103 protein-coding genes and 1 tRNA gene (2 of these 104 running past the window's edge) are annotated in these 112761 nt (G+C 65.9%); 49 read left to right on the top strand and 55 right to left on the bottom strand.

The window, feature by feature from the left end:
• From treF to AC1ME3_RS12770, 3 genes are all read left to right on the top strand, one after another.
• Positions 1 to 230: the 3' end of an alpha,alpha-trehalase TreF gene (treF, locus tag AC1ME3_RS12780; protein WP_480955826.1), read on the top strand. The gene continues 1297 nt to the left of window position 1, outside the view; only the last 230 of its 1527 coding nucleotides appear in the window; the start codon falls outside the window, past its left edge; the stop codon is at positions 228 to 230.
• Between the two features lie 69 nt (positions 231 to 299).
• Entirely contained in the window at positions 300 to 1184 is an 885-nt protein-coding gene (locus AC1ME3_RS12775) for an exonuclease domain-containing protein (protein WP_480953448.1), read from the top strand.
• Between the two features lie 102 nt (positions 1185 to 1286).
• On the top strand, positions 1287 to 2858 hold the full coding sequence (locus AC1ME3_RS12770) for a carboxylesterase/lipase family protein (RefSeq protein WP_480953447.1): 1572 nt from the start codon (positions 1287 to 1289) through the stop codon (positions 2856 to 2858).
• Between the two features lie 15 nt (positions 2859 to 2873).
• Here AC1ME3_RS12770 and AC1ME3_RS12765 read toward each other — a convergent pair whose 3' ends face one another.
• Both AC1ME3_RS12765 and AC1ME3_RS12760 read right to left on the bottom strand, forming a co-directional pair.
• Positions 2874 to 3986 carry a lactonase family protein gene (locus tag AC1ME3_RS12765; RefSeq protein WP_480953446.1) on the bottom strand — a complete coding sequence of 371 codons (1113 nt, stop codon included), beginning with the start codon at positions 3984 to 3986 and terminating at the stop codon, positions 2874 to 2876.
• Between the two features lie 67 nt (positions 3987 to 4053).
• The gene (locus AC1ME3_RS12760) at positions 4054 to 7089 is read right to left on the bottom strand and encodes a glycosyl hydrolase family 28-related protein (protein WP_480953445.1); all 3036 of its coding nucleotides are present in this window, start codon (positions 7087 to 7089) and stop codon (positions 4054 to 4056) included.
• A gap of 170 nt (positions 7090 to 7259) precedes the next feature.
• On the opposite strand from AC1ME3_RS12760, the gene AC1ME3_RS12755 reads away from it, so the two are divergent.
• From AC1ME3_RS12755 to AC1ME3_RS12740, 4 genes are all read left to right on the top strand, one after another.
• A complete protein-coding gene (locus AC1ME3_RS12755; RefSeq protein WP_480953444.1) occupies positions 7260 to 7856 on the top strand; it encodes a gluconokinase in 597 nt (198 codons plus the stop codon).
• Positions 7857 to 7953: 97 nt separating this feature from the next.
• Entirely contained in the window at positions 7954 to 8811 is an 858-nt protein-coding gene (locus AC1ME3_RS12750; RefSeq protein ID WP_480953443.1) for an alpha/beta hydrolase, read from the top strand.
• The gene (locus tag AC1ME3_RS12745) at positions 8811 to 9908 is read left to right on the top strand and encodes a Gfo/Idh/MocA family protein (protein ID WP_480953442.1); all 1098 of its coding nucleotides are present in this window, start codon (positions 8811 to 8813) and stop codon (positions 9906 to 9908) included. Before AC1ME3_RS12750 ends, AC1ME3_RS12745 begins: the two co-directional genes overlap by 1 nt.
• Positions 9908 to 10399, top strand: coding sequence for a cupin domain-containing protein (locus AC1ME3_RS12740; RefSeq protein ID WP_480953441.1), 492 nt, complete (start codon positions 9908 to 9910; stop codon positions 10397 to 10399). Before AC1ME3_RS12745 ends, AC1ME3_RS12740 begins: the two co-directional genes overlap by 1 nt.
• Here AC1ME3_RS12740 and AC1ME3_RS12735 read toward each other — a convergent pair.
• The 9 genes from AC1ME3_RS12735 to AC1ME3_RS12695 form a co-directional block, all read right to left on the bottom strand.
• Positions 10378 to 11319 carry a DUF979 domain-containing protein gene (locus tag AC1ME3_RS12735; protein ID WP_480953440.1) on the bottom strand — a complete coding sequence of 314 codons (942 nt, stop codon included), beginning with the start codon at positions 11317 to 11319 and terminating at the stop codon, positions 10378 to 10380. The genes AC1ME3_RS12740 and AC1ME3_RS12735 overlap by 22 nt on opposite strands.
• Positions 11316 to 11969, bottom strand: coding sequence for a DUF969 domain-containing protein (locus tag AC1ME3_RS12730; protein ID WP_480953439.1), 654 nt, complete (start codon positions 11967 to 11969; stop codon positions 11316 to 11318). The genes AC1ME3_RS12735 and AC1ME3_RS12730 overlap by 4 nt, the downstream gene beginning before the upstream one ends.
• Before the next feature lie 6 nt (positions 11970 to 11975).
• Complete coding sequence (gene bla / locus AC1ME3_RS12725; protein ID WP_480953438.1) at positions 11976 to 12887, bottom strand: subclass B3 metallo-beta-lactamase; 912 nt, start codon at positions 12885 to 12887, stop codon at positions 11976 to 11978.
• Between the two features lie 82 nt (positions 12888 to 12969).
• Positions 12970 to 14526, bottom strand: a complete 1557-nt coding sequence (gene guaA / locus AC1ME3_RS12720) for a glutamine-hydrolyzing GMP synthase (protein ID WP_333928274.1) — start codon at positions 14524 to 14526, stop codon at positions 12970 to 12972.
• 94 nt (positions 14527 to 14620) lie between these two features.
• Entirely contained in the window at positions 14621 to 15043 is a 423-nt protein-coding gene (gene rplQ / locus AC1ME3_RS12715) for a 50S ribosomal protein L17 (RefSeq protein WP_056047937.1), read from the bottom strand.
• A gap of 252 nt (positions 15044 to 15295) precedes the next feature.
• A complete protein-coding gene (locus AC1ME3_RS12710; protein WP_031395236.1) occupies positions 15296 to 16366 on the bottom strand; it encodes a DNA-directed RNA polymerase subunit alpha in 1071 nt (356 codons plus the stop codon).
• A 97-nt stretch (positions 16367 to 16463) separates the two neighbouring features.
• Entirely contained in the window at positions 16464 to 16853 is a 390-nt protein-coding gene (gene rpsK, locus AC1ME3_RS12705; RefSeq protein WP_031395237.1) for a 30S ribosomal protein S11, read from the bottom strand.
• An 84-nt stretch (positions 16854 to 16937) separates the two neighbouring features.
• Positions 16938 to 17306: a 30S ribosomal protein S13 gene (gene rpsM, locus AC1ME3_RS12700; RefSeq protein WP_056015521.1), complete on the bottom strand. Its 369-nt coding sequence runs from the start codon at positions 17304 to 17306 to the stop codon at positions 16938 to 16940.
• Between the two features lie 154 nt (positions 17307 to 17460).
• Positions 17461 to 17706, bottom strand: a complete 246-nt coding sequence (locus tag AC1ME3_RS12695) for a hypothetical protein (protein WP_480953437.1) — start codon at positions 17704 to 17706, stop codon at positions 17461 to 17463.
• Positions 17707 to 17892: 186 nt separating this feature from the next.
• On the opposite strand from AC1ME3_RS12695, the gene AC1ME3_RS12690 reads away from it, so the two are divergent.
• Both AC1ME3_RS12690 and AC1ME3_RS12685 read left to right on the top strand, forming a co-directional pair.
• Positions 17893 to 18099 (top strand): DUF4160 domain-containing protein, encoded by a 207-nt coding sequence (locus tag AC1ME3_RS12690; protein ID WP_480953436.1) that lies wholly within the window; start codon positions 17893 to 17895, stop codon positions 18097 to 18099.
• Complete coding sequence (locus AC1ME3_RS12685; RefSeq protein ID WP_480953435.1) at positions 18083 to 18508, top strand: DUF2442 domain-containing protein; 426 nt, start codon at positions 18083 to 18085, stop codon at positions 18506 to 18508. Before AC1ME3_RS12690 ends, AC1ME3_RS12685 begins: the two co-directional genes overlap by 17 nt.
• Positions 18509 to 18515: 7 nt before the next feature.
• Here AC1ME3_RS12685 and mutL read toward each other — a convergent pair whose 3' ends face one another.
• Complete coding sequence (gene mutL / locus AC1ME3_RS12680; protein WP_480953434.1) at positions 18516 to 20318, bottom strand: DNA mismatch repair endonuclease MutL; 1803 nt, start codon at positions 20316 to 20318, stop codon at positions 18516 to 18518.
• A gap of 151 nt (positions 20319 to 20469) precedes the next feature.
• Here mutL and AC1ME3_RS12675 point away from each other — a divergent pair, with 151 nt between their 5' ends.
• The 7 genes from AC1ME3_RS12675 to AC1ME3_RS12645 all read left to right on the top strand — a co-directional run bounded on the left by AC1ME3_RS12675 (position 20470) and on the right by AC1ME3_RS12645 (position 27167).
• Positions 20470 to 21513: a rod shape-determining protein gene (locus AC1ME3_RS12675; protein ID WP_055878614.1), complete on the top strand. Its 1044-nt coding sequence runs from the start codon at positions 20470 to 20472 to the stop codon at positions 21511 to 21513.
• A 106-nt stretch (positions 21514 to 21619) separates the two neighbouring features.
• Positions 21620 to 22492, top strand: coding sequence for a rod shape-determining protein MreC (locus AC1ME3_RS12670; protein ID WP_480953433.1), 873 nt, complete (start codon positions 21620 to 21622; stop codon positions 22490 to 22492).
• Positions 22489 to 23019, top strand: coding sequence for a rod shape-determining protein MreD (gene mreD / locus AC1ME3_RS12665; RefSeq protein ID WP_082440961.1), 531 nt, complete (start codon positions 22489 to 22491; stop codon positions 23017 to 23019). Before AC1ME3_RS12670 ends, mreD begins: the two co-directional genes overlap by 4 nt.
• A gap of 26 nt (positions 23020 to 23045) precedes the next feature.
• Positions 23046 to 25088 (top strand): penicillin-binding protein 2, encoded by a 2043-nt coding sequence (mrdA, locus tag AC1ME3_RS12660; protein ID WP_480955825.1) that lies wholly within the window; start codon positions 23046 to 23048, stop codon positions 25086 to 25088.
• Positions 25089 to 25107: 19 nt separating this feature from the next.
• Positions 25108 to 26214 carry a rod shape-determining protein RodA gene (gene rodA / locus AC1ME3_RS12655; protein ID WP_107953933.1) on the top strand — a complete coding sequence of 369 codons (1107 nt, stop codon included), beginning with the start codon at positions 25108 to 25110 and terminating at the stop codon, positions 26212 to 26214.
• A 156-nt stretch (positions 26215 to 26370) separates the two neighbouring features.
• Positions 26371 to 26446: transfer RNA gene (locus AC1ME3_RS12650), tRNA-Lys, on the top strand.
• A 460-nt stretch (positions 26447 to 26906) separates the two neighbouring features.
• Positions 26907 to 27167 (top strand): hypothetical protein, encoded by a 261-nt coding sequence (locus AC1ME3_RS12645; protein WP_480953432.1) that lies wholly within the window; start codon positions 26907 to 26909, stop codon positions 27165 to 27167.
• A gap of 188 nt (positions 27168 to 27355) precedes the next feature.
• On the opposite strand, the gene AC1ME3_RS12640 is transcribed toward AC1ME3_RS12645, so the two are convergent.
• From AC1ME3_RS12640 to AC1ME3_RS12610, 7 genes are all read right to left on the bottom strand, one after another.
• Positions 27356 to 29638 (bottom strand): TonB-dependent receptor, encoded by a 2283-nt coding sequence (locus tag AC1ME3_RS12640; protein WP_480953431.1) that lies wholly within the window; start codon positions 29636 to 29638, stop codon positions 27356 to 27358.
• 174 nt (positions 29639 to 29812) lie between these two features.
• Entirely contained in the window at positions 29813 to 30937 is a 1125-nt protein-coding gene (locus AC1ME3_RS12635) for a nucleoside hydrolase (protein WP_480953430.1), read from the bottom strand.
• A 77-nt stretch (positions 30938 to 31014) separates the two neighbouring features.
• Positions 31015 to 33351, bottom strand: a complete 2337-nt coding sequence (locus tag AC1ME3_RS12630) for a xanthine dehydrogenase family protein molybdopterin-binding subunit (protein ID WP_480953429.1) — start codon at positions 33349 to 33351, stop codon at positions 31015 to 31017.
• Entirely contained in the window at positions 33348 to 34334 is a 987-nt protein-coding gene (locus tag AC1ME3_RS12625; protein ID WP_480953428.1) for an FAD binding domain-containing protein, read from the bottom strand. Before AC1ME3_RS12625 ends, AC1ME3_RS12630 begins: the two co-directional genes overlap by 4 nt.
• Positions 34331 to 34837, bottom strand: a complete 507-nt coding sequence (locus tag AC1ME3_RS12620) for a 2Fe-2S iron-sulfur cluster-binding protein (protein WP_480953427.1) — start codon at positions 34835 to 34837, stop codon at positions 34331 to 34333. The genes AC1ME3_RS12625 and AC1ME3_RS12620 overlap by 4 nt, the downstream gene beginning before the upstream one ends.
• A 133-nt stretch (positions 34838 to 34970) precedes the next feature.
• The gene (locus AC1ME3_RS12615; RefSeq protein ID WP_480953426.1) at positions 34971 to 36224 is read right to left on the bottom strand and encodes an arsenic transporter; all 1254 of its coding nucleotides are present in this window, start codon (positions 36222 to 36224) and stop codon (positions 34971 to 34973) included.
• 52 nt (positions 36225 to 36276) lie between these two features.
• Positions 36277 to 37389 (bottom strand): metallophosphoesterase family protein, encoded by a 1113-nt coding sequence (locus AC1ME3_RS12610; protein WP_480953425.1) that lies wholly within the window; start codon positions 37387 to 37389, stop codon positions 36277 to 36279.
• A 275-nt stretch (positions 37390 to 37664) separates the two neighbouring features.
• Between AC1ME3_RS12610 and AC1ME3_RS12605 the strand changes: the two genes are divergently transcribed.
• Positions 37665 to 38939, top strand: a complete 1275-nt coding sequence (locus AC1ME3_RS12605; RefSeq protein WP_480953424.1) for an MFS transporter — start codon at positions 37665 to 37667, stop codon at positions 38937 to 38939.
• A gap of 11 nt (positions 38940 to 38950) precedes the next feature.
• On the opposite strand, the gene AC1ME3_RS12600 is transcribed toward AC1ME3_RS12605, so the two are convergent.
• Positions 38951 to 40507 (bottom strand): amidase, encoded by a 1557-nt coding sequence (locus AC1ME3_RS12600; RefSeq protein ID WP_480953423.1) that lies wholly within the window; start codon positions 40505 to 40507, stop codon positions 38951 to 38953.
• A 119-nt stretch (positions 40508 to 40626) separates the two neighbouring features.
• Complete coding sequence (locus AC1ME3_RS12595; protein ID WP_480953422.1) at positions 40627 to 41532, bottom strand: SDR family oxidoreductase; 906 nt, start codon at positions 41530 to 41532, stop codon at positions 40627 to 40629.
• A gap of 97 nt (positions 41533 to 41629) precedes the next feature.
• On the opposite strand from AC1ME3_RS12595, the gene AC1ME3_RS12590 reads away from it, so the two are divergent.
• A complete protein-coding gene (locus AC1ME3_RS12590; protein WP_480953421.1) occupies positions 41630 to 42457 on the top strand; it encodes a helix-turn-helix transcriptional regulator in 828 nt (275 codons plus the stop codon).
• A 31-nt stretch (positions 42458 to 42488) separates the two neighbouring features.
• On the opposite strand, the gene AC1ME3_RS12585 is transcribed toward AC1ME3_RS12590, so the two are convergent.
• From AC1ME3_RS12585 to AC1ME3_RS12575, 3 genes are all read right to left on the bottom strand, one after another.
• Positions 42489 to 45116 (bottom strand): PAS domain-containing protein, encoded by a 2628-nt coding sequence (locus tag AC1ME3_RS12585; protein WP_480953420.1) that lies wholly within the window; start codon positions 45114 to 45116, stop codon positions 42489 to 42491.
• A gap of 244 nt (positions 45117 to 45360) precedes the next feature.
• The gene (locus tag AC1ME3_RS12580; protein ID WP_480953419.1) at positions 45361 to 45633 is read right to left on the bottom strand and encodes a hypothetical protein; all 273 of its coding nucleotides are present in this window, start codon (positions 45631 to 45633) and stop codon (positions 45361 to 45363) included.
• 64 nt (positions 45634 to 45697) lie between these two features.
• Positions 45698 to 45982: a CsbD family protein gene (locus AC1ME3_RS12575; RefSeq protein WP_480953418.1), complete on the bottom strand. Its 285-nt coding sequence runs from the start codon at positions 45980 to 45982 to the stop codon at positions 45698 to 45700.
• A 225-nt stretch (positions 45983 to 46207) separates the two neighbouring features.
• Between AC1ME3_RS12575 and cysD the strand changes: the two genes are divergently transcribed.
• From cysD to AC1ME3_RS12560, 3 genes are read left to right on the top strand one after another with little or no spacing between them, the layout of a single operon-like run.
• Positions 46208 to 47113 carry a sulfate adenylyltransferase subunit CysD gene (gene cysD, locus AC1ME3_RS12570; protein WP_107953903.1) on the top strand — a complete coding sequence of 302 codons (906 nt, stop codon included), beginning with the start codon at positions 46208 to 46210 and terminating at the stop codon, positions 47111 to 47113.
• Positions 47113 to 49050 (top strand): sulfate adenylyltransferase subunit CysN, encoded by a 1938-nt coding sequence (cysN, locus tag AC1ME3_RS12565; protein WP_480953417.1) that lies wholly within the window; start codon positions 47113 to 47115, stop codon positions 49048 to 49050. The genes cysD and cysN overlap by 1 nt, the downstream gene beginning before the upstream one ends.
• Complete coding sequence (locus AC1ME3_RS12560; RefSeq protein WP_480953416.1) at positions 49047 to 49796, top strand: 3'(2'),5'-bisphosphate nucleotidase CysQ; 750 nt, start codon at positions 49047 to 49049, stop codon at positions 49794 to 49796. Before cysN ends, AC1ME3_RS12560 begins: the two co-directional genes overlap by 4 nt.
• A gap of 13 nt (positions 49797 to 49809) precedes the next feature.
• Here the strand turns inward: AC1ME3_RS12560 and AC1ME3_RS12555 are convergent, their stop codons facing one another.
• Positions 49810 to 50067: a hypothetical protein gene (locus AC1ME3_RS12555; RefSeq protein ID WP_480953415.1), complete on the bottom strand. Its 258-nt coding sequence runs from the start codon at positions 50065 to 50067 to the stop codon at positions 49810 to 49812.
• Between the two features lie 39 nt (positions 50068 to 50106).
• Positions 50107 to 50988 carry an aldo/keto reductase family oxidoreductase gene (locus AC1ME3_RS12550; RefSeq protein WP_480953414.1) on the bottom strand — a complete coding sequence of 294 codons (882 nt, stop codon included), beginning with the start codon at positions 50986 to 50988 and terminating at the stop codon, positions 50107 to 50109.
• Between the two features lie 95 nt (positions 50989 to 51083).
• Here AC1ME3_RS12550 and AC1ME3_RS12545 point away from each other — a divergent pair, with 95 nt between their 5' ends.
• The 4 genes from AC1ME3_RS12545 to AC1ME3_RS12530 all read left to right on the top strand — a co-directional run bounded on the left by AC1ME3_RS12545 (position 51084) and on the right by AC1ME3_RS12530 (position 54951).
• A complete protein-coding gene (locus tag AC1ME3_RS12545; protein ID WP_480953413.1) occupies positions 51084 to 51992 on the top strand; it encodes a LysR family transcriptional regulator in 909 nt (302 codons plus the stop codon).
• A 58-nt stretch (positions 51993 to 52050) separates the two neighbouring features.
• Positions 52051 to 52773 (top strand): response regulator, encoded by a 723-nt coding sequence (locus tag AC1ME3_RS12540; protein ID WP_480953412.1) that lies wholly within the window; start codon positions 52051 to 52053, stop codon positions 52771 to 52773.
• Complete coding sequence (locus tag AC1ME3_RS12535; protein ID WP_480953411.1) at positions 52773 to 54152, top strand: sensor histidine kinase; 1380 nt, start codon at positions 52773 to 52775, stop codon at positions 54150 to 54152. The genes AC1ME3_RS12540 and AC1ME3_RS12535 overlap by 1 nt, the downstream gene beginning before the upstream one ends.
• A 79-nt stretch (positions 54153 to 54231) precedes the next feature.
• Complete coding sequence (locus AC1ME3_RS12530; RefSeq protein ID WP_480953410.1) at positions 54232 to 54951, top strand: EF-hand domain-containing protein; 720 nt, start codon at positions 54232 to 54234, stop codon at positions 54949 to 54951.
• A gap of 20 nt (positions 54952 to 54971) precedes the next feature.
• On the opposite strand, the gene AC1ME3_RS12525 is transcribed toward AC1ME3_RS12530, so the two are convergent.
• Positions 54972 to 55148: a hypothetical protein gene (locus tag AC1ME3_RS12525; protein ID WP_480953409.1), complete on the bottom strand. Its 177-nt coding sequence runs from the start codon at positions 55146 to 55148 to the stop codon at positions 54972 to 54974.
• Positions 55149 to 55348: 200 nt separating this feature from the next.
• Between AC1ME3_RS12525 and AC1ME3_RS12520 the strand changes: the two genes are divergently transcribed.
• On the top strand, positions 55349 to 56644 hold the full coding sequence (locus tag AC1ME3_RS12520) for a glycoside hydrolase family 130 protein (RefSeq protein WP_480953408.1): 1296 nt from the start codon (positions 55349 to 55351) through the stop codon (positions 56642 to 56644).
• Positions 56645 to 56732: 88 nt separating this feature from the next.
• Here the strand turns inward: AC1ME3_RS12520 and AC1ME3_RS12515 are convergent, their stop codons facing one another.
• The gene (locus tag AC1ME3_RS12515) at positions 56733 to 57347 is read right to left on the bottom strand and encodes an isochorismatase family protein (protein WP_480953407.1); all 615 of its coding nucleotides are present in this window, start codon (positions 57345 to 57347) and stop codon (positions 56733 to 56735) included.
• Between the two features lie 82 nt (positions 57348 to 57429).
• Between AC1ME3_RS12515 and pncB the strand changes: the two genes are divergently transcribed.
• Together pncB and AC1ME3_RS12505 are read left to right on the top strand one after the other, a co-directional pair.
• The gene (pncB, locus tag AC1ME3_RS12510; RefSeq protein ID WP_480953406.1) at positions 57430 to 58734 is read left to right on the top strand and encodes a nicotinate phosphoribosyltransferase; all 1305 of its coding nucleotides are present in this window, start codon (positions 57430 to 57432) and stop codon (positions 58732 to 58734) included.
• A 155-nt stretch (positions 58735 to 58889) separates the two neighbouring features.
• On the top strand, positions 58890 to 61817 hold the full coding sequence (locus AC1ME3_RS12505; protein WP_480953405.1) for a TonB-dependent receptor plug domain-containing protein: 2928 nt from the start codon (positions 58890 to 58892) through the stop codon (positions 61815 to 61817).
• A gap of 166 nt (positions 61818 to 61983) precedes the next feature.
• Here the strand turns inward: AC1ME3_RS12505 and AC1ME3_RS12500 are convergent, their stop codons facing one another.
• On the bottom strand, positions 61984 to 62322 hold the full coding sequence (locus tag AC1ME3_RS12500) for a DUF2794 domain-containing protein (RefSeq protein WP_056057761.1): 339 nt from the start codon (positions 62320 to 62322) through the stop codon (positions 61984 to 61986).
• Positions 62323 to 62335: 13 nt separating this feature from the next.
• Positions 62336 to 63028 (bottom strand): serine O-acetyltransferase EpsC, encoded by a 693-nt coding sequence (gene epsC, locus AC1ME3_RS12495; protein WP_480953404.1) that lies wholly within the window; start codon positions 63026 to 63028, stop codon positions 62336 to 62338.
• 162 nt (positions 63029 to 63190) lie between these two features.
• On the opposite strand from epsC, the gene AC1ME3_RS12490 reads away from it, so the two are divergent.
• Complete coding sequence (locus AC1ME3_RS12490) at positions 63191 to 63958, top strand: sulfite exporter TauE/SafE family protein (protein ID WP_056052944.1); 768 nt, start codon at positions 63191 to 63193, stop codon at positions 63956 to 63958.
• Between the two features lie 115 nt (positions 63959 to 64073).
• Here the strand turns inward: AC1ME3_RS12490 and ahpD are convergent, their stop codons facing one another.
• Complete coding sequence (gene ahpD, locus AC1ME3_RS12485; protein ID WP_056051403.1) at positions 64074 to 64592, bottom strand: alkylhydroperoxidase, AhpD family; 519 nt, start codon at positions 64590 to 64592, stop codon at positions 64074 to 64076.
• A 136-nt stretch (positions 64593 to 64728) separates the two neighbouring features.
• Complete coding sequence (locus AC1ME3_RS12480; protein WP_055879693.1) at positions 64729 to 65274, bottom strand: peroxiredoxin; 546 nt, start codon at positions 65272 to 65274, stop codon at positions 64729 to 64731.
• 146 nt (positions 65275 to 65420) lie between these two features.
• Between AC1ME3_RS12480 and AC1ME3_RS12475 the strand changes: the two genes are divergently transcribed.
• The 3 genes from AC1ME3_RS12475 to AC1ME3_RS12465 all read left to right on the top strand — a co-directional run bounded on the left by AC1ME3_RS12475 (position 65421) and on the right by AC1ME3_RS12465 (position 67997).
• Entirely contained in the window at positions 65421 to 66323 is a 903-nt protein-coding gene (locus AC1ME3_RS12475) for a hydrogen peroxide-inducible genes activator (RefSeq protein WP_056057748.1), read from the top strand.
• A 235-nt stretch (positions 66324 to 66558) separates the two neighbouring features.
• On the top strand, positions 66559 to 67191 hold the full coding sequence (locus AC1ME3_RS12470; protein ID WP_167397686.1) for a fasciclin domain-containing protein: 633 nt from the start codon (positions 66559 to 66561) through the stop codon (positions 67189 to 67191).
• A gap of 134 nt (positions 67192 to 67325) precedes the next feature.
• On the top strand, positions 67326 to 67997 hold the full coding sequence (locus AC1ME3_RS12465; protein WP_480953403.1) for a fasciclin domain-containing protein: 672 nt from the start codon (positions 67326 to 67328) through the stop codon (positions 67995 to 67997).
• A gap of 109 nt (positions 67998 to 68106) precedes the next feature.
• Here AC1ME3_RS12465 and AC1ME3_RS12460 read toward each other — a convergent pair whose 3' ends face one another.
• From AC1ME3_RS12460 to pgsA, 3 genes are read right to left on the bottom strand one after another with little or no spacing between them, the layout of a single operon-like run.
• On the bottom strand, positions 68107 to 68556 hold the full coding sequence (locus AC1ME3_RS12460; protein WP_480953402.1) for a molybdenum cofactor biosynthesis protein MoaE: 450 nt from the start codon (positions 68554 to 68556) through the stop codon (positions 68107 to 68109).
• Positions 68553 to 68810 carry a molybdopterin converting factor subunit 1 gene (moaD, locus tag AC1ME3_RS12455; protein WP_480953401.1) on the bottom strand — a complete coding sequence of 86 codons (258 nt, stop codon included), beginning with the start codon at positions 68808 to 68810 and terminating at the stop codon, positions 68553 to 68555. The genes AC1ME3_RS12460 and moaD overlap by 4 nt, the downstream gene beginning before the upstream one ends.
• Positions 68811 to 68812: 2 nt before the next feature.
• The gene (pgsA, locus tag AC1ME3_RS12450) at positions 68813 to 69364 is read right to left on the bottom strand and encodes a CDP-diacylglycerol--glycerol-3-phosphate 3-phosphatidyltransferase (RefSeq protein WP_056489286.1); all 552 of its coding nucleotides are present in this window, start codon (positions 69362 to 69364) and stop codon (positions 68813 to 68815) included.
• Between the two features lie 114 nt (positions 69365 to 69478).
• Here pgsA and AC1ME3_RS12445 point away from each other — a divergent pair, with 114 nt between their 5' ends.
• Entirely contained in the window at positions 69479 to 70804 is a 1326-nt protein-coding gene (locus tag AC1ME3_RS12445) for an MFS transporter (RefSeq protein WP_133019367.1), read from the top strand.
• 40 nt (positions 70805 to 70844) lie between these two features.
• Here the strand turns inward: AC1ME3_RS12445 and AC1ME3_RS12440 are convergent, their stop codons facing one another.
• Positions 70845 to 71009: a hypothetical protein gene (locus AC1ME3_RS12440; protein ID WP_165895438.1), complete on the bottom strand. Its 165-nt coding sequence runs from the start codon at positions 71007 to 71009 to the stop codon at positions 70845 to 70847.
• Between the two features lie 195 nt (positions 71010 to 71204).
• On the opposite strand from AC1ME3_RS12440, the gene AC1ME3_RS12435 reads away from it, so the two are divergent.
• Both AC1ME3_RS12435 and AC1ME3_RS12430 read left to right on the top strand, forming a co-directional pair.
• Positions 71205 to 72323, top strand: coding sequence for a DUF47 family protein (locus AC1ME3_RS12435; protein WP_056057730.1), 1119 nt, complete (start codon positions 71205 to 71207; stop codon positions 72321 to 72323).
• A gap of 168 nt (positions 72324 to 72491) precedes the next feature.
• Complete coding sequence (locus AC1ME3_RS12430; protein ID WP_480953400.1) at positions 72492 to 73490, top strand: inorganic phosphate transporter; 999 nt, start codon at positions 72492 to 72494, stop codon at positions 73488 to 73490.
• A 118-nt stretch (positions 73491 to 73608) separates the two neighbouring features.
• On the opposite strand, the gene AC1ME3_RS12425 is transcribed toward AC1ME3_RS12430, so the two are convergent.
• On the bottom strand, positions 73609 to 74058 hold the full coding sequence (locus AC1ME3_RS12425; RefSeq protein ID WP_480953399.1) for a phasin family protein: 450 nt from the start codon (positions 74056 to 74058) through the stop codon (positions 73609 to 73611).
• Between the two features lie 70 nt (positions 74059 to 74128).
• Positions 74129 to 74653 carry a hypothetical protein gene (locus tag AC1ME3_RS12420; RefSeq protein ID WP_480953398.1) on the bottom strand — a complete coding sequence of 175 codons (525 nt, stop codon included), beginning with the start codon at positions 74651 to 74653 and terminating at the stop codon, positions 74129 to 74131.
• Between the two features lie 136 nt (positions 74654 to 74789).
• Here AC1ME3_RS12420 and AC1ME3_RS12415 point away from each other — a divergent pair, with 136 nt between their 5' ends.
• From AC1ME3_RS12415 to AC1ME3_RS12385, 7 genes are all read left to right on the top strand, one after another.
• Positions 74790 to 76091, top strand: coding sequence for a UDP-glucose dehydrogenase family protein (locus AC1ME3_RS12415; protein WP_480953397.1), 1302 nt, complete (start codon positions 74790 to 74792; stop codon positions 76089 to 76091).
• A 64-nt stretch (positions 76092 to 76155) separates the two neighbouring features.
• A complete protein-coding gene (locus tag AC1ME3_RS12410) occupies positions 76156 to 76770 on the top strand; it encodes a TetR/AcrR family transcriptional regulator (protein ID WP_056057716.1) in 615 nt (204 codons plus the stop codon).
• Between the two features lie 314 nt (positions 76771 to 77084).
• Positions 77085 to 77483, top strand: coding sequence for a hypothetical protein (locus tag AC1ME3_RS12405; RefSeq protein ID WP_093400325.1), 399 nt, complete (start codon positions 77085 to 77087; stop codon positions 77481 to 77483).
• Positions 77480 to 78757 (top strand): efflux RND transporter periplasmic adaptor subunit, encoded by a 1278-nt coding sequence (locus AC1ME3_RS12400; protein WP_480953396.1) that lies wholly within the window; start codon positions 77480 to 77482, stop codon positions 78755 to 78757. The genes AC1ME3_RS12405 and AC1ME3_RS12400 overlap by 4 nt, the downstream gene beginning before the upstream one ends.
• Before the next feature lie 145 nt (positions 78758 to 78902).
• Complete coding sequence (locus AC1ME3_RS12395; RefSeq protein WP_480953395.1) at positions 78903 to 82094, top strand: efflux RND transporter permease subunit; 3192 nt, start codon at positions 78903 to 78905, stop codon at positions 82092 to 82094.
• A gap of 10 nt (positions 82095 to 82104) precedes the next feature.
• Positions 82105 to 83517 (top strand): efflux transporter outer membrane subunit, encoded by a 1413-nt coding sequence (locus AC1ME3_RS12390; RefSeq protein ID WP_480953394.1) that lies wholly within the window; start codon positions 82105 to 82107, stop codon positions 83515 to 83517.
• 93 nt (positions 83518 to 83610) lie between these two features.
• Positions 83611 to 83886, top strand: coding sequence for a hypothetical protein (locus AC1ME3_RS12385; protein ID WP_480953393.1), 276 nt, complete (start codon positions 83611 to 83613; stop codon positions 83884 to 83886).
• 22 nt (positions 83887 to 83908) lie between these two features.
• Here the strand turns inward: AC1ME3_RS12385 and AC1ME3_RS12380 are convergent, their stop codons facing one another.
• Complete coding sequence (locus tag AC1ME3_RS12380; RefSeq protein ID WP_480953392.1) at positions 83909 to 84226, bottom strand: hypothetical protein; 318 nt, start codon at positions 84224 to 84226, stop codon at positions 83909 to 83911.
• 77 nt (positions 84227 to 84303) lie between these two features.
• On the opposite strand from AC1ME3_RS12380, the gene AC1ME3_RS12375 reads away from it, so the two are divergent.
• Both AC1ME3_RS12375 and AC1ME3_RS12370 read left to right on the top strand, forming a co-directional pair.
• Positions 84304 to 84456 (top strand): hypothetical protein, encoded by a 153-nt coding sequence (locus AC1ME3_RS12375; RefSeq protein ID WP_480953391.1) that lies wholly within the window; start codon positions 84304 to 84306, stop codon positions 84454 to 84456.
• Positions 84457 to 84503: 47 nt separating this feature from the next.
• On the top strand, positions 84504 to 85556 hold the full coding sequence (locus tag AC1ME3_RS12370) for a lactonase family protein (protein ID WP_480953390.1): 1053 nt from the start codon (positions 84504 to 84506) through the stop codon (positions 85554 to 85556).
• Here AC1ME3_RS12370 and AC1ME3_RS12365 read toward each other — a convergent pair.
• From AC1ME3_RS12365 to AC1ME3_RS12335, 7 genes are all read right to left on the bottom strand, one after another.
• On the bottom strand, positions 85553 to 85828 hold the full coding sequence (locus AC1ME3_RS12365; RefSeq protein ID WP_107953852.1) for a hypothetical protein: 276 nt from the start codon (positions 85826 to 85828) through the stop codon (positions 85553 to 85555). The two genes, AC1ME3_RS12370 and AC1ME3_RS12365, sit on opposite strands and share 4 nt — an antisense overlap.
• 133 nt (positions 85829 to 85961) lie before the next feature.
• Positions 85962 to 87506 (bottom strand): DHA2 family efflux MFS transporter permease subunit, encoded by a 1545-nt coding sequence (locus AC1ME3_RS12360; RefSeq protein WP_107962793.1) that lies wholly within the window; start codon positions 87504 to 87506, stop codon positions 85962 to 85964.
• A 277-nt stretch (positions 87507 to 87783) separates the two neighbouring features.
• Positions 87784 to 88947: an EmrA/EmrK family multidrug efflux transporter periplasmic adaptor subunit gene (locus AC1ME3_RS12355; protein WP_480953389.1), complete on the bottom strand. Its 1164-nt coding sequence runs from the start codon at positions 88945 to 88947 to the stop codon at positions 87784 to 87786.
• Positions 88944 to 90353 carry an efflux transporter outer membrane subunit gene (locus tag AC1ME3_RS12350; protein WP_480953388.1) on the bottom strand — a complete coding sequence of 470 codons (1410 nt, stop codon included), beginning with the start codon at positions 90351 to 90353 and terminating at the stop codon, positions 88944 to 88946. The genes AC1ME3_RS12355 and AC1ME3_RS12350 overlap by 4 nt, the downstream gene beginning before the upstream one ends.
• Entirely contained in the window at positions 90350 to 90820 is a 471-nt protein-coding gene (locus tag AC1ME3_RS12345; protein ID WP_056489250.1) for a MarR family winged helix-turn-helix transcriptional regulator, read from the bottom strand. Before AC1ME3_RS12345 ends, AC1ME3_RS12350 begins: the two co-directional genes overlap by 4 nt.
• Before the next feature lie 317 nt (positions 90821 to 91137).
• The gene (locus tag AC1ME3_RS12340) at positions 91138 to 94728 is read right to left on the bottom strand and encodes an autotransporter domain-containing protein (protein WP_480953387.1); all 3591 of its coding nucleotides are present in this window, start codon (positions 94726 to 94728) and stop codon (positions 91138 to 91140) included.
• Between the two features lie 226 nt (positions 94729 to 94954).
• Positions 94955 to 95104 carry a hypothetical protein gene (locus AC1ME3_RS12335; RefSeq protein ID WP_480953386.1) on the bottom strand — a complete coding sequence of 50 codons (150 nt, stop codon included), beginning with the start codon at positions 95102 to 95104 and terminating at the stop codon, positions 94955 to 94957.
• Positions 95105 to 95235: 131 nt separating this feature from the next.
• On the opposite strand from AC1ME3_RS12335, the gene AC1ME3_RS12330 reads away from it, so the two are divergent.
• Positions 95236 to 95586 carry a hypothetical protein gene (locus AC1ME3_RS12330; protein WP_480953385.1) on the top strand — a complete coding sequence of 117 codons (351 nt, stop codon included), beginning with the start codon at positions 95236 to 95238 and terminating at the stop codon, positions 95584 to 95586.
• 204 nt (positions 95587 to 95790) lie between these two features.
• Positions 95791 to 98475: an aconitate hydratase AcnA gene (gene acnA / locus AC1ME3_RS12325; RefSeq protein ID WP_480953384.1), complete on the top strand. Its 2685-nt coding sequence runs from the start codon at positions 95791 to 95793 to the stop codon at positions 98473 to 98475.
• Positions 98476 to 99002: 527 nt separating this feature from the next.
• Here the strand turns inward: acnA and AC1ME3_RS12320 are convergent.
• From AC1ME3_RS12320 to AC1ME3_RS12280, 9 genes are all read right to left on the bottom strand, one after another.
• Positions 99003 to 99872 carry an S-methyl-5'-thioadenosine phosphorylase gene (locus tag AC1ME3_RS12320; protein ID WP_480953383.1) on the bottom strand — a complete coding sequence of 290 codons (870 nt, stop codon included), beginning with the start codon at positions 99870 to 99872 and terminating at the stop codon, positions 99003 to 99005.
• Positions 99869 to 101260, bottom strand: coding sequence for an amino acid permease (locus tag AC1ME3_RS12315; protein WP_480953382.1), 1392 nt, complete (start codon positions 101258 to 101260; stop codon positions 99869 to 99871). Before AC1ME3_RS12315 ends, AC1ME3_RS12320 begins: the two co-directional genes overlap by 4 nt.
• 306 nt (positions 101261 to 101566) lie before the next feature.
• Positions 101567 to 101920: a HesB/IscA family protein gene (locus AC1ME3_RS12310; protein WP_056057673.1), complete on the bottom strand. Its 354-nt coding sequence runs from the start codon at positions 101918 to 101920 to the stop codon at positions 101567 to 101569.
• 137 nt (positions 101921 to 102057) lie between these two features.
• Positions 102058 to 102519: an SUF system Fe-S cluster assembly protein gene (locus AC1ME3_RS12305; protein WP_056057670.1), complete on the bottom strand. Its 462-nt coding sequence runs from the start codon at positions 102517 to 102519 to the stop codon at positions 102058 to 102060.
• Positions 102516 to 103763 carry a cysteine desulfurase gene (locus AC1ME3_RS12300; RefSeq protein WP_480953381.1) on the bottom strand — a complete coding sequence of 416 codons (1248 nt, stop codon included), beginning with the start codon at positions 103761 to 103763 and terminating at the stop codon, positions 102516 to 102518. Before AC1ME3_RS12300 ends, AC1ME3_RS12305 begins: the two co-directional genes overlap by 4 nt.
• A complete protein-coding gene (locus AC1ME3_RS12295) occupies positions 103760 to 104881 on the bottom strand; it encodes a SufD family Fe-S cluster assembly protein (protein ID WP_480955824.1) in 1122 nt (373 codons plus the stop codon). The genes AC1ME3_RS12300 and AC1ME3_RS12295 overlap by 4 nt, the downstream gene beginning before the upstream one ends.
• A gap of 2 nt (positions 104882 to 104883) precedes the next feature.
• Positions 104884 to 105627, bottom strand: coding sequence for a Fe-S cluster assembly ATPase SufC (sufC, locus tag AC1ME3_RS12290; RefSeq protein ID WP_480953380.1), 744 nt, complete (start codon positions 105625 to 105627; stop codon positions 104884 to 104886).
• Between the two features lie 99 nt (positions 105628 to 105726).
• On the bottom strand, positions 105727 to 107217 hold the full coding sequence (gene sufB / locus AC1ME3_RS12285) for a Fe-S cluster assembly protein SufB (protein ID WP_480955823.1): 1491 nt from the start codon (positions 107215 to 107217) through the stop codon (positions 105727 to 105729).
• 124 nt (positions 107218 to 107341) lie between these two features.
• Complete coding sequence (locus AC1ME3_RS12280) at positions 107342 to 107785, bottom strand: SUF system Fe-S cluster assembly regulator (RefSeq protein WP_480953379.1); 444 nt, start codon at positions 107783 to 107785, stop codon at positions 107342 to 107344.
• 237 nt (positions 107786 to 108022) lie between these two features.
• Here AC1ME3_RS12280 and AC1ME3_RS12275 point away from each other — a divergent pair, with 237 nt between their 5' ends.
• From AC1ME3_RS12275 to AC1ME3_RS12265, 3 genes are all read left to right on the top strand, one after another.
• Positions 108023 to 109102, top strand: coding sequence for a quinone-dependent dihydroorotate dehydrogenase (locus AC1ME3_RS12275; RefSeq protein ID WP_480953378.1), 1080 nt, complete (start codon positions 108023 to 108025; stop codon positions 109100 to 109102).
• A 187-nt stretch (positions 109103 to 109289) separates the two neighbouring features.
• On the top strand, positions 109290 to 111026 hold the full coding sequence (ggt, locus tag AC1ME3_RS12270; protein ID WP_480953377.1) for a gamma-glutamyltransferase: 1737 nt from the start codon (positions 109290 to 109292) through the stop codon (positions 111024 to 111026).
• Positions 111027 to 111259: 233 nt separating this feature from the next.
• On the top strand, positions 111260 to 112761 hold the 5' portion of the coding sequence (locus tag AC1ME3_RS12265) for an AMP-dependent synthetase/ligase (protein WP_480953376.1). 283 nt of this gene lie beyond the right edge of the window; only the first 1502 of its 1785 coding nucleotides appear in the window; its start codon is at positions 111260 to 111262; its stop codon lies off the right edge, out of view.

The following is a 112761-nucleotide window of genomic DNA, read 5'->3' as shown; positions in this document are numbered from 1 at the left end:
TCGCGCGGAACGGTGAACCGACGCTTGCGAAGGACATCGCCAAGCGTTGGCTCGGGACGGTCGGCGCGGCCTATGCCGAAACGGGCAAGATGCTCGAGAAATACAATATCGAGCAGCGTACGCCGGGTGGTGGCGGCGAATATCCGGTGCAGGACGGCTTCGGCTGGACCAACGGCGTGACCAGCGCGATCCTGGATCGCTATCCCGACTTGGCGCAGAAGGCGAAGTAAGGCAGGCGCAAGCGAACGTTCCGGCGGCAATGGTTGCTTACGGCACCCGGCGCCACATATGGACGTGCAATGCTCGACCCAGCGCCCGCCAGCCAGACCGACGTCGCCGATATGCTCACACCGGATTTCGTCGTCATCGACGTCGAGACGGCATGCTCGCGCGTCAGCAGCATCTGCCAGGTCGGTATCGTCGGGTTTCGCGACGGCCGCGAGATTTTCGAATACGAGACGCTGGTCGATCCGCTCGACGAGTTCAACGTGTTCAATACCCGGATCCACGGGATCACCGAGGATCACGTCACGGGCAAGCCGTGCTTCGGGGACATCCACGGCATCGTCGACGGTCATTTGTCGGGCCGGACGACGGTGGCGCATTCCTATTTCGACAAGGGCGCGCTCGCCGCGGCGTGCCGCATCCATGACCGTCCCTCGATCGAGACGGTCTGGCTCGACAGCGTCCGCGTAGCGCAGCGGGCCTGGCCCGATCTGGCGAGCCACCGGCTGGGTGGCCTCGCGCAGTATCTCGGGATCGCGCACAAGCATCACGACGCGCTGAGCGACGCGCGGGCCGCCGGCTGGGTGATCGTCAAGGCGATAGACCATACCGGTATCGCGCTCGATGAATGGCTGAAACCGCCGCGCAAGCCGGGGCCCGCCCCGCGCCCTGCGCCCGCCGGCCCACTGAGCGGCGAACGTATCGCGATCCTTGGTGAGCCTCGCGATGGGAGGCTTGCGTGCGCGATTGCCGCGCTTGGCGGACGGATCGTGTCCGCGGTCGGCAACACGACGACGATGCTGGTCGTCACCGCGCGCGCGCCGTTCAGCTATTCGGTGCGCAACAGCGGCGCATATCGTCGTGCGGAGCAGTATCGGCGGCTCGGCGGAACGATCCGTGTGGTCTCCGAAGTCGAGCTCGATCTGCCGGCTATCGCGGCCAGCTTTATGGCAGCCTGAGCAGGCGCGTGCTGCCGGCAATGTGAAGGAATAGCGACCGGCCGCCTTGGCAAACGCCAGGTGGGGTGCAACCATTGTCCCAAAGCGATAGCGGAGGGCGATATGCGGTTGGCGACTTGGGGAATGGCGGTCGGCTTGCTGGCCGCACCGGCGACGGCGCAACGCGTGCAGGTCGCCAGTGGCCCGCTCGAAGGCACACACGTTTCGACCGCCGCGACGCCGGTCGATGCGTATCTCGGCATCCCCTATGCGGCGGCACCGATCGGCCCGTTGCGTTGGCAGCCGCCGCGACCGGCTGCGCAATGGACCGGAGTGCGCAAGGCAGACCGGTTCGGTTCGCGCTGCATGCAGCAACCGCTGTTCGCCGACATGAAGTTCCGCTCGCCGGGTATCAGCGAGGATTGCCTGATGCTCAACGTCTGGACGCCGGCGGGCACGAAACCGGGCGCGCGGCTGCCCGTGCTGTTCTACATCCACGGTGGCGGCGCGATCGCGGGTGACGGGTCGGAACTGCGCTATGACGGGGCGTCGATGGCGCAGAAGGGCATCGTCGTCGTCACGATCAACTATCGGCTGGGCGCGTTCGGGTTCCTCGCGACCAGCGCGCTGGCAGCGGAATCCCCGGCGCATTCCGCGGGTAATTACGGTTTGCTGGATCAAGCCGCGGCGCTGGCGTGGGTCCGTCGCAACGCCGCCGCGTTCGGGGGCGATCCCGCGCGGATCACGATCGGCGGGGAGAGCGCGGGATCGATGTCGGTCAGCGTGCTGATGACCTCGCCACTCACTCGCACGCAGTTCGCAGGAGCAATCGGCGAGAGCGGCGGCGTGCTGCCGCCGACCTTCCGCCCCAAGCCTCTCGCGGTGGCGACGAAGGATGGCGACGCGTTCGCGGTGGCGGCGGGGGCACCGTCGCTCGACGCACTTCGGGCGATGCCGGCCGAGGCTTTGCTTGCTGCACAGGGGACGCAGCGGTTCCGCGCGGACTTCATCGTCGACGGGCAGTTTCTGACCGAGCCGCCGATCGACACCTTTACGGCGGGGCGCGCGGCGCGCGTGCCGTTGCTGGTCGGTGCGAACTCGCAGGAGGGAAGCTGGACGAGCATTCTTGCCGGGCAACCGCCGACGGTGGCGAATTATCGCGCGGGCGTCGCGAAGCTCTTTACCGATCCGGATGCGCTGCTCGCCTTGTACCCGGCGAAGTCGGATGCCGACGTGCCAGTTGCGGCGACCGCGCTGGCAAGCGATGCGTTTCTCGGCGCGTCGACGTGGCAGTGGTTCGACCTGCACCGCCGTGCGCGCCAGCCAACCTATTATTATCATTTCGCGCATCCCCGCCCGGCTGCGCTGCCGCCGCTGACCAACCCCGACGTGCCGCCGATCGGAGCGGTGCACAGCGCGGAGATCGAATACGCGCTGGGCAACCTCGACACGAACCCGGCTTATGCGTGGACGGCGGACGATCGCCGGATTTCGCCGGTGTTCCAGGGGTATTTCGCCGCGTTCATCAAGACCGGTAACCCGAATGCTGCGGGGTTGCCGAACTGGTCCCCTGCACCGCCCGCGGGGGGCGTCATTCCGCGCCAGATCGTCGACGTACAGACGCGTTCGGAACCGTTCGTCGAGCAGGCACGCTATGTCGCGGCGACACCGTTGCTCGAACGGCGGGTGCCCTGAACTAGCGGACGCGTGCTAGATCTGGTCGACAAAGACCACGCCGGGCACAGGCAGCGTTTGTCCGGTTGCGGTCAGTCGGCCATCGGGTTCGATCCTGAAGATCGCCAGCGTGCCTGATCGCTCGTTGCCGACGAGGACACGGCGCTGCGCTTCGATAACCAGCAGGAAGCGCGGCCACTTGCCGCCGCTGGGGATATGCTGGAGCAGGCTCGGCACGCCTGACGCGTCGAGCGCGAAGACGGCGACGCTGTCATGGCCGCGGTTCGAGACGTAGAGCCGCCGCCCGGCCTGGTCGATCGAAATATGCGCGGCCTGCGAGGCGCCCTCATACCCGCTTGGCAGCGTCGAGACCGTATGCCGGGTCGCGAAACTGCCGTCTGCGCGGGCGGCGAGCATGATGACCGTGTTGGACAGTTCGCACACGACGTAGGCGAGCGGGCGGCGGGGATGGTGGACGAGATGGCGCGGCCCGGCGCCCGCCGGCGCACGCCATGCCGCGACCGACTCGGCCAGTGAGCGCGCATGCGGGTCGAAGCGATAGGCGAAGATCGTGTCCGTCCCCAGGTCGACCGAATGCAGCCAGCGGCGATCCGGGCTGAAGCCGACCCAATGCGCATGCGGCGCCTCCTGCCGGGCCTTGTTCGGGCCATGCCCCGTGTGGCGGAACACGACCGGTTCGCCTGGCACGCCGGTGCGCGCGTCGAGGCGGTGGAACGCGACGCTGCCGCTCGAATAATTGGCGACCGCGAGGCAGGCACTGGCACGGTCGATCGCGACGTAACACGGGTCGGCGCCTGCCGTGGTGGCCGTGCCGCGGTGCGACCAGTCCGGCGCGTAGGCAGCGATCTCGCCCGCGGCCTTCTCGCGGACGAAGTAATACGCGTCGCCCGGGCCGCCGCCGACGCCGAACGACGCGTCGTCGATCCCCGATACCGGGGTGCCGACCTGCCATGTGTCGCGATCCGGGTCGAACGAGATCGGATACACGCCCTTGCCGCCTTCGCGCGCGTAGGTGCCGGCGATCAACCGTACCCGCCGCTTGCCGCCGCCGGCCGCAACCGCAGGGAAGGCGAGCGTGGCCGCCATCGCGGTCAGGGCCGACCGTCGTGTCGTGGTCCAGTCGGTCATGCCCGTTCCTTTGCAGCTATCGGCGGGTGTCATGCGTCAGCGGTGCCACCGAGGCAACGAACGCCGCTCAGGTTTCGACCGCGTAGAGCGCGTGGTGCGTCAGGATGAACAGCGTCCGCCCGTTCGCGCCGCCGAAGATCAGTTGCAGAGGCCGCTCGGGCACGTCGATCCGTCCGGACTCGCGTCCATCCGCGTCGTGGACGAACACCTGGCCGTTGGCGAGATAGACTCGGCCGTCCGGTCCAGCCGCGACGCTCTCACCGCCGCGATTGGCGAACGGCTTCAGATCGGTGACACTGCCGCCGGCGCCGACCAGCCCGCTATAGGTCCTGGCTTCGGATCCGTTGCTGACGAACACGCGTTCGCCGAGCTTGGCCTTCACGAAGCCGTAGGTGTCGAGTGCGTCCGAGAAGCGCCAGCCGAGGTGGTTGGCTGGCCCCTGCTGGACGGTGCGATACGCGGGCAGGACCAGCGAGCCGTCCAGTGAGACATATTCGCGGGGCTTGGGCACGGCCATGTCGCGCGCGAACATCTTGCCGAGCGTCGTGAACTGGTAGGTCGTCGGATCGATCTGATCCTTGAACTCGCCATTGACCCAGAAATTACCGGGTAGCGCGACGCGCGCATCGCGGTGCGGAGCGACCGGCGTCGGCGGGATCACCGCGATGCTGTCAGGATCACCGGGTTTGATGCTGTAGACCGTCCCCGCCGCGCCATCGGACGACAGCACCATGAGGTTACCCGAACGATCGACAGCGAGATTGACCGGATCGACGGGTGCGTCGGCAGCGACCGACAGCCCCTCACTCGCCGTCCAGCCATAGATGCGGTGTGTATTATGCTCGACGAAGTAGAGCTTGCCCTTCGTATCCACCGCCGCGCCCGCGATCGAGTAGAACCCGTCTTCCAGCTTGCGAACGGCCGGGCCAGTGGTCGTCGCGACCGGCGTGGCGCCGCGCTTCACGTCCAGCACCGCGAACTCGCGTTCGCGCACCTCGGCCCCGGAAGTCATGTCCTGGATCGCGTTCTCATACGGGAACTTGCTCGCGCGCAGGTCGGTGCCGCAGCCCTCCGCATCGCAGAACGCCAGCCCGCTCTCGCCGTTCACATGCAGGTTGCGGAAGCGGATATCGTCGGAGTTGTAGATCCGCACCGCCGATGGCGCCGGCTGGAGCGACCGCGTCACGCGGTAGGCGTGATAGTTGGCGAACAGGATGTTGCTCGAATTGCGAACCTCGAGCGACAGCGCGTTGCGGCTCTCGCCCGCCTCTTCCTCGGTTTGCGGGGCGAGGAACTCCCAGTTCTTGACGCCGTCCAGAACGATCTCGGCGCGCGCGTGATGCTCGGCGGACATCTCGTACACATGGCCCGGCGTGCTCGTGTTCGAGACGTGGAGGCCGGCGGCGGCAAAGGTGTTGGGGGTCCACAAATTGTTGAACGTGCCGCCGCCGCCATCAGTGACCGACAGGCTCGCATATTGCCCGTCCCAGCGCTTGCGCGGATCGGCGTCGCCGGTGTGGTCGGCATTATACGGATCGATCCGGCTGCCGTCGGCGCGGCTGGTGCCATGACCGCCGTGGAAGCGGACGTCGTCGACCAGCGAGTCCGGGCCCGCCCTCCACAGCAACGCGGTCGCGCGCGGGTTGATGCCGCCGGTGGTCAGGCCGATGCCGGAGACGATCGCGGCGCCACCCTTGGCGCTTTCGATCAGCCCTTTGGCGGCACCGATGCCGCGGAACGCCAGCGTGTCGTCCGCCAGGACGATCTGCGTCATGTCGGGATGCAGGCCGATCAGCACCGTGTCGGGCCGCAGCTTCAGGGTATCGGAGACGCGGTAGAAGCCGGTCGGGAAATAGACCACGCGGTGCGTGTCGATCGCGCGCTGGATCGCGGCGGTATCGTCGATCGCGTCGTCGCCCTTTGCGCCCGCGCTCGCCACGTCGAACCACTGCGCGACGGGCGGCAGCGCGCGGATCGCGGGCGGTATCCGCTTGGGCATTGCCGGGATCGTCGCGGCGTCGACCCGCGTCTCGTACTTGCCGGTCGCGCCGAGCCCCGGCAGCGTCAGGCCGTAGGTGAACGCCTTGACCCGGTATTTTGCGCCCTGCCCGGCCACGGTCTTCCCGCTGTCACGGAACCGCGCGAAGATCGGCACGGCGCTGGCAGTGGCGTCCTGGAAGCCGATCTGCGTGTAGACATTGTCCTCGTTGCAGATGACGACGGCCGCGTCCGAGACGTTCTCGAACCGCACGTCGCGGCCCCATAGCCAGTCGCCATAGCCGCGGTCGATCTCGATCCCGACGGGGACGTTGCGGATGCTGGTGTTGACGAGTGTCAGCCCCGCCTCATGCTCGCGGATCGCGGCCTCGCGCTGGCCCTCGAACGACGAATCCAGCAGCGTGTACTGCCATGCGGGAGAGGTCTTCTCGCTGAGGATGCCGTAGCGCCCGCCGAAGAAGCGCAGGTCCTGCCCGACATTGCCGACCTGGTAGATACCGGCGAGCCCGGAGCCGATGTGGAAGTCGACATGGCTCAGATAGGCATGCTGCGCCAAGTGGAACCGCACCGCAGTCGCCGCGGGATTGCCGTCGCCGATCTCGAAATCGACGTTGCTGAGCGCGGAATAGAACGTCCCCGAATTGGCGTCGGCGATGGTGGCGTCGAACGGTACGCTGGTCGGCGGTGGCACCGGTACCTTTGGCGGTGCGGCGCGGCTGTCGGCACGCGAACCGGTGAAGAACAGCATGTTCGCCACGCCGGTCTGGAATCCGGGGGTCGCCGCGCTGAGCGTGATGACGGGGCGCGTCTTGCCCGTGCCGAACACGCGCACGCCGGGCCAAACGAAGATCGTTCGCGAGATACGATAGCGGCCGGCGGGCAGGAAGACGATGCCCTCGCCGCCTTTCGCGCTTGCCGCGCTGTCGATCGCGGCCTGGATCGCGGCGGTATCGTCGGTTCGGCCGTCACCGCGGCCGCGAACCGTCACCGCGCGTGGATCTGACGGTGCGGTGAGAAATACCGATCGAGAGGGAGAGGCCGAACGGGGTGCCGCAAACGCTGGAACGGTCGTCCCCAGAAGCGCGATCGCTAGTGTCAGTTTCACAGGCTCACCCGAGATTGTTGTGGGACGCGCCGGACGATGTCCGCCAGTCTGCTCCGCAGGTAGAGACGCCTGCGACCATAGGCGATCACGACCAAGGTCGTAGTAGCCGATCCCGCGCGCACGAACGATAGACGGTGACGAACCGACCGCGCGCAGCTTATGGAGAGCCAGTGCCTCCTTCCTCTGAAACGATCCCTAATCCGGCCGACGCGCTACCCTATGCCATCATCGTGATGGGCGTCAGCGGCAGCGGCAAGTCGACACTGGGTGCCGAACTCGCGCGACGTCTGCGCTGTGAATTCCTCGAAGGGGATGCCTTCCACAGTGCCGACAGCGTCGCGAAGATGCGGTCGGGGCAGCCGCTCGACGACCAGGATCGCTGGCCCTGGCTCGATAGGATTGCAGCCGGATTGCACGATGCGGCCCGGACGGATGGTACTGCGGTTGCAGCGTGTTCGGCGCTGAAACGGGCCTATCGCGATCGACTGGCGGACGCCGTCGCCATGCCGTTGCTGTTCGTGTTCCTCGATACGAAGGACAGCGGCGAGCTCGCCCGGCGGCTGGTCCACCGTGCGGACCATTACATGCCGGCCAGCCTGCTCGCGAGTCAGCTCGATACGTTGGAAGCACTCGGTCCCGACGAGCGCGCCGTCACGCTCGATGCGGAGGATGCGCCCGATCGGCTTTGCGCCGAAGCGCTCGCGTGGATCGGACGCGAGACGTCCGGCACGGCCGAAACCGCCGAAGACGCACGACGAAGGTCGTAATAGCCAAGCCGACCGACAAGGCCGACACTCGGCGGCAGTACTCGCGCAGGAGTGCGGTCGAGGGTCGTTGATGTCGCTACGCGTTGCTTTCGCCCTGATGCTGGTTGCAGCGCCCGCCGCCGCGCAACAGGCGCCCGTCGTGGCGCTCTGGCCGAACGGCGCGCCCGGATCGGAAGCGCGCCGGACCGAAGCCGAGACGGTGAAGGACAGCTATGTCAGCAACGTCCACAACCCGACACTGACGATCCACCGCCCCGCCCCGAGCCATGCCAACGGTGCCGCGGTAATCATCGCGCCCGGTGGCGGTCACCGCATGCTGGTGTGGATCAATGAGGGCGAAGTGCCCGCGAAGGCGCTCAACCGCTACGGCGTCACGACGTTCGTCCTGAAATACCGTCTCGCGCGTGATGTCGGCTCATCGTACGATATCGAGCGCGACGCGGCAGCCGATCTGCGGCGCGCGGTCCGGTGGGTCCGCGCGCATGCGAGCGACTACGCGATCGATCCTGCCCGGATCGGCGTGATGGGCTTTTCCGCGGGCGGCGAACTCGTGTCGCTCGTCGCCGACAACCCCGCGCCCGCACAGACGCCGACGGACGCGATCGACCGTGAGAGCGCCCGCCCTGATTTCCAGATCCTCGTCTATCCGGGGCCATTCGGCACCCCGGCCAAAGCGACCATCGGCGCACCGCCCGCGTTTCTCGTTGCAGGCTCGCTCGACCAGTGCTGCGCGACATCGGCGATGACGCTGTATTCGCAGCTCCGCGCGGCGGGCGTTTCGGCGGAGTTGCACCTTTACGCGGACACCGATCATGCGTTCAATCTCGGCACGCGTTCGGAGCGCATCTCGATCCAGCACTGGCCCGATCGGCTCGCAGACTGGCTTGCCGATGGCGGCTGGCTCATTCCGCGCGGATCGGCAAAGATGCTTCCAGTTTCTCGAAAGGAACCCTGATGGATTTCGGCAGGCGTGATCTCCTGGTCGCCGCGGCAACGCTGGCCGCCACATCGAGCGGCGTGGCGCGTGCGGCGCCCGATCGGAAGCTCGGCTATGCGATCGTCGGGCTCGGCTATTACGGCTTGCAGACGATCCTGCCGCAGTTCGTCAATTGCGAGCATTCGCGCGTGACGGCGCTGGTCAGCGGCGACCGGACCAAGGCGCTCGCGACCGCGACGAAGTACGGCGTGCCCGAGCGGTCGATCTATACCTACGCCGATTTCGACCGCATCCGCGACAATCCGGACGTCGACATCGTCTATGTCTGCCTGCCCAATTCGATGCATGCCGAATACACCATTCGCGCGGCGAAGGCGGGCAAGCACGTAATGTGCGAGAAGCCGATGGCGATCTCGGTCGCCGAATGCGAAGCGATGATCCGGGCGTGCAAGACCGCGGGCAAGAAGCTGATGATTGGCTATCGCTGTCATTTCGAGCCGTTCAACCTGGAGGCGATGCGGCTGGCCAAGTCCGGTGCGGCGGGCAAGATCCGCTACGTCCGTTCGGAGCATGGTTTCGTCCAGGGCGACCCGAGCAAGTGGCGCCTCAAGCGCGCATTGTCCGGTGGCGGGTCGCTGATGGACATGGGCATCTACAGCCTGCAGGCCGCGCGCTACATGACCGGCGAGGAGCCGATCGCTGTCACCGCGCGTGAGTCCACCGACCGTCGCGATCCGCGGTTTCGCGAGGTCGAGGACATGATCGAATGGACGCTCGAATTCCCGTCGGGCGCGATCGCCGGGTGCCAGTCGATGTACAGCGCCAACCAGAACCATATCCTGTTGATGGGCGACAAGGGCCGCATCGAGCTGGAGCCGGCGACGCGCTATGACGGTAATAAGATGTGGACTGGCCGTGATGGTCGCGAGACCGCGATCACCAGCCCCCCGCCCGGCCCCGGCAAGACGCAATTCGCGGGGCAGCTCGATCATCTGGCGGAATGCATCCTCGACGGGCGCGAGCCTATCGTCTCGGGCGAAGAGGGCCTGCGCGACATGCGGATCGTCGAGGCGATCTACCGGTCCGTGCGCGAAGGCCGGACGGTGAAGCTGTGATGCGACCGTTGCTTGCCGCTGCGGTGGCGCTCGCCGCAACCTCTGCGTTGCCCGCGCAGACTGCGAGCGATCCGACGAGCTTTGCCGGATCGGCCGATGTGCGCGCGCGGATCGTTGCGCTCGAGAAGACGATGAAGCCGGGCCAGGGGTTCGCCATGGCGCCGCTCGTGCAGGCGGACGGGACGAGCGCCTCGCTCGAATATTGGAAGGCGCCGGGCAAGCCTGCTGTGCACCCGGACGAGGCTGAATATGCGACCGTGATGGCGGGTTCGGGAACGCTCGTCTCGGGTGGGACGCTGGTCGCGCCGAAGCTGCGCTTTCCGGGACTGGTCGAAGGCGATCGGATCGAAGGTGGCACGACGCGGAAGCTTGCGGTCGGCGACGTTTTCCTGATCCCGGCAGGCACGCCGCATTGGTTCGGCATCGATGGCAAGCTGGTCATGCTCGGGACGAAGATCCGGACGTCAGGTCAGCGGAAACCCAGCCAGTAGAGCAAGCCGATATTGACCGCGAGCAACGGTAGCGCGGTCGGTATCTGCGCGCGGATGACCGCGTTCTTGTCCTTGAGGTCGAGCAACGCAGCGGGGACGAGATTGAAGTTCGCCGCCATCGGCGTCATCAGCGTGCCGCAGAACCCGCTGAGCATGCCGATCGCCGCGACCACCGCGGGATCGCCGCCGTAATGGCGCACGAGCAGCGGGATGCCGATCGCTGCGGCCATGACCGGGAACGCCGCGAACGCGTTGCCGATGATCATCGTGAACAGCGCCATGCCGAGCGTGTAGGCGAGCACTGCACCGATCAGGCTGCCTTCCGGGATCGCGTGACCGGCCAGACCGCCGACGACGTCGCCGACGCCGGCGAGCGCGAACACTGCGCCCAGGCTTGCCAGCATCTGCGGTAGGACGGCGGCCCAGCCGATCGCGTCCATCAGCCTGACGCCTTCCGCTAGCGGCGTGGCGATGCGGGGGCGGAACCAGAGTTGCATCGCGACCAGCGCGATCAGGACGCCGCAGGTTAGCGCGACGAGCGTTGCTTGCTTGGGGTCGACGAGGCTCGGGACTGTGCGGAACAGGACCGTGCCGCCGAGTGCTGCGGCCGGAATGATCAGGGCGGGGAGGAATATCCGGTTGCCGAGCCGGGTGGCTTCGGTGCGACGCTCGTCGAGCGTGGTAGTGGCACGCCCGCCGCGGCCCATCGCGCCAGATCCGGCGATTGCGACGAGCGCCAGGACGAGAACGCCGTTGCCGACGTCGCCGAGCTTTCCACCGAGCAGGAAGCTGATCGCCAGCACCGCGTAGAACGCAGCGTTGCCGAAGCGCTTCGGGTTGGTGCGGTCGGTGGCGCTCAGAACTGCGAACACCGCGAACATCAGGCCGGCTATGCCGTAGATGAAGCCGGTGCCGATCATCGCACGCGTGCCAATCGGCGGTCGAGCAGCCAGAGGCGGAAACCGTGGATCAGGAACGCGGCGATCGCGGTCGGGATCGCCCACATCGAGAGGGGGAGCGGCTGGATGACAATGCCGTAGCCTTCGAGCACACCCTTCATCAGCAGGATCGAACCGATCGCGATGAAGATGTCCTCGCCGAAGAAGAGCCCTATATTGTCGGTTGCGGCGGCCATCGCGGGGATGCGGTCGCCACCGGATGGCAAGCCTTGCGCCTCGGCGGCGGCTTCGGCCATCGGTGCAACCAGCGGTCGGACGCTTTGTGCCGGGCCGGCGATCGATGTCAGGCCGAGCGCTGCGGTGAGCTGGCGAAACAACAGGTAGCCGGTGAGCAAACGCCCCACGGTCGCGCCCTTGAGCTTGCCGATCGCGAGCCGGGCGCGTTCCTGGAGACCGTGGCGTTCGAGCATCCCGATCACCGGGAGGACGAGATAGATCACCGTGACGTAACGGTTCTCATTGAACGCCTTCCCGAACGCGGCGAGGATCGCGAGGGGTGCTATCCCGGCGGCGAGGCCGGTGACGAGCGCGGAGACGGCGACGACGAGCAGCGGGTTGAACCGGAGCAGGAAGCCCGCGACGATCACCGCGATTCCGCAAAGCACCAGCATCGTCGGTCAGCGCGCCTGCTTGGCGAGGTCGGCGGCGAGCGCGACCTTGGCCTTCGCGACGATCTTCGGGAGCAACGTCGGGTCGACGAATGCGGTCGTGTCCCCGGCTTGGCGACGCTTGCCACGGGCGATCACGTCGGCGAGTTCGGGGTGCGACGGGAGGACGATGTCGGCGTGCAACGTCCCGAGCATCGCGATACTGCGGCGATAATCGGCGACAATGCCGGGATAGGCGCGGTTGCCGATCAGGCGGTTGCCGGCGACGCTGACGCTGCACGGGAAGACGACGTCGAGCGGGCGCGGCTTGGCAGGGATTTGCATCGTCCAAGTCGTGCAACCGGGCGTGTGTCCCGGCGTGGCGCGTGCGGTGAGCGTGGTGGTGCCGAGCGTAACCTTGTCGCCGTCGCGGACGCCGCGATCGACATGGACGGGTGGGAATCGGATGACGCCGTAGCTCGTCTCGCCGGGTGGCGTGCCGGTTTCGAGCGCGGGGACGTCGCGGGCACCAGCTACCACGCGAGCGCCGGTCGCGCGCTTGAGCACGGCTACACCCGCGGCGTGATCGAAGTGGGCGTGCGTGACGAGGATCAGCTTTACGTCGCGCGCGCGGACTCCGGCGTTGGCGATGTTGCTTTCGATCATGCCGGCATTTTCGGCGAGCGTGCCGTCGATCAGGATCGCGCCTGCGCGGGTCTTGATAAGGTAGGCGGCGATGCCTTCGCTGCCGACATAGGTGATCGGGCCGGCGATCGGGAACGGGGCTTGGGCGCGCGTCCACGCGGGCGGGTCGGCCGCGCCGAGCAAGAGGGGTGCAGTAGCGGCGATCGCCAGCACACCGGTACGAAAGCCGAGCGATCCTCCCCCGCCAGGGGGAGGTGGCGGGCGTAGCCTGACGGAGGGGGCGGAATGCGATGCCATCTGTTTCGTGTCCTCCCCCTCCGTCTGGCAAGAGCCAGCCACCTCCCCCTTGCGGGGGAGGATCGCGTGGTGCGTGTCTAGTTTATTCCCACTCGATCGTGCCGGGGGGCTTCGAGGTGTAGTCGTAGGTCACCCGGTTGATACCCTTGACCTCGTTGATGATACGGGTCGCGACGCGCGGGAGGAAGTCACCGGGGAACTGGAACGCCTGCGCCGTCATGCCGTCGGTCGAGGTGACCGCACGCAACGCCAGCACGTTGTCGTAGGTGCGACCGTCGCCCATCACGCCGACGCTGCGGACCGGGAGCAGTACCGCGAACGCCTGCCAGATCGTGTCGTAAAGCCCCGCCGCGCGGATCTCCTCGAGATAGATCGCGTCAGCCTTGCGCAGGATGTCGCAGCGTTCCTTGGTGACTTCGCCGGGGATGCGGATCGCGAGGCCCGGTCCGGGGAACGGGTGGCGGCCGACGAAGATCTCGGGGAGCCCGAGTTCGCGCCCGAGCACGCGGACCTCGTCCTTGAACAGCTCGCGCAACGGCTCGACGAGCTTCATGTTCATGCGCTCGGGGAGACCGCCGACATTGTGGTGGCTCTTGATCGTCACCGACGGACCGCCGGTGAAGCTGACGCTCTCGATCACGTCCGGGTACAGCGTACCCTGCGCGAGGAACTCCGCGCCGCCGAGCTTCTTCGCCTCGGTGTCGAACACGTCGATGAAGGTCTTGCCGATGAACTTGCGCTTCAGCTCTGGGTCGGTGATCCCGGCGAGACCGCTGAGGAACAGCTCCTCGACGTTCACGTGGATCAGCGGGATGTTGTACGCGCCGCGGAACAGGCTGACGACCTGCTCGCTCTCGCCCGCGCGCATCAGGCCGTGATCGACGTATACGCAGGTGAGCTGCTCGCCGATCGCCTCGTGGATCAACACCGCGGCCACCGCCGAGTCGACGCCGCCGGACAGGCCGCAGATGACGCGGCCCTTGCCGACCTGCGCGCGGATCTCGGCGATCTTGGTTTCGCGGAACTCGGCCATCGTCCAGTCGCCGCTCAGGCCGCAGACATGGCGGGCGAAGTTGGCGATCAGCTTGCCGCCATCGGGGGTGTGGACGACCTCGGGGTGGAACTGCACGCCGTAGAAGCGCCGCGCCTCGTCGGCGACGATCGCATAGGGCGCGCCGGTCGAGGTGGCGACGGGGGTGAAGCCGGGCGGGATCGCGTCGACCTTGTCGCCGTGGCTCATCCAGACCTGATGGCGTTCGCCCTCCGCCCAGAGGCCGTCGAACAGCGCGCAGTTGGACTTGACCTCGATGAAGGCACTGCCGAACTCGCCGCCATCGCCCGAGACGATCACGTTTCCGCCGAGCTGTGCGGACATGACCTGCTGGCCGTAGCAGATGCCGAGGATCGGGATGCCCGCCTCGAAGAAGCGCTGCGGCACGCGCGGAGAGTTCTCGGCGGTGACCGAGGCAGGGCCGCCGGAGAGGATGATGCCCTTGGGCTGCATCCGGTCGAACGCGGCCTCGGCGGACTGGAAGGGGGCGATCTCGCTGTAGACGCCGGCCTCGCGCACGCGGCGGGCGATCAGCTGGGTTACCTGGCTGCCGAAATCGACGATGAGAATGCTGTCTGGGTGCTCCATGTCGGGCGCATAGCCGGATGGGACCCGTAACGAAAGAGGCCGCGCCTCCCGTATAGGAAACGCGGCCTGCAATTCGACTAGTACGAGGCGGGGATTATGCCGCTTCGTTGTAATCCTCGTCGGACATAACCGGACCCGAATCCTGGCCCTTTGCCGAGACGTCGCGGTCGACGAACTCGATGACGGCCATCGGCGAGGCGTCTGACATACGGATACCGGCCTTGATGACGCGGGTGTAGCCGCCGTTGCGATCCGCATAACGGGTCGCGAGCGTGTCGAACAGCTTGATCAGCTGCGCATCGTCGAGCAGCTTGCCGTGCGCGAGACGACGGTTGGACAGGCCACCCTTCTTCGCGAGCGTGATCAGCTTCTCGACGTAAGGACGCAGTTCCTTCGCCTTGGCGACGGTGGTGGTGATCTGCTCGTGCTTGATGAGCGCGGCGCTCATGTTGCGGAAGAGAGCAAGACGGTGGGCCGAGGTCCGCTGAAGCTTACGGCCGCCTACGCGATGGCGCATGTTTAATACCTTTTCGTTCGTTCAGGGGCCGTATGAGGTACCCGGGAGCTGGTCGCCGTTGAGGCCGCGACCGATCGCCTTTCGTTCAAAGGTTAGGATAAGGTTACGCCTGGGACGCTTCCTTTGCCCTTCCCCTCGTCTCCAGCCGGGTGGCGACTCGGCAAAGCCGTGTCGTCGAACGGGTCGGTTGAAACCGACCCGCCGGCCGGGCTGTTTCGTCTCCGAGGCAAGCTTGCTTGCCTCGGTGCGAAATCAGCCCATAATCTCCTGCTCGAGCTTCTTGGCCATCTCTTCGATGTTCTCAGGTGGCCAGCCGGGGATTTCCATGCCCAGGCGAAGACCCATCGACGACAGCACTTCCTTGATCTCGTTCAAGGACTTACGGCCGAAGTTAGGCGTACGCAGCATCTCGGCTTCGGTCTTGCCGACCAGATCGCCGATGTAGATGATGTTGTCGTTCTTGAGACAGTTCGCCGAGCGCACCGACAGTTCCAGCTCGTCGACCTTCTTGAGAAGGTAACGGTTGATCTGCTGGGTGTCGCCAGCCGGCTCCGCACCACCGGCAGCGGGGGCTGCCTGGCCGATCGGGGCCGACGAACGGGTCACCGACGAATCGTCGAAGTGGACGAACAGCGCGAGCTGGTCCTGGAGGATGCGACCGGCATAGCCGACTGCGTCTTCCGGGGTGATCGTGCCGTCGGTTTCGATCGTCAGCGTCAGCTTGTCGTAATCCAGGTCCTGACCGACGCGAGTCGGGTCGACCTTGTACGAAACCTGACGTACCGGCGAATACAGCGCATCGACCGGGATCAGACCGATCGGCGCATCAGCCGGGCGGTTTGCGGTCGCGGGCACGTAACCCTTACCGATGTCGGCGGTCAGCTCCATGTTGAGCGTCGCACCCTCATCGAGGTGGCAGATCACGAGATCCTTGTTCATGATCTCGATGTCGCCCGAGACGGCGATGTCGCCGGCCTTGACTTCACCCGGACCCGTTGCCGAAAGCTGGAGGCGCTTGGGCCCCTCGCCCTGCATGCGGATCGCGATCTGCTTCACGTTGAGGACGATGTCGGTCACGTCCTCGCGGACGCCGGCCAGAGACGAGAACTCATGCAGCACGTTCTCGATCTTGATCGAGGTGACGGCCGCGCCCTGCAGCGACGAGAGCAACACGCGACGCAGCGCGTTGCCGAGCGTCAGGCCGAAGCCACGCTCGAGCGGCTCGGCGATGAAGGTCGCCTTGCGCTTGGTGTCGCCACCGGCCTTTTTCTCCAGGCCGCTGGGCTTCTTGAGTTCCTGCCAGTTCTTTGCGTTGACAGACACATGCTTCCCCTAATTTGGGGGCCGGCGAACGGGTGTGTCCGCCGACCAATAAAGTACACCCGTGCGGCGCGATCAACCGCGCACGGGAGGCGGAGAATCAGACGCGACGACGCTTCGAAGGGCGCACGCCGTTGTGCGGGATCGAGGTCACGTCGCGGATCGACGTGATCTGGAAACCGACTGCCTGAAGCGCGCGCAGTGCCGATTCGCGACCCGAGCCGGGGCCCTTGACCTCGACTTCGATCGTGCGGACGCCGTGCTCGGCGGCCTTCTTGCCGGCGTCTTCCGCTGCGACCTGGGCCGCGTACGGAGTCGACTTACGCGAGCCCTTGAAGCCCATTGCGCCGGCCGACGACCACGAGATCGCGTTGCCCTGGGCATCGGTGATCGTGATCATGGTGTTGTTGAAGCTGGCATTCACGTGAGCGACGCCAGAGGTGATGTTCTTGCGCTCGCGCCGCTTAATGCGCTGAGGTTCGCGTGCCATGGTGTATTTCCTGACCTGTATCTGCGTGACGCCGGGCGGCCCGTTGGGACCAGCGCCGGCGGAGTAATCCATTGAAAAAGTGGATTACTTCTTCTTGCCGGCGATCGGCTTGGCCTTGCCCTTGCGGGTGCGCGCATTGGTATGCGTACGCTGGCCGCGGACTGGCAGGCCCTTGCGATGACGCAGGCCGCGATAGCAGGCGAGATCCATCAGGCGCTTGATGTTCATCGAGGTCTGGCGGCGCAGATCGCCCTCGACGGTGTGATCGGCGTCGATCGTCTCGCGGATGTGCAGGACTTCCTGGTCGGTCAGGTCCTGGACGCGGGCGGTGTCGGCGATGCCGAGCTTCGCGACGATTTCCTTGGCCTTGGTCGAACCGATGCCGTGAATATAGGTCAGCGCGATCACCACGCGCTTGTTGGTCGGGATATTAACACCCGCGATACGTGCCATGAACTTGGTTCTCCTGCTCCACGAGGTCCGGCATGGCTGCACAGACCCCATCTCTTAGCGATGAACCGAAACGCACGATAGCGACGAACGCAAACAAGCGCCGCCGGAACCGTCGTGTCGGGGAGAGTTCGAATAGGCGCGCGCTAACGCAGTGTCAAGCGAGCGGTTCCGCGGCGGGCGGTACGGGTTGGCGCAGCTTGAGCCAGCGACGGAACGAGACGACCGTCCAGATGAGCTCGACCACCCCGAACGGCCACGCGCCCTGAAGGAAGCCGTAGATCGAACCGAGCACGCAGCCGAATGCGAAACCGAGCGTCCACCAGTGCGAGCCGGCTTCCTTGGCGTAGCATAGCAGGGTGAAGGAGACCGCGGCTAGGCCGAATAGGGAGAGTGCGTCCATTTGCGACGTTGTGCCCGGAATGGCGCGATAATGCCAACGCTACGCCTGACCTTATAGCGACTGCTCACACACACTCTCTACGTACGACTGCCCGAGCACCTCTAGCCGCCGCCCCATTGTGCAAACCCATCAGATGGGTTATTTGAAGTGATGGTTGTAGTTCACCGTGCCCTTGGCTTTCGGTTCGTGATCTACACCCTGGATCACGAACCCGCGCATGTTCACATCACCGGCGCAGGGCAGGCGAAGATCAATCTGCTCCGCGCGGATGGCAGGCCGGAGATGATCCATAGCATCGGCATCCAGCGCGCCGACATCCGACGCCTGATGGCGACAGAGCATCAAGCGCACTTTCTCGCGGAATGGGAGAAGATACATGGCTCAAAAGACTGATCCCGAGCTCGAAGCCCAATTCGATGCGGCAGAAGCGCGCGGGCAGGACTTGATGACAACCGCGGTGCGTGCGGCAGAAGCCCGTTATGATCGGACGACCGGACGTGTGACGATCGATCTGATCAATGGTTGCGCCTATGCCTTTCCGGCTCGGCTCGTCCAGGATCTGAGCGGTGCGACCGACGATCAGCTTGCCCACGTCGAAGTCGATGGCCTCGGGTTCAATCTCCATTGGGCCGCGCTTGATGCCGACCTTTATGTCCCGGCGCTGGTGTCGGGCCTGTTCGGTACGCGGGAATGGATGACGCGCGAATTGGCGCGTCATGCGGGTCAGGCAACGTCGCCGGCCAAGGCAGCGGCGGCGCGGGCGAATGGCGCGAAGGGCGGACGCCCCCGCAAGACCGCATAGAGCCCGGTTACTTCCGCCCGAACAGCTTCTCAATATCGCCGTGCGCGAGCTTTACCCAGGTGGGGCGGCCGTGGTTGCATTGGCCTGAGTGCGGCGTGACTTCCATTTCGCGGAGCAGCGCGTTCATTTCGGTCACCGACAATATGCGGCCGGCGCGGACGGAGCCGTGGCAGGCCATCGTGCCGGCGACCGCGTCCAGGCGCTCCTTTAGAGAGAGAGCTTCGTCGAAGGCGGCGAGTTCGTCGGCCAGGTCGGTAACGAGGCCTTTGGGGTCGCTTTGGCCGAGGAGCGCGGGGGTGGCGCGGACCAGCATCGCGTGGGGGCCGAATCGTTCGAGGTCTAGGCCGAATTCGGAGAGTTCTTCGGCGCGGGATTCGAGGCGGTCGCAGGCGGATTCGTCGAGTTCGACGACTTCTGGGATCAGGAGGGCCTGGCTTGCGATGGTGCCGCCGATCAGGGCGGCGCGCATGCGTTCGAGGACAAGGCGTTCGTGGGCGGCGTGCTGGTCGACGAGAACGAGGCCGTCTTCGGCTTCGGCTACTATGTAGGTCTTGGCAACTTGGCCTCTTGCTACGCCCATCGGGAAGGCGGCGGTTTGGGGTGGGGGCGTCCAGGCGGGTTCGGCTCTTGCCTGGGGGGGTGACGCGAAGAAGGTTGGGCGGGAGTCGTTGACCGCGCCGTAGCTTCGGTTTTCCAGCGGGAGCCTTTGGGGTGTGCCCTCACCTTCCCATCCGCTTTGCGGACGGGCCCCTTCCTCTCCCCGGGAGGGAGAGGAGTTTTCGGGTTGCCACATGGCGAGCGCGGAGTCGCTGGCGCGTTGGCTTCTGTGGCCGGCGGCGTCGAGGGCGCGGCGCAAGCCCGAGACTATGAGCCCTCTTACCATTGCGGGGTCGCGGAAGCGGACTTCGGTCTTGGCGGGGTGGACGTTGACGTCGACCTGGTCGGTGGGGATGTCGAGGAACAGCGCGACGACGGCATGGCGGTCGCGCGGGAGCATCTCGGCATAGGCGCCGCGGATCGCGCCCATCAGCAGGCGATCCTTTACCGGTCGGCCGTTGACGAAGAGATACTGGTGGTCGGCGATTCCGCGATTGTAGGTCGGCAGGCTGGCGACGCCGCCGAGCACGAGCCCTTCGCGTTCGAGGTCGATCGCGACCGAATTGTCGGCGAGCGCGCGATCGGTGAGCGTCGCCACCCTGCCCGGCCGGTCCTCGACCTGCATCGCGGACAGCGCGCGGCGGCCGTCATGTTCCAGCGTGAAGCCGATGTCGGGGCGTGCCATCGCGAGCCGGCGAACGACGTCAAGGCAGGCGGCGTATTCGGCGCGGGGGGAGCGGAGGAACTTGCGGCGGGCGGGGACGCGCGCGAACAAGTCCTCGACGACGACGCGCGTGCCAGGCGGAAGCGCGGCGGGGCCTTCGCGCTCGACCTTGCCATTGTCGACGGTGCGCGCCCAGCCTTCGGCGCCGCGAATCCGGCTTTCGATCGTCAGCCGTGCGACGCTCGCGATCGAGGGCAACGCCTCGCCGCGAAAACCGAGCGTCACGACCGATTCGATGAACTCGTCGGGCAGCTTGGAGGTGGCGTGGCGTTCGAGTGCCAGGGCCATGTCGGCGGGCGTCATGCCGCAGCCGTCGTCGGCGACTTCGATCCGCGACGTGCCGCCTTCCACGAGGAGAATCGCGATGCGTCCTGCCCCTGCGTCGATGGCGTTTTCGACTAACTCCTTCAACGCGCTGGCGGGTCTTTCCACCACTTCACCGGCGGCGATGCGATTGACCAGATGCTCGGGGAGACGCCGTATTGACATGGGTTTGCGTCTAGACCAAGCGACGGCATCCCGCGACCCGCAAACGCCATTTAAACAGGCACCCGGTGCTCGACATCACCGGCGGGTCACGCGAGATGATGTGTGCGATGTGCCGCCCGTCCGGCGGCCAGGATTACGGGACCCTGATTGAATGGCCTTCTACTCGCGTTTCTTCAAGTTCATGTCGCACGACATGGCGATCGACCTCGGCACCGCGAACACCGTCGTCTACGTCCGTGGCCGCGGCATCGTCCTGAACGAGCCGTCGGTGGTCGCGGTCGAGACGATCAACGGCATCAAGCGCGTCAAGGCGGTCGGCGACGACGCCAAGATGATGATGGGCAAGACGCCGGGCAACATCGAGGCGATCCGGCCCTTACGCGACGGCGTGATCGCGGACATCGACGTCGCTGAGCAGATGATCAAGTATTTCATCCAGAAGGTACATGGGCCCCGCAAGTTCGCGCGCTGGCCCGAGATCGTGATCTGCGTGCCCAGCGGTTCTACGAAGGTCGAGCGCCGCGCGATCCGCGATGCCGCGTCGAACGCGGGCGCGTCGCAGGTCTGGCTGATCGAGGAGCCGATGGCGGCGGCGATCGGCGCGGACATGCCGGTCACCGAGCCGATCGGTTCGATGGTCGTCGACATCGGCGGTGGCACGACCGAAGTCGCGGTGCTGTCGCTGCGTGGCCTCGCCTACACCACCTCGGTGCGCGTCGGCGGCGACAAGATGGACGAGGCGATCGTCTCCTATGTCCGCCGCAACCATAACCTGCTGATCGGCGAAGCGACCGCGGAGCGGATCAAGAAGGAGGTCGGTATCGCCAAGCCGCCGGTCGACGGGATCGGCATGATCATCCAGATCAAGGGCCGCGATCTCGTCAACGGCGTGCCCAAGGAGATCCAGATCAACCAGGGTCAAATCGCCGAGGCGCTGAGCGAGCCGGTCGCGACGATCGTCGAGGGCGTCCGCGTCGCGCTGGAGAACACCGCGCCGGAACTGGCCGCGGATATCGTCGACCAGGGCATCGTGCTCACCGGCGGCGGCGCGCTGCTCCAGGGGCTGGACGAAGTGCTGCGCGACGAGACCGGGCTGCCGGTGACGGTCGCCGAGGACCCGCTGACCTGCGTTGCGCTCGGTACCGGTCGCGCGCTCGAGGATCCGCTGTTCCGCGGCGTGCTGATGAGCGGCTAAGAGTTTGTTTTTGCTTTAAGACACGCGGACACGAAATCGCGTCGTCCGAGTCGCGGGGGATCTGGCCCTTGCGGTTCGGCGGCGCCCGAGACAGGGGGACAGGCGCATGGCGCCAGCCCGCGACCGGCGCACGGGGTTTTCCCGGCGTCGGCAATATGGTGTGTTCATGGGCTATGTGCTCGCCGTCGCTGGTGCGGTGGTGGGCCTGGTGCTGCTCGTCGCGTCGACGTTCAATCCGCCCGCGTTTTCCGCACTGCGGATGGGCGTTGCGGGCGTGACGACGCCGGTGTCGACCGGACTTGCCACCGTCGGGGCTTCGATTTCAGGCATCCCTGATGCGATCGGCAACTACTTCTTCGTGAAGCAGGAGAACGTCGCGTTGCGCGCGGATCGCGAGCGGACGCGGGCGCTGCTGATGCGCGCGCGGACGATCGCGTATGACAATCGCCGGTTGCGCAGCCTGCTCGCGATCCGCGAACGCTCGACGGCGCCGGTCGTGACCGCACGGCTGGTGAGTTCGAGTGCGTCGAGCGGGCGGCGCTATGCGTTGCTCAATGCGGGCCGCTGGAACGGCGTGCTGCCCGGCATGCCGGTGCGCGGCCCCGATGGCCTGATCGGTCGCGTGGTCGAGACCGGCCCGAACGCGGCGCGCATCCTCTTGCTCAGCGACGGAGATAGCATCGTCCCCGTCCGCCGCACGCGCGACGGCATGCCCGCGATCGCGGCGGGGCGCGGCGACGGGATGATCGACATCCGCTCGGTCAACGCGACGAACGTCCGCTTCAACGCGGGCGACCTATTCGTGACGACCGGCACCGGCGGGATCTACGCGCCCGGCGTGCCCGTCGCACGCGTGACCAAGGCGGGCTCGGACTCGGTGATGGCGCGTGCGTTCGCCGATCCCGATACGCTCGACTTCGCGCTGGTCGAGCGGATGTTCATGCCCGTGCCCCCGCCTCGTCCGGTGGCGCAGCAATGAGTCGCGCTCGCGTCGTCGATAGCGTCGACTACAAGCCGTTCGAGACCAAGATCCCGGCGGGCCGGTCGCGTGCGATCCCTTGGGCGACGGTCATGGCCGGATCGCTGATCACGATCATCCCGGTGGTCGCGACGATCCCGCTGCTGCCCCCGTTCGGGTTCGTCATGCTGCTCGCGTGGCGGTTGCTCGCGCGGTTCGCGTTCAAGCCCTGGGCCGCCGCGCCGCTCGGTTTCTTCGACGACCTCGTCAGTGGCCAGCCGCTTGGCAGCGCGGTGCTGATGTGGTCGCTCGCGTTCGTCGCGATCGACATGATCGAACAGCGGTTAGCGTTTCGCGATTATTGGCAGGACTGGTTGATCGCCGGCGGGCTGATCGCCGCGTGCATTCTGGTCGGACGCTTCATCGCGGTGCCGGTCGGCGCGCATGTCGACACGATCCTGATCGCGCAGATCGCGGTGACGATCCTCATGTTCCCGCTGGCGGCCCGCATTGTCGCGGCGATCCAGAACAAGCGCGGTGCCGAGTGAGGAATACACCGCGGATCGTCACCGAGATGTCGCAGGCGTACAGCTTCTCGCGGCGCGCGTGGATGCTCGGCGCGGCGCAAGGCGGCGTGGGATTGCTGCTCGCCGGGCGGATGGCGTGGCTGTCGATCGCGCAGAACGAACGCTACACGCAAATGTCGGAGAGCAACCGCGTCAACATGACGCTGCTGCCGCCGCGCCGGGGCTGGATCGTCGATCGCCACGGCGTGCCGATCGCCAACAACCGCACCGATTTCCGCGTCGACATCATCCCCGACCGCCTCCGCGACAAGGAGCGCGTGCTGCCGCTGCTCGGCCGCATCCTCCAATTGCCGCCCGAGGAGGTCGAGCGGATCGCGATCGATCTCGAACACGCCGCCGGGTTCCAGCCCGTCCAGGTCGCGGAGAATCTCGACTGGGAGCGGTTCGCCGCGGTCAGCGTCCGACTGCCCGAACTGCCCGGCGTCGCGCCGACGCGGGGCTTTGCACGCAGCTATCCGGCAGGCGCGGCGGTCGCCCACCTGACCGGCTATGTCGGCGTGCCCAACGCCGAGCAGTACAAGAAGACGCACGATCCGCTGCTCGTCACGCCCGGGTTCAAGCTCGGCAAGGACGGGCTCGAGAAGATGCTCGAGACCGAGCTCCGCGGCGTCGCCGGTGCCAAGCGGGTCGAGGTCACCGCGCGCGGCAAGCTGGTCGCCGAACTCGCGACCAAGCCCGACGTCCCCGGCAAGACCGCACGGCTGACAATCGACGTCGGGCTTCAGGAATACGCGGCACGGCGGCTAGGCACGAACTCTGGATCGGTCGTCGTGCTCGACACCCGTACAGGCGAGATGCTCGCGATGGTGTCGATGCCCGCCTATGATCCAAACAGCTTTTCGGACGGGATCAGCCATCTCGAATGGCAGATGCTGAGCGACGACGATCACGTGCCGCTGATGAACAAGGTCACGCAGGGGCTGTATCCGCCGGGCTCGACCGTCAAGCCGATGAACGGCCTTGCGCTGATGAATGCGGGCGTCGATCCGTCGACGCGCGTCAATTGCTCGGGGGCGATGCGGCTCGGGACCAGCGTGTTCCATTGCCACAAGAAGAGCGGCCACGGTCCGCTCGATCTCAAGAACGCGATCATGCAGAGCTGCGACATCTATTTCTACGAGATGGCGCGGCGGGTCGGCTACAACGCGATCGCGCCGATCGCGCGCACGCTGGGGATGGGGCAGAAGTTCGACCTGCCCTTCTCGACGCAGCGCTACGGTACGGTCCCCGATCCGGCGTGGAAGCTGAAGAAGTACAAGCACGATTGGACGGTCGCGGATTCGCTGAATGCGTCGATCGGCCAGGGCTATGTGCTCGCCAATCCGTTGCAGCTCGCGGTGATGGCCGCGCGGCTCGCCTCGGGTCGTGCGTTGCAGCCGAGCATTCTGGCCAGCCACGTCCACCGCGACTCCCCTGCCCTCGCGATCGATTCCGAGCATCTCGCGCGCGTCCGCGATGCGATGTTCGGGGTGATCAACCAGGGCGGTACCGGCGGCGCGGCGAAACTGCTGATCCCCGGCGTCGCGATCGCGGGCAAGACCGGCACCGCGCAGGTCCGCCGCATCACGATGGCGGAGCGGCGCTCGGGCGTGCTCAAGAACGGGCAGCTGCCGTTCAAGATGCGCGACCACGCGCTGTTCATCGGCTTCGCACCCGCCGATAACCCGCGCTATGCGCTGGCGGTGGTGCTCGAGCATAACGGCCACACGGTGCGCAATCTCGACACGCCGATGATCGGCCGCGACATCATGACCTACATGCTCGACCGCGAGCGTGCGCTAAAGTCTCTGGCTGAGGTCGAACCGACTTGGGGTGGCGATATTCGGACGCGCATGGCGGCGACCGCGGAGACCTACCGCAAGGCGCAATCCGCGCCCCCGGCGGCTATCGCCACCAAGACCGACGCGATCGTCCCCAGCGACGCCCCCGCGGTCGAGAACGCCACCGACATGGCCAACGCCACGCAGGAAGCGCTCACCGCGCCGGGCGCTACGGTCGCCGAAGATGATTCAAGGGACCGCCAGCCGTGAACCGTACCGAGCGTCAGCGATGAACCGTATCGTCCCCGAACCGCTCGCCAAGCTGCCATGGCGCGTCCTCCTGCTGGTGGTCGCGATCGGCTGTTTCGGCCAGGTCGTGCTGTATTCTGCGGCCGGCGGCTCGCTCAAGCCCTGGGCGCTGTCGCAGGGCATCCGCTTCTTCGTCCTGCTCGCCGGTGCGATCGCCTTGTCCTACGTCCCCGAGCGGACGTGGAAGGCGGGGTCGCTGCCGGCCTATGCATTGATCGTCGTGTCGCTGGTCGCGGTCGAGATCCTCGGCAAGGTCTCGGGCGGATCGCAGCGCTGGCTCGACCTCGGCTTCATCCGCCTGCAACCGTCCGAATTCATGAAGCCTGCGATCGTGCTCGCCTGTGCCAAATTCTACGACATGCTTCCGCCCGGCGAGACGCGGCGGTTCAGCGCGGTCTGGCCCGCGGCGCTACTGATCGGCGTCCCCGCCGCGATCGTCATGAAGCAGCCCGATCTCGGCACCGCGCTGATGATCTGCGCGGGTGGCGCGACGGTGATGTTCCTCGCAGGCATACCGCTGCGCCTGTTCGTCGGCGGCGCGATCACCGCCGCGGTGGCGATCCCGCTCGCGATCAACTTCGCGCTGCACGATTACCAGCGCAACCGCATCCTGATCTTCCTCGACCCCGAGAGCGACCCGCTCGGCACCGGCTATCACATCAGCCAGTCGAAGATCGCGATCGGCTCGGGCGGGATCTGGGGCAAGGGCTTCCTGCAGGGCACGCAGAGCCACCTCGACTACCTCCCCGAGGGGCATACCGACTTCGTCTTCGCGACGATGGCGGAGGAATGGGGCCTGGTCGGCGGCTGCCTGCTGATCCTCGCCTTCCTGCTGGTGATCCGCTGGGGGATCGAGGTTGGCCAGCGCGCGCAGACGCGGTTCGGCCGGCTGACCGCCGCCGGGCTGTCGACGACGATCTTCTTCTACGTCGCGATCAACCTGATGATGGTGATGGGCCTGGCGCCCGTGGTCGGCATCCCGTTGCCGCTGGTGAGCTTCGGCAGCTCGGCGCAGATGACCGTGCTGCTGTGCTTGGGCATCCTGATGTCGATCGACCGCCAGAACCGCAAGACGGTCGGCTGGTGAGGCGAAAACCGGTTTAATTCGGAAAAAAACGGCCTGATCGCCCAAAACGGACTCGGATCGACGAAAAGGGGGTTGCGGCCCCCGATGAGTCTGCTAACAGCGCGCCTCCAGCAGCGGGGCGCCACACCAGGGCGCCACTCAAAACCGCCCCGGAATGGACGCATAGCTCAGTTGGTAGAGCAGCTGACTCTTAATCAGCGGGTCCTTGGTTCGAGCCCAAGTGCGTCCACCATTTTCCATGATCGGTTAGTATGCCCTGCCTCAGGCGCGGATCCGTCCGGTTTGGACTGATTCACGATACGCTGACACTCGGGCGGCTGCGGTGATTGCGACCGCCTCATGAACGCGTGAACCGGCGGCCCGACACATCGCGAACTGAACTGAACTGAACGACGCGATCCTGTCTACAGGCGTGACTACAGGCACGATTACAGGCGTATGGCAGAACTATCCGGCGGTGGCAGTATCGCGGGGTGACGGCATCGGTTGTGCCTACTCGGCAGGCCATCCTCGTGGCCATGCCCGCGACCCTGACATCGTGGTTGCTCTATAGGTATGCGATCACCTGGTCCGGATCACGAGGGCGAGCATTGCGCGCTACCGACACCTCGCAGCAGAGCATTTGGAACTAACTGATGTTAACGTCGTTGTGGCGGGGAGGCCGAACCGGCTTGTACATGAGAGAGTGACTTATGATGAAAACATGGATCCTTGGCGCATCGGCCATTGCAATGACCGCGATGCCGGTAGCCGCCAATGCCGCCCCCATGGGCGCAAATTCGGCAGCTACGCTGTCGGTTGCACCAGCCGTCCGTGCTGGTACCTCGACCCAGAAGTCGAGCAAGCTTGCCGGCCAGAGCATCGTCCCGATCATCATCGGCGCAGGCATCATCGCTGGTGTCGCGTATCTGATCATCGATCACGAAGATGACAACAATTCGGACAGCAACTGACTGTCTGGGCCGGTGCTCACGCACCGGCCCATCATCTTGTCTACCCGCGCGACAATCCCAGGGCCGACCCCGTAGAGCGGACCCGGCTCGTAGTTTCGTATAGATGCCCTGAGTTCAGGCCGCACCGAACCTGTCCAAAAGGAAACTCGCGCTCCAATATCGAGCGGCTCCCATGGACGTTCACATCATCAGAACGCGACCTTGAACTGACCGCCGATGATCCGCGGTTCGTTGATCATGCCCGTCAGGTTGTTGAAGTCGATCGCGCTGATGCTGCGATACTGGTTGGTGATGTTGCGGACGAACGCGCCGACCTCATACCCCTGCGGCGATTTATAGCCGATCTTAAGCCCCCCTTCGAGCGACGACTTGCCGGTGAACTCTACCGCTTCGTACAGGAAGAAGTTGATGCGGCTGCGATATACCCAGTCGGTGTACGCGTAGACCTCGCCGCCATCGGCGAGCGGGATGCCGTAGCGCGCGGTCCAGTTGGCGATCCAGCGCGGGGCCTGGGGAAGATCGTTACCGTCGATCACCGCGAACCCGTTGACGATCGGGTCGAGCACGGTGCAGGTCGCGCACACCCCGACACCAATGCCGCGATCGCGGATTTCGGTGAAGTTGTAGCTGCCGCTTGCGGTCAGCGTCAGTTCGGGCAATGGCCGCGCCTCGAATTCGCCCTCGACGCCGTAGCCGATCGCCTTGTTCGCGCTGATCAGCCGTGCCGAGTTGCTGCTGCCGCCGACCGCGGTGATCTGCAGGTCCTTGGTGCTGTACCAATAGGCGTCGAGCGAGAAGTTTACCTTCCGGTCGAGCAGCGTGCCCTTGAACCCGCTCTCGCCCGAGAAGGTGGTCTGCTTGGGCGCAGTGCTCTGGACGCTGCCGAAGGTCACGCGGTCCTGGATCGCGGGGCCCTGATAGCCGGTCGCGAGCCGCGTATAGACGTTGATCGCGGGCGTCAGTTCATAGGTCGCGCTCGCGTCCCATGTGACGTTCGAGCCGCGAACGATCGCGCGCGCCGGCAGCGTGTCGCTGATCCCGGTACCGGGAATCGGTGCGGTCACGAGGTCGTTGCGATAGTCGTGCGAATAGCGGACGCCCGCGCGCAACGTCAGCAGGTCGACGGGCTTGGCCTCGATCGAGGCGAAGGCGCCGTAATTCTCGTTGCGGTTGTCGTGGTAGATGTCCTGGTCGAGATCGGTCGCGCGCGAACCGGTGCCACCGAACGCATAGTCGTACTGGTGATAGCGCAACGTCTGGTGGAAATAATACAGACCGCCCTGGAGGCGGATGCCGTTCATGTCCTCGCTGGCGTATCGCAGTTCCTGGCTGAACTCCTTGGGCTTGGTCAGGCCACCGGTGTTCGACGGGAACAGTCCGACGCCGATCGCGCCGATCGTGCCGCCGAGGAACGTGTAGTTGTTGCCGCCGTCGACATCGCCGGTGCTCTCGACCTTGGCCTGCTCGTAGCCGGTGACCGAGTAGAAGGTGCCGATGCCGTCGAGGTGATAGTCGAGCCGGAGGTTGGTCCCCCACTGCGTCAGGCTCTGGCTGGTATAGCCGTCGAGCGTGACGTGCTTGGGGTCGAACCCGGCGTTGAAGTCGTTGGTGCCCGGCTTGAACAGCCCTGCGCGGAAGATGCGTGGCGAGCCTGTCAGGTCGCGGACGTGGACGTTCAGCAAGGCGTTGAAGTCGCTGCTGGTATAACCGAGCTGGAAGCGGCCGGCGACGTCGCGATAGCCTTCGAGCTTGCGATCCGCGTTGCCCGTCGTGGAATCGTTTTTCACCCAATCGTCGCGCGACTGAATGATGCCCGACGCGCGGAACGCGAAGCCGTTGCCGATCGGCAGGTTGAGTGCCGCCTCGCCGTTGATCGTGTTGTAGGTCGCCCAGGATCCGGTCGCATAGCCCGAGACCTTGTCCGGGTTCGGCTTGGCGGAATCGATCTTCACGACGCCGGCCGGCGTGTTGCGCCCGAACAACGTGCCCTGCGGACCACGCAGCACTTCGACGCTTTGCAGATCGAAGACCGGGAACGACTTCAACATCGGGTTCTCGAGCGCGACGTCGTCATACACCACCGACACCGGCTGCGCGGCATTGGGATCGAAATCGGTATTGCCGAGACCGCGGATGTAGAAACGCGGGAAGGTGCGACCGAACGAGGATTCGACCTGGAGGCTCGGCGTGCGCCCGGCGAGGAAGCGGATGTCGAGGCCGCTCGAATTGAGCACGTCGAGCTTCTCGCCGCTGATCGCGGTGACCGCGAGCGGTACGTCCTTCGACGATTCCCGGCGGCGGGTCGCGGTGACGACGATCTCACCGACGCCTTGGTCACTCGCCGGATCGCTCACGGCCTGTGCAGCCGGCACGTGTTCCTGTGCGATGGCGGGCACGGCGAAAACGAGCAGCGGCGCGCTGGCGGCGAGCAGGCGGGCGATGGCAGACGTACGAACGGGCAAGCGAATCATGGATGGTCCCCCCTTGGGTTTCGAACATCCTCCAGCGTCGATCCGTGTGACCCGGATTTGTCGCCAATCGGTAACACCGCTGTAAAGCGCGGCAATAGGGCGGATCAGGGCCAATGCGTTTTTGCCGGACACCGCGACATCTTTGCCCCAGTCGATGCGGCGCCGATATGATGGTCAGTGCTTCAGAGGTCTTGTGTAGAGCGCGCGCATTGCCGCCTCCATCTTATCGCGGTCGACGCGAAACACGATTGTCTGCGCGCGTTCGCCGAGATGCGGGCGGTATGCGTCATGCCACGACAGGGTATCGCCGTATCCCGCGGTCTGGCTCGTGTCGAAATCGATGTAGAGCGTCTCGGCGCGGGTGACGATGGCCGGCTCCAGCCAGACCATCGCCGCGATCTCGTCCCACATCGGAAACCCCGGTTCGAGCCCGGTCTGTAGTGCATCGGTGAGCGCCGTGTGGGCCGGCTTGAGGCTGTCGAGCAAGCCGCGCGTCCACTGCGTGCCCGTCGACGGGTCGATCGGGACCATCGTCACCTTCGGCCACGCGCCGTGCGCCATGATCCGCGCGGCTTCCGGATCCCAGCGGATGTTAAACTCGCGGCGGGGCGTATTGACGAACTCGCGCGCGAACTCTGCGGCGGCGGGCGTGTCGAGACTCTGCTGCGGGTTGAGGCTGCCGCCCATGTAGACGAGTTCCTTCACGTTCGCAGCGAAGCTCGGGTCGAGGCTTTGCGCGAGCGCGATGTTGGTCATCGGACCGGTGGCGAACAGCGTGATCTGGTGCGGATGCGCGCGGACCATCCGAACGAGGAACGCGGCGGCGATCTCGGTGGACGGTTTGGTGACGGGATCGCCGATCGGCAGGCTAGGCACGACCGAGGGCGACGGTGTCCCGGGGGTGGACTGGCCCGCGCCGGCGGACGCGGGCTCCGTCCACGGCCCCTTGAACTCGAGGCGACCGTACAGCCCTTCCCACCGCTTGGTCGCCGCCTCGTTGTTCACCAGCGGATAGGTCGCGCCAGGCACCACCGGCACGTCGGTGCGCCCGAGGATCTCGACGGTCCGCAGCGCATAGGCGGTGGCGGTATCGCGCCAGACCGAACCACTGGTCGTGGTGATCCCCAGTACCTCGACGCCCGGTGCCTGGAGCAGCAACGCGGGCGCGCCGTTCAGACCGACAACATCGTCATCGATCAGGACGAGCCGCTTGGCTGGCGCTCCCTTCGCCGCGATGGCGACGGGCATCGCGAAAGCCAGCAGACCGAGGCCGACCTTAGAGAAGAAACGAAAGGCCATCGCTCAATTCCCTGCCTGACCGGCTAGCCCGTCGCCTCATGTAAAGCCGCGCGGAACCGACCTGTCACGCTCTCCGATCAGATCAGCACCTTGTCCAGCGTGATCGGCAGGTCGCGCACGCGCGTTCCCGTGGCGTTGTAGATCGCGTTCGCTACCGCCGCGGCGACGCCGGTGATGCCGATTTCGCCCACGCCGTGCGCGCCCATCGGGGTGTGCGGGTCGGCGATGTCGGTCCAGATCACGTCGATCTCGGGCACGTCGAGGTGCACGGGCACGTGATATTCGGCGAGGCTCGGGTTCATGATGCGACCGTTGCGCTCGTCGAACTGCGTCTCCTCCATCAGCGCCATGCCGAGGCCCATGACGATCCCGCCGCGGAACTGGCTGCGCGCGGTCTTCGGGTTGAGGATACGACCGCAATCGAATGCGCCGAGGAAGCGGCTGACGCGAGTCTCGCCGGTGACCGCGTTGACACGGACTTCGCAGAACAGCGCGCTGTGCGAATGCATCGACCAGTGCATCAGTTCGAGCGGCTGCGAAGCCTCTTCGCTGACGACCACGCTCTCGCGCTGCGCCCGATCGAGGATCGAGACATAGCTTTCGCGTCGCGACGGATCGTCGAGCTTGGCGAGCCCCCCGTCCTCGCTGCCGACCTCGTCGGGCGACAGGCCCGCGAGCGGCGAGTCGTTGCCCGCGAGTTTCAGCAGTTCGGCGACCAGCGCGTGATGCGCGGCGATCACCGCAGCGCCGATCGCCGCGGTTTGCTGCGATCCACCCGCCAGGATCGCGCCGGGGATGATCGAATCGCCATAGCCGACCGAGACGCGGTCGAGGGGGAGCCCGAGTCGATCGGCGGCCACCATCGCGGTCGTCGTGGACGTCCCCATCCCCATCTCATGCGCGGCGATCTCGACGAGGGCGTGCCCGTCACGACGCAGCGTGATGCGTGCAGCGGCGCCCGGCATACGGTAATAGGGATAGGTCCCGGTCGCGCAGCCCATGCCGATCAGCCACTCGCCTTCGCGACGCGCTCCCGGCTCGGCGCTCCGCTTATCCCAGCCGAACTGCTCCGCCCCGCTATGCCACGCCTCGACGATATGCCGCGACGAGAACGGCAGGCCCGAGGTCGGATCCTTGTCCGGCTCGTTGCGCAGGCGCAGCGCGATCGGGTCCATGTCGAGCTCGACCGCCAGTTCGTCGATCGCCGACTCCAGCGCGAACGTGCCGACCGCCTCGCCCGGTGCGCGCATGAAGGTGTTGGCGAGCATGTTCATCGTGACCGTCTCGACCGACAGCTTGAAGCTGTCCGCCGCATAGCCGCCGCGCGTACCGAGGATGAAGGGCTCGGGCATGTTGTTGTGCGGCGTCATCGCGGCGATGCCGGTGTGGACCAGCGCCTTGAAGCGGCCGTCCGCGTCCGCGCCGATCGCGACCCGCTGTTCGGTCAGCGTCCGCCCGCCGACGACGCGGTACACGCCCTCGCGCGACAGCGTGATCCGGACCGGTCGCCCGGCAAGCTTGGCCGCGGCGGCACCGAGGATCTGGTGATCCCACAGGCACTTCCCCCCGAAGCCGCCGCCGACGAACGGCGATGTGACGCGCACCTGTGCCGCCTTCAGGTCGAACACATCGGCGATCGTCTGCGCCTCCGCAGTGACGAGCTGCGTCGCGTCGTGGATGATCAGTTCGTCGCCGACCCACGCGATCGTCGCGGCATGCGGCTCGATCGCGTTGTGATTATGGCGCGGCGTGCGATAGACGTGATCGACCTTGTGCGGCGCCGCTGCCAGCATCGCATCCGCATCGCCGATTTCGTTCAGCAACGGCTGGCCCATGAACAGGCCCTGCTTGGGTCCTTCAGCCTTGGCCGCGGCGAGCGACGTGGTCGAAGGCTCGGCGGCGTAGGTCGCGACGATCAGCGACTTGGCGTGATCGGCCTGTTCCTGCGTCCCGGCGAGCACGACCGCGATCGGCTGGCCGTTCCAGTGGACGCGGTCGTCCTGCATGATCGGCAGGTCGGCAGGCCCCGCCGCTGTGGGCGAAGAGCCGAACACCGCAGGCGGGTTCATCCGGGGCGCGTTCAGGTGCGTCATCACTACCACGACGCCCGGCGCAGCCTCAGCCGCTTCGGTATCGAGCGCCGCGATCCGCCCGCGCGGAATTGTCGCATAGGCGAGCGCGGCGTAGACCATGCCCTCCAGCGGGAACTCGGCCGCAAAGGTTGCCGCGCCGCGCACCTTGAGCGGGCCATCGAGCCGCGACACCGACGTACCGATCAGGCCATGTTGCTGGCGGATCAGCGGATCGGGCACGCCGCCCGGAACCCAGCTGTCGGGGGCGAGCGGCACCAGCTTGTTCATCGCGCCCTGGACCAGGCCTTGCGCGGTTTCCTTGACCGTGTCGACGATGCTCATGCTGATGCTCCGGCAAGGTCGCCAAGGACGGCGACGAGGGTGCGCTTGGTCAGTGCGATCTTGAAACCGTTGTCGCGCAGCGGCGCGGCGTCTGCCATCTCGGCAACGGCGGCGGCGAGGAACGCCTCCTCGGTCGCGGGGCCGCCCCGCAAGACCGCCTCCGCCTTCGACGCGCGCCACGGCCTGTGCGCGACCCCGCCGAGCGCGATCCGCACGTCCTTGATGACGCCGCCCTCGATCTCGAGCGCGGCTGCGATCGAGACCAGCGCGAACGCGTAACTCGCCCGATCGCGCACCTTGCGATAGGTCGAGTTGGCCGCGAAATTCAACGGCGGCAGTTCGATCGCGGTGATGAGTTCGCCGGGTTCCAGCACGGTATCGAACTCGGGATGATCGCCCGGCAGTCGGTGAAGCTCGATGAACGGCAGTGTCCTGGCCCCGCCCCGCCCGTCCAGATGCACGACCGCATCGAGCGCGGCGAGCGCCACGCACATGTCCGACGGGTGCGTCGCGACGCACGCCGACGACGCGCCGAGAATGGCGTGTCCCCGCGTGAAACCCTCGATCGCGTCGCAGCCCGACCCCGGCGCACGCTTGTTGCATCGCGATCCGTCGGTGTCGTAGAAATAGGTGCACCGGGTCCGCTGGAGCAGGTTGCCGCCGACCGTCGCCATGTTGCGGATCTGCGCCGACGCCCCCGCCAGGATCGCGCGCGACAAGACCGGATAGCGCGTCCGCACAGCCAGATGCTCGGCAAGCGCGGTGTTGCGCACCGCCGCGCCGATCATCAGCCCGCCGCCCGCGGTCTCCTCGATCTCGTTCGACAGTCCGGTCACGTCGACCAGCGCACTCGGTCGTGCGACCGTCTCGCGGATCAGGTCGACCAGGTTGGTGCCGCCGCCGAGATAGGCCGTCGCGTTCGCCTGCCCGAGCCGGAGCGCGTCGGCCGCGTCCTCGGCCCGCGCGTACGTGAAGGGGCTCATGCCGCCATCTCCGCTGCTACGGTTTCGCGGATCGCGTCGATGATCCCGTTATGCGCACCGCAGCGGCACAGATTGCCGCTCATCCGCTCCTGCAGTTCCTCGCGGGTCAGCGTCACGTCGGCGGTGAGATCGGCGCTGACATGGCTTGGCACGCCGCGCTTCGCCTCCGCCGCCATGCCGATCGCGGAACAGATCTGGCCCGGCGTGCAATAGCCGCACTGGAACCCATCGTGATCGATGAACGCCTGCTGCAACGGATGCAGCGTGTCGCCGTCGGCCAGCCCCTCGATCGTCGTGACCTGGCGCCTGTCATACTGCACCGCGAGCGCTAGGCAGGAGACGATTCGCTCGCCATCGACGAGCACCGTGCAGGCGCCGCACGCGCCCTGGTTGCACCCCTTCTTGGTGCCGGCCAGATGCAGGCCTTCCCTCAGCAGATCGAGCAGCGAGACACGGGGATCGTCGGGCAGGGCAACCGCGGACCCGTTGACAAGTATCGACATCGCTACTCTCCTGTTGAGCCGGCGGTGTCGTTGCCACCGCTGAGCCCCTATTTCAGTACCGAGCGGTTTAGTCGGTGGACACTGGGTCTGCCAAGCGTCTCGTGATGCGATTTCGCGTACTCGATCCGGCCGCTCAGCCGATCAGCATGCGCGCGCCGAGCGCGGCGAACAGCGCGGGCGGCATTACCACCGCGCCGACCTTCAGGAATCGCCAGAAGCCGACGTCCTCGCCCTCGCGGCGGATCGCGGTCAGCCACAATATGGTGGCGAGCGAGCCGGTGATCGACAGGTTCGGGCCGAGGTCGACGCCGATCAGCAATCCATCGGTAACGATCTGCGGGACATGGGCCTGTTGCAGCGTGGTGCTGGCGATCAATCCGGCCGGCAGGTTGTTCATCAGGTTCGAACCGAATGCCAGGATTGTCCCCGCAACGCCTGCGGTCGTCGATGGCGACTGCGCCGCCCCCGCCGCCAGCCACTGCGCCAGCATCGCGATCACACCGGTGCTCGCCAGTGCCTCGACCAGCACGAACAGGCCCGCGACCAGCGGCAACACCGCCCAGGATACCGAGGCGAGCGTCGTGAACGGCGACTTGCGCTCCCCGATACAGATCGCGGCCATCGTCGCGATACCGGCCAGGCAAGTCGGTAGTCCGAGATCGTGCCCCTGCGCCGACGCGGCGATCAGCAGAACTGCGGTCGCGACGATCCCGCCCAGCGCGATCTTGCCGCCACGCGGTAGCGTGCCGGTCTCGACGACGGTCTCGCACTGGCCGGTGAGCCGCTCGCGTTCAACCCAGCGTAAGACGAGGAACGTCACGCCGATCGACAGCAGCGATGGCAGCGCGAACGACGCCATCCACGCGCCGAGCGACGGCATCTCACCACCGTACAGCACGAGGTTCGCGGGGTTCGAGATCGGCAGCACGAAGCTCGCCGCGTTGGCGATCAGCGCGCAGGCGAACAGCATCGGCAGCGGATCCGCCTTCGCCTTCTTCGCGGCGGCGTAGACGGCGGGGGTCAGCACTACCGCGGTCGCGTCGTTCGAGAGGAAGGTCGTGACGACGATGCCGACGCCGAAGACGAGCGCGAACAGGCGACTGGTCGATCCTTTTGCGAGCCGCACCGCGTGCTCGGCGACCCAGTCGAACAGCCCCTGCTCGCGGGCGACTTCGGAGAGCAGCATCATGCCGATCAGGAACAGATAGACGTCGCCACCCTTGAGCACCGCGGCCCAAGCTGCACCGGGCGACATCAGCCCGAACACGAGCAACACCGCCGCGCCAGCGACCGCCCAGACCGCTTCGGGCAGCCTGAACGGACGCGTGATCACGCCAAAGGTCGCGACGAAGCAGATTGCCCAGATCGCGTAGGTGTGAGCCGTCATGCCGCGGGCATCCGCGAGCCGACACGCCGGACCATCGTCATTGTTGCGGTATTCACCAATCGAGTCCGTTCTTGTTGGGGCCGCGCTGCGCACCGTCGATACCACGCTCGGGCCAAGCACCGATCGCGTTCACGTCGCGGCCGAGCGCTACGGGAGGATTGCGCTTCGGTCGTGGCCCTGCGCCTCGGACAAGGATCTCGATCCGGTCCTCGCTCTTGTTACAGCGGACGGCGAGATGGTGGAGGCCATCCGCTACGCCATCGACCGAGGCGCTCCAGAGCGAGGGCACGCCGTCGACGCGTGTCATCGGGATTACGTGGCCGTCATCGACGTGCAGCGACACCGTATCTGCGCCGCCGAATACCTTCGCGCGGACCGTGAAGGCGCTGCCGGGCACGTTGTCGGCGCGCGCCGGGTCGGTGATCAGGCGGCGGTCGGCGGGGCTGGTGATCTGGACGAGCGGCCAGGGATCGTCGATCGCCTGGAACCGCCAGCTCGGCACGCCGTCGTCGAGCGTGACGATCGAGAAACCGGGTGCGCCCTCCTCGATCTGGCCGGTCGAGCGGGTCGCGCCGTAGATGACGCGGCCGTCGTTGAGCAGCTCGTTGTAATGCGTGTGGCCGGTGTCGACGAACGCGACGCGGTGCGCGGCGAACAGCCCAGCGATGCCGTCCGGATCGTCGCGCAGGTCGCCAGGATAGGCATGCATGAACACCGTGACCGGTTCGCCCGCGACCGCGGCGGCACTAAGTTCGCGTCCTATCCAGGCGCGCTGGTCGGGGTCGATACGAAAGTCGGGACCGCCCTTCCCCGCCGAGACGATATCGAGGAACAGGCACCGATAGCCGGCGATCGTCTCCGCATAGGGCGCCATCTTCGCGGTGATCGCGCGCATCGAGGTCAGGTCGCCCGGCTCGAAATCATGATCGCCCGCCAGAATGTGCCACGGCAGCGACAGCGCCGTCATCACGTCCGCGATCCGCGCATATTGGTCGTCGGTACCGTGATTGGCATTGTCGCCGGGCAACAACGCGAAGTCGACCGCGTCGCCCAGATGGGCCTCCGCGCTAGCGATCAGCGTGCGGAACCGAGACAGTCCTTCATACCCATCAGCCTCGTCGACATGCAGATCGCCAAAGTGAATCCAGGTCAGGCATCCTGTCATTAAAGCTCTTTCAAGTCGTGTGGCAGATGATCCGCCGATGCTGCCCATAGCGAGGCTGCGCGTTCATCGTTCCGTGACAATAACTTCATGATTTGAGACTTAACCGGCTTGTTCAGTTTCGGTTTAGCTTTTGACATCACTGGAGAATATCGGGCCGAACAATATTTCGGCGGCGTGGAAACTTTGCCCGTTGCCGCAGCTTTAGCGATCCGACGGCGCGCAGGGTTCGCCGTCCGGCACCGCGTTCGACGACACCGATATTTCAGGGAATTCTCATGGCCACGACGGACACGGCATCCGCCAACAACGGCAAGGCCAAGGGCGGGTCGGACGCGACGTCCGCGCCAAAGAAGACGCTCGACGCGCTGAACTTCTTCCTTGCCGACGTTCGCGACGGGCTCGGGCCATACCTCGCCATCTATCTCGTCGCGGTGCGTGGGCCTGCGCATGGCTGGAACGAGGCGACGGTGGGCATGATCCTGACGATCGCCGGGATCGTCGGCCTGATCTCGCAGACGCCCGCGGGCAGCCTGATCGATCGCAGCAGGAACAAGCCGCGGATCGTGATGATCGCCGCGTTGCTCGTGACGCTCAGCAGCGTATCGCTGCCAATCGTCAGTGGCTTTACCGCGGTTGCGGTCACCCAGTCTATCGCGGCAGTCGCGGGCGCGGTGTTCGCGCCGGCGATCTCCGCCATCACGCTTGGCTTGGTCGGTCCGAAACTGTTCGCCAAGCGCGTCGGTCGCAACGAGGCGTTCAACCACGCGGGCAACGCCGTGTCGGCGGCGCTTGCGGGCGTGCTCGCGTGGAAGTTCGGACCGGTCGTCGTCTTCTATCTGATGGGCGCGCTGACGGTTGCGAGCATCGTGACCGCGTCGCGGATCAAGAACGACGACATCGACAACGCGGTCGCCCGCGGTCTCGATTGCGAGCCGGAGGACGATTGCGAGGAGCCAAGCGGCTGGAAGGCGCTGGTCGAGAACAAGCCGCTGATGATCTTCGCGGGGACGGCGTTCCTGTTCCACCTCGCCAACGCGGCGATGCTGACATCGGTCAGCCAGCTGCTCGCGCGGACCGTCGGCAAAGACCAGGCGACGTCGCTGACCGCCGCGTGCATCGTCGCGGCGCAGCTGGTGATGGTACCGGTCGCGATCGTGGTCGGCCGCAACACGGAGAAATGGGGCACCAAGCCGCTGTTCCTCGTCGCGTTCGGGTTCCTCGCGGCGCGTGGCGCACTGTATACCGTGTCGGACAACCCGTGGTGGCTGGTCGGCGTACAGGCGCTCGACGGCATCGGCGCGGGTATCTTCGGGGCACTGTTCCCGGTCGTGATCGCCGACCTGACCAAGGGGACGGGGCGTTTCAACGTCAGCCAGGGCGCGGTGGCGAGCGCTCAGGGCTTGGGTGCGGCCTTGTCCGCGACACTGGCCGGTGCGATCATCGTCTGGGCGGGCTACAGCGTGAGCTTCCTGACCCTGGCCGTCGTCGCGGGCGCCGGTTTCATGCTGTATTTCTTCGCGATGCCGGAGACGAAGCAGAAGGCGGGGTAAGCCCCCCCGCCTCACCGGTCGACGGCGATGCTCGGTAGGTATCGCGGCGCCGACCGGGCCTTGGCGCGCTGTTCATAGGCATAACCAGCGCGCAGCACGGTCTGGTCGGCGTCCTTGGTGGCGATGAACGACAGGCCGACGGGCAACCCCCGTACGAGACCCATCGGTACGGTCAAATGCGGATAACCGGCGACCGCTGGCAACGTCGCGGCCAAGGGGCCGGTATAGGTGTCGCCGTAGACCGGGTCGCTCAGCCATGCTGCGTCATAGGTCGGCTCGACCAGGATCTGCGCACCCGCCGCGCGCAGCATCGCGTCGATCCCTTGCGCCCCCGCCAGCCGCAACGAGGTGGCGCGTGCGGCCTTGTACGCGGGATCGTCGAGCCCCTTGGTCTTGTCCGCATCCTCGAACAATTCCTGCGCGAAGAACGGCATCTCGGTCGCGGCGTTCGCGCGGTTGAAGGCGATCACCGCGCTTAGCGTCCTCGCCTGTACCGTCGATGGCGTGGTCGCGAGATAGGTGTTCAGATCGGCCTTAAGTTCGGTTTTCAGGACCATGAGTTCCGCTTCGCCCAGTCCGTCGAGCTTCGGCGTCTTGACCTCGACCAGCACGGCACCCGCTGCGCGCAGGACGTTCAGCGCTGCCGCGTAGCGACTGGTCAGATCCGCGGACATGCCGTCGGGCCGGACGACACCGACCCGCATGCCGGATAACGCGCTGGTCGAAAGCCCCGCGGCATAATCCCTGGTCACCACGGCCGCCGTCACGCGGTCCGCGGGATCCGCACCGACCATGCCCGACAACAGGATCGCGACGTCGGTGACGCTGCGCGCCATCGGCCCCGGCGTATCCTGGCTGTGGCTGATCGGCACGACGTGGGTACGACTGACCAACCCGATCGAAGGCTTGAAACCGACCAGACCGTTCAGCGACGACGGGCACACGACCGAACCGTCGGTCTCGGTTCCGACAGCCGCGGCGGCGAAACTCGCGGCGACCGCTGCGCCCGATCCCGACGAGGAGCCGCACGCGGTCCGGTCCAGCGCATAGGGGTTGCGCACCAGCCCGCCGACCGCGCTCCAACCGCTCATCGAATGGGTCGAGCGGATGTTCGCCCATTCCGACAAGTTGGTCTTGCCGAGGATCACCGCGCCCGCACGCCGCAGATAAGCGATCGTCGGCGCGTCCCGACCAGTCATGTTGTCGCGCAATGCTAGGCTGCCCGCGGTCGTCGGCAGCGGATCCGCGGTCTCGATATTGTCCTTTATCAGGATCGGAATGCCGTGCAGCGGACCGCGCACATGCCCCGCCTTGCGTTCGGCATCGAGCGCCCTCGCCTGCGCGATCGCATCGGGATTGACCGCGATCACGCTGTGCAGCGCCGGCCCCTTGCGATCCATCGCGGCGATCCGCGCGAGATAGGCCTGGGTGATGTCGACGCTGCTCGCGGCGCCGTCATTCATCAGCATCCTCAACCGATCGAGCGACACTTCTTCGACGACCACCGTCCTGGCGATAACAGGCGTGGAAACGCAGGCGAGCAGTACCGCAGTGATGAGACGACGCATGAGACCCCCGTAGACCATGTCGCAGGATGGTCCCGAGCCGCGCACCGATGCAAGCGGCATCTGCTCGACGCGTATCCCGCTGACGGCAAACTATAAATCGCCGCCAGCGGGATGCCCGGTCAGGCGGCGCCTAAGCCCGGCGCATAGTCCATCGCTTCCAGATCGGCGATCAATCCGGGACCGGTCGGGTTCCAGTTGAGTCGCGCGCGCGTCCAGTCGCTGGAAGCAAGCATGTCGAGCGAGGCGAACATCCCGAACCAACCGAAATGATCGTTCGCCTGCTCCTGAGTCAGCGATAGCGTCGGCAGGCCCAGCCCGGCCGCGACGACTTCGGCGATCGCCCGCGCGCTGACGCCTTCCTCCGCCACGGCATTGTACCGCGCGCCCTTCTCGCCCTTGTCGAGCACGATCGCGTAGAGTTTCGCTACGTCCAGCACGTGCGCCGCGGGCCAGCGATTGGCGCCGTCACCGACATAGGCGACCACGCCCTTCTCGCGCGCGATATCGACATAGGGCGTGATCAGTCCCTGCTTGACGGTATCGTGAACCTGCGGAAGGCGCATGACACGGACGTCGAGGCCCGCCTCAAGAAGCACCTGCCCCGCCTTTTCCGATGCAATCCGCGGATTGGGGTAGTCGGGGTTAAACGCGGACTCGAGCGCAGGCTTGCCCGGGCCGGTATCGCCGATCCCGGTACCCGACGTGATGATGAAGGGACGATCGCTCCCCTTGAACACCTCCCCCATCGCGCCGATCACGCGGCGGTCCTTCTCGCAGTTCGCGACGAAGTTGGTGAACTCGTGATCGAACGCCGTGTGGATCACTGCATCGGTCTGCTCCGCCCCGCTGCGCAGGCTGTCGAGATCGACGAGATCGCCGCGGTGCACCTCGGCACCGGCCTCCGCCAGCGACCGCGCACCGGCATCCGACCGGGTAAGACCCAAGACCTGATGACCCGCGCCGAGCAGTTCCGGCACGATACGCGACCCGATGAAGCCCGTAGCACCCGTCAAAAATACACGCATCCAAACTCTCCGATATTGTCCGGAGCAAGACTTGGGCGTACTTCAACACCTGTAAAAGTAGTGACCTTATCATGGTATAATCTTCAACAGGATGTCGATGTCTATCGAGACTGACAATGCGCTCGGCACGTTCCTGCGCGATCGCCGGGCACGTATGGACGCCGCGGCGTTCGGGTTCAGTGGCGGCCGGCGCCGGACGCCCGGCCTGCGCCGCGAGGAAGTCGCCCAGCGCGCGAACATCTCGGCGACCTGGTACACCTGGCTCGAACAGGGCCGTGGCGGCGCGCCGTCGGCCGACGTCCTCAACCGCATCGCCGGCGGCCTGATGCTGACCGAGCCGGAGCGCGAGCACCTGTTCGTGCTTGGTCTCGGCCATCCGCCCGAAGCGACCTATCGCGCCTCCGACGAAGTCACGCCGCGGCTGCAGCGGGTGCTGGATGCGCTCGAATTCAGCCCTGCAATCGTCAAGACGCCGACCTGGGACGTGGTCGCGTGGAACGCGGCGGCGGCGACCCTGCTGACCGACTATGCGACGCTTCCCCGCGAACAGCGCAACATCCTGCGCCTGATGTTCACCAATGCGAGCATCAAAGCGGCGCAGGAGGATTGGCTCAACGTTGCCCGTTACGTCGTCGGTACGTTTCGCGCGGATGCTGCGCGGGCCGGTGCGGGCGCGGAGATCGCGCAACTGGTCGAAGAACTGTCGCGGCTCAGTCCCGAGTTCGACGCATTGTGGCGCGACAACAACGTTGCCCGGCATGCTGACGGCCTGAAGCGGCTTCACCATCCGGTACACGGTTTGCTCGAACTCGAATTCTCGGCGTTTGCGGTCGACGGTCGGCCGGACCTCGGGATGATCGTCTACAATCCCGCCTCCCCGGAAACGGCCCAGCGTATCCGGGCGCTGATGGCGCCGACCGCCTGAGCCTTTCGCGCACGGATCGGCAGCCGCTCCTTTATTTCGCCGAGCCGTCCGAACCTCTGTCGGCGCTTCCCCAGCCCGCCGCCTTGCGCAGCACGCGCGACAATTGCTCGACCGAATACGGCTTGTGGAGCAGTTCGAACCCGTGCGTACCGTCCTGCGCGAGGATGTTGCTGTACCCCGACGTCAGCACGACCGGCAGACTGGGATGGTCGGCGCGGATCGCCTTGCCGAGTTCGATGCCGTTCATCCCCGGCATCACCACGTCCGAGAACACGATATCGAAGCGCGAGGCATCGTTGCCCAGCTCCGCCAGAGCCTCTTGCGCATTGGCCGCCCACACCGTCACATAGCCAAGCTCAGCCAGCGACTGCGTGGTGAACGTCCCGACTTCCCTGTTGTCCTCGACGACCAGCACGCAGGTTCCATGACCGTCGGCCAGCGTCTGGACGGTGTCGTCCTCGACCGGACGGTCGCTTTCGTCGACCTGCGGCAGGTACAAAGTAAAGGTCGCGCCCTCGCCCGGCGGGCTTTCGACGACGATGTCGCCCTCGGACTGTTTGGCGAATCCAAACACCTGGCTAAGCCCGAGGCCGGTGCCCTGCCCGACCCCCTTGGTCGTGAAGAACGGTTCGAAGATCCGCTCCAGCTTCTCGGGTTCGATGCCGGTGCCGCTGTCGGTCATCGAGATCGCGACATAGCGTCCCGGCACGGCCGGATGCGACCGGACGGCGGGGATAAACGATGCAGGCCGTACCGCGATCAGGATATGCCCCGCGCCGTCCATCGCGTCGCGCGCGTTGACCGCCATGTTCACGAGTGCGGTATCGAGCTGGCTCGGATCGACGTTGGTGAACAGCGGCGTCTCGGGCACGTCGATGTCGATGACGATCCGCGAGCCCGTCAGCGTGCCCAGCATATCGGCAATGACGCGCAGGCTATGCCCGACGTCGATCACCTCGGGCTGGAGCGCCTGTCGCCGCGCGAAGGCGAGCAACTGCCCCGTCAGTTTCGCGGCACGATCGGCGGTGTCGGAGATCGCGTCGATGTAGCGTTCGCGCCGTTCCGCGCTCAGGTCCGGACGCTTCAGCAGGTCGGTCGCCGAGCGAATGACGGTCAGCAAATTGTTGAAGTCGTGCGCGACACCGCCGGTAAGCTGGCCGACCGCTTCCATCTTCTGCGACTGGCGCAGCGCGTCTTCGGCATGCTGGAGCTCGCCGGTCCGCGCCGCGACCTGCTGTTCGAGCGACGCGGCCAGAGCTGCAAGCTCCTGCTCCGTGCGCCGACGTTCGGTCGCGATCCGGGTGCGCTCGGCCACTTCGCGAACGAACCCGACTTCGTCCGGTCGCCAGCGTCTTTCGCATGCGTTGCCCAGATACAGCATCGCCACCAACGCGCCGTTCTCCATGATCGGCATATTGATGAGCGCGCGCGCTCCAAGCGTCTCCAGCGCGGCGTACGAACTTCGCGTCCGCGGATCGGTCCGCGAGTCCTCGATACAGACTTCCTCGCCGCGTTTCAGATCGTCGACGTAAGAGCCATAATCGCGCAACGCGAACCTACCGATCAACGGCTCGACATTGGGCGCGCTCCAATCGCGGAGGATCGTCACGGTTTCCGCATCGAGGTCGATCTCTCCGTACCCGACGCGGCTGACATCGATGGTCCGACCGATGATCTTGGCAGCCGCGAAGGAGATATCATCCGGCTGTTCCGTATCGCGAAATACGTCGCCCAGTTCGACCAGCGCCGCCCGCATGATCTCGCCGCGGCGCTGATCGGTGATGTCGGTCGAGACGCCGGCGATCCGCAACGCCTCGCCCTCGGTGTTGAAGAAGGGCTGGCCGCGCGAGGCGATCCACCGCAGTTCTCCATCGCGGCGATAGATGCGGTAGACCACGTCATAGTCGGTGCCCTCTGCGACGCAGCGACGGACTTCGGCAACGCTTTTCGCTCTATCCTCAGGATGGATCGCCTCGAGCCGGTCCTCATAGGTAAAGGGCTCGTGGCTGGGGCGGCCGAATATTTCCTTGCACGTATCAGAGGCCGTCAGCTGCTTGCTGACAATTTCCAGGCTCCAGGTGCCGAAGCGTGCAGCCTTCAGCGTGAAGGCCAGCTCGCGCTCCTGCTCCTGCTGCATCCGCAATCGGTCGGTCAGCTCGGCCAGAAGCGCGGCATTGCTCGACTCCAGCCCTTGCAGCCGTTCGCGCTCGAGCGTCACGTCGACCTGGCTCGCGAAGAAATAGGCGAGCACGCCTTCGGTATCGTAGACGGGCGCCAGCAACAGGCGGTTCCAGAACAGCTCGCCGTCCTTGCGGTGGTTCTGAATGTCGATCTCGATCGGCCGGACCTGCCGCACCGCCTCGCGGATTTTGACGACCGTCGCGGGATCGGTCTCCGGCCCCTGCAGGAACCGACAATTGCGGCCGAGGATTTCCGCCCGACTATAGCCGCTCAACCGGCAGAACGCGTCGTTGGTGAAGACGACGGGATTGTCGGGCAGTCGGGGATTGGTGATGATCATCGGCATCCGCGTCGCCCGCACGGCCGCGACGAATGGATCGGTGCCGACGTCCTGCGCGATCAGTTCCGCTGCGATACGCTCGGCATCCGCGGTCATTTTGGGGGCGCTTTCGACGGCGCGGTCGGTGATATCAGTCAAGGCCGTCCATTCGTCGATGATCGCTGTGGGACATATTTAGGACCGGGCCCAAGTGCCCACAATGTTCTCGGGTACAACATAAGGCAAATCAATAAGGTAGACGACATTCGCAGATGCGCGCGTCATAGTTCGATAAATTGGGCTCGGCTCGACACCGTATTACAAAATCGGGATCATCGAATGGTAAAATGCCGGCCAGCCACACTTTGCGGTGCCAAGTATATCTGGACCGGACCGGATGCCGTCAGCGAGGCGGTGGCATGCGGACATGAATATCGACTGCGGAGGGTACGACGCGCATCGGCGTCGATTCCATCCGGCGCCATCCTGCGCGTACAAGTATAAGAGCGACACCGGCAGCGATCAGCGCAAGGGCTGGCTTCACCCCTCGGAGTGGATCGCGGTTGCGATCGGCGTTACTCCAGATAGCGTCCCAATCGTCTTCGGATCTGTGGCCGCGGTGTCGCGCTATCGGGTCGAGTGCGGCATCGATATCGTAATCGGTATAACTCGTCATGCCCGGCTCCGATGGCGTAGGGGTGGCGACGGGGTGGACTGCAAACCCGCCGCCACGCGCCTGCTTACTTGCCGCGCAGGGTGTTGATCAGCGCGATCCCGAGGACGCCTGCAACCGCTGCTGCGGTGAACGGACGCTCCTTGGAGAACTGGCGGACATAGTCGACCAGCGGACGGATGTTCTCTTCGACCGCATCCTTCGCCTGGCCGACCGTCTTCTGGACCGTCCCGGTCAGCTGATCCACGGCGCCTTCGCTCTGCAACGACTTGTCACCGATCGCGCCGCCAAGGGTTTCCTTGATCTTGCCGCTGGTGTCGGTTGCGGCGCCGCTGAGGGTATCGGTGTTCATGGCTGGTCTCTTTCGATTGGTGGAAGATGCGGCTTCAAACGACGAGAGGGGGAGAAGTATCCCGCCTGCTGGAAGGCGTATCGAAAACCTCGTGGTCACAGACGACATCGTCTGGACCCGGACCGCGGTCGCCGGGCATGAGATAGCGAAGCGTTCCCCGACCGAAGAATGCATTGATTGCCGACACCGCCCTGCGCCGGGCAAACGGCGCCGCGGAGACACATCATGGCGAAGACACTCACTCATCTGGAACGGCTCGAAGCCGAGGCGATCCACATCCTGCGCGAAGTCGTCGCCGAGGCCGACAAGCCGGTGATGCTGTATTCGGTCGGCAAGGATTCGGCCGTGATGCTGCACCTCGCGCGCAAAGCCTTCTATCCGTCGCCCCCGCCCTTCCCGCTGCTGCACGTCGATACGACCTGGAAATTCCAGGAGATGTACAAGTTGCGCGACCGGATGGCGGCGGAGAGCGGGATGGAGTTGCTGGTCTACCAGAACCCCGAAGCTGCCGAGCGCGGGATCAATCCGTTCGATCACGGCGCGCTCCACACCGACATGTGGAAGACCGAGGGCTTGAAACAGGCGCTCAATCTGCACGGGTTCGACGCGGCGTTCGGTGGCGCGCGGCGCGACGAGGAGAAGTCACGTGCGAAGGAACGCATCATCTCGTTCCGTACCGCGACGCATGGCTGGGATCCGAAGAACCAGCGCCCCGAATTGTGGAACCTCTACAATGCGCGGAAATCGAAGGGCGAGAGCATCCGGGTGTTCCCGATCTCGAACTGGACCGAGCTCGACGTCTGGCAATATATCCAGCTCAACGACGTCCCGATCGTGCCGCTCTACTACGCGGGCGTGCGCCCCACGGTCGAGCGCGACGGTATGTTGCTGATGGTCGACGACGATCGCTTCCGGCTTGAACCCGGCGAAGTGCCGATCGATCGCTCGATCCGTTTCCGTACGCTCGGTTGTTATCCGCTGACGGGGGCGGTCGAGAGCACGGCGTCGACGCTGTCCGAGATCATCCAGGAAACGCTGCTGACCACGACCAGCGAGCGCCAAGGCCGCGCGATCGACAAAGATGCCGGCGGCGCTGGCATGGAGAAGAAGAAGCAGGAGGGGTATTTCTGATGAGCGACATCGCAATCCAGGAATCGGCCTACCAGACCGACGCGTTGATCGCCGAGGATATCGACGCGTATCTCGACCAGCATCGCAACAAGACGATGCTGCGGTTCATCACCTGCGGATCGGTCGACGACGGCAAGTCGACGCTGATCGGCCGATTGCTTTATGATTCCAAGATGATCTTCGAGGACCAACTTGCGGCGCTCGAAGCAGACAGCAAGCGCGTGGGCACACAAGGTGGCGAGATCGACTTCGCGCTGCTGGTCGACGGGCTCGCGGCCGAGCGCGAACAGGGCATCACGATCGACGTCGCCTATCGCTTCTTCTCGACCGAAAAGCGCAAGTTCATCGTCGCGGATACGCCGGGTCATGAGCAATATACCCGCAACATGGTGACCGGCGCCTCGACCGCCGATCTCGCCGTGATCCTGGTCGATGCGCGCAAGGGCGTGCTCACACAGACCAAGCGCCACAGCTATCTCGCGCACCTGATCGGCATCCGGAACCTGGTGCTCGCCGTCAACAAGATGGACCTGATCGGCTACGACCAGGCGCGCTACGACGAGATCGTCGCGGAGTATGCGGCGTTCGCGAAGAGCATCGCCATTACCGCGTTCACGCCGATGCCCATCTCGGGGTTCAAGGGCGACAACATCTCCCTCAGGTCCGAAACCATGCCCTGGTATTCCGGCCCGACGCTGATGGAGCATCTCGAAGCCGTCGATGTCGATGTCGACGACGACCAGGCCAAGCCGTTCCGGATGAGCGTGCAGTGGGTCAACCGCCCCAACCTCGATTTCCGCGGTTTCTCCGGCCAGATCGCCGCCGGTACGGTCAAGCCGGGCGACGCGATCCGCGTCCTCCCCGGCGGCAAGACCTCGACGATCAGCCGGATCACGACGCTCGACGGCGACCTCGACGAAGCGGTTGCAGGCCAGTCGGTCACGCTGTCGTTCGCCGACGAGATCGACTGCTCGCGCGGCAACGTCATCGCGGCGTCGGATGCGCCGCCCGAGACTGCCGACCAGTTCGAGACGACGATCGTCTGGATGGACGACGAGCCGCTGATCGTCGGTCGCTCCTATTGGCTGAAGCTCGGTACGCAGATGGTATCCGCCACCGTTCGTGAGCCGAAATACCAGGTCAACGTCAACACGATGGAGCGGCTTGCGACCAAGACGCTCGAGCTGAACGCGATCGGCGTGGCGGAGATCACGACGGACCGCGCGATCGTGTTCGAGGCCTATGCGCAGGAAGGTGCCGCGCCGAACAAGGTGCTCGGCGGGTTCATCCTGATCGACAAGATCACCAACGCGACCGTCGCGGCGGGGATGGTCCATTTCAGCCTGCGCCGCTCGCAGAACGTCCACTGGCAGGCGACCGACATCGGCCGCGAGGCGCATGCCGGGCTGAAGAACCAGAAACAGGCGGTGCTGTGGTTCACCGGGCTGTCGGGCGCGGGCAAGTCGACGATCGCCAACGAGGTCGAGAAGCAGCTCAACCTGATGAACCGGCACACCTTTCTGCTGGACGGCGACAACATCCGCCACGGGCTGAACAAGGATCTGGGGTTCACCGAGGCCGATCGGATCGAGAATATCCGGCGCGTCGGCGAGGTGGCGAAACTGATGGCGGACGCCGGGCTGATCGTGCTCACCGCGTTCATCTCGCCGTTCCGTGCCGAGCGCGACATGGTGCGCGCAATGCTGCCGGCGGGCGAGTTCATCGAGATCTTCGTCGACACGCCGCTCGATGTGGCGGAAGGTCGCGACGTGAAGGGCCTCTACAAGAAAGCACGGGCGGGCGATTTGAAGAACTTTACCGGGATCGACAGCCCTTACGAGGCGCCGCTGAACGCGGAGATTCGCGTCAATACGGTCGAGATGACGCCGGTCGAGGCGGCCGCGTTCATCGTCCGCCAGATCATGCCGCTTAAATGACGGTCATGGAAAGCGACGTCCGTCTCGCCGAACGCCTCGCCACCGAGGCAGGCGAAATATTGCTCGCGTTGCAGAAAAGCAGCGGGCTGACCGGCAAGGATCTCGGCAAGGCGGGCGACGAGCAGGCCAATACCTTCCTCATGCGGATGTTGCGCACGGCGCGGCCCGACGACGCGATCCTGTCCGAGGAAGAGAAGGATACGGGCGATCGGTGTTCGGTGCGGCGCGCTTGGATCGTCGATCCGCTCGACGGCACGCGTGAATATGGCGAGGGACGGACCGACTGGGCGGTGCACGTCGCGCTCGCGATCGAGGGCGTCGCCGTCGTGGGCGCCGTGGCGTTGCCGGGACTCGGGATGACGCTGACATCGGGTTCGCCGAAGCCGCTGGAACCCGCGGGCGATCCGCTCCGCATGCTGGTCAGTCGCAGCCGGCCTGCACGCGAGGCGGTCGCGGTCGCCGAGACGTTGGGGGCGACGCTCGTGCCGATGGGCTCGGCGGGGGCGAAGGCGATGGCGGTGGTGCGCGGCCAGGCCGACATCTATCTCCACACCGGCGGTCAATATGAGTGGGACAATTGCGCACCCATCGCGGTCGCGCAGGCGGCCGGGCTCCACGTCAGTCGCGTCGATGGATCGCCGCTCGTCTATAACTGCGCGGATCCGTATCTGCCCGACCTGCTGATCTGCCGGATTGAACTGGCGGCGCGCGTGCTCGAGCTGGTGAAGGCGTTGCCGCCCGCCTGAACGGCGGACGGTATCAGCCGTCGGAGGCCACCAGCTCGACGAACTCGAAGTCGTAGCGCTGCCACCCGCGTTGCACCGCTGCCTCGGCCAGTGCGTTGCGCTTCTTCTTCGCCTCGCCGAGCGATTTGGTATGGCCCCAGAATATCTCGGTCTTGCCGTTGGCCAGCACCGCGACGATCCGCCAGTAATGCGTGAACGGTGTCGCGGTCGGGCCGATCGTCTTCACATAGCCGTCGGGCAGCGTCGCGGTGAGGTAGCGTTTCTTGGCCATGACGCTGCCGTTAGCCGCCCGCCGCCCGGACGGAAATGCTTAGTCGAGCGCAGCGTCCGTGCCGATCCGATCGAGTGTCGCGATCGCGTCGGCTGGCAGCACGATGTCACCTGCGGCAAGGTTCTCGCGCAGATGACCGATCGACGACGTGCCGGGGATCAGCAGGATATTGGGCGAACGCTGCAACAGCCACGCGAGTGCGATCTGCATCGGCGTCGCGTCCAGATCGCGTGCGACGTCCGACAATGCGGACGATTGCAACGGCGAGAACCCACCGAGCGGGAAGAATGGCACATACGCGATCCCCGCCTCGGCCAGCTCATCGATCAGCGCGTCGTCGTCGCGGTGCGCGAGATTATACTGGTTCTGCACGCAGGCGATCGTTGCCATCGCGCGCCCTTCCGCGATCTGCGTCGGCGTGACGTTGCTGAGCCCGATATGGCGGACCAGACCCTGTCGCTGGAGATCGACGAGCGTCGCGAGCGGCTCGGCGATCGAGCCCTCGGCGGGTCCATGCGCATCGAACATCGCGCGCAGATTGACGATGTCGAGCGTTTCCAGTCCCAGATTGCGTAGATTGTCGTGGACCGCGCTGGTCAGCTCCGCGGCCGAGAAAGCGGGATCCCATGAACCTTCAGGTCCCCGCCGCGCGCCGATCTTGGTGACGATCACGAGGTCGTCCGGATACGGGTGCAGCGCCTCGCGGATCAGGCGATTGGTAACGTGAGGGCCGTAGAAATCGCTCGTATCGATATGGTTCACCCCTGCCTCGATTGCCGCGCGCAGGACCGCAATCGCCGCGTCGTGATCCTTGGGCGGCCCGAACACGCCGGGGCCAGCGAGTTGCATGGCGCCGTAACCGAGACGGTTGACGGTGCGGCCTGCGATTGGGGCGGTGGTGGCGATGCCGTGCGTGGTCATGATCCGGTCCTTTCGAAGTGTGACTTTCATATGGACCGCGTTGGCTGTTACGATAACGCGGCAGTATCGGCACGGGCTGTACGGGAGCACGCACAATGGCAGTGGATGCAGGCGATCTCTCCGCGTTCGTGACGGTCGCGCGGGCGGGCGGATTTCGCGACGGCGCACGGATCAGCGGCGGCAGTGCGTCGGGGCTGAGCGAAGCGGTACGGCGGCTGGAGGCAAGGCTTGGCGTACGGTTGCTCAACCGGACGACACGGAGCGTGGCGCCGACCGAAGCCGGTGCGCGCCTGCTCGACCGGCTCGGCCCCGCGCTCGCCGAAGTCGAGGCGGCGCTGGACGTCGTCAACGGCTATCGCGACCTGCCCGCGGGACCGTTGCGGCTGAACGTACCGGTCAGCGCCGCGCGGCTGGTCCTGCCCGCGATCGTACCGGCGTTCCTTGCCGCCTATCCCGATATCCGGCTGGAGGTGATCGCGGAGGACAGCTTCGTCGACATGCTCGCCGCGGGGTGCGATGCCGGCATCCGCTACGACGAACGGCTCGAACTCGACATGATCGCGATACCGATCGGTCCGCGCGAGCAACGCTTTGCGACGGCGGCGTCCCCCGACTATCTCGCGCGCCGGGGCACGCCCGTGCATCCCCGCGACCTGCTCGACCACGCCTGTATCCGCGGTCAGTTCTCCAGCGGTTCGATGATGCCCTGGGAGTTCGAGCGCGACGGCGAGATCATCAAGGTCGAGCCCGGCGGACCGCTGATCGTCCGCGTCGGTGCCGCCACCGATCTCGCGGTCGAGGCGGCGCTGGCGGGGACCGGGATCATCCATTTGTTCGAGGATTGGCTGCGGCCGCATCTCGACAGCGGTGCGCTGGTGCCGGTGCTGGAACCGTGGTGGCAGCGCTTCTCCGGTCCATTCCTCTATTATTCGGGACGGCGGTATCTGCCGGCGCCACTGCGCGCGTTCATCGATTTCGTTGCAGCCAGGCGCTCCGAAAAATGACCCGTATCCGACCACACGCGGAAATATGTCGAACACACTCGTGCGGCAGGACCGGCGAATGATTTCACGCCCCGTCCCCGACCTTGCGAAACCCGTGCTGCTGGTGGTCGATGACGACAACATGATCCGGACGCTGCTGGCGGAGAGCCTCGGCATGCACGGCTATCAGGTCGAGACCGCGACCAACGCGCAGGAAATGGACGCCGTGCTCGCACGGTGTGCGGTGTCGCTGATCCTGCTCGACGTGATGATGCCCGGCGAGGACGGGCTGTCGGTATGCCGTCGGCTGGCGCGGACGGGAGCACCGCCGGTGGTGATGCTGAGTGCGCTCGGCGACGAGCCCGACCGGATCCTGGGGTTGGAGATCGGTGCGAGCCATTATCTGTCTAAGCCGTGCAGCCCGCGCGAGATCCTGGCGACCGTTCGTGCCGCGCTGCGTGCACGCGAGATGCAGGATGCGGGCGACAGCCGCGCGTTCGGGTTCCTCGGCTGGCGCGTCGATTTCGCGGCACACGAACTGTTCGATCCCGACGGCACACTGATCGACCTGACCGACGGCGAGTTCGCGGTACTGCGCGCGTTCGTCGAGCGACCACGGCGCGTGCTGGCGCGCGACGCGTTGCTGGAGGCGGCACGAGGGCCGGACACCGACGCGTTCGATCGCGCGATCGACGTGCAGGTCAGCCGCTTGCGCCGCAAGCTGCGCTCGCACGACGACGAGATCATCCGGACGATCCGCAACGAAGGCTATTTCTTCGTTCCCCGCGTGGTGCGCCTGTGATGTCCGACGAGATGACCGCAGTCGCCAGGATCAACCAGCCGATCCGGCGCAACCCGCAGCGATCCTGGCCGATGTTCCTGCGCATCTTCGTGCTGGGGCTGACCACCGTTCTGCTCGTCCAGATCCTGAACTTCGCGATCGTGTTGCTGATGCCGCCACCGCGCCCGCAGATCTTCACCGCCAACCGGGTCGCCGCGGTCGCGCGGACCGGACGCGATCCGACCGGGCAGTTGAAAGTCGAGATTGCTACCGGGTCGCCCCACCCGACCGACAATCCGCGCGACGCTCGGCTCGCCGAATCGATCGCCGCCGATCTCGGGCTGGCGCGGCCAATGGTGACCGTCGAGACCGAACGGTCGGCGATGCCGCTGTTCGCAGGCGCGCTAAGGCCGCCGCTGCCGATGGGCATGGGCCGTTCGGGGCATCTGCCGCAATCGTTCGATAATGCGCTGTTCGGCCCGTTCGTCGTGTCGATCGAAACGCCGAACGGCCGGTGGCACGTGATCCGGCCGACGCACACTACGATCGGGCCTTGGCGGATGCGGATCGTGCTGTGGTTTCTGGTCGCGATGATCGTCGCCGCGTCGGTGGCCTGGGTGATGGCGCGGCGCGTGGTGAAGCCGATCGCGCTGTTCGCCGCCGCCGCCGAGCGTCTCGGTCGCGACCCCCGCGCCGAACCGCTGCCGATCGTCGGTCCGCCCGAGATCGCCGAAGCGGCGACCGCGTTCAACCTGATGCAGGAGCGGCTGAACCGCTATGTCGAGGATCGGACGACGCTGATCGCGGCGGTCGCGCACGACCTGCGGACGCCGTTGATGCGGTTGTCGCTGCGGCTCGAAAAGGCGCCCGACGATATCCGGGCGGCGAGCGAAGGCGACATCCAGGAGATGAGCGAGCGGATCGGTTCGGCGATGGCGTTCGTCCGCGACATGACCCGACACGTCCGCCGCCAGCGGCTCGATCTCCGGTCGCTCGCTGAAAGCGTCGCGGATGATTTTGCCGATCGCGGCGATGCGGTGGCGTTGCATCCGGGCGACCCGCTCGCGCTCGAGGGCGATGCGCCGTCATTGAAGGCGCTGATCGCGAACCTGGTCGGCAACGCCGTCAAATATGCCGGCCATGCCGAAGTCGAGGTGCGCCGCGAGGGCGGGGTCGCGATCGTCGAGGTGTGCGATTCGGGGCCGGGCATGGCGCCAGCGGATCTCGCCCGCGCGTTCGAGCCGTTCTTTCGTGCCGAGCAATCGCGCAACCGCGATACCGGCGGCAGCGGGCTTGGCCTCGCCAGCGTCCGCGCGGTGGCACGCGCGCATGGTGGCGATGCGACGATCGAGAACCGACCGGGCGTCGGATTGCTCGCGCGCGTGACGTTGCCGATCTGAGCGGCTCCGGCGTCGGGGGCGAAACACGGCGACAACGACAGGCTCGTCAGACGAATATGACCGTATTTCGGGAGATTGCATGCGTATCCTTTATATCGGCATCGTCGCCGCACTGGCGGGATGTTCTGCACAGACCCCGCGTCCACATGGCGAACACGGTCCGGCGCGCGGCCGCGGCCAGTTGTTCATCAGTCCGATGGGCGAACCGTTCCGCGCGTCGCTGAAGCCGGGCGCGGCGCAAGACCTGTGGTTCGCGGGCGCAGATACCGATGGCGACGGGCGGATCACGCTGGCCGAATTCCAGCATGACGCCACGCGTTTCTTCGCCGTGCTCGATCGCGGCAAGGACGGCGAGATCGATCCCGATGACATCGCTTACTACGAAAACGTCCTGGTCCCCGAGATCCGCGTGGCGTCGGGCGGCCGCGGGCCGCGGTCCGAAGGGGGCGAGCGCGGCCGTGGCGGACGTGGACGAGGTGGCGGCGGGTCCGGCGGCCAAGGCATGCAGTTCGGCAACGGCGACAGCAAGAAGGGCGCCACCGTCGTCCACGAACGCATCGGCGCCGCGCGCTACGGCTTCTTCGACCTGCCGGAGCCGGTGATCGCAGCCGACGCGAACCTCAATCGCGGTATCGACGCGAGCGAGTTTGCCAAGGCTGCGGCAACGCGCTTCGCCGCGCTCGACCGTAACCATGACGGCGCGCTGACCCACGGCGAACTCCCACGCGCGGGCGGCGAGACGTGGCGGAACGGCTCGGACGAACCGACCGCCCTGCCCCCGGAACGTCGCGAACCCTGACGCTTAGGGCGGCGGTCGAATCAGCCGAGCATGCCCGACACGATCCAGCGACGACTGACCGCGGACTTGACGATCGCCGCGCCGCAGCACCGGCAGGCGGAACGCTGAATCGGTTCGCCCTTCACGTCGCGGTGCCGGGATCGTGGCGTGTGGCGGCCGATCGCACAATTGCCGGGTCGTGATGGTTGAGCCTGCATACCGCTTCCTTCGTGCACCGGTCGTCGAATGATCGAGCTGGCGGTGTGACAGGCGAAGTTTTCCGCGGTGTTTCGGCAGCCTCGCGTGACGGGGAATTCATGTAGCCATGGCGGTGGTTTCGGCGTTCAGTGCGAAGTACCCCCCGCGATGTCCTGGCGTCCGTTCCGACGCGACGGCGGCGCGTCACTTGGAGCCGACCATGGCCGATGCCGAACTCGTCGCCTTTTCCAATATCCAGTTGCGGCCAGACCCATCGCGGACCGTCATCCGGCCGTTCAACATCGAATATCCCGGCGCGTTCAAGGTCGATGGCCACCCCCGCGCAGCCCGCGTGATCGATCGCGTGCTGTCGCTGTCGCCCGACGAACTCCGCGCCGAGCGTCGTCGCGTGATGGAGTCGCTCGACGAGCGTCACCGCGATGTCGACGAGCTTCTCCTGCACCGCTTCGGCGAGATCATGGCGGTGCTGAAGGACCCGCGCGAGATCAACACCGACCAGAAACTGCTGATCGGCGCCTATCTCAGCGGTGAATATTCGTTCGAGGCGGCCGCGCTGTTCAACCCGAGCATGGTGCTCGACCCCGATCAAGCCAACGCCCCCGAAGGCGGCCTGCGCTTCATCCTGTCGCTACGCGGGATCGGCGAAGGTCATGTCTCGTCGGTCACGTTCCGCACCGGAAGCTGGTCGCCCGACGACGGTTTCTCGGTCGATCCCGCGAGCCAGACCGCGGTGCCGCCGCGGGTCACACCGACGGATCAGGGCGCGACCGATGGCGGTCCCACCCGACTGGAATGCGGTGGCAGTCGCGAATTGTCGGAGACGGTGATCTTTCCGATCCTGCCAAGCCAACATCAGGGGATCGAGGACCTGCGGCTCGTCCGTTTCGAGGACGCTGGCAAGGTGCAGTATCTCGGCACTTATACCGCGTTCAGCGGCTCGGAAGCGCGCTGCGAACTGCTCCGCGGCGAGGACTTCAAGACGTTCGAGATGCAACCGATGCGCGGCGCGGTCGCGGCGACCAAGGGCATGGCGCTGTTCCCGCGTAAGATCGACGGGCGCTATGCGATGCTCGGACGGCAGGACAACGAGAATATCTGGTACCTGACCTCGGACGACCTGCTGACCTGGGACGGCGGTACCAAGATCGTCGAGCCGAAATGGCCGTGGGAGTTCATCCAGATGGGCAATTGCGGATCGCCGATCGAAATCGAGGAGGGCTGGCTGGTACTGACCCACGGCGTCGGCAGCGTCCGTAATTACTGCATCGGCGCATGCCTGCTCGACAAGGCCGATCCGACCAAATTGCTCGCGCGGATGACCGATCCGCTGATCGTGCCGAGCCCGGCCGAACGCGACGGCTACGTCCCCAACGTCGTCTATAGCTGCGGTGGGATTGTCCATGATCGCACGCTGTTGCTGCCGTTCGGCGTGGCAGACAATTTCGCCTCGTTCGCGACGGTGGATGTCGGGCGGCTGCTCGCTGCGATGGCGTGAAGGCGAACCAACTGGCAGTCGGCACTAGCATGTTTCCCCGCGAAGGCGGGGACCCAGTCTGGGCTCCCGCCTTCGCGGGAGAACAATCTTACGCTGCGTTCGGCGTCATGGCGCGTTCGACGATCAGCCCGGCCCCCGCAAAATCTTCCGCGGCGACAGCGTCGATCTGTCGCTCAATACCGCGGGTGAGCCCGGCCGGTACGGTCACCGCGAAGCCGTGCGCGATGAGTCCATCGACGGCCCAGCGGACGCAGTAGTCTGCGGCGACGCCGATTACCGTGACCTCCGTAACGCCACTTGCCGCCAAGTCCGCGAAAAACGCCTCGCGCTCAATAGTCGACCGCTCGGCGTCCCGCGCGTCCTCGATCGCAAGCCCCGGTTCGGCCCACATATCGAACACCCCCTTCTCGATCCGCCACGCCCGGATAGCCGGGTCGACCCGCGTGACGTCGAGCATGTTGCCCCACCCTTTCGTGCCCCTCACGCAGTGAATCGGAAACATCTGCGCTTCGGGCGACGCGGCGTAGGTCTCGGCGAAATGCGTGTCGAACGTGAACAGGACGCCGGCAACCTCGTCAGGCGTGAGACCCGACAGCCACGCCTGCATCGGCGCGACCAACTCTTCCGCCCCCGCCACGCTCAGCGCGCCCTCGCCCGCCATGAAATCCCACTGCGTATCCACCACGACCACGAACCGCGCCATCGCCCGTCTCCTTTGCCCGCTGCTTGACACAAACGCGCCTTCTCGGACACCCGGCCCCTACGCAACGCAGGAGCCCATGCGCATGGCCGTGACCGATATCGCCACCCGGACGTACAATCACAATTTCCGGCTCGATCCGATCGTCCGCAGTCTGCTCGATACCGATTTCTACAAGCTGTTGATGCTGCAGATGATCCGGCAGGCCTATCCCGACGTCAACGCCACCTTCGCGCTCATAAACCGGACCAAGACGGTGCGGCTCGCGGAGATCGTCGACGAGGCCGAACTGCGCTCCCAGCTCGATCATGCGCGGACGCTGCGGTTCGCAAAGAAGGAGCTGATCTGGCTTGCAGGCAACAGCTTTTACGGCAAGCAGAAGATGTTCGGACCCGAGTTCCTCGCGTGGCTCGCAGAGTTCCAATTGCCTTCGTACGACCTACGCAAGGTCGACGGGCAGTATGAACTGCATTTCGAAGGGCCGTGGAGCCACACGACGATGTGGGAAATCCCTGCGCTGACCATCATCAATGAACTGAAATCCCGCGCGGCCCTGCGTGACCGCGGCCGGTTCGCGCTCGACATCGTCTATGCGCGCGCCAAGGCAAAACTGTGGGAGAAGGTCGAGCGGCTGCGCGAACTGCCCGACCTCGTGCTGTCGGACTTCGGCACGCGGCGCCGGCACGGGTTCCTGTGGCAGCGCTGGTGCGTCGAGGCGCTCAAGGAAGGGCTCGGCGACCGCTTTATCGGTACGTCGAACGTGTTGCTGGCTATGGACGCCGACCTGGAGGCGATCGGGACGAACGCGCACGAGCTGCCGATGGTGACCGCTGCGCTGGCAGAGAGCGACGCGGACCTCGCCGAAGCGCCGTACCGCGTGCTCGAGCATTGGCGGCAACATTATAACGGCAATCTGCTGATCGCCCTCCCCGACGCGTTCGGGACGACCGCGTTCCTGCGCAATGCACCGCACTGGCTGGCGGAATGGACCGGCTTCCGTCCCGACAGCGCGCCACCGATCGCGGGCGGCGAGCAGATCATTCGCTGGTGGGAGGAACAGGGTGTCGATCCGAAGACCAAGCTGCTGATCTTCTCCGACGGAATGGACATCGACACGATCGAGCAGACGTATCGCCATTTTCACGGCCGCGTGCGGATGAGCTTTGGCTGGGGCACCAACCTAACCAACGACTTCCGCGGCTGCGATCCCGACGGCGCGGCGGCGCTGGAGCCGATCTCGCTGGTCTGCAAGGTGATCGCCGCGAATGGCCGCCCGGCGGTGAAGCTTTCGGACAATCCGGCGAAGGCGACCGGCGAACCCTCGGAGATCGCACGGTATCTGCGCGTTTTTGGCGAGGCGGATCGCGCCGCGGCGCCCGTCCTGGTCTGATTACAGGCGTGTCCTGCGCGCAACACGCAGGACACATATCGCAACAAAATTGTCGCATCACGCAATCTTCCCTTGCTTCGTTACGCCCCTGAGCCATCATTCGCACACATAAGATAAGAGAGCGGATGTTTGCTGGGGCGCGGACAAGGGGAAAAATGTTGAAGCGTGGGTTCAAGACGTTCACGGGCGCGAGCAAATATGCCGGCGCCAGCGGGTTGGCATTGGTGGCGATGCTCGCAGCGATGCCGGCCTTCGCACAAGCGGTGACGACACCGGCCGCCGAGGGCGTGCAGGCCGCCGATCCATCCGTAGACCAGGCTAGCGGAGATGAGATCGTCGTGACCGGATCGCGCATCCGCCGCAGTCCACTCGACCAGCCCTCACCCGTCGTCACGGTCGATGCGCAGTCGATCCAGCGCACCGGGCTTTCGTCGGTCGCCGACGTCCTCCAGCGGCTGCCGAGCGCGGCCGGCGGGCTTAATTCGAAGGTCAACAATTCGGGTAACATCGGCAATCCGCCCGACGGTGGCGGCGTTGGCGCAGGGTCGGCCGAGATCGACCTGCGTTATCTGACGGCCAAGCGGACGCTGGTGCTGGTCGACGGGCTTCGCTTCGTCAACGGCGCATCGGCGAGCGGCATTCCCTCGACGGTCGATCTCAACACGATCCAGGTCGGCTCGATCGAGCGGATCGAAATCCTCCAGTCGGGCCAGTCGCCGCTCTACGGATCGGACGCGCTGGCCGGCGTCGTCAACGTCATCACCAAATTGAAGCAGAAGGGCCTCAAGGCCTCCGCGCAGTTCGGCACGTTCCGGCAGGGCGACGGCCATACGCAGGACTATAACGTCAGCTATGGCATCCAGGCGCCGCGCACGAGCGTGGTGTTCGGCGGCAGCTACGTAAAGCAGGAGTCGGTCAGCACGCGCGATCGCAGGATCTCGCAGTTTCCCAACCCCGGCCAGACAAGTTGCTCGGACGACATCGGTGGCTGTTCGGGCGCTACCCCCAACGGATTCTTCCAGGTCGGTGGCCGGAACCTGACGCTGAAGTCGGCGCCTATCCTCGGGCGGCCACGGTACGACGCCGCAAACCCGACCGGCCCGAACAGCGATTTCAAGGAGTTCACCTCCGCCGACCGCTTCAACTTCTCGCCGTTCAACTATTTCCTGACCCCGTCTGAGCGCTACGGCTTCTTCGTCAGCGCCAAGCAGGAACTCACCGACAACGTGAACCTGCGCGTGAAGATGAACTACACGCGGCGCAATTCGCAGAACCAGGCGGCGTTCCTGCCGCTGGTGATCGGGCCGGATGCGGGCAACGGCAACCTGCTCGACACGATCTCGGTCGATGCCACCAACCCGTATAACCCGTTCGGCTACACGCTGTCGGCGGGCGGCGCGGGCAATGGTCCGGCGAACTATTCGACGGTGCGTCGTCGCCTGGTCGAGGCTGGCCAGCGGACCTATTCGCAGACCGTCGACACGATGTCGGCGACCGCGACGCTGGACGGCTCGTTCAACGTCGGCGGCCACAAATTCTACTGGGACGTCAACGCGGTCCTCGGCTTCAACGATGCCAAGCAGTTGTTCACCGGCAACATCAACGCGGCCAATCTGGCTCAGGCACTGGGCCCGGTCGCCAACTGCACCGGGGCATGCGTACCGTTCAACATCTTTGGTGGCGCAGGATCGGTTACGCCGGCGATGCTCGGCTTCATCGCATTCGACGAGCGTGCGCGCAGTTCGCAGAGCCTGGAGGACTATACCGCCAATATCTCGGGCGACCTGTTCGACCTTCCCGCCGGCGCCGTGGGTCTCGCAGCGGGCTATGAGCACCGCGTCCAATATGGCAGCTTCACGCCCGATCCGCTGATCACCGCCGGGCTCGGCGCGGATATCCCGGCGCAACCGGCGCGTGGGCATTTCAACTCGGACGAAGTCTATGCCGAGCTGCGGGTACCGCTGATCCACAACACGCCGCTCATCCAGTCGCTCGAGATTGGCGGCGCGGTGCGGCATTCGAATTATTCGATCAGCGGCAGCAACACGACCTATACCGGGAGCGGCCTGTGGAAGCCGTTCAGCGACCTGCTGTTGCGCGCGTCCTATGCACAGGGCTTCCGCGCACCGAGCATTGGCGAATTGTTCGGCGCGGCATCGCGGTCCGACGCCGCGATCGACGATCCCTGCACCAACGTCGCCGGATCGCCGTTCCAGTCGTCCGCGACCGTCCGCGCCAACTGCATCGCCAACGGCGTGCCCGCGAACGGCAGCTACCAGGAACCAAATGGCGGACAGCTGAGCGTGCTGACCGGCGGTAATGAGGCGTTGAAGCCCGAGACGTCGCGCACTTGGTTGTTCGGGGCAGTGTATGCGCCGAGCTGGGCACGGACCAGCGGGATCGCCAGCCAGCTGAGCATCGAAGGCAATTATTACGACATCAAGGTCGACGACGCGATCGCGGCGACCGACGCGACGCTGACGCTCAGCCGCTGTTCGCAGGCGGCGGACGCCCTCAGTTGCGCGGCGATCTCCCGCACGCCCAATGGGATCATCTCGCGGATCAACGCGCAGTTGCAGAACATCGGCGGTATCCGCACCCGCGGCGTCGACGTGACCGCGGTCTATCGCTCGCCGCAGACCTCAGCGGGGACGTTCGGGCTTTCGCTCAACGGCAACATCCTGCTGAAATACGCGGAGAGCTTCCCCGCGACGGTCGGCTTCACCACCACCAACTACCAGGGCACGACGCGTGGGTCGCCCGAGCAGTCCTATCCGAAGTTCAAGGGCAATGCGGTCGTCGACTGGGACATCGGCATGGCGCGCGCCTCGTTCACCGGCCGATACATCAAGAGCGTGAAGGAAGCGGACGGGAAGACACTCGACAACACCTTCTACGGCGACGTGCAGGTTACGCTGTCGCCGGGCTGGCTGGAAAACCGGCTGGGGCTGACGATCGGCGTGAACAACGTGTTCAACCAAGACCCGCCGGCCTGCTACAGCTGCACCGGACCGAACTACGACCCGAGCACGTATGACGTCCCGGGGCAGTTCGGGTATATCCGACTGTCGTGGGGGCTTTGATCTGACGGTACGCTGACAGCGTGCCGAATAATCCTCCCCCGCAAGGGGGAGGTGTCGCCGAAGGTGACGGAGGGGGAGGACACGGAGCAGAGGTTATCGCGTCCTCCCCCTCCGTCTGGCAAGAGCCAGCCACCTCCCCCTGGCGGGGGAGGATCGTTGCGTTTGCTTAGTCTTCGACCAGTTTCATGAACCGCCGCTCGACTGGCGCCAGCACCGGCCCCAGCTCATGCCCGCGCTTCACCACCGCGCCGCCCTCGCCGATCAGCGCCCACATCCCCTGCTTGTTGCGCAGTGCCGGGCGCTTCTCGATCCGGAATTCAGGCCGTTCGGCAGCACGGCGGAAGGCGGCGAAGACCGCCGCGTCCTTGCCGAGGTCGATCGCGTAGTCGCGCCAGTGGCCCGCCGCGACCATCCGGCCGTAAAGATCCAGGATCCGGTTCAGTTCGAGGCGTTCGAAGCCGACCTGCGTCGCCTTGGACGGTGTGGGAAAAGGTACGACGCCCATCAGTTACTCACCATCATGCGCGGTCGCGGCGGTCCTCTGAATGCTCGTCGGCGAGCAGCGCGTCGAGCCGCTTGCGCATCGTCTCCAGCTCGCAGCGCATGATCTCCATCTTCTGCGTGGCGGGATCGAACATCTCGCTGCACGGCGTACCGTAGGGCACGAAGCGCGGCACCTCGGGTGCGTTGCCGCCCTCGATCGTCGTCGCGCGGGCCGGAATGCCGACCACCGTCGTGCCCGCCGGGACGTCGCGCGTGACGACTGCGTTGGCGCCGACCCGCGAGCGCTTGCCGAGCGTGATTGGACCCAGCACCTGCGCGCCCGAGCCGATGATCGCGCCGTCGGAGATGGTCGGGTGGCGCTTGCCCTGCACGCCGTTGTCGGGGCTGGTGCCGCCGAGCGTGACGCACTGGTAGATCGTGACGTCGTCGCCGATCTCCGCGGTCTCGCCGATCACGACGAAGCCGTGGTCGATAAAGAAATTACGACCGATCGTCGCGCCCGGGTGGATGTCTATCGCGGTCGTGAACCGAGACCAGTGATTTACGCAGCGCGCCAGGAAATAGAGCTTAGCCTTGTACAGGCGGTGCGCGATGCGGTGATAGCCGAGCGCCCAGACGCCGGGGTACAGCATGATTTCGGCGCGCGAATGCGGGGCGGGATCGCGGGCGCGGATCGAATCCAGATAGGCCAGTAATCCGCTCGACATCCGCAGTCCCCTTCGCGATTTCCGTATCTAGGGTATCGAACGACCGATTTCCAGAACCGCACGCAAGGGCTGCTTCAACGCATCGGGATCGGGGTAAAGCCTATCTTTGTTGTGGGATAAGCCCGCGCGTTGCACTCTGCGCGCGATATTGAGGGGATGCCGATGTTCGACCTGACGACCTTGAGCTTCGAGACGCTGTTGCCGTTCATCCTGGTCGGGTTCGCCGCGCAGATCGTCGATGGCGCGCTGGGGATGGCGTTCGGGGTGATTTCGAACACGTTGCTGCTGTGGGTCGGCGTGCCACCGGCCGCGGCGTCGGCGGGCGTGCATACCGTCGAGACCTTCACCACCGCGGTGTCGGGGATCAGCCATGTGCTGCACAAGAACGTCAACTGGACGCTGTTCCTGCGGCTGATGATCCCGGGCGTGATCGGCGGCGTGCTGGGCGCGTACGTGCTGTCGAACATCGATGCGAGCACGGCGAAACCGTTCATCCTCGCGTATCTGACGTCGATCGGCGTGTACCTGCTGTACCGCGGGCTTCGCTATCCGCCGAAGCAGAAGGAGCCGAAGATCGTCGAGCCGCTCGGGCTGGTCGGCGGGTTCCTCGACGCGGCGGGCGGTGGCGGCTGGGGGCCGGTGGTGACGTCGAACCTGCTGGTCCAGGGGGCATCGCCGCGCACCACGATCGGGACGGTGAATACCGCCGAGTTCTTCCTGACCGCGACGATCTCGGCGACGTTCATCACGCAGCTGGGCTGGGCGGCGTTCACGCAGGCGACAGTGGGGCTGTTGATCGGCGGGGTGCTGGCGGCACCGTTCGGCGCGATGCTGGCTAAGCGCGTGCCAGCGAAGACGCTGATGGTGCTGGTCGGCGTGATCCTGACGATCACGAGTTTGTTCGGACTCTACCGCGCGATCTGGCACTGACCGAACTCCCCTCCCGCTTGCGGGAGGGGTCGGGGGAGGGCGTGCCAAATACGACGCCGTACTTGAGGCCAGCCCCTCCCCTAACCCCTCCCACAAGTGGGATGGGAACAGAAGGTCACAGCGTGGCGTGGACGGTCGCAACCGCGGCCATCACCGCGCCGATCCGGACCGACGTCTGGATCGCTTCCGCAGTAACGCCGGCCTTCTTCAAAATCTGCTCATGGCTGTCGATGCACATGCCGCAGCCGTTCATCGCCGACACGGCTAGGCTGAACAGCTCGAAATCGACCTTGTCGATGCCGGGCTGGCCGATCACGTTCATGCGCAGCTTGGCGGGCATGTTGCGGTATTCCTGGTTCCCGGCGAGGTGCGTGAACCGGTAATAGACGTTGTTCATCGCCATCACCGCAGCCGCCGCACGCGCTGCGTTTGCGGCCTCGGGCGAGAGCTTCGGCGCGCATTCGGCCTCGGCGGCTTCGACCAGCGGCTTGTAGCCCGAGCCGTGTGCGCAGGTGAGCAGCAGGCCGTATTTGCGCTGATCGGTGAGATGCGTCTCGTTCAGCAGCGAGCCGACGTTGAGACGGATGTCCTTGGCGTAGTCGGGCAGTTGCCCTGCGAATTCCTTGAGCGACATGATCTTCTTCCTCCCCTCCCGCCTGCGGGAGGGGATTGAGGGGTGGGCCCGCGCTCACCATGAACGGATGCGTTCGGGGAGCGCGCGGGCCCACCCCCTGCCCCCTCCCGCAAGCGGGAAGGGGAAAGAAGATTACTTACGCAGCGAGCTGGAGGACGTCGTCGCCCTTGTTCCAGTTGCACGGGCAGAGCTCGTCGGTCTGTAGCGCGTCGAGCACGCGGAGCGTCTCGGCGGGGTTGCGGCCTACGTTCAGGCCGTTGACCTGGACCGCCTGGATGACGTTGTCCGGATCGATGATGAAGGTCGCACGGAATGCGACATGCTCGTTCTTGTCGACGATACCCAGCGCGTCGGCGAGCTTGGCGCCGTTATCCGCGAGCCACGGGAAGTCCGCGGCGGCAAGGTCCGCATCCGACTTGCGCCAGGCGAGGTGAACGTGCGCGGTATCGGTCGACGCGCCGATCAGCACCGCGTCGCGGTCCTCGAAATCGCCGCGGATGTCGCTGTAGCCGACGATCTCGGTCGGGCACACGAACGTGAAGTCCTTCGGCCAGTAGAACAGCACCTTCCACTTGCCGGGATATGCCGTCGTCAGGTCGAGCGTCTCGCCGGCGGGCAGCGCTGCGGTGCCCTGCTGGACGGGAATGGTCATCGATGGGAACTGGTCGCCGATGGTCAACATGATGGAAGCCTCCTGGAAATAAACTTGGCTCCAGGCATCCTCAAGCGCGGCGGTTGGCCCGCTCGGTCGTTGTGCAATGCGGTATAGGGGCTGGTGTAATCGATCCAACGCTCTATTTATCATCTGATGATCGATAGAGGCGATTAATGGCTGCGACCTACCTACCCACGTTGAAACAGTTACAGTATCTTGTTGCGCTGAAGGACCACGGCCATTTCGGACGCGCCGCTGAGGCGTGTTTCGTCACGCAATCGACGCTGTCGGCGGGCCTGCGCGAGCTCGAAACGCTGATCGGCGTGGTGCTGGTCGAGCGCACCCGGCGAGTCGTGCGGTTCACCCCGCTGGGCGACGGGATCGCCGACAAGGCGCGGCGCGTGCTGCGCGAGGCGGAGGAACTGGGCGACATGGCGCGCGCCGCCGGCCAGCCGCTGTCGGGCGACATGCGGATGAGCGTCATCCCGACGATCGCGCCGTTCATGCTGCCGAGGATCCTGCCACGGCTGCGGAAGGACTATCCGGACTTAAAGCTTTTCCTCCGCGAGGAGCCGAGCGGTCCGGCATGCGAGGGGTTGCACAACGGCCGCACCGATTGCGTGCTGCTGGCCCTCCCCTATGCGTGCGGCGAGGTGACGTCGGAGACCTTGTTCGAGGATCGGCTGTTCGTCGCTTATCCATCTGGCGAAGAGCCGACCGCGCTTCCCGCGATCCCGGCGTCGGCGATCGACGAGACCCGGTTGTTGCTGCTTGAGGACGGGCATTGCCTGAAGGATCATGCGCTCGGCGCGTGCAACCGGCCGGAATTGCGCGCGGAGGCGACGATGCTGGGGACGTCGCTGCACACGATCGTGCAGATGGTCGATAACGGGCTCGGCATCACGATGCTGCCGGAAATGGCGCTGAAGGCGGGGATCCTCGACAACACCAATATCACCGCGAGGCCGCTCGACGAGAAGAATGCGGTGCGGCGGATCGCGCTCGTCTGGCGCCGCGCCAGTCCGCGCGAGAAGGACTTCCGGTTGATGGCAAAGGCACTGGCGGACGTTCAGTAAGGTCGCATTTCTGCCCCCATCCCTGAAAGGGAGGGGTTGGGGGTGGGTCGCCAGCTTGTGTTGCTGACGGTCCAAGATGCGCAAGCCGACCCACCCCCCGCCCCTCCCTTTCAGGGATGGGAGACCGTTGCGAACTGGGCGCGCTCGGTCTTCACCCCATCCCGAGATCGACACGCTTGCGCAACCAACTCGGCCTTCGATCGTATGTTTCCCAGTTCCCGCTGGAGATCGAACGATGTCGAAGACGCTTCCACTGCTGCTGATGACCAGCGCGCTGGCACTCGCCGCGTGCAGCGGCAAATCCAAGGACGACGTGGCCAGCGCCTCGACGACGCCCGCCAATCCTGCACTGGCGGTACCGAACGGGCCGCCCGCAGTCGCCAATCCGACCGTCGGCGGTGTGCCGATGATGGCGACGCGGACGATCGTCGACAACGCATCGGCCGCACCAAACCTGTCAACCCTCGTTGCCGCGGTAAAGGCCGCGGACTTGGTCGGCACGCTGTCCGGCCCCGGCCCCTTCACCGTATTCGCCCCGACCAACGATGCGTTCGGACGGCTCGCGCCGGGCATGGTCGACACGTTGCTGAAGCCCGAGAACAAGGCCTCGCTGACCAAGGTGCTGACGTATCACGTCGTGCCGGGCGTCATCACTGCCGACGATCTGCGCCAGCGCATCGCCGCCGGTGGCGGTACCGCGACGTTGACCACGGTCGAGGGCGACCCGATCACCGCGACGATGGTGGGCGCAGTCATCGCGTTGACCGACGTCAACGGTAACAAGAGTTACGTCGAGACCGCAGATGTCCGCCAGTCGAACGGCGTCGTTCACGTCGTCAATGGCGTGATCGTCCCTAAACTGAGTTAAATACGGTTTAGACAGGCTCGGTTCATCGTATCGATGCTACGGCCTGTCGGTGGAATAGTTGAGATCGCCGCCTCTATCCCCAAATTCCATTGTTCGAGTTTCATTCGTCCCAATCACAATCTCTGGAGTTGCAGATGACTGTTAAGACCCACCTTATGATTGCTGCGGCAACGAGCCTGTTTATTGCCACCGGCGCGACTGCCCAGACGGCAGCGCCAACCGCGCCGCGGACTGCTGCACCGACCGCACCGCAGACGGCGATGCCAGCGACGCCGTCCACTCCGGCGGCACCCGGCACCGCGGTTGCTACGCAACAGCCCGGCGCGCCTGTCGCGCCGACTGCGGCGGCAACGACAACGATCGCCGCTGCACTGCCGACGCTGCCGAACCGCGCGACGCTGGCAAAGCTGGTGACCGCCGCGAAGTTGCAGACGACGCTCGCAGGCCCTGGCCCGTACACGCTGTTCGCACCGAGCGACGAAGCCTTCACGCGCCTGCCCGCCGGTGCGCTCGACACGCTGCTGAAGCCTGAGTCGGCCCCAACGCTGGCGACGATCATCAAGTATCACGTCGTTGCCGGTGCACTGACCGCGGACCAGTTGAAGGCGCAGATTACGGCCGGTGGCGGCAAGGCGACGTTGACGACGCTGGCAGGCCAGCCGTTGATCGCAGGACTCGGGCCGAACGGAAACATCGAGTTGACCGACACGGCCGGTATCAAGTCGTACGTCGATACGGCTGACATCAAGGAAACGAACGGCGTCGTTCATCTCACGAACGGCATGAGCGTTCCGAAGCTCGGCTGATGCGACTGCGGGCCGCGATCTCGAATGGGTTTGCGGCCCGTTTCTTGTTTCCCCTCGAAGGCGGCGACCCAGTCTGGGCTCCCGCCCTCGCGGGAGAACAAGCTCTAGTTTAACCCTTCGACATATCCCAGCGTGCCGCGGCCGCGTGGTCGCCATCACGTGCTTCGACCCAGCTCGCTTCGACCCCACGCGTTTCACGCTTCCAGAACGGCGCGTCGGTCTTCAACCGATCGATCAGATACGCGCAGGCCTCCAGCGCCGCGCCGCGATGCGCCGCTGTTGCCGCGACGAACACGATCCGCTCCCCCGGATGCATCGGTCCGACGCGGTGCACGATGATCGCCGCACTCAGCGACCAACGCTCGATCGCACCCTCCGCAACCTTGAGCAACGCCGCCTCGGTCGCACCAGGATAATGTTCGAGCTCGAGCGTCCCCACACCGTCGTCAGCACGCACCAGCCCAGTGAACGTCGCCACCGCACCCGCCCCTGCCGCTTCCGCGCGCGTCATCTCCGCGGCGATATCGATCGGCGACTGCTGGACCGAGATATGGATCATCCGCCGGTCACCGGTGGGAAGATCGCGATCTCCTGCGCGCGACCGATCGGCGTATCGAGCGGTACGAAATCCTGATCGACCGCAGCACGTAACCGCGAACGGTTCTCGAACGCTTCGGCGTGTCCGGAACTCGTTTCCGCCAGCCAGTCGACCAGATCCGCCACCGTCACGACGGTCGCCGGCGGTTCGACCGACTCCTCGCCGGTGCCGACGCGCTCGCGCACCCAGGCGAAATACACCATCCGTATCGTCATTTTCAGTCCATGTGCTTCAGGCCGACTCGGAGATAATCCCACCCAGTCAGCAACGTAAGGACGGCCGCGCCCCACAGCGCGACGATGCCGACGGTGTGCACCCAGACCATCTCGGGCACGGAACCGCCAAGGATGATCCCGCCGAGCGATACGAGCTGCAGCGTCGTCTTCCACTTGGCGAGCTGCGATACCGGCACCGAAACCTGCACCTGCGCCAGGAACTCGCGCAGGCCCGACACGGCAATCTCACGTAACAGGATGACCAGCGCCGCGATAACGTGGATGCCGGCGATATCGCGCGTGCCGACCAGGATCAGGATCACCGCGGCGACCATGATCTTGTCCGCGATCGGATCGAGGAAAATTCCCAATCGCGACACCGCGCCGCTCGACCGCGCGAGATATCCGTCGAAATAATCGGTGATGCCCATCAGGCAGTACAGCACGAAGGCGATGCCGTACCCCGCCTCCCAGTCGGGCCACCACAGGAACCAGACCAGCAGGGGCACCGCGACGATCCGCGACAATGTCAGGAGGTTAGGCAAGCTCAGCACCCACCACCCCTATACCGGTCGGTCGCAGGGCGAAACCGGTTTAACGTTGGCGTGCGGATGACGCTCGGCTAAGGGTTCGACACATTACCGCAACGATCAGGGCTATTTCCCGTCATGCTCAATGCCCTCGGGTTGCTGAAGCAACGTCGCTTCCTGCCCCTGTTCACCACGCAGTTTCTCGGCGCGTTCAACGATAATTTGTTCAAGACCTCGATGGTCCTGTTCGCGACCTATGCCGTCTTCAACGATCCGAAGATGGAGGCCAATTTCAACGCGCTGGCGACGGGACTCGGCATCCTGCCGTTCTTCCTGCTGTCCGCGCTCGCCGGGCAATTGGCGGACAGCGAAGACAAGGCGCGGATCATCCGGATCGTGAAGACCGTCGAGATCGGCATCATGCTGCTCGGCGCGACCGGCCTGATGGTCGCACGCGCAGGACATCCGTCGCTGGGGATCGGGCTGATGCTCGGCGCGGTGCTGTGCCTCGGCGTGCACTCGACGTTCTTCGGGCCGATCAAATACGCGATCCTGCCACAGCATCTGAAACCGTGCGACGTACTCGGCGGCACGGGCCTCGTGGAAGCCGGGACGTATCTCGCGATCCTGCTCGGCACGGTGACGGCAGGCTGGATCCCGATCGAGGGCGCTGCCGCCAGCGTCTTGATCGTCGCGGTGATCGGCTGGTTCTCCGGCCGCCAGGTGCCCCCTGCACCGCGCGAAGGCCCGCCGCTCAAGCTCGACTATAACCCGTTCACCGCGTCATGGCGATTGATCAGCGCGACGCTCCACATCCCACGCCTCTTCCTCGCAATCGTCGCTATCAGCTTCTTCTGGACGATCGGCGCGGTGCTGATCATCGTCTTTCCGCCGCTGGTGAAGAACGTGCTTACCGCCGACGAGCGAGTCGCGAGCTTCGTGATCGCGGTGTTCTCGGTCGGAGTCGCGATCGGTTCCGTCGTGATCAACTCGATGCTGCGCGGGCGGATTTCTGCGAAGTTCTCGCCCGCGTCGGTGATCGCGATGGGCGGCTTCGTCGTGCTGTTCTCGTTCCTCGCGCGGAACTGGACGCCCGCGGCTCCGGGACATTATTACGACTGGGCGGGGTTCATCCATCAGCCGGGTGCGATCCCCGTGCTGGCGACGCTGTTGGCGATCGCGATCACCGGCGGGATGTTCGTCGTGCCGCTCTATGCGTTCCTGACGACCACCGTCGAGAAGGACCAGACCGCGCGCACCGTGGCGGCGAACAACGTCGTCAACTCGGGCGCGATGACGATCGGCTCGATCTTGGTGATCGGCATCACTGCGATGGGCGTGACGCCCGAGGACATGCTGTTCCTCGTGGCGGCGATGTGCTTGGTCTCGGCGTGGCTCGCGCAAAAGCTGCACCGGGCCTGCGACGACGACGCGATCGGCTGTTTGCCGACACTTCGAGGTTAAGTATCCTTCCCCGCTAAGGGGAGGATTACGCTGGGCTCTCTCAGAAAATGAAGCTGTAGAAGCACGTAAAGAACGCGGCGAAGCTGAGCAGGAAAAGCTTCACGTCCTGATCGTCGTTCCTAGCGCTCGCGATGACAGGTGGCGGCAGCGAACGGCGCAGCGGGTGGCGGGCGGCTTCGTTGGTGAGGACTAGGCGTCTGGTCATGATAGAAACGTTAACGTCGCGTTTACCAATTCGACCAGTGACAAAGGTGGTTAAGGTGGCGGCGTCCGGCAATGGGACAGAAATGGACCCGCGGCGACGGTCCGGAAACTCTCCGCTGCGCCGCTATCCTTGCGTAAAAACCGGGTATAAGCTCCCGACTTTCCCCGCGATTCTGCGGGTGCAAGGACCCGGACCATCGAGCAGATCGGCGCACTTCCCTATGTGATCGACGAAGCCGGGCATGCGCGCGTGATGCTGATCACCTCGCGCGATACCGGCCGCTGGGTAATCCCCAAGGGCAATCCGATCGTCGGGCTCGCCAGCCACGAGGCCGCCGCGCAGGAGGCGTACGAAGAAGCCGGCATCCGCGGCATCCCCTGCCCGTCTCCGGTCGGACAGTTCGCGTACCGCAAACGCCGTCGCACGGGCCGCTACCGCGACATGATCGTCACCGTGTTTCCGCTCGCATTCGTCGAGCAGGTGGAGGACTGGCCCGAGCGTCATCAACGCGACACGCGCTGGTTTACGCTTGATCGCGCGGCGGAGGCTGTCAATGAGCCCGGCCTGAAGGCGCTGATCGCTGCTTTCCGTGAGCCGCCGATCCCGGCGTCGCTCGCGCAACGTATCTTACCCGTCGTGCGCACGAGTGCGAAAAGGAGAATTCCGATGCTGGGCTGGTTCCAGTCGCTGATGCCGAAGCAGGGACGGTTCTTCGAACTGTTCGACGCGCATGCCGCGACCCTGGTCGCCGGTGCCGATGCGCTCGCACGGCTGCTCCACGGCGAAGGCTCGATCGAGGGTCAGATCGCCGAGATCGTCAAGCGCGAGCACGAGGCCGACGATATCACGCGGGAGGTGTTGCAGGACGTCCGCCGTGTGTTCGTGACCCCGTTCGACCGCAGCGCGATCACCGACCTGATCGGCGTGATGGACGACGCGATCGACCAGATGAACGGCACGGCCAACGCGATCGCGCTGTACGAGGTCACCGAATTCTCGCCGCAGATGCGCGACATGGCCGGCATCATCGTGGAGGCGGCTCGGATCACCGCGGAGGCGATCCCGCTGCTGCGGTCGCTCGGCACCAACGCAGGCCGGTTGCACGATCTGACCGCACGGCTGATCCAGATCGAGGGTCATGCCGACGACATCCACGACACGGGCCTGCGCGCGCTGTTCCAGGCGTCGAAGATCAGTGCGGACCCGATGACGTTCATCATCAACCGCGAGATCTACAGCAGCCTGGAAAAGATCGTCGACCGCTTCGAGGACGTCGCGAACGAGATCCAGGGGCTGGTCATCGACCATGCTTGATGTGTCGCTTGAGTCCGCGTCCTCTCGCACAGCTCCCCCCCGGCGAAGGCCGGGGCCTAATTGGGGGACGGCAATAACGAAGGGCGGCGTTCCGTTGCTGCAACCTTTCCAATTGGACCCCGGCCTTCGCCGGGGGGGTGAAGCGGTAGCGGATAGGGCGGCAACCGCATGATCCTCTCCCTCCCGCTTCTCATCGGCCTCATCGGCATAGCGCTGCTGTTCGACTTCCTGAACGGCCTCCACGACGCGGCGAACTCGATCGCCACCGTCGTCTCCACGCGCGTGCTGAAGCCCCAATACGCCGTCCTCTGGGCCGCGTTCTTCAACTTCATCGCGTTCGCCGTCTTCGGTCTCCACGTCGCGCAGACCGTCGGCACCGGCATCGTTCAGGCGCACGTCATCGACGCGCAGGTGATCTTCGCCGCGCTGATGGGCGCGATCGCGTGGAACGTCATCACCTGGGTGCTCGGCATCCCATCGAGCAGCAGCCACGCGCTGATCGGCGGGCTCCTGGGGGCCGGCATCGCCAAGGTCGGCTTCGGCGCGATCGTCTGGAAAGGCGTCATCGCCACCGTCCTCGCGATCTTCGCCTCGCCCGCGATCGGCCTGATGCTCGCGCTCGTTCTCGTGCTGATCGTCGCGTGGACGAGCCTGAAGCTCACCCCGCTCGGCGTCGACAAGCGCTTCCGCAAACTCCAGTTGATCTCCGCCGCGCTCTATTCGCTCGGCCACGGCGGCAACGACGCGCAGAAGACGATGGGGATCATCGCCGTCTTGCTGTATTCGCAAGGCATGCTCGGAGGCGAATTCCACGTGCCGCTCTGGGTCGTGCTGTCCTGCCAAGCGGCAATGGCACTCGGCACGCTGTCCGGCGGCTGGCGGATCGTCCACACGATGGGCTCGAAGATCACGCGCCTTACCCCCGCACAAGGCTTCTGCGCGGAGACCGGCGGCGCGATCACGCTGTTCGCCGCGACGTTCTGGGGCATTCCCGTATCGTCGACTCACACCATCACCGGCTCGATCGTCGGCGTCGGCGCGGCTCGCCGCCTTTCCGCGGTCCGCTGGAACGTCGCCAGCAACATCGTCGTGGCCTGGACGCTGACGCTTCCCGCCGCGGGGCTGATCGGCGCCGGGACGTACTGGCTCGTCGGACTGTTCGTTTAAGCCGGAAATAGTTGAGGCTGGTCCGCCGCCGCTCCGTCATAATATCGGAGCGGCGGCGTTCTTGCTCGTCCGTACGCCGCTCCACCCGAAACGGAGAGCGGCGTATCGGCCGGTCGGCCTACTTGATCCCGCCGCCCTGCAACGGTGCGACCGCATCCTTGCCGAACTTCATGATCAGCTCCCCGATCTCGCGCGCCTGGCTCATGCTCCGCTGGCTCTGCTCGCGCAGATAATCGCCCTGGATCTTCATCACCTGGGTCAGGTCGCTGGCGCTCGCCGCTTCGCGCATCGCCGCGAAGGCCTCGCGCGCATTCTGCTCGGCCTGGTCGATCATCGCCTTGCCGATCGTCGCGCCACCCTCGGCGATCTTGCCGCCGGACTCCTTCATCGCCTCGCCTGCACGCCGCGCCGGATCGACGACCTTCTCCGAGAACGCATCGCGCGCCTTCCCGGCATTCTCGCGCATCGTGTCCGCGGCGCCCTTGGCCGCGTCCGCCGCGCGATCGGTCGCCGCCTTGCTCGCATTCGCACCGTCATCGACTGCCTGCTTGAAGTCGTCCGCCACCATCTCTCTCCTGTGTTGCACTATCGGTCGTGGTTTCAACCGGCATGCCCGGCTTTGGTTGCAGCCGCTCGGGTCAGCGGATCGTCGTGATCGACACGGACAGTTCGGCCGTCTTCGCCCCCGATAGCTGCAAGGCATAGCGCCCTGCCGGCAACGCGAAGTCGACCATCTTCTTGACCGGCGAGCAGACCGGTCCAGGCGCGTGCGCAGTCGACGTCAGCACCGTGCCCGACTGGACGACATCGATCCACGCCGCTCCGCCGAGCGCCACGCGGTATGTCCCCGCCTTCGCGACGTCGAACCGGACGACGCCGGAAAACGTGTCAGCTGCGGGTGCCTTCGTCGGCGTGACCTCGAACGAAACCCCTGCCGACGGCTTCAACGCCAGCCGACCCACCGAGCCGACCGGAAGCACCCCACCCGGCGCGACCGAAGCCGGCTTGCTCCATCCCGCGAACTCGGCTGCGAGGGTAGCCGGGCACGGCGGAGCAGCCGCCTGCTGCGCAGCGACCCTATCCGCGGAAACAAACATCACAGTCGCCACCAACGCCCAGCCTGCCATCGTCGTCCGCATATCCGCCTCCGTTATCGGAACCATGATGCGCGCATTGTGGGGCGTTGCCTACCGTCGAAAGCGCCAGGGCAGCCGGCGCAACGACGTCGATCGGCCTTCTCCAGCTTGCACGCACGCGCATTACTCACGATAGGTCGCGCGGCTTTTACGGGGAACGTCCATGCGCATCACGATGATCGGTTCTGGCTATGTCGGCCTGGTGTCCGGCGCCTGTTTTTCGGATTTCGGGCACGACGTGATCTGCGTCGACAAGGACCAGGCGAAGATCGACGCGCTGCACGCCGGCCGCATGCCGATCTTCGAGCCCGGTCTCGATCAGCTCGTCGCATCCAATGTCGCCGCGGGGCGGCTGACCTTCACCACCGATCTCGCCAGCGCGGTCGCGGACGCCGATGCGATCTTCATCGCGGTCGGTACGCCATCGCGGCGCGGTGATGGCCATGCCGACCTCAGCTACGTGTTCGCCGCAACCGAGGAGATCGCTGCCGCCGTCACGGGCCCGACCGTGGTCGTGACCAAGTCGACCGTCCCCGTCGGTACCGGCGACCGAGTCGAGGCAATCCTGCGCGAGAAGCGTCCCGACATCGACGTCGCTGTCGTCTCGAACCCCGAATTCCTCCGCGAAGGCGCCGCGATCGGCGACTTCAAGCGCCCCGACCGCATCGTCATCGGCACCGAGGACGAGCGCGCCAAGCAGGTCATGCGCGACGTCTATCGCCCGCTCTACCTCAACGAATCGCCGATCCTGTTCGTCGGTCGCCGCACCTCGGAGCTAATCAAATACGCGGCGAACGCGTTCCTCGCGACCAAGATCACCTTCATCAACGAGATCGCAGACCTGTGCGAAGCGGTCGGCGCGGACGTGCAGGACGTGTCGCGCGGGATCGGGCTCGACAACCGGATCGGCAAGAAATTCCTCCACGCCGGGCCGGGCTATGGCGGCTCGTGCTTCCCCAAGGACACGCTGGCGCTGCTCAAGACCGCTGAGGATTACGACACGCCGGTCCACATCGTCGAAGCCGTCGTGAAGGTGAACGACAGCCGCAAGCGCGCAATGGGCCGGAAAGTCCTGCACGCACTCGGCGACAATCCGCGCGGCAAGACGGTCGCGCTGCTCGGCCTCACGTTCAAGCCTAACACCGACGACATGCGCGACGCTCCGAGTCTGGCGATCGCGACCGCACTCGCCGACGCCGGCGTAACGGTCCGCACGCACGATCCCGAAGGCATGGCGCCGGCGAAGGCGATGATGCCCGACCTCGTCTATTGCGCGGACGCCTATGACGCAGCCGAGGGTGCCGACGCGGTCGTGATCGTGACCGAATGGGATGCGTATCGCGCGCTCGATCTCGCGCGGTTGAAGCGCGTGATGGCCGGGCCGGTGATGGTCGACCTGCGCAACGTCTATCAGCGCGCCGACGTCGAACAGGCCGGGTTCGCCTACACCGCCGTCGGTCGGTGAGCGTCCCCGGCAACATATTCCAGTCACTGGACCTTTTGCGCGCTCTCACTATATACCGAACGGTATGAATAGGCTTTGCACGCTCACCGCCCCCAAGGGCCGCCCCCGCGAGTTCGATCTCGACGAAGCGCTGGCGGGTGCGTTGCGCGTGTTCTGGCGCAACGGGTACGAGGGTGCATCGATGGCGGAACTGACCGCCGAGATGAAGATCACCAAGCCCAGCCTGTACGCCGCGTTCGGTAACAAGGAGGCGCTGTTCCACAAGGCGCTCGACCTCTACGAGCGCGAGAAGCTCGCCTATATGACGTCAGCGCTCGACGCGCCGACCGCGCGTGCCGTAGCGGAAAACCTGCTCCGCGGTGCGCTTCAGATGCAGATGAGCACCTGCGACCCCAAGGGGTGCCTGAGCGTCATCAGCAGCGTCGCGTGCAGTGCCGAAGCCGAGCCGATCAAGGCCGAAGTCGCCAAGCGCCGCGCGTCGTCCGAAGCCGCGCTTATGAAGCGGTTCGACGAGGCCAAGGCGGCGGGCGAGTTCCCCGAAGGTCTCGAGTCGCACGCGCTGATGCGCTACCTCTTCGCGATCATGCAGGGGCTGTCGATCCAGGCCGGTTCGGGTGCTAGCTGCACCGAACTCCAGCAGCTCGTCGAGACGAGCATGCTCATGTGGCCAACCAAATAGACACGGTTTCTACCGCGCGGCGGAAAAAATACCGGCCGGTACAAAAGTCTTGTTGACTAGATGAACGTCAGGTTTATATACCGACTGGTATCGAAGCTCTCTCCTAATTCGGATGGGGCAGCCGGGGACACCAACCCATGACCACGGTTCAAACCTAAGACGGCTTCGGCCTGATTTTCGAAAATTCCAAGCGGACAAGCGCGGCACGGTGATGTGCCGGCAACGACCGCGCGCGCCCTGCGACCAGCTGACGTCGGTGGACCGTACACCGACGAAGGCCAGCGCTTGCCCAAGATCAAAAGGGGGACAATCCCATGGCTTATCTCGACCTCGACAACATGTTCGCTTCGCCCGTCACCAGCCGCACGCAGGCCGTGGCAGCCCCTGCCCCGACCGGCTTTTCCGCGCTGGAATGGAGCGTCATCGCCCTCGCCAAGCGCGACACGTTGCGCAGCCTGTCCGGCCCGAGCCGCATGTCGCGCGCGATGGGCAGCCTGTTCGGCCTGAGCACCGCGTCGCGGCTCGCCGACCCCCGGCTGGAAGCGCTGCGGCGGATGGCGGTGTACGCTTGGCGTCGCGGTTTCGCGCTGCCGATGGCCGAGATCCAGGGCTTCCTCGCCGCCGGCTTTGCCGAGGCACAGATCGAAACGCTCGTCGAGAGCGTGACCGGCATGCGCGTCGGCATCCAGCAGAAGCGGAGCATCGCAGCGTGAATCAACTTACCACGATCACGGCCGCGAACGACGCCGACGTCGTCGCGTCGCCCCCCGCGGACCGTCACCGACGGCCGGCTTGGCAGCGCGGCGCGATGGTGCTCGTCCCGATCGCGCTGCTCGGTGCGGTCGGCGTGAAGCTGTTCGACCATCCCGACGCGGCGATGGCGGCACCCCCGCCGGCGTCCGTTACGGTCGCCTCGCCGCTCGTCCGGCAGGTCAGCGAGTGGGACGATTATGTCGGCCGGTTCGCGCCGAGCCGCACCGTCGAGATCCGTCCGCGCGTCGCGGGCGAAGTCACCGGCATCCACTTCCGCGACGGCGAGATCGTCAGCAAGGGGCAGTTGCTCTTCACGATCGACTCCCGCCCATTTGCCGCCGCTCTGGCCGAGGCGCACGCCAACGTTGCCAGCGCACGCAGCGCCTTGTCACTAGCCCGTACCGACCTCGGTCGCGCACAACGACTGGTTGCCGATGAAGCGGTCTCGGCAGGCGAAGTCGACGCCCTTCGCGGTCGGCTCGAAGCAGCGCAGGCCGCACTCGCTGCGGCGCAGGCTCGCGAACGCGCTCGCGCCTTGGACGTCGGCTTCACGCAGGTGCGCGCACCGATCGGCGGTCGCATCTCCGATCGCCGCGTCGATGCGGGCAACCAGGTTGCGGGCGGCGAACGCACCGGCGGCACGGTTCTGACGACGATCAACGCGCTCGACCCGATCTACTTCACGTTCGACGGCTCCGAGGCGCTGTACCTCAAGACGCAGCGCGCACGGCAGCCCGGCGCGACACCGGCGGCGGTCGAGATCCAGTTGCAGGACGAGACCGAGCATCGCTGGAAGGGCAAGCTCGACTTCACCGACAACGGGCTCGACCAGCGCTCGGGCACGATCCGTGGCCGCGCGGTGCTTGCCAACCCGGGGTATTTCCTGACGCCGGGCATGTTCGGCAACATGCGCCTCGCGAGTGCGGGAACGCGGCAGGCTCTGCTGGTGCCCGACGATGCGGTGCAGACCGATCAAGCGCGCAAGGTTCTGTTGACGATCGATGCGAAGAACGTCGTGAGCCAGAAGCCGGTCGAACTCGGCCCGGTGGTCGATGGGTTGCGGATCGTGCGCTCGGGGATCGGGCCGAACGACCGGATCATCATCCAGGGTACGCAGATGGCGATGCCCGGTGCCACGGTTGCGCCGAAGGTCGGCCGGATCATGGTTGCCTCGGGTACGAGTGCGCCGGCGTCGGTCCAGCCCATCTCGGGTGAAGCCACGCTCGCGAAGTAAGCGTCGTTACCCGACCAATTCCGTCATCCTGACGAACGTCAGGACCCAGAGTTCGAGACGTCCCGCTGAGTAACCCTGGGTCCTGACTTTCGTCAGGATGACGGGGCGGGCGCGGACGGATCGCCCCTCTACCGAGGAAATTCCCATGCGCTTCTCGCGCTTCTTCATCACCCGGCCGATCTTCGCGGGCGTGATCGCGGTGATCATCACGATCGTCGGCGCGATCGCCTACATGACGCTGCCGGTGTCGCAATATCCCGACATCGTCCCCCCCACCGTCACCGTCAGCGCGACCTATCCCGGCGCCTCCGCCGAGACGGTCGCCGAAACCGTCGCCGCGCCGATCGAGCAGGAGATCAACGGCGTCGACAACATGCTGTACCAGTCGTCGCAATCGACCGGGGACGGCAAGGTTACGATCACCGTCACCTTCAAGATCGGCACCAATCTCGACGCCGCGCAGGTGCTCGTCCAGAACCGCGTCGCCGTCGCCGTCCCGCGCCTGCCCGAAGACGTCCAGCGTCTCGGCGTGGTGACGCGCAAGACGTCGCCGGACTTCCTGATGGTCGTGAACCTCGTCTCGCCCGACAACTCGCTCGATCGCGGCTATATCTCCAACTACGCGCTGACACAGGTCCGCGATCGCCTCAGCCGCATCGACGGTGTCGGCGACGTGCAGCTGTTCGGCGCACGCGATTATTCGATGCGCATCTGGATCGATCCCGGCCGCGCCGCCGCGCTCGACCTCACCGCCGGCGAAATCGTCGCCGCTCTGCGCGCGCAGAACGTCCAGGTCGCCGCGGGCACGCTCGGCCAGCCGCCGTACGACAAGGGCAACAGCGCGTTCCAGCTCAACGTCGAGACGCAGGGCCGCCTGACCGATCCCAAGCAGTTCGCCGACGTCGTCATCCGCACCGATACGCAAGGCCGCCAGGTCCGCGTTTCCGACGTTGCCCGCGTCGAACTCGGCGCGCAGGATTATGGCGCCAACACCTATCTCAGCGGCAAGCCCACGGTCATCGCCGCGGTCTTCCAGCGGCCCGGCTCGAACGCGCTCGGCGCGGCACAGGCCGTCACCGCCGAGATGGAGAGCATGTCGAAGCGCTTCCCCAAGGGCCTCGAATACAAGGTCATCTACAACCCGACCGAGTTCATCGCGCAGTCGATCGACGCGGTGAAGCACACGCTCTTCGAGGCGATGGTCCTCGTCGTGCTCGTCATCCTCGTCTTCCTGCAGAAGTGGCGCGCGGCGATCATCCCGATCGTGGCGATCCCGGTCTCGCTGATCGGCACCTTCGCGGTGCTCGCCGCGGCCGGGTACAGCCTCAACAACCTCTCGTTGTTCGGCCTCGTCCTTGCGATTGGCATCGTCGTCGATGACGCGATCGTCGTGGTCGAGAATGTCGAGCGCAACCTCGAACACGGGCTCTCCCCCTTGGAGGCGGCGCGCACGTCGATGGACGAAGTGTCGGGCGCGCTCGTCGCGATCGTCCTCGTGCTCTGCGCGGTGTTCATCCCGACGGTGTTCCTCACCGGGCTCTCGGGCGCGTTCTATCGCCAGTTCGCGGTGACGATCTCGACCGCAACGATCATCTCGCTGCTGATCTCGCTGACGCTGTCGCCAGCGCTCGCCGCGATGCTCCTCAAGCCGACCGCCCCCGCCGATTCCGGCAACCGCCTGACTCGCACCGTGCGCCGCGCCGGCGATGCCTTCAACCGCGGGTTCGAGCGGATGAGCGAGAGCTATGCCCGCCTCACCGCGCGCCTCGTCACCGCGCCGCGCCGGATGATGATCGCCTATGCCGCGCTGATCGCGGTCACCGTCGGGGTGTTCACGATCACCCCGTCGGGCTTCGTCCCCGCGCAGGACCAAGGCTACTTCCTGACCGTCATCCAGCTTCCGCCCGGCTCGTCGGTCGAGCGCACCGACGCGGTCATGCAGAAGGTCGCGAAACGCATCCTGCCGCTCGCTGGCGTCAAGGGCGCGGTCATGCTCGCGGGCTTCGACGGCCCGTCGCAGACGCTCGCCCCCAACTCGGCCGCCGCGTACATCCCGCTGAAGAGCTTCGAGGAACGCAAGAAACTCGGCGTCACCCTCGCCAGCATCATGGCGGAGTCGCAAAAGGCGACCGGCGACATCACCGAAGCGCGTCTGCTGATCGTCCCGCCACCGCTGATCCAGGGCATCGGCTCGGCCGGCGGCTATCGCCTGATGGTGCAGGACCAGGGCGGCCACGGTTACGCCGACCTCGGCAAGACGAGCTACGCGCTGATCGGCCAAGCGAACCAGACCAAGGGTCTCGCCCAGATCTACACGTTCTTCGACACCGCCACCCCGCGCATCTTCGCGGACGTCGACCGCGCCAAGGCCAACCTCTTGGGCGTTCCACCGGAGCGCGTGTTCGAGGCGTTGCAGGTCTATCTCGGCTCGGCGTTCGTCAACGACTTCAACCTACTGGGCCGCACGTACCGCGTCACAGCCCAGGCCGATGCGCCGTTCCGCAACACCACCGCGGACATCGCCAACCTGAAGACGCGCTCCAACTCGGGCCAGATGGTCCCGGTCGGCTCGGTCTCGACGTTCAAGGACAAGACCGGCCCGTATCGCGTGGTCCGCTACAACCTCTTCCCCGCGGTCGAGGTCGATGGCGACACCGCCAAGGGCTATTCCTCCGGCCAGTCGCTGGTCGCGATGGAGAAGCTCGCCGATGCGTCGCTGCCCGCCGGCTACGCGCATGAATGGACCGGCATCGCCTATCAGCAGAAAGCCGCCGGCAGCACCGCCGCGCTCGTCTTCGGCATGGCGGTGGTGTTCGTCTTCCTCGTGCTCGCCGCGCAATACGAGAGCCTGACGTTGCCGCTCGCGATCATCCTGATCGTGCCGATGTGTCTGCTCGCCGCAATGACCGGCGTGAACCTGCGGGGCATGGACAACAACGTCCTCACGCAGATCGGCTTGGTCGTGCTGATTGCGCTCGCCGCGAAGAACGCGATCCTCGTGGTCGAGTTCGCCAAGCAGGCCGAGGAACAGGACGGCCTCACCCCGGTCGAGGCCGCAGTGCGCGCGGCGAAGGACCGGTTGCGGCCGATCCTGATGACGAGCTTCGCGTTCATCCTGGGCGCAGTGCCGCTGGTGATCGCGACCGGTGCCGGTGCGGAACTCCGCCAGGCGCTCGGGACCGCGGTGTTCTTCGGGATGATCGGCGTGACCGGGTTCGGCCTGCTCTTCACCCCCACCTTCTATGTCGTCGCACGGGCGCTGGCGCTGCGGTTCGAACGCGGCAAGCCAGCCCCAGAGACCAACGGTCCCGCCACGACCCTTCAGCCAGCCGAATAGGACCAGCATCATGAAGTCCGCCCTCCTCGCGAGCCTCTCGGCGCTGACGCTCGCCGCCTGCGCCGCCGGCCCCGACTATGTCGCACCGATCACCCCACCCAAGGCAGCGGCGTCGTTCGTCACTGCGAATGCTGCCACCGTCACGACCGCGCCCGACAACGACTGGTGGCGTATGTACCGCGACCCGGTCCTCGACGGCCTCGTCGCGGACGCGCTAACAGCCAACACCGACCTCCGCGTCGCCGTCGCCCGCCTCGACAGCGCCCGCGCGTCGTTGCGCGGTGCGAAGACCGACCGCGAGCCGCAGGTAAACGCGGGCGCGAGCGGCAATTACGCGCGCACCTCGCAACTCCAGAACCTGCCCGGTCTCGACCGTGAGCGCGCAACCTACGACGTAGGCCTGGACGTCAGCTACGAGGTCGATCTCGCCGGCCGAGTCCGCCGCAACGTCGAAGCAGCCCGCGGTGACGTCGGCGCCGCGCAGGCCGATGCGGACGCCGTCCGCGTCTCGATCGTCGCGGCAACAACCCGCGCCTATGTCGATGCAGCCTCGTCCGCCGAACGTCTCGCGGTCGCGCGGCGGATCGTCGACCTGCTCGACAAGTCGAACACACTGACCGGCAAGCGCGTCGACGCCGGTCGTGCAGCCCGCCTCGACCAGGTCCGGATCGCCGCCCTGCGCGACCAGCGCGCCGCCAACATCCCACAAATCGAAGCCGAGCGTCAGGCCGCACTCTTCCGCCTCGCCACGCTAACCGGCCGCACCCCGCAGGACCTGCCCGCAACCGCCGGCGCGCGTACCACCACGCCGCGCCTGGACCAGCCGATCCCGATCGGCGACGGCGCGGCGCTGCTCGCCCGCCGCCCCGACGTCCACGCCACCGAACGCCGGCTTGCGGCAGCGACGGCGCGGATCGGCGTGCAGACCTCGCAACTCTATCCGCAGATCTCGCTCGGTGGGTCGATCGGCTCGACCGCGCTCAGCGTTGGCGACATCTTCACCGGCGGCCCGATCCGCTGGCTGCTCGGGCCCCTGCTGAACTGGTCACTCAACCAGTCGGCGGCCCGCGCGCGCATCGCCGGCGCCGAGGCGGACTCGCGCGGCGCGCTCGCCAATTTCGACGGCAGCGTCCTCACCGCACTTGAGGAAACCGAGACCGCGCTGTCGAACTACGCCCGCGAACTCGATCGCCGCACGCAGTTGCAGTCCGCGCACGACAACGCCGCCACCGCCGCGCGCATCACCCGCGCACGCCAGCGCGAAGGCCAGATCGACTTCCTCGATGTCCTCGACGCCGAGCGGACATTGGCGGACACCGACACCGACCTCGCCGCCGCCGACTCGCGGATCGCGGGGGCGCAAGTCGACCTGTTCCGTGCGCTCGGTGGTGGCTGGCAGGCGCCGAACCGACCCGCTGCGTGACGAATTCCACCCAATGGGCGGTGCCTCGATGATCATTAGCCTGTAAAGGAGAACTAACCTGAGTTAAAAATTCAACGGTGGACGGAATGCAGCATGGCCGGTGACATTGAGCACACGGATCCGAACGTAGCAGCTTGGCGTGCGCAGGTTATGTATCACGAGGATCGGGCCGCGCAGGAACGAGTGCTTGCCGTTTCCGCGCGAACGGAGGCGGCGTACGCCGCTCATCTCGCGCTCAGCGAGCGACATCTGCACCTAGCTGCCACAGCCGAGCTGGTCGCCGACATGCCTGATGCCGAAGCGCCGCACAGTTCGTCGCTAGAGCAAACCGGCGTGCTGATCCGCCGAAGCTACGGCGAAATCGGATAGTGGCCCATCCAACCGGGTGATGTCAGGCGATGTCGGCCTTGCCGAGGTTGATCTTGTCGTAGAGCGCTAGCAACGCGGTCACTTCCTCGACCACGGTCTCCTGCTCCGCCCGCCAGCGCGCGGTGGCGTCGTGCGACGGGATACCATCCTGCCCGTCATGCAGGGTAAACCCTTGGTCTATCAGCCAGATCGCGTCGCTCGCCCGCGAACGCTGTCGTCGCAGGTGATAGACCCATTGCTCGATTATCCCCGAAGGTACCAGTCTATCCAGATCGCCCATGACGCCGCGGTAGGGCAACGCCGACGCCAATACCAGCCTTCCGAAATTTCGGCGAAACATCCACGTCTTGCTGCGGTTACTGGCGTTAACCCTGTCGAGAAATTCTGCCGCAACATAGCCGGCGCAACACGGTGATCATGGACTTCCTGCCGCACCCTTCCGTGATCGAACGCCGCATGGATGATCAGTCCGTACTGGCGATGCGTGCGCCAACCCCGATCATCGCGCAGATGCATGAGGAACTGGCGCTGCTGTACCGCGAACAACTGATTGCCCTGCTGGAACGGTAATCCGAATTGGATGCGACGACGGGCCGACCGCGGCTAGGAACCGTTACATGACTCTTCCCGACACCCGCCCCGATCTTGAAACCACACGATCGCTCTGGATCGGCACCTATGCCGGCGGTGGCGGCGCGGGCGTCTATCCGCTCAGTAGAACTGGCGTGCTTGGCGCTCCATATCCGAACGCACGCAACGCATCGTTCGGCACCTATTCATCGCGGTTCGATGTTCATTACCTGGTCGACGAGCAGGACGACGGCGCGCTCGGCGTCCATCGTCGCACCGCCTCGGGCTGGGTCCGGCTGGCGCACGTCCCGGTCGGTGGCGCAGCACCGTGCCATGTCGCGCTGGATCGCACGCAATCCGTCATCGCGGTCGCGAACTACGCGAGCGGCAGCGTCTCGGTGTTCTGGCTCGATCCGCAGAGCGGGCTGCCGGTCGGCCAGCCGGTGGTGCACCCCAATAGCGGCAGCGGGCCAAACCCCGAACGCCAGCAATCACCGCATGCGCACTGGGTCGGCTTCGGCCTCGACAACCGGTTCTTGTATGTCGCGGATCTCGGCACCGATGAAGTGCTCGCCTTCGCATTCGACGCGGAACGGGCAACGTTTGGAGAGCCGTGTACTGCGCTCAAGGCCGTGCCTGGATCAGGACCGCGCCACCTGTTTTTCCACGAGCAGCACCCGCAATCGGCGTATCTTATCTGCGAACTCGACAGCACGCTTCTCGCGCTCGACGTTCAGGGTAGCGATCTGAAGCCCCGCATGTCACTATCGACCCTCCCCGCAGGCTGGCAGAGCGCGAACATCGTCGCGCACATCGGTGCCAACGCCGCGGGCGACCGGCTGTACGTCTCCAACCGCGGCCATGACAGCATCGCGGTCTTCGCGTTGAACGAAGACCGCGATCCCACACTCCTCCAGCATGTCGCCAGCGGAGGCGCATCGCCGCGCTTCTTCATGGTGTTGGAAGAGGAAAACCGAATGATCGTCGTCCACGAACGCAATCAGCGCGTGACGATGCTCGATATCCTGCCGGACGGGACGCTCGCCTCGACCGACTTCGCGGTGCACGTCCCCGGCGCCGCGTATGCCTTCGTCGCCTAGCTGACGCTGGCGATCAGCAGCGTCAGTTCGGTACGGACCGGGTTGTCGTCGATGCGGATGGGCTTCACCGCACGGCGCTTGACGGGATAGGACGCGCGCACTGCGTCGCACAGATCCTTGACCGAGACGCGCACGCACGCCCCTTCGTCGCAGACCAGGCGCGGCGTGCTGATCGATTGGATGCAGGTCGTCGGCGTACCGGCCCAGGCTGGCGCCGCGCTCGACAAAAGGCATGCGGCTGCGATCCGCAAAACGGTGTTCTTGGTCATCATGGTAGCTGGCCCCCCACAGGCAGTTCGTATCTGGTAAAGCGACCGTTAGGGGCCAAGTGGTTGCGATAACGTTTCAATCGGCGGGCAATCGTACGACGGCCCGCCGGTGGTAAGAAAACGACAACCGAAGCGATCAATCCGCCGCGATCGGTCCTTGCGGCGGACTGGCACGGCGCGTGAACCAGACGATGATCACCATCGCGAGGCACAGCCAGGCCGAGACGCGGAACAGGTCGGTCGACGCGAGCAGATACGCCTGCGCCACCATCTGCCGCGTAATCGCACCCGCCGCCTGCACGTCGGTCAGCCCCATCCGCGTCAGCGCACCCTGCGCCATCTGGTACGGCGAACCGGTCCCGATCGCTTCCGACAACCGGCTCTGGTGCAGCGTCTCGCGACGATCCCAGGCGGTCGTGATGATCGACGCGGCGAAGCTGCCCGAGGTGATGCGCGCAAAGTTCGAGATGCCCGTCGCCGACGGCAGCCGCTCGGCCGGGATACGGTCGAGCGAAATCGTCAGCATCGCGAGGAAGAACGTGCTCATCGCGATCCCCTGCACCATCAGCGGCAGCATCAGGTCGTAGAAGCTCGCACCCGTCGTGTAGCCCGAGCGCAGGTAATAGGAGTAGCCGAACGACGCGAACGCCACCGTGGCGAGGATGCGCGCGTCGATCTTGCCGCTCAGCCGCGCGACGAACGGCGTCAGGATCACCGCCACCGCGCCCGATGGCGCCGCGACCAGCCCTGCCCAGGTCGCGGTGTAGCCGAGCTGCGTCTGCAACCAGAGCGGCAGCAGCAGCGTGTTGGCGAAGAACACAGCATAGCCGAGGCAGAACGCGATCGTCCCGATCGTGAAGTTGCGGCTCTTGAACAGCGACAGGTTCACCGCCGGGTTGGCGTCGGTCAGCTCCCAGATAATCCAGCCGACAAAGCCGATCGCGGCGACGACCGCGGCGATGACGATGCGGTCGGCGGCGAACCAGTCGTCGTTCTTGCCGAGATCCAGCACGATCTGCAGCGCGCCTACCCAGATCACCAGCAGGATCAGCCCGACCTGGTCGATCGGCAGCTTCCGCGTCGGCGTGTCGCGCTTGCCGAGCTTGTTCCAGCACACGAACGCGCAGAACATCCCGAACGGCACGTTGATTAGGAAAATCCAGCTCCAGTGATAATTGTCGGAGATGTAGCCGCCGAGGATCGGCCCCATGATCGGCGCGACCAGCGTGGTCATCGACCAGATGCCGAGCGCGGTAGAGCGCTTATGGACGGGGAAAATCGCGATCAGTAGCGCCTGGCTGCCGGGGATCATCGGCCCGGATACCGCGCCCTGGAGGATGCGGAAGCCGATCAGCGAGGGCAGGTCCCACGCGATCCCGCACAGGAACGACGCGATCGTGAACAGGAAGACGGACACGCAGAACGTCCGCACCACCCCGAACCGGCCCATCAGCCACCCGGTCAGCGGCACCGCGACGCCGTTAGCGACCGCAAACGCCGTGACGATCCAGGTCGAGTTGTCGCTGGAAACGCCGAGATTGCCCGCGATGGTGGGAAGCGAGACGTTGGCGATCGTCGTGTCGAGCACCTGCATGAAGGTGCCGAGCGCGAGCGCGAATGCGGTGAGGGCTAGCGAGCCGCCGACGAGAGGGGCGGGACCGGCGCCGGAGGGGGCTGCCATCAGGTAGCACTCCGTTCAGGGAGCCAAATCCCAACCAATCCACCACCCCGGCGAAGGCCGGGGCCCAGTTGGGAGACGAGGCTAACGGAAGGCAGCGCGCCGTTACGACCACCTCTCCAACTGGGCCCCGGCCTCCGCCGGGGTGGTGCAGTATGAAGCGCGGTGGGCAGCGACAAGCTTGTTTCCCCGCAAAGGCGGCGACCCAGACTGGGCTCCCGCCTTCGCGGGAGAACAAAGAAGAAGGGACCGGATCCCACTAGCGGCCACCGCACAATCATCACCGGTTAGCCGCAATGATCTGGCGGATCTTCGCATCGACCGCGGCATCCCCCTGCCCAGTCGCAAGCCCCTTGTACGCCGCCACCGCAGGCCGCCCGACCATCGTCCCCGACTTGTCCGCGGTATCGACGATCGCGTTCACCGACAGCCCGACCCGCAGCGGATTACGTCGCAGCCCACCCTTGTCGAGCGCGATGCGCACCGGCACGCGCTGCGTGATCTTGATCCAGTTCCCGCTCGCGTTCTGCGGCGGCAACAGAGCGAACGCATTACCGCTACCCGCACCGAGCCCGACGACATGGCCGTGATACACTAGGTCGTCCCCGTACATATCCGCCGTCACCGTCGCCGCCTGCCCGATCCGCAGATCGCGCAACTGAGTCTCCCGGAAGTTCGCATCGACCCAGACCCGGTCGAGCGGCACCACCGCCATCAGCGGCATCCCCGCCGAAACCTGCTGCCCAAGCTGCACGGTGCGTTGCGCGACGACGCCGTCGATCGGCGCCACCACGTGCATGTGACTCCGCGTGATCGCCGCGCGACGATAGGCCGCGATCGCCGCCAGCACCGCCGGGTTGTTCGACACCGTGGTGCCGACCACGCCGTTGCGCGACTGCGCCTGCTGGCTGCGCGCGAGTTGCAGCGTCGCGCTCGCGACCTTCACCTGGTCCGCGGCATGGCTCAGTTCCTCGCCCGAGATCGCGCCTTCCGCGGCCGCGCCACGACGACGCGCGAGGTCGTTCCGCGCCCGCGCCAGTTCGGCCTCCGCCTGCACGACCGCAGCCCCGGTCTCGTTCACCTTCGAGAAGTCCGACCGCGTAGCCCGTACCGCGCGCGCGAGTTCCGCCTCCGCCGACGCCACGCCGACATCGGCAGTCGCAGCGTCGAGGTCGATCAACGGCTGGCCCGCCTTCACGACTTGCGTATTGTCGGCATGGATCGCGGTCACCTGCCCCGGATCGCGCGCGGTGATCGCCACCACGTCGCCCGCGACATAGGCATCGTCGGTCTCCTGCTCAGGCGCGGCGAGCAGGAAGTGGAACACCGCCCACACGATCGCGCCGATCACGACCACCACGCCGAGGATCGTCAGCGCGCGCTTCCGTGCGCGCGGATTGCCAGCCGGAGCCGCGGCAGGCGCTGGCGTTTGCGTATCGGTCATCGCGTCATCCCCTGAAAATCGTAACCACCACCCAGCGCCAGCACGAGCTGCACGCGCTGTTGCGCGGCATCGGCGGCGAGGTCGGCATCGGCCTGTTCGGCGGCCAGCGTGCGAACATCGTTGTCGACCAGATCGAGCCGGCTATCGAGGCCGCTCGACACGCGGATCGCGTTCAGCCGCCCGGTCTCGGCATAGCCGCGCACCACCTCGCGCTGTCGCTGCCGGTCGGCGTCGAGCGCCCCGATCCGCGCAACCGCGTCCCCCGCCTCGCGCACCGCACCGATCACCCGGTCGTTATAATCCGCGGTCGCCAGATCGAGCGCCGCGGTCGCGCCCGCGAGATCCGCCTTCAACCGGCCATTGTCGAAGATCGGCAGATGGACCGCGGGCCCGACGCCGACCGTGCCCGCATCGAGCGAGAACAGATTGCCGAGCCCGACCGCCTGGAACCCCGCGAGCGCCGCCAGATTGACGTTCGGATAGAACGCTTTGCGCGCAACCTGACGCCCGGCGGCCGCAGCCTCGATCCGCGCCTGCGCAGCCGCGATATCGGCACGTCGCGCGAGCAGGTCGGCGGGCACGGTCTTGGGCAACGGCAACGCCGCATCGAGCCGCAACGCCGTCGCGCCGATCGTCGCCGGGTAATCCGCGCCACGCCCGGCCAGCGCCGCCAGTGCATTCTTCGCGAGCACCTGCGCCGCCTGCGCGCGCAGCAACGCCTGCCGCGCCTGCGCCAGCAGAGTCGTCGCCGCCTGTGCGTCGAGCTTGCTCGCGAGGTTGTTGCGGATTCGCACGTTCACCAGCCGCAGCGAATTCTGGCGCGTAGCGATCGTCCGCTGCGCGATGCCAGCCTGCGCCTCGGCACGTTCGAGATCGATATAGGTCTGCACGACCGCCCCCGACAGCGCCATCCGCGCCGCGGCGACGTCGAGCGAAGCCGCACGCACCGACGCCCGCGCGCCCTCGATCGCGGCCTTCTGGCGCCCGAACAGATCGAGGTTCCAGCTGAGGTTCGCCGCGGTCGACCCGACGAACCGCGTCGACCCGGCATAGGGCGGCGGGATCGTATAGCGACCACTCAGTCGCGCGAGTTGCTCCTGCGCATCGAGCGTCACGTCGGGGCCATTGTCCGCCCGCCGCGTCGACAGCACCGCCTGCGCCTGCGCGACCCGTGCCAGCGCCGCATCGAGCGACGGGCTGCCCGCGAGCGAATCGCGCACCAGCCGATCGAGTTGCGGATCGCCGAACGACCGCCACCAGTCGACCGCGATCACCGGCGCGGCGTCCGGCGCCAGCCCCAGCGCGGTGGCCGATACCGGCTCCACGACCGTCTTCGACGCCGGGATCGCGCACCCCGCGAGCAGCCCTGCCACCGTGATCGGGGCTAGGGCAGTGCCAATCTTCATGCGCGGCGTCCTTCGGTCAGAGCGTCGTCCAGCGTCGTGCGGAGTTTCTGCATCAGTTCGATCAGCTTCTCGATTTCAGCCCGGTCCCAGCCCGTCAGCAGGGTGTTCCAGTATTCTATGATCTTATCGCGACACCGGATCGCGACTGCCTCGCCGTCGGCCGTCAGTTCGAGATTCAGCACGCGCCGGTCGTCGCTCGCCCGCGACCGCGTGACCCAGCCATTCTGCTCCATCGCGTCGACCAGCCGCGTCGTCGCACCCTTGTCATGCGAAAGATCCCGCGCGAGGTCGGCACACGTCGCCGCCCGGCCTGCGAGGATGGACATGAGCGCCGACCACTGCGTCCCCGACAGACCCTCCGCCGCGAACACCGGCTCGATAAGGCTCTGCCCGATCTGATGGATTCGCCGCGCGAGGTAGCCGAGCGAGCAGTCCGGTCCGAATTCCGATTTGGTGTAGAACGCCATTTCATTGCCATGGCAACCATTGCCCAGGCAGTCAATTGCACGTTTTGCATGTTGAGGTGAAGACAGCGGACGTTCGTGGTGTGGCCGCCCGCGGCACAACAGGTCGTCCAAGCGCGCTCGCCCACCCTCCGTCATCCTGACGAAAGTCAGGACCCAGGGTACCGAGGATCGTCCGTCATGGCTCTGGGTCCTGACTTTCGTCAGGATGACGGCGTGGCGACCCGCGACTTGACGCCGACCCGGCCGCGAATACGGAAAAGGGCCACCCGCATGAGCGGATGACCCTTTCGCCATTCCAACGATCTAAACGCCCCCGATCAGAAGCGGATCTTGATCGAGCCCTTGTACGACTGGTTCGACACGTCCTTGCGCTCGACGGTGGTGTCCGCACCGATCGAGATGTCGACGCTGTCGCCGACCAGCGTCAGCCCCGCGCTGATCTCGCCCCAGTTCTTGTCCTGCCCGGCCAGCGCGAACAGTGCGTTCGGGCCGATCCCGCCGACGAAGTTCGCGCCGAACACGCCCGGCGTCGACTGGAAGTCATGGACGTAGTTCGCCGCAGCATAAGGCCGGAACGAACCACTGCCGCTGAGCACCAGCCCGGCGCGACCCTGCAGGCTGTCGAAGCTGTCGCGATCGACGAACAGGGCTGGTCCGCCGCCATTCTCGATCGACTTGCCGAAGCCGATATGGCTCGCGCGCATCGACACGCGCGGGCCGACCTTGAGCATCGACAGGTCGAACGCCTTGCCGAGCCCGACCTCACTGACCACGGTCAACGCATTGTCGGTGCCGCGCAGGCGGTAGCTGGTGCCGACGAAGCCCACATTGCGATCGGTCTTGGCGACGAACGCGCCCGCGCTGAACTGCGTATCGAGGACGATCCCCGATGCGGTCTCCAGCTTGCCGTACAGCGTGCCCTGGAACAGCTCGCCCTTCGCGCGCTGCGCGATCCCGCCGGTCGTTCCGTCGGTATTGGTGTACGAGAACGAGAAGCCGATCACGCCGCCCTCGCCCGCCTGCTTTTCAAGCCCCACAGCCGCGAAGTAACCGTCGAACTTGTCGTGCCCGCCGAACGGATTGGTCCCCGGCATCGACCGGCTCTTACCGTCGATATAGCCACCCGCGATGAAGCCGCTCATGTCGTCGGGCAGACGACCCTGCTGCAAGACGGTGCCGCTCGAGTCGCTCATCGTGTCCTGCCCGCCCGGCAGGTCGCTCGCCATCAGCGAGGCCACCTGGACCGGCTTGCCGATCAACGCGAGCGTACCGCCGAGACCGCCACGCGTGTCGATCTGCGCGATGTGATCCCGGTAGAAGCGCGACATCGTGTCGATCGACGCGACGCCGAGGCTCGACTTGAGCGTCTCGGCCCGCGGCGCAAGGCCCTCGAGCGTCGAGCGGATCGTCGCTGCGTTCTGCAGGTCGAGCGAGCCATATACCCCACTCAGCGCCGCATAGTTGGAGCGATTCTGGTCGAGCAGCCCGGCATAGGCCGACTGGACCGGCGTCGCATCGACGACGTTGCGATACTGACCCGCGAGGATCCGCACCTGCACCGCATTGGCACTGTAGACATAGCTCGGTGTCAGGATCGCGCTGAGCGGGGTCGCCGCACCGAACGCGCCCGTGATGCCGCCCTGTGCGGTCAGGATCGTGTAGAGATCGTTATACCGCACGGTATAGCCGGCGACCGGCGCGAACCCGACGCGACCGCTAAGGCTGACGATGCCGTTGGTCGCGGCCCCTGCCGCGTTGAACGTCGTCGCCGCGAAGGCGAGCTTGTCCGAGGTGCCGTTCGGGCCGAGATCGACCAGCAGGTTGGTGCTGGAGGCGAGCACGCCGTTGCCGCCGATCGTCAGCGTGCCGATCGTCCCCGTCGTGCCGGGTGCGATCATCCCGGCAACGCTGGTGAAGAACGGCGTGTTGATCCGCCCCGAACCAGTCAGCATGCCGGCCAGCATGAAGTAATCGCCGGGCGTCGAAATCACGCCATCGTTCTGGACGACGCCGGTCACCTGGTTGATCGCCATCAGGCTGGTGAGTGACCCTGCCGACGTTACCGCCAACTTCGCCGTGCTGCCCGCGACGGTGAACTTGTCGACCGTCACCGCAGAGTTCAGCGTGGTCGTGCCTGCCGCCGACAGCGTGACGTCGTAATAGCGTGCGCTACGCTGCGTCGTGCGATCGGGATCGATGTTGTTGGGCACGAAATTGCTCGCGCCCGGCAGGCCGTTGGCGAGCGTCGGCGACAGTACCGCCAGTGCTACGGCATCACCGCCAGCGCCAATGCTACCCGCCTGCGCGATGCTCTCCGCGCTACCGCCGAGCGTCGCGATATCCACGCTGGTCTTCTGCGCGATCGCCTCGACGATCTTGCCTTCGCCGACCGAACCCGGTGCGCCCTTATTCGCAACCGCGCCGCCCGCCGTCGCTGCCGTCGTCGTGGTCACGGCGTTGGTCGGAACCGGCTTGCCGTCGACATAGGTGACGTTGGTCTTGATATCGAAGCAGACGTCGATGCCTTCGCCTGGCTCCTGATCGCAGACCTGGCCGAACTTGTTCGCGTCGCCGGCGATCCCTGCGCCGGTGGTGGTCGGCATGCCGTTGACCAGCTTGCCGTCGACGATGATCTGGTAGTTCGGATCGAGCGCGGTCACCCAGTGCGACGCGTCGGTCCACAGGCCGTCGCCCGTCTTGGTCTGCGCATAACGATACGGGTTGTTCGCGGCGATATAGTCCGAGAACAGATAGAGCGGCTGGTAGAAGCTGGTCGTGCCATAGGCGCCGAACGGCTGCGCGTTGAAGAAGCGGTTGCCGCCCGACAGGACGCCGATGACCACCTGCTTGGCGAAGGTGCGGTCGAGGATCAGCGGGCCGCCCGAATCGCCGCCGGCCGTCGTGCCTTCCTTGGCGAGCGGGGCATCCTTGAAGATGTTGAAGTCGTACGGGCTGGCCGCCGCGGTGCCGCGACGAGGATCGTCGAAGTCGAGCTGGTATAGATTCTGTGGGCGGCCGCTGGTCGAGCCGAACAGGAATGCATCGCGGTCATCGAAGGAGCCGAGGATACCGATCGTGTTCTCGGCGATGCGGCGGCGGTAATCGATGCCGTTGGTATCGCCGACGAGCGTGCCACCCTGGCCGCTGCGACCATAGCCCGTGATCGTGACGTGATAGCCCGTGCCGGTGGTGTCGCCGATCGTCGCAGGCGCGGGCAGTGCCGACAGCAGCAGCGCCCAGGTCGGCACGTTGGCCGCCGGCGTATCCAGCGTCGCGATCGCGACGTCGCCCTGCAGGAAGTTCTGCGCGAGACCTAGCTTCAGCGAGTCGGCGTTATAGACGACCTGGTTGACGTTATAGAGGAAGTTGGCGGTGTTGGTCTTGTACTGCTGCGTGTTGACCGCCCCGGTCGCGGTGGTCGGCAGGAACCAGTCGAGCAGGGCCGGACGGTTGTTCTGCTGGAAACCGAACGCGATCGGAATGCCACCGCCTTGTGCACCATAGCCCCACGGATTCTGCGCGCCCGTGCCGGCACCATTCTCGTTCACGCAGTGCGCGGCGAAGATCACCGTGCGTGGATTGATCAGCGTCCCCGTGCACAGGCCGATGCTGCCGCCGCCCGACGATATCGTCATCTGGCCGACGCCGTTCACCCCGTTGCCGGGATCCTGCGCCGTGGTCGGCGTCCCCGGCGCCGAGATCACGATGTTCGGTTCGGACACGACATGGGCGGGGTTCAGCGCGCTTCCATAAGCGATCGCTTCGGGGCGCGGCAGACGATCTTGCGCAGCCGCGATCGACGGCAGCGCCGCCGCGGCGAGCAACGCCGTCGAGGTCAGCAAGGCCGCGCGTGCATGGCGCGATCCGGTGCGTGCGCCGCGCGTGCGCGAGGTAGCGATAGTCGTCACGTTACATCCCCTTGTCCGCGCCACCCGCTCTGGGACGTACGCCAATGTGACGAGGGTATGCAGACCATTTTGGGAACGCAATCAATGACTACGCTTCGTTCCCGTTATTGTAATATTCCGTCGTGAACGTTGTAAAATTGTCACCGCGAGGCCGTTCTGGGCCATTCCATGTTTCACTGCGCCGCGAGCGTTACTGCTTCCTCGGTTGGCTCAGGATTGGGTATTGTCAGGCACCCGCCGGAGGAGTGTCCGCCAGTTCGTCGAGACAATGCGCCAGTAACGCTGCCATCAGGTATCGCTGCTGACCGTCGGCGATCGCTAACGCGTTTTCGATTGCGTCACGGAGAATCTGGGTGTCGTCGGTATTGTCGCCCATGCCCTGTGTTCGGGTATGATGCGACGCCGCGCAATGTGAGAGGTTATCCTCGCCGTTACCAACCTGAGTTAGTATCTAAAATGACAAGATTTTTGCTAGCGTGTCGCAACCGCGATCTGTCATGTTAGCGCATGGCAATCGACACCGACTCGGCCCGCACCGCGGAAAACCTCCTCACGGTACGTGACATGCGCGGGGACATATTTCCCAGCGAGATTTTCGACGAACACGCGTGGAACATGCTGTTGCGGCTGTTCGTCGCCGAAGCCCGTGACGAGGCCATTACCGCACCTGACCTCATAGCGCTTACGAAGACGCCGCCCGCGGTAGGCCAACGCTGGCTCGCCCATCTCGTCGCGGACGCGCAGATCGAGCCCTATTCGGACGGCGGTACGATAGCGCTCACCCGTTCCGCGGTCGATCGCATGAACCTGTTCCTGCGACGCGCAGCCGGCGTCCATCAAAGCGATGGTCCCGCCTGACGCGCCAGTGCACTCGTCCACTCGGCAACGCGAAGGCGGAATAACCGGCCCACGGCACTCCCGCGCCCTTCCCCGATGCGCTCCCCCTTGCTAAGGCCCTCCCGGTAACAGCATTTTTCGCTCGGTCCCCGACGCGCCCGCGTGGCCTATACGGCTGCTTTCCCCTCGGCGCCCGGCGGCCCGACGCCCACGGGAAGGACCCCTATGACTGCCATCGGCCAGGACACCCTCAAGACCCGCACCAGCCTCTCCACCGGCGGCAAGTCGTACGACTATTACAGCCTCGCCAAGGCGTCGGAACAGCTCGGCGACATCAGCCGCCTGCCCTTCTCGATGAAGGTGCTTCTCGAGAACCTGCTCCGCTTCGAGGACGGCGTGACCGTCACGCGCGAGGATATCCAGGCGATCGTCGACTGGCAGAAGGAGCGTCGCAGCGACCGCGAAATCCAGTATCGCCCCGCCCGCGTACTGATGCAGGACTTCACCGGCGTCCCCTGCGTGGTCGATCTCGCCGCGATGCGCGATGCGATGACCAAGCTCGGCGGCAACCCCGAGAAGATCAACCCGCAGGTCCCCGTCCACCTCGTCATCGATCACTCGGTGATGGTCGACGAGTTCGGCACGCCCCAGGCGTTCCATGACAACGTCGATCTTGAATATGAGCGCAACATCGAGCGCTACGAGTTCCTCAAGTGGGGCAGCAAGGCGCTCGACAACTTCCAGGTCGTCCCCCCCGGCACCGGCATCTGCCACCAGGTGAACCTCGAATATATCGGCCAGGCCGTCTGGTCGTCGGCGTCGTCGGGTGACCATGGCGACGGCACGATGATCGCGTATCCCGATACGCTGGTCGGCACCGACAGCCACACGACGATGATCAACGGCTTGGGCGTGCTCGGCTGGGGCGTCGGCGGGATCGAGGCCGAGGCCGCGATGCTCGGCCAGCCCGTCTCGATGCTGATCCCCGAGGTCGTCGGCTTCAAGCTGCTCGGCAAGCTGAACGAGGGCATCACCGCCACCGATCTCGTGCTGACCGTCACGCAGATGCTGCGCGCCAAGGGCGTGGTCGGCCGCTTCGTCGAGTTCTTCGGCCCCGGCCTGTCGTCGATGACGCTCGCCGACCGCGCGACGATCGCCAACATGGCGCCCGAATACGGCGCGACCTGCGGCTTCTTCCCGATCGACGACAAGACGCTCGATTACATGCGCCTTACTGCGCGTTCGGACGAGAACGTCGAGTTGGTCGAGGCCTATGCCAAGGCCAACGGCTTCTGGCGCGACGAGAATGCCGAGGACCCCGTCTTCACCGACACGCTCGAACTCGACATGGGCACTGTCGTCGCCAGCCTCGCCGGCCCGAAGCGCCCGCAGGACCGCGTCAGCCTCAACAAGGTCGACGAGGTGTTCAACAGCGACCTCCACAAGCTGTACCACAAGGAGCAGCCCGCCCGCGTCGCGGTCGAGGGTCGCGAGCATGACATCGGCGACGGCGACGTCGTGATCGCCGCGATCACCAGCTGCACCAACACCTCGAACCCGTCGGTGCTGGTCGCCGCCGGTCTCGTCGCGCGCAAGGCCAACGCACTCGGCCTGAAGTCGAAGCCGTGGGTGAAGACCTCGCTCGCCCCCGGTTCGCAGGTCGTCACCGACTATCTCGACAAGGCTGGCCTGACCGCGGACCTGAATGCGCTCGGCTTCAACCTCGTTGGCTATGGCTGCACCACCTGCATCGGCAACTCGGGTCCGCTGGCGCCTGCGATCTCGGCCGCGATCAACGAGAACGACCTCGTTGCCGCGTCGGTACTCTCGGGCAACCGCAACTTCGAAGGCCGCGTGTCGCCCGACGTCCGCGCCAACTTCCTCGCATCGCCGCCGCTGGTCGTCGCCTATGCGATCAAGGGCACCGTCACGACCGACATGATCGAGACGCCGCTGGGCCAGGGTTCAGACGGGCGGGACGTGTATCTGCGCGATATCTGGCCGACCAACGAGGAAGTCCGCACGACGATGGACGCCAACATCGACGCCGGCATGTTCGGCGCGCGGTACGGCGACGTCTATGCGGGCGACGCCAAGTGGCGCGAGATCGACGTCACGGGCTCGGACACGTACCAGTGGCGCGCCGGGTCGACCTATGTCGCCAACCCGCCCTACTTCGACGGCCTGTCGATGACCCCCGCCCCCGTGCAGGACATCATCGACGCCAAGCCGCTCGCGATCCTCGGCGATTCGATCACCACCGATCACATCTCGCCGGCCGGTTCGATCAAGGCCGACAGCCCCGCGGGCCGCTTCCTGCAGGAGCATCAGGTCAGCAAGGCGGACTTCAACAGCTACGGCGCGCGTCGCGGCAACCATGACGTGATGATGCGCGGCACCTTCGCCAACATCCGCATCAAGAACGAGATGGTCCCCGGCATCGAGGGCGGCATGTCGAAGTACGACGGCGAAGTCATGGCGATCTACGACGCCGCGATGCGCTTCAAGCAGGACGGCACCCCGCTGGTGATCGTCGCCGGCAAGGAATACGGCACCGGATCGTCGCGCGACTGGGCGGCGAAGGGCACCAACCTGTTGGGCGTCCGCGCCGTAATTACGGAGAGCTTCGAGCGCATCCACCGCTCGAACCTGGTCGGCATGGGCGTGCTGCCGCTGCAGTTCGCCGAAGGCACCGATCGCAAGACGCTCGGTCTCGACGGCTCGGAGACGTTCACGATCCTCGACGTCGCGAGCATCCGCCCGCGCCAGGACGTTACGGTCAAAATGACCCGCGCCGACGGGTCGAGCGAGACGTTCCAGACCAAGTGCCGGATCGATACCGTCAACGAGTTGGAATATTTCCTCAACGGCGGCATCCTCCACTACGTCCTGCGCAAGCTGGCCGCGTAAGACTGCCCTACGATCCTCCCCCGCAAGGGGGAGGTGGCGCCGGAGGCGACGGAGTGGGAGGACACGGAACAGAGGTTTCCCCTTCCTCCCCCTCCGTCAGGCAAGCGCCTGCCACCTCCCCCTGGCGGGGGAGGATCGATAGACTTCCAAATCTCAGGTTATTGTCGCGCGTCTCGCGCCGCGATCTCCCGCGCTCCTAGAACAAAAAAAGGCGGGGCGATCGCAAGGATCGCCCCGTAGTTCAGGGAGAAGACCGGGACAGGGGAGACCCGGTCAAATCGCCGTCCACAGGGGGAGAGGGAGCGGCGACGCACTCCCCTTCGCCCCGATATGTTGCAGGGATATGTCGAACGCGGCGAATGACGAACTTTTCACCTGACGAAACCCGAGATCCAAATCCTCCCCCGCCAGGGGGAGGTGGCAGGCGCCAGCCTGACGGAGGGGGAAGATAGGGCAAACCGCTGTTGCGTATCCTCCCCCTCCGTCACCTTCGGCGACACCTCCCCCTAGCGGGGGAGGATTGCAGTTCAGACGGAAAGCGCCCGCCCCGCCACGGCATCCAGCTTCGCCACCAGCGCGGGATCGCGAGCCTCCCGCGCCGTGATGATCGCGCTATCCAGGCACGTATCGATCGGCGAAGCCTCCCGCTCCGCCGGCAACGCGCGCAGCAACGCCATCACCATCGCCCGAGCCTTCGCCGCATTCGCGCCAAGCTGCGCCACGACCTGCGCCACATCGACGCCCGCCTCGTCTTCACGCCAGCAATCGTAATCCGTCACCATGCCGACCAGCGCGTACGGAAGCTCCGCCTCCCGCGCGAGCTTCGCCTCGGGCATCGCGGTCATCCCGATCACGTCGCAGCCCCATTGGCGGTAGAGCCGACTTTCCGCCCGCGTCGAGAATTGCGGGCCTTCCATCGCGAGATAGGTCCCGCGGTCGTCGACCTGCGCGCCCGCCTCACCCGCGGCGTCGGCGGCATAGCGCGACAGACGCGGACAAACCGGGTCCGCCATCGACACATGCGCGACGAGGCCCGTCCCGAAAAAGCTAGACGGCCGCCCCTTGGTCCTATCGATGAACTGGTCGACGACGGTGAAACTCCCCGGCGGCCGCTGCTCGACCAGCGACCCGACCGACGACACCGCCAGCACGTCCGTCACGCCAAGCCGCTTCAACGCATCGATGTTCGCCCGCGCGTTCAGCTCCGACGGCGAGATCCGGTGCCCCCGCCCATGACGCGGCAGGAACGCCACCCCGACATGCCCGACCCGCCCGGTATAGATCGCATCGGACGGCTCGCCCCAAGGCGTCTCAACCGTCTGCCAGCGCCCGTCCTCGATCCCGTCGACCGCGTACAGCCCCGAGCCGCCGATAATACCGATCGTCCAGCCGCTCATTCGGCGAGCGCTCTCGGCCGCGCATAGACGAAGTAGATCACCAGCCCGAGCAGGTTCCACAGCCCGAAATACAGCTGCGTCTTCGAAGGCAGGCTGAAGAAGAGGTACAGGCAGCCGAGGATGCCGATCATGCCGACCAGAGTCGCGGCCGGCGCGCGGAACGTCCGGATCGCATCGGGCGCGCGGCGGCGCATTACCAGCATGCACGCGCAGACCGCGACGAACGCCGCGAGCGTGCCCGCATTGGCTAGCGCGGCGATTTCGGCGAGCGGCAACAGCCCTGCGATCACCGCGACGATCGCCGCCGTGATCCAGGTGATCCGCACGGGAGCGCCGCGCCGCGACACCTTGGCGAGGCTCAGCGGCAGCAGACCGTCGCGTGCCATCGTGAAGAAGATGCGGCTCTGTCCGAACAGGAAGGCAAGCAGCACCGTCGGCAAGGCGATGACGGCCGACGCACCGAGGAAGGTCGCAAACCCCGGCCGACCGATCTCGCGGAGGATCAGCGCGAGCGGCTCTGCGCTGCCGGCAAACCGGGTGTAGGACAGCGCGCCGACCGCAGCGACCGCGACCAGAATATAGATCGCGATGCACGCCACCATCGACCCGACGATTCCGATCGCCAGATCACGGCCGGGGTTCTTCGTCTCCTCCGCCGCCGTCGAGATCGCATCGAAGCCATAGAAAGCAAAGAAGATGATCGCCGCCGCCGCCATGACGCCGCGCTCGGCCCCGTCGGGCTGCACGGCCTTGGGAAAGCCGTAGGGCATGAACGGGTGCAGGTTTGAGCTGTTGAAATAGTGCAGCGCGATGAACACGAACACGGTCAGCGCGATCATCTTCACGCCCACCAGCACCGCGTTGAGCGTCGCACTTTCGCGCGTGCCGAACGACAGCACGCCCGCGACGACCGCGATGATGAAGAGGGCGGGGACGTTGAGGATGCCGCCGAGTTCGGGACTGAGCGTCAGCACCTCGGGAAACCCGAACGCGCCACGCAGCAACGGCGCGGCATAGCCGGACCAGCCGACTGCGACGGTCGAAACCACAAGGGAATATTCGAGGATCAGCGACCAGCCGATCACCCAGGCGATCAGCTCGCCAAGCACGACATAGCTGTAGGTGTACGCGCTGCCCGAGGCGGGAATCATGGTCGCCATCTCGGCATAAGCGAGCGCCGCGCAGGCACAGATCCCGCCGGCGATGATGAAGGAAAGGATGACTGCAGGCCCAGCGAGCCCTGCGCCGACGCCGATCAGCGTGAGGATGCCCGTGCCAACGATCCCGCCGACGCCCATCGCCACGAGGTGCGGCCACGACAAGGTCCGCGCGAGCTGATGCTCGGGCGGCTGCTCGGTGACGATTTTTCGGCGAAACAGACTGGCCACGGATATCCCCTCTTGTTGCGCGGGGAGTGGCACAGGACGGGACCGGGGGGCAAGGCCAGCAGCTAACCACCAACCCCAGCGAAAATCTTGTCCCCGGCGGAGGCCGGGGTCCAGTTGGCAAGGTCATCGTGGCGATGCGCAGCGCAATGTCGGCAGCGTCTCCCAACTGGGCCCCGGCCTTCGCCGGGGTGGTAGAAGGGGTGACGAAATCGAACGGCAGTCCGCTCGTCCTTGTTCTCCCGCGAAGGCGGGAGCCCAGCCTGGGTCCCCGCCTTCGCGGGGACACAAACTAGCTAACGCTGGAACTCAAACGGTGAAGCTTTCCCCGCACCCGCAAGCGCCCTTGGCGTTGGGATTCTGGAACACGAAACCCGCGGTGAAGTCGTCCTCGACCCAGTCCATCGTCGACCCGATCAGGTACAGAATCGACCCGCCATCGACGAACAAGGTCCCCCCCGGCGTATCGATCCGTTCGTCGAACGGCTTGGCCTCGGTGACGTAATCCACCGAATAGGCCAGCCCCGAACACCCACGCTTAGGCGTCGACAGCTTCACCCCGATCGCATCCTCCGGAGCCCGAGCCATCAGGTCGGCGATCCGCGCATGCGCCGTCGCCGTGAGGTTCAGCGCCGCCGGCCGTGCTCGCAATGTCGTCGCCATCATCGTCCTTCCTTCCCCCTCCCGTAAGCGGGAGGGGCCGGGGGTGGGCTCCCGGCCAGCCACTCATAACCGTCGTTCGCGAGGTGAGCGCGTGCCCACCCCCTGCCCCCTCCCGCCTGCGGGAGGGGAAGCAGAAGTTACAGCATGCCCAGCTCGAGCTTAGCCTCGTCCGACATCTTCTGCGGATCCCAGGGCGGATCCCAGACCAGGTTCACTTCCGCAAACCCGACCCCCGGCACCGACCCGACGCGCATCTCGACCTCCGCCGGCATCGACTCCGCGACCGGACAGTTCGGCGTCGTCAGCGTCATCGCCACCACCGCGTGCCCGTCCTCGGTCACCTCGACGCCGTAGATCAGCCCCAGGTCATAGATGTTCACCGGGATCTCGGGATCGTAGATCTCCTTCAGCGCATCGATGATCGCATCGTACACCGCACCACCGGGCTCGCCGGGCGAGTCCACCTGCGGCTTCTGCGCCAGGAATCCGGCAAGATAATCGCGTTTCCGCTCCGCGTCGGAGTCCGTCTCCATCACGACGCGCGCCTTGGGCGGCGATGCGACGGCATCCACTTCCTCGATCTCGAACCGATCGCTCATTTGAAGATCCTCGTTACTCGCTCGATACCGCGCACCAGCGCCTCGACGTCCGCCGGCCCGTTATACACGCCGAAACTCGCGCGCGCCGTCGCCTCGACGCCCAGCGCCTCCATCAGCGGCTGCGCGCAGTGATGGCCTGCACGGATCGCGACGCGCTCCTCGTCCAATATGGTGCCAATGTCGTGCGGATGAACCCCCTCGATCGTGAAGCTCACGATCCCCGCCGAGTCCGCCGGGCCGTACAGCCGCACCGAATTGATCCCCGACAGCGCCTCGCGCGTCGCCGTTACCAGCGCCGTCTCATGCGCGTGGATCGCGCCGAGCCCGATGCTCTCGACATAGTCGATCGCCGCATGCAGCCCGAGCGCGCCGACGATTTGCGGCGTCCCCGCCTCGAACCGTCCCGGCGGCGGCGCGTAGGTGGTCTTGGCGAACGACACCTTGTCGATCATCGATCCGCCGCCCTGGTACGGCGGCATCGCGTCGAGCAATTCCGGCTTGGCCCACAGCACGCCGATCCCGGTCGGACCGTACAGCTTGTGCCCGGAGAACACGTAGAAATCGCAGCCGATCGCCTTCACGTCGACCGTAATCCGCGGCACCGATTGACACCCGTCGAGCAGGATCTTCGCGCCGACCGAATGCGCGATCTCGGTCGCGCGCTTGGCATCGAGCACCGAGCCGAGCACGTTCGAGACATGCCCGAGCGCGACCAGCTTGTGCGCCGGCGTGATCATCCGCTCCATCGCGTCGAGATCGATGCGGTGGTCGGGGGTGAGCGGCAGAACGTCGATCGCGACGCCGCGCGCTTCCGCAATCATCTGCCACGGCACGATGTTCGAATGATGCTCCAGCATGGAAAGGAGAATACGGTCGCCTGCTTTCAACTGCGTCCCGGCCCAGCACTGCGCGACGAGATTGATCGCCTCGGTAGCACCGCGCACGAACACGATCTCGTCGGCCGAACCCGCACCGATGAACCGCGCCACGGCCTTACGCGCCGCTTCGTAAGCAACGGTCATGTCAGCGGACCGCTGGTACACGCCGCGGTGCACCGTCGCGTAGGTCTCGCCATACGCGCGCGTAATTGCGTCGACCACGACCTGCGGCTTCTGCGCGGTGGCAGCGGTATCGAGATACGCCCAGCCCTCCGGGATCGCCGGGAAATCCGACAGGCGATCAAGGGCCTCCCCTCCCGCTTGCGGGAGGGGTCGGGGGAGGGCTTGGTCGAGAACGATACTCATGATGAAGCCCCTCCCCCAACCCCTCCCGCAGGCGGAAGGGGAGCAGAAAGCGCCCGCTCCAGCCACGCATCCGCGTCCGCCACGAAAGCCTCGCGCACGATCTCGTCCGCGATCTGCACGAACGCATCGCCGACGAACGCGCGCGTGAGCAGCGCCTGCGCCTTGGCGTACGGGATGCCGCGGCTCTGCATGTAGAACAGCGCGCGCTGGTCGAGTTCGCCGACCGTCGCGCCATGCGCGCACTTCACGTCGTCCGCGAAAATCTCCAGCTCGGGCTTCAGGTTCACCGTCGCGGTGCGCTGCAACAGCAACCCGCGCAACGACTGCACCCCATCGGTCTTCTGCGCATTGCGCGCGACCTCGACCCGCGCCGCGAGGCTCGCGGTCGACTTGTCCGCCGCGACCGCACGCCAGATCTGCTTGCTCTGCCCGTTCAGCGCGGCATGCCGCACCGACACCGCGCACTCCTGCCGCTGGTCGTTCCGCGTCAGCAACGCGCCGCCATATTCGGCAAACGCATCGTCGCCGGTCACGGTGATCGCCCCATCGATCCGCGTCCCGGCATCGCCCGCGCCCAACACAGTGACGATCAAGCTCGCCTCAGCGCCGATCTCGACCTCGTCGCGCAACGACACGAAGCCATCGACCTGCAGCAACCGAACCGCGCGCGTCAGCTTCGCACCCTTGCCAAGCATCATCCGCGTCGACCGGTTCGACCAGCCAGTCCCGACATAGGTCTCGACCACCGACGCGCTCGCGCCATCGGCGAGCACGATCTCGGCTGGAAGCTGGTTCTCGCCGCCGGTCGCAATGTGGACGATCTGGAGAAGCTCAACGCCGGCGTTCGCATCAACTTGTATCGACCAACCGCTACCCGTGGTGCGACGACCAAGCGCATGCTTGCCGCCATCGATCGCCGTCATCGTGACGTGGCGCAGATCGCTCCGACCCTGATCAAGCACGCCGTCAACGAACAGCGCCCGCGCACCCGGCAGGTCCATAAACCACGCATCGGCGTCCAGCGCGGCGCCGCGGGGCAATCCGGCCGCCGCCGCAATCGCCGCCGGATCACCCCAGCGCCACGATTCCTCGCGCGTCGAGGGAAGGTCGAGCAGCATCGTCACGCGGCGATCCCCACATAGCCTTCGCTCTCGAGCTGCTTGGCGAGGTCCTTGCCGCCCGAGCGGACGATCTTGCCGTCCGCCAGCACATGCACGAAGTCCGGCTCCACGTAATCGAGCAGCCGCTGGTAGTGCGTGATCAGCAGCACAGCCTTGTCGGGCGCGCGCATGATGCGGTTGATGCCGTCTCCGACGACGCGCAGCGCATCGATGTCGAGCCCCGAATCGGTCTCGTCGAGGATCGCGAACTTCGGGTTGACGATGCCCATCTGGACCATCTCATTGCGCTTCTTCTCGCCGCCCGAAAAGCCGACGTTCACCGGCCGCTTGAGCATGTCGTAATCCATGCCGAGCAGATCCGCCTGCCCGCGCGCGAGCTTCAGGAACTCGCCGCCCGACAAAGGCTTCTCGTCCCGCGTCGCGCGCTGGGCGTTCAAAGCCTCGCGAAGAAACTGGACGTTCGACACGCCGGGGATCTCGACCGGATACTGGAAGCCGAGGAACACGCCCGCCGCGGCGCGCTCATGCGCCTCCAGTTCGAGCAGGTTGACACCGTCGAACGTCACCGAGCCCGCAGTGACCTCATAGCCGGGCCGCCCGCCGAGCACATAGCCCAGCGTCGACTTGCCCGCCCCGTTCGGCCCCATGATCGCGTGTACCTCGCCCGCGTTCACTTCGAGCGACAGGCCCTTGAGGATTTCCTTGCCGTCGATCTCGGCGTGAAGGTTTTCAATTTTCAGCATCGAATGTAGCCCAATTCCAAATCTCTAAAATGCGCGGCGCCGACTGCCCCAACCCCATCCCGTCATTCCTGCGAAGACGGGAATGACGGGAGCAAAGGGTCACCCCACGGAGCCTTCCAGCGAGATACCCAGCAACTTCTGCGCTTCCACCGCGAACTCCATCGGCAGCTGCTGCAGCACTTCCCGCGCAAAGCCGTTGACAATCAGCGCCACCGCCGACTCCTGGTCGAGCCCGCGCGACATCGCGTAGAACAGCTGGTCCTCGGAGATCTTCGACGTCGTCGCCTCGTGCTCGATCTGCGCGGACGGGTTGCGGACCTCGATATACGGCACGGTATGCGCACCGCACTGGTCGCCCAGCAGCAGGCTGTCGCACTGCGTGAAGTTGCGCACGCCCTCCGCGGTCGGCGCCACGCGCACCAACCCGCGGTACGTGTTGTCCGAACGCCCCGCCGAAATCCCCTTCGACACGATCGTGGATCGCGTGTTCTTGCCGAGGTGGATCATCTTGGTGCCGGTATCGGCCTGCTGGCGATTGTTCGTCACCGCCACCGAATAGAACTCGCCGACCGAGCCATCGCCGAGCAGCACGCACGACGGGTATTTCCACGTGATCGCGCTGCCGGTCTCGACCTGGGTCCAGCTGACCTTCGAGTTCTTGCCCTGGCACAGCGCACGCTTGGTGACGAAGTTGTAGATCCCGCCGACGCCGTTCTCGTCGCCCGGATACCAGTTCTGCACGGTCGAATACTTGATCTCGGCATCGTCGAGCACGACCAGTTCGACCACGGCGGCATGCAGCTGGTTCTCGTCGCGCATCGGCGCGGTGCAGCCTTCGAGATACGAGACGTACGAACCCTTGTCCGCGACGATAAGCGTGCGCTCGAACTGCCCGGTGTTCTCGGCGTTGATGCGGAAATACGTCGACAGCTCCATCGGGCAGCGCACGCCCTCCGGGATGTAGACGAACGTGCCGTCGGAGAAGACCGCCGAGTTCAGCGTTGCGAAATAGTTGTCACGCTGCGGCACGACCTTGCCGAGCCACTTCCGGACGAGCTCGGGATATTCCTTGATCGCCTCGGAGATCGAGCGGAAGATCACGCCCGCGGCCTCGAGCTCCTTGCGGAACGTGGTCGCGACCGAGACGCTGTCGAACACCGCATCCACGGCGACGCGACGCTTGGGCGTGCCGTCCTCGTTCAACGGATCCTCGACCACGCCGGCCAGCATCTTCTGCTCGCCGATCGGAATGCCGAGCTTTTCGTAGACGCGCAGGATCTCCGGATCGACCTCGTCGAGCGAGCCGAGCTTCGGCTTCGCCTTGGGCTCAGCGTAATAATACGCGTCCTGGTAATCGATCGGCGGCACGTTGAGCTTCGACCAGTCGGGCGCCTCCATCGTCTGCCACAACGCGAATGCCTTGAGCCGCCAGTCGAGCATCCACTGCGGCTCGCCCTTCTTGGCGGAAATAAAGCGCACGGTGTCTTCCGACAGACCTTTCGGCGCGAATTCCTGTTCGATGTCCGAGGAGAAGCCCCACTCGTACGTCTTGTTCGCGGCGGCGTAGGCCTCTGCGTTACGGGTAGCCATCATTCCATCTCCGCCGCGGCGCGGCTCTCTAAAAACTCGGCGATCTCTGCGTCTCTGCGCGAACAGGTACTTTTGCGCGCAGAGGCGCAGAGAGCGCGGAGGAAGGGGTAAGGCGCTGCGCGCGTCATGCGGGCACCTGTGAAAGAGGGGGGTGTAAAACCGGGGTTTGCGAAAGGCTGGCGAGCGACACGCCGGCAAGCGCACCACGGACCGCGCCGTTGACGGCGTTCCAGTGCGGCTTCACCTTGCACGTCTGCTCGACACAGCAATCTTGCGACGCACCATCGACACACGACGTCAGTGCGATCGGACCCTCGACCGCCTCGATGATGTCGGCGAGCGAGATCATCGCGGGTGGTCGCGACAAACGAAACCCGCCACCGGTGCCGCGCGTGCTCTCGATCAGCCCTGCGGCGGACAGCCGGCTCACCAGCTTCTGCACGGTCGGCAGCGGCACGCCGGTCTCCTCGCTGAGCAGCGTCGCGTTCAGCCGCGCGATACCGCCGCAATGACGCGCCGCGGCGCTCATCATCACGACCGCATAGTCGGCAAGGCTGGAAAGACGCATGGTGACTTCGCAAGTCCAATCGGACCGATATGATCCGATTGGTCAAATGGGCTTTGTGCGGTGCATCGTCAACCCGCCGAGGGGTGCTAACGACTCGCAACTGAGCCCTTCTCCGTCATTCCCGCGAAGGTGGGAATCCACTTCACCTTTCGCGCCTGCGGATGGCTGGATCCCCGCCTTCGCGGGAATGACGGAAGAAGGGTTTGGCCACCCCAGCCGATATGCCTAAGAGCAAGCATGGCCTTCTACCACCCGATCCTGTTCCGTCTCGACGCCGAGCGCGCGCATACCCTCACCATCGCCGCGCTCGGCGCATGGGGGAAGGCCGGCACGCCGCTCGCCCCCAGCGTACCGCGGCTCGCGACGACCGTGGCGGGGATCGCCTTCCCCAACCCGGTCGGCTTGGCGGCAGGGGTCGACAAGGACGGCCGCGCGATCGACGGCTTCTTGGGGCTGGGCTTCGGCAGCGTCGAGATCGGCACTCTCACGCCGGTGCCGCAACCGGGCAACCCGAAGCCGCGCATCTTCCGCCTTCCCGAGGACCGCGCCATCATCAACCGCCTCGGCTTTAACAATGGCGGCCTCAATGCGGCGCTGTCCCGAGTATGTTCACCCGCGAAGGCGGGTGCCCAGACTGGGCACCCGCCTTCGCGGGTGAACAAGGGACCGGGCGGTGAAGGCATTTTGGGCATCAACGTCGGCGCGAACAAGGACGCGACCGATCGCACCGCTGACTACGTCCACGGCGTTACCAGAGCCGCGCCGCATGCCGACTACATCACCATAAACATCAGTTCCCCCAACACCCCAGGCCTGCGCGACCTCCAGCACGGTGCAGCGCTCCGCGACCTCCTCGCCGCCTGCACCGCCGCGAAGGGGAGCACGCCAATCTTCCTCAAGGTCGCCCCCGACCTCGAACCCGCCGACATAGACGACATCGCCCGCGCCGCGATCGACAACCGCATCGACGCGCTGATCGTCAACAACACGACGATCTCCCGCCCCGACTTGCGCTCCGCCAACGCTAAGGAAACCGGCGGCCTGTCCGGAGCGCCGCTCGTCCCGCTCGCCCGCCAGCGTCTGTCGGACTTCCGCAAGGCCACAGGCGCAGCGATCCCGCTGATCTCGGTCGGCGGCGTAGACAGCGGCGCCGAAGCCTATGCCCGCCTCCGTGCCGGTGCGAGCCTCGTCCAGCTCTACACCGCACTGGTGTACGAAGGCCCCGGCCTCCCCGCCCGCATCCTCCGCGAACTCGACGCGCTGCTGAAAGGCGATGGATTCGCCACGGTCGCCGACGCGGTGGGCGTAGACGCCTAACGATCCTCCCCCGCCAGGGGGAGGTGGCGCCGAAGGTGACGGAGGGGGAGGACACGGAACAGCGGTATTCCCTTTCCTCCCCCTCCGTCTGGCAAGCGCCAGCCACCTCCCCCTGGCGGGGGAGGATCGTGAGGTCGGACGGCGAGACCGCTTGCCTCATACCCGAACCGCGCTAGGCTTGCGCTCAATGAAGACCTCCATCCTAGCGCTCGCCCTCCTCGTCCCCGCAGCCACGGTAGAGGCGCGCCAACCCGCCCCAACTAAAGACCAAGGCATGGTCAGCGCCGCAGACCCCCGCGCAGCCGCCGCCGGCGTGGAGATCCTCCGCGCCGGCGGCAGTGCCACCGACGCCGCGATCGCCACCATGCTGGCCCTCAACGTCGTCGAACCGCAAAGCTCGGGCATCGGCGGCGGCAGCTTCTGGATCTCCCAAGCGGCCGGCGGCGCGCTCAGCACGATCGACGCGCGCGAAGAGGCACCCGCCGCCGCCGACGCGCGCTGGTTCTACGCCCCCGACGGCACGCCACTGAGCCATAGCGACGCGGTCCCCGGCGGTCGCAGCGTGGGCATCCCCGGCGCGCTCCGCGGCATGGCGCTCGCGCACCGCGCCTCGGGCAAGCTCCCCTGGGCACAACTGTTCGCCCCCGCGATCCGGCTCGCGACCAACGGCTTTCAGGCCTCCCCCCGCCTCGTCAACGGCATGAAGGCCTATGGCGACCACATTACGCCCGAGACGCGCAAACTCTTCTCCGCCCCCGACGGCTCGCCGGTCGCGATCGGCGCGGTCATCAAGAACCCGCAGCAAGCCGCCCTCCTCCAGCGCATCGCCACCCAGGGCCCCGACAGCTTCTACGTCGGCCCCGAGGCGCAGAAGATCGTCACCGCAGTCAACACCGCGGCGCGCAATCCGTCGAAGATGACGCTCGGCGATCTCGCCAGCTACGACGCCAAGTCGCGCCCGCCAGTCTGCGTCAAATACCGCATCTACCGCGTCTGCGGGATGGGCCCGCCCTCGTCCGGCGGCATCACCGTGCTGATGATCCTGAAGCAGCTCGAACGCTTCGACATGACCAAGCTCGGCAAGGACAGCGCGCAGGCCTGGCATCTGTTCGCCGAATCCTCGCGCCTCGCCTATGCCGACCGCGACCTCTACGTCGGCGATCCCGATTTCGTCCGCGTGCCCGTGCAGGGCATGCTCGACGCCAAGTATCTCGCATCGCGCTCCGCACTGATCTCCCCCGCGAAGACGATGGCGACCGTCACCGCCGGCTCGCCCCCCGGCGCCCCCGCGCGCACCCGCGCCCCGGTCAGCGAAGTCCCCGGCACCACCGACATCGCCACCGTCGACGCGCAAGGCAACGTCGTCGAGGTCACCACCACCGTAGAAGGCTATTTCGGCTCCGGCATCACCGTCGACGGCACGGTCCTCAACAACCAGCTCACCGACTTCGACATCGTCCCCGTCAAGGACGGCGCCCTCGTCGCCAACCGCGTCGAAGGCGGCAAGCGCCCGCGCAGCTCGATGTCGCCGACGATCGTCTACGGCCCCGACGGCAAGGTCCGCCTCGCAGTCGGCGCGGCAGGCGGCTCGACGATCATCGCGCAGGTGGCCAAGGCGATCATCGGCGTGGTCGACTGGAAACTATCGGCACAGGACTCGATCGCACTAGGCCTGCTCTACGCCCCCGGCCACGTCGCGGCAGCGGAGAAGGGCACGGAGCGCGAGGCGATGGTCCCCGCGTTACAGGCGCTAGGCGAGACCGTGCAGGTCGCAGCGCTGGGCCTGAAGGCAAACGCGATCGAACGCGTCGGCGGCAAATGGGTCGGCGCTGCAGACCCCCGTAGCGAGGGTGTCGCGATGAGCCAGGACGGCACCGTCACGCAGATCCAACGCGTCGGCAAACTCCAGCGCGCACCGGAGTAACGACGAAACTCCACCTCCCCGGCGAAGGCCGGGGTCCAGTTGGAAAGGTCGCAGTAACGACGCGCAAACGTCAATTAGCAACGTTTCCCAACTGGACCCCGGCCTCCGCCGGGGCGGTGCCGAGTCCGTGGCAGAGGTTGGGGTTGAGCCCTCGCCGGTTATGACGCACTAACCGTCCAACGCTCAGAATCGCGTCGTACAAGGCGCAACGGCACAGCGCCCAGGGAGAGACAATGGCCCGCCAGCTCGAACGCTTCCCGAACCTCGTCACGATGTTCTTCGCGCGCGCCGCGGAGAAAGGCGACTCCCCGTTCCTGTGGACCAAGACGAGCGGCACATGGGTCGCCACCAGCTGGGCCGAAGCCGCCCGCCAGGTAGCCAGCCTAGCCACCGCCCTCACCGCGATAGGCCTCAAACGCGGCGACCGGGTCATGCTCGTCGCCGAAAACCGCCCCGAATGGTGCCTCAGCGACCTCGCGATCATGGCCGCCGGCTGCGTCACCGTACCGACCTACGTTACCAATACCGAACGCGATCATCTCCACATCATCGAGAACGCCGGCGCCTGCGCGATTATCGTCTCGACCGCGAAACTCGCGAAGACGTTGCTCCCAGCGGTCCTCCGCTCGAACCAGGCGCACACGGTGATCGGGCTCGAGAACATGAAGGTCCCCGCCTCGATCGACTTCCACAACTGGCACGCGCTGATCGCCGCGCACCAGACCGCCCCCGAGACCGCCGCCGCCCGCGCCGACTTCGAACGCGAAGACCTCGCCTGCATTATCTACACCTCGGGCACCGGCGGCGCGCCGCGCGGCGTGATGCAGCACCACGGCGCGATCCTCCACAATTGCGCCGGCTGCGCGTCGGTCATTTCGGAGGATTTCGGCTGGGACGACGAGGTCTTCCTGTCGTTCCTCCCCTTGAGCCACGCCTACGAACACACCGGCGGCCAGCATTTCCCGATCTCATTGGGCGGCCAGATTTACTACGCCGAGGGCCTCGAAAAGCTCGCGGCCAACATCGAAGAGACGCGCCCGACGATCATGTTCGTCGTCCCCCGCCTGTTCGAAGTCCTCCGCACGCGCATCTCGAAGACGATCGAGAAACAGGGCGGCGCCTCGGCGTACCTCCTGCGGCAGGCGCTCGACATCGGCGGCAAGCGCTATGCCGGTCGCCTCCGCCTGATCGACCGGCCGATGCAGGCTGCCGTCGCGACGCTGTTCAAGCCGAAGATCTCGAAGAAGTTCGGCGGTCGATTGAAGGCGATGATATCCGGCGGCGCCCCGCTCAATCCCGAAGTCGGCCTGTTCTTCGAGGCGCTCGGCCTCACCTTCCTGCAAGGTTACGGCCAGACCGAGGCCGCGCCGGTCATCTCGTGCAACCGCCCGAAGGCCGGCGTGCGCATGGATTCGGTCGGCCCCGCGCTCAAGGACACCGAAGTCCGGATCGCCGAGGACGGCGAAATCCTGGTCCGCGGCGAACTCGTCATGCACGGCTATTGGCGCAACGACGCCGAGACCGCGAAGGTGCTCAAGGACGGCTGGCTGCACACCGGCGACATCGGCGAGATCGACGACCGCGGCCGGATCCGCATCACCGATCGCAAGAAGGACCTGATCATCAACGACAAGGGCGAGAACGTCGCCCCGCAAAAGGTCGAGGGGATGCTGACGCTCCAGCCCGAGATCGCGCAGGCGATGATCGCCGGCGACAAGCGCCCGTACATGGTCGC

It is taken from the genome of Sphingomonas sp. BL2, assembly GCF_056680015.1.
Note: the sequence above shows the minus strand (reverse complement) of the source record. Positions and strands in the feature narration are given on the sequence as shown.

What these genes read in the sequence shown, in the direction of transcription:
- AC1ME3_RS12775 (WP_480953448.1), top strand. Translation starts at nt 300, where the DNA reads ATGCTCGACCCAGCGCCCGCCAGCCAGACCGACGTCGCCGATATGCTC.
- AC1ME3_RS12770 (WP_480953447.1), top strand. Translation starts at nt 1,287, where the DNA reads ATGCGGTTGGCGACTTGGGGAATGGCGGTCGGCTTGCTGGCCGCACCG.
- AC1ME3_RS12765 (WP_480953446.1), bottom strand. Translation starts at nt 3,986, where the DNA reads ATGACCGACTGGACCACGACACGACGGTCGGCCCTGACCGCGATGGCG.
- AC1ME3_RS12750 (WP_480953443.1), top strand. Translation starts at nt 7,954, where the DNA reads ATGCTGGTTGCAGCGCCCGCCGCCGCGCAACAGGCGCCCGTCGTGGCG.
- AC1ME3_RS12745 (WP_480953442.1), top strand. Translation starts at nt 8,811, where the DNA reads ATGGATTTCGGCAGGCGTGATCTCCTGGTCGCCGCGGCAACGCTGGCC.
- AC1ME3_RS12740 (WP_480953441.1), top strand. Translation starts at nt 9,908, where the DNA reads ATGCGACCGTTGCTTGCCGCTGCGGTGGCGCTCGCCGCAACCTCTGCG.
- AC1ME3_RS12735 (WP_480953440.1), bottom strand. Translation starts at nt 11,319, where the DNA reads ATGATCGGCACCGGCTTCATCTACGGCATAGCCGGCCTGATGTTCGCG.
- AC1ME3_RS12730 (WP_480953439.1), bottom strand. Translation starts at nt 11,969, where the DNA reads ATGCTGGTGCTTTGCGGAATCGCGGTGATCGTCGCGGGCTTCCTGCTC.
- bla (WP_480953438.1), bottom strand. Translation starts at nt 12,887, where the DNA reads ATGGCATCGCATTCCGCCCCCTCCGTCAGGCTACGCCCGCCACCTCCC.
- guaA (WP_333928274.1), bottom strand. Translation starts at nt 14,526, where the DNA reads ATGGAGCACCCAGACAGCATTCTCATCGTCGATTTCGGCAGCCAGGTA.
- rplQ (WP_056047937.1), bottom strand. Translation starts at nt 15,043, where the DNA reads ATGCGCCATCGCGTAGGCGGCCGTAAGCTTCAGCGGACCTCGGCCCAC.
- rpsK (WP_031395237.1), bottom strand. Translation starts at nt 16,853, where the DNA reads ATGGCACGCGAACCTCAGCGCATTAAGCGGCGCGAGCGCAAGAACATC.
- rpsM (WP_056015521.1), bottom strand. Translation starts at nt 17,306, where the DNA reads ATGGCACGTATCGCGGGTGTTAATATCCCGACCAACAAGCGCGTGGTG.
- AC1ME3_RS12695 (WP_480953437.1), bottom strand. Translation starts at nt 17,706, where the DNA reads ATGGACGCACTCTCCCTATTCGGCCTAGCCGCGGTCTCCTTCACCCTG.
- AC1ME3_RS12685 (WP_480953435.1), top strand. Translation starts at nt 18,083, where the DNA reads ATGGCTCAAAAGACTGATCCCGAGCTCGAAGCCCAATTCGATGCGGCA.
- mutL (WP_480953434.1), bottom strand. Translation starts at nt 20,318, where the DNA reads ATGTCAATACGGCGTCTCCCCGAGCATCTGGTCAATCGCATCGCCGCC.
- AC1ME3_RS12675 (WP_055878614.1), top strand. Translation starts at nt 20,470, where the DNA reads ATGGCCTTCTACTCGCGTTTCTTCAAGTTCATGTCGCACGACATGGCG.
- AC1ME3_RS12670 (WP_480953433.1), top strand. Translation starts at nt 21,620, where the DNA reads ATGGCGCCAGCCCGCGACCGGCGCACGGGGTTTTCCCGGCGTCGGCAA.
- mreD (WP_082440961.1), top strand. Translation starts at nt 22,489, where the DNA reads ATGAGTCGCGCTCGCGTCGTCGATAGCGTCGACTACAAGCCGTTCGAG.
- mrdA (WP_480955825.1), top strand. Translation starts at nt 23,046, where the DNA reads ATGTCGCAGGCGTACAGCTTCTCGCGGCGCGCGTGGATGCTCGGCGCG.
- rodA (WP_107953933.1), top strand. Translation starts at nt 25,108, where the DNA reads ATGAACCGTATCGTCCCCGAACCGCTCGCCAAGCTGCCATGGCGCGTC.
- AC1ME3_RS12645 (WP_480953432.1), top strand. Translation starts at nt 26,907, where the DNA reads ATGATGAAAACATGGATCCTTGGCGCATCGGCCATTGCAATGACCGCG.
- AC1ME3_RS12640 (WP_480953431.1), bottom strand. Translation starts at nt 29,638, where the DNA reads ATGATTCGCTTGCCCGTTCGTACGTCTGCCATCGCCCGCCTGCTCGCC.
- AC1ME3_RS12635 (WP_480953430.1), bottom strand. Translation starts at nt 30,937, where the DNA reads ATGGCCTTTCGTTTCTTCTCTAAGGTCGGCCTCGGTCTGCTGGCTTTC.
- AC1ME3_RS12630 (WP_480953429.1), bottom strand. Translation starts at nt 33,351, where the DNA reads ATGAGCATCGTCGACACGGTCAAGGAAACCGCGCAAGGCCTGGTCCAG.
- AC1ME3_RS12625 (WP_480953428.1), bottom strand. Translation starts at nt 34,334, where the DNA reads ATGAGCCCCTTCACGTACGCGCGGGCCGAGGACGCGGCCGACGCGCTC.
- AC1ME3_RS12620 (WP_480953427.1), bottom strand. Translation starts at nt 34,837, where the DNA reads ATGTCGATACTTGTCAACGGGTCCGCGGTTGCCCTGCCCGACGATCCC.
- AC1ME3_RS12615 (WP_480953426.1), bottom strand. Translation starts at nt 36,224, where the DNA reads ATGACGGCTCACACCTACGCGATCTGGGCAATCTGCTTCGTCGCGACC.
- AC1ME3_RS12610 (WP_480953425.1), bottom strand. Translation starts at nt 37,389, where the DNA reads ATGACAGGATGCCTGACCTGGATTCACTTTGGCGATCTGCATGTCGAC.
- AC1ME3_RS12605 (WP_480953424.1), top strand. Translation starts at nt 37,665, where the DNA reads ATGGCCACGACGGACACGGCATCCGCCAACAACGGCAAGGCCAAGGGC.
- AC1ME3_RS12600 (WP_480953423.1), bottom strand. Translation starts at nt 40,507, where the DNA reads ATGCGTCGTCTCATCACTGCGGTACTGCTCGCCTGCGTTTCCACGCCT.
- AC1ME3_RS12595 (WP_480953422.1), bottom strand. Translation starts at nt 41,532, where the DNA reads ATGCGTGTATTTTTGACGGGTGCTACGGGCTTCATCGGGTCGCGTATC.
- AC1ME3_RS12590 (WP_480953421.1), top strand. Translation starts at nt 41,630, where the DNA reads ATGTCTATCGAGACTGACAATGCGCTCGGCACGTTCCTGCGCGATCGC.
- AC1ME3_RS12580 (WP_480953419.1), bottom strand. Translation starts at nt 45,633, where the DNA reads ATGACGAGTTATACCGATTACGATATCGATGCCGCACTCGACCCGATA.
- AC1ME3_RS12575 (WP_480953418.1), bottom strand. Translation starts at nt 45,982, where the DNA reads ATGAACACCGATACCCTCAGCGGCGCCGCAACCGACACCAGCGGCAAG.
- cysD (WP_107953903.1), top strand. Translation starts at nt 46,208, where the DNA reads ATGGCGAAGACACTCACTCATCTGGAACGGCTCGAAGCCGAGGCGATC.
- cysN (WP_480953417.1), top strand. Translation starts at nt 47,113, where the DNA reads ATGAGCGACATCGCAATCCAGGAATCGGCCTACCAGACCGACGCGTTG.
- AC1ME3_RS12560 (WP_480953416.1), top strand. Translation starts at nt 49,047, where the DNA reads ATGACGGTCATGGAAAGCGACGTCCGTCTCGCCGAACGCCTCGCCACC.
- AC1ME3_RS12555 (WP_480953415.1), bottom strand. Translation starts at nt 50,067, where the DNA reads ATGGCCAAGAAACGCTACCTCACCGCGACGCTGCCCGACGGCTATGTG.
- AC1ME3_RS12550 (WP_480953414.1), bottom strand. Translation starts at nt 50,988, where the DNA reads ATGACCACGCACGGCATCGCCACCACCGCCCCAATCGCAGGCCGCACC.
- AC1ME3_RS12545 (WP_480953413.1), top strand. Translation starts at nt 51,084, where the DNA reads ATGGCAGTGGATGCAGGCGATCTCTCCGCGTTCGTGACGGTCGCGCGG.
- AC1ME3_RS12540 (WP_480953412.1), top strand. Translation starts at nt 52,051, where the DNA reads ATGATTTCACGCCCCGTCCCCGACCTTGCGAAACCCGTGCTGCTGGTG.
- AC1ME3_RS12535 (WP_480953411.1), top strand. Translation starts at nt 52,773, where the DNA reads ATGTCCGACGAGATGACCGCAGTCGCCAGGATCAACCAGCCGATCCGG.
- AC1ME3_RS12530 (WP_480953410.1), top strand. Translation starts at nt 54,232, where the DNA reads ATGCGTATCCTTTATATCGGCATCGTCGCCGCACTGGCGGGATGTTCT.
- AC1ME3_RS12525 (WP_480953409.1), bottom strand. Translation starts at nt 55,148, where the DNA reads ATGCAGGCTCAACCATCACGACCCGGCAATTGTGCGATCGGCCGCCAC.
- AC1ME3_RS12520 (WP_480953408.1), top strand. Translation starts at nt 55,349, where the DNA reads ATGGCCGATGCCGAACTCGTCGCCTTTTCCAATATCCAGTTGCGGCCA.
- AC1ME3_RS12515 (WP_480953407.1), bottom strand. Translation starts at nt 57,347, where the DNA reads ATGGCGCGGTTCGTGGTCGTGGTGGATACGCAGTGGGATTTCATGGCG.
- pncB (WP_480953406.1), top strand. Translation starts at nt 57,430, where the DNA reads ATGGCCGTGACCGATATCGCCACCCGGACGTACAATCACAATTTCCGG.
- AC1ME3_RS12505 (WP_480953405.1), top strand. Translation starts at nt 58,890, where the DNA reads ATGTTGAAGCGTGGGTTCAAGACGTTCACGGGCGCGAGCAAATATGCC.
- AC1ME3_RS12500 (WP_056057761.1), bottom strand. Translation starts at nt 62,322, where the DNA reads ATGGGCGTCGTACCTTTTCCCACACCGTCCAAGGCGACGCAGGTCGGC.
- epsC (WP_480953404.1), bottom strand. Translation starts at nt 63,028, where the DNA reads ATGTCGAGCGGATTACTGGCCTATCTGGATTCGATCCGCGCCCGCGAT.
- AC1ME3_RS12490 (WP_056052944.1), top strand. Translation starts at nt 63,191, where the DNA reads ATGTTCGACCTGACGACCTTGAGCTTCGAGACGCTGTTGCCGTTCATC.
- ahpD (WP_056051403.1), bottom strand. Translation starts at nt 64,592, where the DNA reads ATGTCGCTCAAGGAATTCGCAGGGCAACTGCCCGACTACGCCAAGGAC.
- AC1ME3_RS12480 (WP_055879693.1), bottom strand. Translation starts at nt 65,274, where the DNA reads ATGTTGACCATCGGCGACCAGTTCCCATCGATGACCATTCCCGTCCAG.
- AC1ME3_RS12475 (WP_056057748.1), top strand. Translation starts at nt 65,421, where the DNA reads ATGGCTGCGACCTACCTACCCACGTTGAAACAGTTACAGTATCTTGTT.
- AC1ME3_RS12470 (WP_167397686.1), top strand. Translation starts at nt 66,559, where the DNA reads ATGTCGAAGACGCTTCCACTGCTGCTGATGACCAGCGCGCTGGCACTC.
- AC1ME3_RS12465 (WP_480953403.1), top strand. Translation starts at nt 67,326, where the DNA reads ATGACTGTTAAGACCCACCTTATGATTGCTGCGGCAACGAGCCTGTTT.
- AC1ME3_RS12460 (WP_480953402.1), bottom strand. Translation starts at nt 68,556, where the DNA reads ATGATCCATATCTCGGTCCAGCAGTCGCCGATCGATATCGCCGCGGAG.
- moaD (WP_480953401.1), bottom strand. Translation starts at nt 68,810, where the DNA reads ATGACGATACGGATGGTGTATTTCGCCTGGGTGCGCGAGCGCGTCGGC.
- AC1ME3_RS12445 (WP_133019367.1), top strand. Translation starts at nt 69,479, where the DNA reads ATGCTCAATGCCCTCGGGTTGCTGAAGCAACGTCGCTTCCTGCCCCTG.
- AC1ME3_RS12440 (WP_165895438.1), bottom strand. Translation starts at nt 71,009, where the DNA reads ATGACCAGACGCCTAGTCCTCACCAACGAAGCCGCCCGCCACCCGCTG.
- AC1ME3_RS12430 (WP_480953400.1), top strand. Translation starts at nt 72,492, where the DNA reads ATGATCCTCTCCCTCCCGCTTCTCATCGGCCTCATCGGCATAGCGCTG.
- AC1ME3_RS12425 (WP_480953399.1), bottom strand. Translation starts at nt 74,058, where the DNA reads ATGGTGGCGGACGACTTCAAGCAGGCAGTCGATGACGGTGCGAATGCG.
- AC1ME3_RS12420 (WP_480953398.1), bottom strand. Translation starts at nt 74,653, where the DNA reads ATGGTTCCGATAACGGAGGCGGATATGCGGACGACGATGGCAGGCTGG.
- AC1ME3_RS12415 (WP_480953397.1), top strand. Translation starts at nt 74,790, where the DNA reads ATGCGCATCACGATGATCGGTTCTGGCTATGTCGGCCTGGTGTCCGGC.
- AC1ME3_RS12410 (WP_056057716.1), top strand. Translation starts at nt 76,156, where the DNA reads ATGAATAGGCTTTGCACGCTCACCGCCCCCAAGGGCCGCCCCCGCGAG.
- AC1ME3_RS12405 (WP_093400325.1), top strand. Translation starts at nt 77,085, where the DNA reads ATGGCTTATCTCGACCTCGACAACATGTTCGCTTCGCCCGTCACCAGC.
- AC1ME3_RS12395 (WP_480953395.1), top strand. Translation starts at nt 78,903, where the DNA reads ATGCGCTTCTCGCGCTTCTTCATCACCCGGCCGATCTTCGCGGGCGTG.
- AC1ME3_RS12390 (WP_480953394.1), top strand. Translation starts at nt 82,105, where the DNA reads ATGAAGTCCGCCCTCCTCGCGAGCCTCTCGGCGCTGACGCTCGCCGCC.
- AC1ME3_RS12385 (WP_480953393.1), top strand. Translation starts at nt 83,611, where the DNA reads ATGGCCGGTGACATTGAGCACACGGATCCGAACGTAGCAGCTTGGCGT.
- AC1ME3_RS12380 (WP_480953392.1), bottom strand. Translation starts at nt 84,226, where the DNA reads ATGTTTCGCCGAAATTTCGGAAGGCTGGTATTGGCGTCGGCGTTGCCC.
- AC1ME3_RS12375 (WP_480953391.1), top strand. Translation starts at nt 84,304, where the DNA reads ATGGACTTCCTGCCGCACCCTTCCGTGATCGAACGCCGCATGGATGAT.
- AC1ME3_RS12370 (WP_480953390.1), top strand. Translation starts at nt 84,504, where the DNA reads ATGACTCTTCCCGACACCCGCCCCGATCTTGAAACCACACGATCGCTC.
- AC1ME3_RS12365 (WP_107953852.1), bottom strand. Translation starts at nt 85,828, where the DNA reads ATGATGACCAAGAACACCGTTTTGCGGATCGCAGCCGCATGCCTTTTG.
- AC1ME3_RS12360 (WP_107962793.1), bottom strand. Translation starts at nt 87,506, where the DNA reads ATGGCAGCCCCCTCCGGCGCCGGTCCCGCCCCTCTCGTCGGCGGCTCG.
- AC1ME3_RS12355 (WP_480953389.1), bottom strand. Translation starts at nt 88,947, where the DNA reads ATGACCGATACGCAAACGCCAGCGCCTGCCGCGGCTCCGGCTGGCAAT.
- AC1ME3_RS12350 (WP_480953388.1), bottom strand. Translation starts at nt 90,353, where the DNA reads ATGAAGATTGGCACTGCCCTAGCCCCGATCACGGTGGCAGGGCTGCTC.
- AC1ME3_RS12345 (WP_056489250.1), bottom strand. Translation starts at nt 90,820, where the DNA reads ATGGCGTTCTACACCAAATCGGAATTCGGACCGGACTGCTCGCTCGGC.
- AC1ME3_RS12335 (WP_480953386.1), bottom strand. Translation starts at nt 95,104, where the DNA reads ATGGGCGACAATACCGACGACACCCAGATTCTCCGTGACGCAATCGAA.
- AC1ME3_RS12330 (WP_480953385.1), top strand. Translation starts at nt 95,236, where the DNA reads ATGGCAATCGACACCGACTCGGCCCGCACCGCGGAAAACCTCCTCACG.
- acnA (WP_480953384.1), top strand. Translation starts at nt 95,791, where the DNA reads ATGACTGCCATCGGCCAGGACACCCTCAAGACCCGCACCAGCCTCTCC.
- AC1ME3_RS12320 (WP_480953383.1), bottom strand. Translation starts at nt 99,872, where the DNA reads ATGAGCGGCTGGACGATCGGTATTATCGGCGGCTCGGGGCTGTACGCG.
- AC1ME3_RS12310 (WP_056057673.1), bottom strand. Translation starts at nt 101,920, where the DNA reads ATGGCGACGACATTGCGAGCACGGCCGGCGGCGCTGAACCTCACGGCG.
- AC1ME3_RS12305 (WP_056057670.1), bottom strand. Translation starts at nt 102,519, where the DNA reads ATGAGCGATCGGTTCGAGATCGAGGAAGTGGATGCCGTCGCATCGCCG.
- AC1ME3_RS12300 (WP_480953381.1), bottom strand. Translation starts at nt 103,763, where the DNA reads ATGAGTATCGTTCTCGACCAAGCCCTCCCCCGACCCCTCCCGCAAGCG.
- AC1ME3_RS12295 (WP_480955824.1), bottom strand. Translation starts at nt 104,881, where the DNA reads ATGCTGCTCGACCTTCCCTCGACGCGCGAGGAATCGTGGCGCTGGGGT.
- sufC (WP_480953380.1), bottom strand. Translation starts at nt 105,627, where the DNA reads ATGCTGAAAATTGAAAACCTTCACGCCGAGATCGACGGCAAGGAAATC.
- sufB (WP_480955823.1), bottom strand. Translation starts at nt 107,217, where the DNA reads ATGGCTACCCGTAACGCAGAGGCCTACGCCGCCGCGAACAAGACGTAC.
- AC1ME3_RS12280 (WP_480953379.1), bottom strand. Translation starts at nt 107,785, where the DNA reads ATGCGTCTTTCCAGCCTTGCCGACTATGCGGTCGTGATGATGAGCGCC.
- AC1ME3_RS12275 (WP_480953378.1), top strand. Translation starts at nt 108,023, where the DNA reads ATGGCCTTCTACCACCCGATCCTGTTCCGTCTCGACGCCGAGCGCGCG.
- ggt (WP_480953377.1), top strand. Translation starts at nt 109,290, where the DNA reads ATGAAGACCTCCATCCTAGCGCTCGCCCTCCTCGTCCCCGCAGCCACG.